The organism is Enterococcus sp. CSURQ0835 (assembly GCF_902706605.1).
GTDB lineage: Bacteria > Bacillota > Bacilli > Lactobacillales > Enterococcaceae > Enterococcus_A.
The window spans coordinates 57,672-161,839 of the sequence record NZ_CACSLH010000002.1; the positions used below are offsets into that span (position 1 = coordinate 57,672).

The following is a 104,168-nucleotide window of genomic DNA, read 5'->3' on the forward strand; positions in this document are numbered from 1 at the left end:
GAAGTTTTCCAAACGTACCAACAACTAGGTGCAGATGGAAAAAAAGTGAAGCAGTTAGGAGCAGAAGCCAAAACTTTAGGCGACCAAGCTAAACAAGCTGGTGCCAGTGGTGACTTGCAACAAGCCCAGACACTAGGGGCACAAGCTCAAGCTAAAGGTGCAGAAGCTCAACAACTAGGTGAACAGCTAAAAGCAACACAAACTGCTTTGCCACAAAAAGTAAAAGCTGCACGGAAACAGTTGACTGACAGTTTAGGGAATCTTGGTACTGATTCATTGAAAACAGTTGGCATTCAAATGACGCTAGCTGAATACAAAGCGTTAGATATGAATACAAAACAGATCCAAACGGACTACATGGTCAAAACGGGGATGAAAATGGTCGGTTTGACCTTACTATCTGCGGTAGCTGCGATTTTAGTCGGTTTGATCGCCTCACTAGTCGCTGCTTCGACGGGGCGCCGGTTACGAGTGGGCCAATACGAACGCACTTTGCAGTTTTCAAATACCGAGATGGAAAAATTTTCGCCAGCCTCTTTGATCACGCGGAATACCAATGATATTCAGCAGATCCAAATGGGGATGGTCTTGACGATGCGGTTAGTTTTATACGCACCGATCTTAGGTCTAGGCGGTGTTTACGAAGTTTATAAAACAGGAACTGGCATGGGCTGGATCGTCGGGGTCGCCGTGGGTGCAGTGTTAGCATTAGTCTTAGTTTTATTAGGTTTTACGATGCCAAAATTTAAGAGTTTGCAAAAATTAGTCGACCGAGTGAACTTAGTTTCGCGGGAGATCTTAACGGGATTACCGGTGATCCGGGCCTTTTCACGAGAAGCGTATGAAGAAAAACGTTTTGATCAAGCAAATACGCATTTGATGAAGACTCAACTATTCGTTAACCGATCGATGTCATTGATGATGCCAGTTATGATGCTCTTGATGAATGGGATCTCCGTTTTGATCGTTTGGGTCGGAGGTCACAATATGAACCAAGGACAGTTGCAAGTCGGGGATATGATGGCTTTCATCACTTATACGATGATGATCGTGATGGCCTTTATGATGCTGTCGATGGTGTCGATCGTCTTACCGCGGGCCAATGTTTCAGCTGCGCGGGTCGATGAAGTGTTAGCAACCAAACCTTCGATTAAAGATCCAGCAACACCGCAAGATGACCATGAGTTTAAAGGTGAGGTCAAATTTGAAGGCGTGAAATTCCACTACAGCGATGCGGATGAAGATGTCTTGCATCATATCAACTTTACAGCTAAACCAGGGCAAACGACGGCTTTGATCGGCTCGACGGGTTCAGGAAAATCAACGGTGGTCAATTTGATTCCGCGTTTGTTTGATGTAACGGGCGGCCGAATCACGATTGATGGCGTTGATATTCGTGAGTTGAGCTTGCATAAATTACACGCGTTGATCGGCTTTGTGCCACAAAAAGGCGTTCTGTTTTCTGGTGATATTGAATCGAATATCAAATTCGGTGATGCTGATGTTTCCGATGAGCAAATGAAAAAAGCGGCTCGGATCGCGCAAGCAACTGAATTTATCGATGCCAATGACCAAGGCTATAGTCGGGCGATCTCACAAGGTGGGACGAATGTCTCTGGTGGACAAAAGCAACGGTTAGCGATCGCTCGTGCATTAGCGAAAAATCCTAAGATCTTGATCTTTGATGATTCGCTATCGGCACTAGATAATAAAACGGACGCTGCTTTGCGGAGAGCTTTGGCTGAAGAAGTCAAAGGTGTGACTCAGATCATCGTGGCCCAAAAAATCTCAACGGTCTTACATGCCGACAATATCATCGTTTTGAATGAAGGTCGGGTCGTGGATCAAGGAACGCATGAGGAATTGATGGAACGTTCAACCGTCTACCAAGAAATTGCACAATCTCAATTAAGCAATGCTGAATTAGGGATTGAAGAAGCGGAGTAGGAGCTACATTCTACTTTAATCAAAAACGAAGGAGGAACGAAAATGCCAGAAAAAAATCAAAGTCGTCCTCAAGGTGGTGGACACGGTCCGATGGGCGGTGGCCGCGGGCTAGGTGCGCCTGGTGCGAAAGCCAAAGATTTCAAGGGAACTTTGAAAAAATTACTTTCATATATGGGCGCTTATAAATTTGCGCTGGGAGTTGTGATTGTTTTTGCTGCGATCTCCACGATCTTCAACATTTGGGGACCGAAGATTTTATCAAAAGCGATCACGGAACTTTTCAATGGTCTGATCAAAAAATATCAAGGAACCGGTGGTATCAATTTTGATAAGATCGGCGAAACGCTACTTTTCATGTTGGGCTTATACCTAGTCGCATCACTTTTTGGGATCGTTCAAGGTTGGATCATGTCGACGATCACGCAAAAGATCACGTATCGGATGCGTAAAGAAATCACTGAAAAGATCAACCGCATGCCAATGAATTATTTTGAAAGCCGAACGACTGGTGAAGTCTTATCACGAATCACCAATGATGTGGACACACTGGGGCAATCATTGAACCAATCGGTCACCCAGCTGATTACTTCAGCTTTTACGATCGTCGGGGTCATCGTGATGATGTTGACGATTTCGGTGAAAATGACTGGGGTCGCGATCTTGATCGTGCCGATCTCCATGTTGTTGATCGCATTTGTGGTCAAGTTTTCGCAAAAGCATTTTATTACGCAACAAAAATATTTAGGGATCATCAATGGACAAGTCGAAGAGACTGTGGGCGGTTATAATATCGTTCGCCTGTTCAATGATGAAGAAAACTCGTTGAAAGAATTTAGCGAAAAAAATGATGTGTTGTTCAAATCGGCTTGGAAATCACAATTCCTTTCTGGCTTGATGCAACCGATCATGAACTTCGTCGGCAACTTAGGTTATGTCGCAGTGGCGATCGTCGGTGGGATCTTTGCCTATAACGGTACGATCACTGTTGGGGATATCCAAGCGTTCATTCAATATGTGCGGAATTTGACGCAACCGATCGCTCAATTGGCACAAGTCTCCAATTTGTTGCAATCGATGGCAGCCGCAGCCGAACGGGTCTTTGAATTTTTAGCAGAAGACGAAGAAGATCAAACGGTTGAAAACCCAGTCAAAATCGGGCGAGCCAAAGGTGAAGTTGACTTTGAACACGTTCATTTCGGCTACACACCTGATAAGATCATCATTAATGATTTCAATTCGCATGTTGATCCAGGCCAGACAGTGGCGATCGTTGGGCCGACAGGAGCTGGGAAAACGACGATGGTCAAGTTGCTGATGCGCTTTTACGATGTCAATTCTGGCGCGATCAAAATCGATGGTCATAACGTCAAAGATTTCAATCGGGCGGATCTACGTAAAAATATCGGGATGGTCCTACAAGATACGTGGTTGTTCAAAGGGACGATCATGGACAACTTGAGGTACGGGAATTTAGAAGCAACCGATGAAGAAGTGTATGCAGCTGCCAAAGCGGCTCACGTCCATCACTTCATCGAAACTTTACCTGGTGGCTATCAAATGGAACTGAATGAAGATTCTTCTAATATCTCACAAGGTCAAAAACAACTGCTGACGATCGCGCGAGCTATTTTGGCGGATAAACCGATCTTGATCTTAGACGAAGCGACTTCTTCAGTCGATACGCGAACCGAAGCTTTGATCCAACACGCCATGAATAATTTGATGGCCGGTCGAACTAGTTTTGTCATCGCGCATCGTCTGTCTACGATCAAAGATGCTGATAAGATCTTATATATGCAAGATGGCGACATCAAAGAACAAGGGACCCATGAAGAACTATTGGAAAAAGGTGGGTACTACGCGAAACTTTACAACTCGCAATTTGAAGATCTTGATGAAGCGACTGCTTAAAAAGCAACTGAATAACGAAGCTAAAAGCACCTATTCAATTTAACTAAAAGCTGGAACGATTTTGTTGATCAGATCGTTCCAGCTTTTTTTGTCTAGGTGATCTTTACATAATCGATACAATTCAATCACAACCTTTACTTAAACCTGGTTAAAAATCAAAAGTGTTTCTTTATAATCAGTGGCATAGGAGGAGAATTACTATGTTGACATTACAAAAGATCACGAAAACATTTGATACGACCCCGATTTTAAAAGATATCAGCTTGACGATTGCTGATGGCGAGATCGTTTCGATTTTAGGTGCATCCGGCTCAGGTAAGACGACATTGCTGAATGTGATTTTAGGTTTAGAAACTGCAACGAGCGGCCAACTTTTTTATCGTGAACAGGAGATAACCAACTGGCCGATGGAAAAACGTCCATTTAACATCGTCTTTCAAGATTATGCTTTATTTCCTAATTTGAATGCGTACGACAACTTGACTTACGGGTTGCATAAAAATCCTGGGTTGACAAGCCCAGAAGAATTGGCTGAACTGATCGAGTTACTCGGTTTAGAGCAACATTTACAAAAACGGGTCCAGCAATTATCCGGCGGGCAAAAACAACGAGTTGCATTAGGCCGAACGCTAGTGATGAGGCCGAACGTTTTATTGTTAGACGAACCGCTCAGTGCCCTAGACGGCGTGATTAAAGAATCGATCAAAAATCGGATCAAATTGATCGCTAAAAAACTGAAGCTTACAACGATCATCGTGACGCATGACCCAGAAGAAGCCTTGACGATGTCTGATAAAATCTTAGTCTTGGCAGATGGTTGTGTTGCCCAATATGGGACTCCGCAAGAGATCATCACTAATGCATCTGATTTGTTCGTCCAACAATTCATCGTGCAACAGTTGGAGATCAAACGGCAAAATATCGAGAAGATCTTCGCCCAAACGCAGCGAAAAGTTGTGAAAGTCGGATGAAGCAAACTGTAAGGTTAGAACGAGGATTAAAAATTTTAGTCAGTTGCTTTTTCGGTTTGTTTTTATTTTTACCACTGGCTCGGGTCTTGCAAGAAGCACTGCTTTCAGATGGTCGGCTGTCTTTTCATTTAGTCACTGAATTAGTGGGAACAGACAAATGGTTGCAAGCTTTTTTAAACAGTTTTTGTTTTGCACTGAGTGTCGCGCTTGTCGCAACTTTACTGGGTTTTTTATTGGCGTACGGCTTGCACTTCACTAAGTTAGCGCCTTACTTCAAGCAAGTCGTCGAACGCTTTTTAGTTTTACCAATGTTGTTACCCACCATCACGTATGGCTTTGTACTGATCTATTCATTTGGTAAGCAAGGTCTCTGGACGCGCATCTTTGGTCGAACGATCTTTGATATCTATGGGACAGCCGGGGTCTTTTTAGGCCTTTTGATCTACTGCTTGCCGGTAACTTTTGTGTTGTTCAATGATGCGATGCATTACCTTGATCACCGTTTTTTCATCGTTTCACGATTGATGAGGGATCATTTTTTTCGCGGCTTTCAGACGACTGTCTTGCAGCCATTGTTAAAAGTTTTCGCCATCTCTCTCGTACAAGCTTTTTTTATGAGCTTTACTGATTTTGGGATCCCCGTTGCAGTCGGCGGTCAAAAAGTGTTTATCACGACTTTATTATATGAATATTTTTTAGGCTCATTGCCTGACTTTGCGCGTGGTTCGGTGATCGCGTTATCGATGTTACTGCCTTCGATCTTAAGTGTCATTTGCTTACACCGGTTACAAAAAATTCCAGTCGCTTATGAGCCAAAAAAAACGTTGCCTTTAAAACGAAATCGGGTGCGCGACAGTCTGTTTGCAATTTTCCTAAGCTTGAGTGCAGGTGGGATCATGGGAATCTTTTTCGTCATGTTCCTCATTCCCTTTGTTGCCAGCTGGCCGTATCAAATGCAATTTAGTTTGACACCGTTAATTACGTTCAGCCAAGATCCAACGCTGCGTTTGACGTTGCAAAATAGTTTACTTGTCGCCATTTTAACGGCTAGTTTTGGGACGCTGACGGCTTTTTTAGCGGCTGTGTTCACAACGCGCAGTCAGTCGAGTCGCGGGCTAGTGATCGACAGCTTTGCGATGATCACTAATTCGCTTCCCGGGATGGTGTTAGGGATCGCTTATCTATTGATCTTTAGTGGTACGCCACTTCACAATACGCTTTTCATTTTAGTCGCTGCCAATCTCGTCCATTATTTTGCGACACCGTATCAGTTAGCAAAAAGTGCTTTACAAAAAATGAATCCTAATTGGGAAAATACAGCGAAGATCATGGGGGATTACTGGCTGGATACATTACTTAAAGTGATCGTCCCTAATGCAAAGATTACGATCATCGAAATGTTCAGCTATTATTTTACCAACGCCATGGTCACTATCAGTGCCGTCGTTTTCTTGACGAGTGCTGAAACGATGGTCATGACAACAAAGATCAAAGAGTTACAACACTTTGGCCGCTTTACGGATATTTTTATCCTTTCGATCATTTTGCTAGCGGTAAATAGCACCATGCGGATGATCACCCAACTTATTACAAGGAGACTAAAAAGTAATGAACAGAAAATTGAAAAAAACACTCGCCGGGTTATGTTTAATCGGAACACTGACACTTTTGGGAGCTTGCGGAAAATCCAGCGCTAGTGAAAGTCATGCCAGTGCTGCGAGCGATAAAAAAGTTGTGATCTACACGAATGCAGATGAAGAACCGGTCAATGTCATCAAAAAAGTGTTAGATACGAACGGCTACAAAAATAAATATGTCTTACAATCATTTGGCACTTCTGAGTTAGGCGGCAAACTGTTAGCAGAAGGCAAACACATCGAAGCTGACCTAGTAACGATGAGTACGTTTTATCTCGACAGTGCGCAGAAAAAAAGCCAATTGTTCAAACCGTTGAAATTAGCAGCTACACCACTGACTAAAGTTCCCGATTTTGAAGCACCGATGACGACGCAAGAAGGAGTGATCTTCTACAATACGAAAGCGTTGAAAGAAGCAAATTTACCCGTTCCTAAAAGTTTGGCGGAACTTGCTGATTCAAAATACAAAGGGCAACTTTCGATTTCTGATATCAAACACTCTTCGACGGCTTGGTTGTTATTCCAAGCTTTGATCGAGCAGTATGGTGAAAATAAAACAAAAACGATCTTAAAAGGGATTTATCAAAATGCAGGGGATCACATTGAAGAATCCGGTTCAGGGCCATTGAAAAAAGTTCGGGTCGGTGAAGTTGCACTAGGTTTTGGTTTACGGCATCAAGCAGTCAAAGATAAACAAGATGGGCTACCGATCGATTACGTAGAACCAACAGAAGGCACGTATTCATTGACGGAATCACTAGCAGTCGTTGATAAAGGGAAAAAGACTAATCCTGCTGCAGAAAAGATGTTAAATCTAATCGTGACAAAAGGCCGAAAAGAATTGATCAAAGACTATCCGAGCGCGTTGTATCAAAATGAATCGACGCAAGGGTTAGAAATTGCGAAAGATCAAAAAGTGTTTGCTAAAAAATTAACGCCTGAATTATTGAAACAACATGCTGAGTTAGCAGAGTAGGAGCTTATGATGAAATCAATCGCGGAAAAAACATACGTGGCAACCAATCAAGGGATCAATTATAAATTACTGACTCCTGGGCCGTTGACGACGAGCCAAACAGTCAAAGAAGCGATGCTAGTCGACCATTGTACTTGGGATGAAGATTATAAACGCATCACTCGGAAAATTAGGCAGCAGCTCTTGGAATTAGCCGAAGTTTCAGCGGCTGACTACACAGCGGTCTTGTTACAAGGCAGCGGCAGCTTTGCAGTTGAATCAGTCTTGAGTTCCGTTTTAGCGCCAGCTGATAAACTTCTGATCTGCGCAAATGGTGCATATGGCAAACGGATGGTGAAGATGGCAACGCGTTACCAGATTCCCCATGTCGTTTATGAAGTAGCTGAAAATGAGACCTTTGAAGCGCCAGTGATCCAAAAAATGTTACAACAAGATCCTGCGATCACGGCATTGACCATGGTCCATAGCGAAACGACGTCCGGTATTTTAAATCCATTAGAAGAAATCGCGACGCTCGTTCAGACGCATCAACTGTTGTTCATTGTGGATGCTATGTCGAGTTTTGGCGGGATCGAGATTCCAGTTGCTAAATTAGGGATCGATTATTTGATCTCCAGTGCTAACAAATGTATTCAAGGTGTGCCGGGCTTTGCTTTTGTGATCGCCCGACGTAGCGCACTGGCTAAAAGTGCTGGGAATGCACGGACGGTCAGCTTAGATTTACACGAGCAAGAACGGGTGATGGCAATCGATGGCAAATGGCGATTTACTTCGCCTACTCATACCGTGATCGCCTTTGAACAAGCGTTACAAGAATTAGCAGCAGAAGGTGGAATCTCCGCACGCCAGCAACGCTATCAAAAAAACAATGAACGCTTGTATCACTTGATGACAGCAGCTGGTTTTGAACGCTATGTAAAAAAAAATCAAGGACCGTTTATCACGTCTTTTAAATATCCTGCTAATGAAAAATTTGACTTTCAGCAATTTTATCAGTATTTAAAAGCAAATGGTTACGCGATCTATCCAGGAAAAGTCAGTGCGGTGGATTGTTTTCGGATCGGGAACATCGGCGAGCTTTATCCGAGTGATATGGAACAAGTCGCCGCATTAATCAAAACATATATGGAGGAATTACAAAATGATTAAAGCAGTGATCTTAGATTGGGCCGGTACGACGGTCGATTTTGGTTGTATGGCGCCAGTCGCCGCTTTCAAGCGCGCATTTGCGGAGCAAGGAGTTGCCGTGACTAGCCAAGAAGTACGAGAACCGATGGGAATGAAAAAGCGTGATCATCTTCAGATCATGTTAGGCATGACTCGAATCGCTGAAATGTGGCAACAAACTTATGGTCGGCTTCCCCAAGCAAGTGATGTCGAGCAGCTTTACCATACATTTGAAACCGCGCTGTTTGAAACGCTAGCTGACCATGCCGAAGTAAAACCCGGAGTGCTGGAAGTCGTTGAGACGTTGCGGGAAACCGGAATAAAAATCGGAAGCACCACGGGTTACACCCGCAAAATGATGGCTACGGTCGAAAAAATCGCCAAAGCGCAAGGCTATGCACCAGATTTTGTCGTTACACCCGATGAAGTATCAGGAAAAGGTCGACCAGCCCCGGATATGATTTTTAAAAATCTAACGTATTTTGAAGGACTTGCGACTCACGAAGTCATCAAAGTCGGTGATACATTAGCTGACATTAAAGAAGGTAAAAATGCCGGGGTCCGCGCCATCGGGATCGTGGAAGGTAGTTCGCAAGCGGGCTATTCATTTGCTGAATATCAACAATTGTCTCAAGCAGAAAAAAAGCAAGTCAGTCAACGAGTACGTCATGATTTTGAAGCGGCTGGTGCTGACTATGTCCTTGAACGCTTTACCGAGTTACCAAAATTGATCCAACAGCTTGATGCGCAAGCGCTGTTGATCGGAGAAAAATAAAAAAAGAGCCGTGTCAGTTCAGCTGATGGGGCTGTTTGCTTTAAAAAGCCACTAACCTTTTTAGTTGACGGCTATGAAGTTTGCATTTATTATTTGCTTGCGCAAGAAAATCTGCGCTAATTCTTCAAAGAAGGCGAATCAAATGGATGAATTGGCATACGAGCAAACAGTGGAAACGTTGGGACGCTTACGTGATCGCCTACAACGTTTAGAAGATGTTGATTACATGACCGCTTTTTATAAAGGGTATAGTACAAGTGGTGCAACTTTAGCCGAGATCAAAGCAGAACAAGTGCAACTAACAGAACAAATTGCTGAACTGGAAGAGCAGTTAGCTGATTATGAATGGTGAGGGAACAAGCAACACTTATAAGGATAGCTCACATACGATCGTAAAACTTTAGCACTTGGCTCTAACCATATCGATTGCAAAATATAAGCTCCTGCTTTAATATTAAAATATAATGATATTAAAAAGTGTTTTTAATGATAGAGGGGAAGCTTATGAGAGAAGAAGTGTTGAAAAATCGTTTGGGTGTACAAGTTGCAACGATCAAAAAAGAGCATGACAAATACGTCATTTATAACAAGCATTCCGTTCGTTTAGGAACATTTGATCCAAAGACGAATCTGACGAAAGATCAGCGCAATGCGATCGTTGGAACGGGCAATTGGTTGACGGCGTTACTTTAATTGAAGCTAATTAAAAAAAGATCCGAGTGGGGAAAATTTCTCATTCGGATCTTTTTTGTGTGTTATCCAATTAGTTTTCTTCGATCAAGTCTCCTGCATGTGGGCCGGCATCTAATAAATAAATCCGTTCGATCGTAATCACATTAGCCGCTACGGGTTCAGGTAGTTTATGATCTTTTGCGTAAGCTTTGGCATCTTCATGGATCTGATCATTTTGATGGATCTCGACGTGTCCTTCAAACCGAAAACCCTTAAACGCAGCGTGATCTACGACGGCAACAGCTGCAATATGACTTTTTTGAACATTGTGCCAAGCTTGTTTTGCCGTGTGTTCATTGTAGATCAAATGGTGGTCGTCAAAGATCCGCATCGTCCCTTTTGGCCCGACTTGGGGTTGATTGTTTTCATCGGCGGTCGCTAAAAAACTTAATTGACTGTTTAACATCTCTTTCATTGCTGCTGTTAATGTTGCCATTTTTCCATCTCCTCAATGATTTACAACTTTTTCTCCTAAACGATCAATCCGTTGGCGGATCAGCTGTTCCTTTTGACGCATCGAACGGTCAGCGGTGTGGATGATACTGCCAGGCCGACTGATTTTGTCATACAAACTAGTCGGATCAAAAATAAATTTTTCTTGTGGCGCATAGGCGATATATTCGGCGACAAACCAAAGATCTTCCGCCAGCGCCAATGTTTCATCAAAGTGTAAGTCCAATTGATCGATCACTGCTTTACGGAATAGCTTATTCCAAATGTAGCCGCCGATCGGATCGCCAAAAGAATTGACGCTCGCATAAAACTCTGCTCGTGACAGGGTCTCACTTTTTCCGCGGTGTTGATGAGTAGCGCGATCAAAACGAGCGCCCCACTGATAACCGACTGCTACGGCGGCGACATTTGTGTGCATGTGGGCTACCAGCGTTTGAATAAATGTTGGTGCCAGCTGATCATCGCCATCCACAAAACTGATCAATTCACCTGTTGCTAATTTCAGGCCTTGATTGCGAGCTTTGGAAACTCCTTGATGGGACGGTAAAGCCAATACTTTGATCCGGGTATCTTTTTGCGCCCACTGTTTTGCTAAAGCCAAACTCTGATCATGAGAATAGTCATCCACTAAAATGATTTCTAAGTTTTGATAACTTTGGTTGGTCACACTGTTTAATGTCTTAACTAAATAAGCTTCCAAATTAAACACCGGGATGATGAGGCTGACCTTTTTCATGATGATCACCTCCGTTTGATCGTTAAGGAAGATTTTGGCTAAAGTATACGCCCGAAAAGCGAAAAGGTGAAATGATATGCTAGTTTTTGAACGTGGAAAAATAGTAGGGCTGAAATCTTTCAAAGTGAAAAAAATTTACGAGTGGATTTGACGAAAAGGGGGAGCTAGCTGGATAAATCCAATTCAAAAAAGGATGAGATTTTTCTAGCTTAGATTTTTTGCACAGAAAAAATCCAGTAAAATCAAACATGCAAAGGTTCTTTGCTAGCGAAGGTCAGTGAAGTCTGGGAAACTTTAGAAAAGAACGGAGGAAGTGCAATGATTGGAGAACGTTTAAAACAAGTTCGGTTAGATCATGATCATTCTCAATTTGAGTTAGCGCAAAAGTTATTTGTCTCACGCCAAACGATCTCAAACTGGGAGTTGGGGAAGACTTTACCAGATATTGAAAAACTATTAGCTATCAGTGAGGTCTATGGGCTTTCTCTAGATTTACTTTTAAAGGAGGATGCACAGATGGTAAACAAGGTGAAACAAGATGCGAAAGAGTTGCGAAAATTAAAAAGTCATAAACGCTTGATGTATCGTTTTGATCGAGTCGCAACTTTTTCTTTTGGAGCAGCTGTTTTTAGTGAAAAGCTCCGCTGGCTTTTTGTGATGATTGCGGGGATTGCAGGGCTGATCAGTTTTTACCACTATGTTTATGTGGAGGATGTAGGGGAAGAATACTTATCTTTTTGGCTTTAAAAAAATGCGATCTCCTGATCAATTCAGGAGATCGCATTTTTTAATTGCTCGCTGATCAGTCGGGAAGACTATTTCTTCCGTTTTTTCTTGCCGAGCTTTTTATTGACTTTATTATTGAATTGTTTAACGGCCATTTTACGACGTAACTTTTGAACTTCAGGGGCGACATATTTAGGTCGATCCCAGCCTAGTGGACGTTCGTCGTCTGTAGCTGATTGTGTTTCAGCAACAGCAGGAGTATCAGCTGTTTGTTTTGGTGTTGCTTCAGCCGTTTTTGGTGCTACTTTTTCAGCCGGTGCTGTTCCAAATTTTGCGAACATCTCGTCAGCAAAATCGTGTAAAGCTTTAATCAGGGTTTCGCCGTTTTTAATGTAGCTGTTTTTCTCTAAATAAGTGAACAAGCCTTCCAAGACTGGAATGATTTGGGAAGCTTTGTCCGCTTTGATTTTTTCCGGCAAAACAGTCGTCATGATCGTTTCAGTCGCGGAACGAGTCCAACGTTTCGGTGTGCGGTCTTCTTGCTCATACATAGCAGCTGTATAAGCTGAGACGAACACCCGAGCGTCGTCTTCAGTGACTTTTGTTTCTTTAAAAGCATCTGTTTGGAAAAAACCTTCTAAGTGTTCTTCCATCTCTTTTTGAATTCGATCTGCAGTATGTTGTGAATATGCCATTAGTGCTTCTCTACTCCTATTCATTTTTGTGATTTAGTTTCAACTTTCAAACATTAGCGACACTAGTGTAGCATGTTTTGGGGTCAATTGTGAAAAGATTTCTATCAAAAATGAGGAAAATAGCGAAAATAACGGATATTTTTAATAAAAAAGATTATTTTACGAGCAGGAACGATTTTTTTCAGATTAAAAGATAATCTTTGCTATACTCTAAGAAGAAATTTTTAGGAGGCTAACCATGGCAAAATTTTATGCAGTGAGAAAAGGGAAGCGGCCGGGAATTTACCACACTTGGCCAGAAGCCCAAAAGCAAGTTGCGGGCTTTTCTGGTGCTGAGTACAAAAGTTTTCCGACAAAACAAGCGGCTGAAGCATTTATGACCGGCGGGACGGCGACTTCAGTAGCAAAGATCCCAGCTGGATTTATCGAGATCTACGTGGATGGTTCGTTTAATGCCGACAAAAAAAAATATGGTTCAGGTTGGGTAGCGGTCAAAGATCAACAAGCGCTCGAAAAGCACGCGTTTGCGGGCAGTGACCCGCGCTTTGTTAATTCCTATCAAATCGCAGGGGAAGTGTTTGCTTGCTTAGATGCGATCATTTGGGCCAAAGAAAATGGCTATCCCGGGGTCGTGATCTCTTATGACTATGAGGGGATTGCAAAGTGGGCACAAAAAGATTGGCAAGCTAATTCGGCGATTGCTAAAGATTATGTCGAAAAATATCAACACATCGCTCAAGGGATCCAAGTCGTTTTCAATAAAGTCAAAGCGCATACCGGTGTTGATTTTAACGAAATGGCCGATCAACTAGCAAAAGGTTCCGTCAAGTAAAAATAGCAACGAGTCGATCTCATGGGGGTCGGCTTTTTTATGCTAAACTGAAAGTAACAAACTAAAGGAGTACGTCATGAAACAGCGGATCAAACTTTCTTTTAATCAGATCAAGCGGCAGTTGTTTGAAAATTTGGCGAAGCAGCCACACTTTCGACGACTAGCGCTAGTCGGAGTGGCCCATCGTGATCGTGAGTCAGTACTTTATTTGACGGCTGAAAACTTGTGGACAGCTGGCTGGCCAGCAGTGGCTGTTCGAAAATTTTCCGCAGCGGCAAAAAGGAGTGGATTAGCCACCGCTCAAGCTCAACTTTATACGATTGGATCGGCATTGTTCAATGAAATGTTGGAAACGAGTTACTCTGATGCAGCTCAAACCCTCGACTGGTTATTTGAATTGTTAGGAGCAACGATAGATGAACATGCTTTTTTACAATTGGATCATGTAGCGTTGACTGAGAGTGGCGACGGACGCCCGTATCAGTTTACGACTGAAATCAACGCGGCGATTGCATTTGATCATCTTGTAGCGGAACTAGTTCAGCGCATTTACCCTGATGGTATCACGGATGATCAGACGAGCACTTGTTTTCAATTTGCTCAAAAGACCCATCAGTTTCGCTATTATTTGGATTGGAAAAATAATCAAGCGCTACGAGCGAGTTACCCGACTGAAAAAACGGATTTGCAACGGCTGCAAGCTCATCAAAAGCTTTACGGAAATCTAGCGGGCGAAAAAGCGCGTTTTCATAATAAATACCAAGGTCCGAGTGAAAATTATCCGCGTCTACTAGCGACGCATGGTGAAAATGTCAAATTTGTGACGACGCCTTATTTTCACAGTGAATGGATCATTGATCAAGCCGGTCATTTAGTTACACAGTGGAATGCGTATCATTTTACTAGTAACGGCCGAGTTCAGTCTGATCCGACCGTGTCTTATTCCTGGGAAGCGCAGCGGCAATTGGTCGATGGCAACAGTGCTAATTTTGCTAACGATAGTCACGATTATCGCCCGACGCGTTATGGTGTTCGAAATCTCCATACTTTATTAGATGCTGCTCCGGTCCGCAACTATGATCCAACTGTGCGCCATCAAGTGATGAAAAAGTGGCACAGCCCGGTCTTAACACCGGGGGAGCGCGATTTTTTTGACACTCAAGCTTCAGAACAAAAAGCCAATGCACTGTTGGAGGGAGCTGGATGAAAAAATTCGTTCTTTTAGTCAGTGTGTTGTTAGTAGCCGTGCTTGTGTGGCGCTATTATGCAACACTGACTCCGCAACTAACTCTGACCCAAGTCCATGAGCGAGCCACTTACGGGATGACGACAGCTGCCTTAGAGCAAACATTTGGCCCGCCAGAAAAAATCGAGACTCGGCCAGCAGTCGCCATGGCCACTTGGCAAAAGCAAAATGAAACAGTTAGTTTTATGGATGAATTGCCGCCGAAGTTTTTGCAGACGATCAAACGTCAACCGGGGTACCAGCCACAAAGCACACGTAAATTTGAAGCCTATTACCAGTATGAATTGACCGATGTTACTCATGTCCGTTTCTTTATCCAAAAAAAACAGGTGCGAGCTATTTTGTTTGGTTGGCCACGAGCTGGCAAACAAAATATGATCCAGCGGCAATTAGCTCCGTATGAAAAATAGAAGGTTGAAAGAGTAAAACAGCGCTTCAGATTTTAGAGGGAACCTAGGCTTTTTTGTTTTTTCGTAGCAAAACAGTTGAATTTTCGTTCGTTTTCCATGACACTTAGATGGAGGTGAGAAAGATGAATATCATTCCAGTTGAACACCCGCGGTATCAGTCCCACTTTTTGATGACTAAAGCGGATGTCGCATTATATACTAAAGAAAAATTACAGGTTTTCACCAACGATCCAATCGCTGTGGAAGAGATCGGTGACGGCAATATCAACTATGTTTTTCGGGTCGTGGATGAGACGACAAATGAAAGTTTTGTGATCAAACAAGCGGATAAGTTGCTTCGGTCTTCCGGCCGGCCGCTAGACATTGAACGAAATCGAATCGAAGCCGAGATCTTGCAGATTCAGTATGAATTAGCACCTGATCTAGTGCCAGAAGTTTATTATTATGATGAGCAAATGTACGCGGTTGTGATGGAAGATATTTCCGATTATCAAAATATGCGCTATCAATTGATCGCAGGCAACATTTTTCCAAACTTTGCCGAAGCGATCACAGATTATTTAGCGCGGACTCTGCTGCCCACGACGGATCTGATTTTGGATCGAGCGGTGAAAAAAGAACGAGTCAAAGAGTTTATCAATATCGAGATGTGTGATATCAGTGAAGATCTAGTCTTTACGGAGCCGTATGTCGATTATAAAAAGCGTAATGTGATCACGCCAGGCAATGAAAAATTCGTGACGGAAAATCTTTACCAAAATGAACCGTTGCAAACGGAAGTCGCTCAATTACGGAATCAGTTTATGAATTGTGCTCAAGCTTTGATTCATGGTGATTTGCATACAGGGTCGATTTTTATCAATCAAACAGGTTTAAAAGTGATCGATCCAGAGTTTGCTTTTTATGGACCAATCGGTTATGACATTGGCAATGTGTTGGCTCATTTATACTTTCCGTTAGTTTTAAAATTATTTACGGAGCCTAGTGGGGAATCATTTACGGATTGGTTACTGGAAACAATCAGCCAAGTGTATGAGTTGACCCAAACAAAACTGGCCCATGTCTACGAAGAACAAGTGACTTTCCCACTGTATCAAAGCACGGCTTTTGAACAAATGCAGTTGAATCAGATCATGAACGATGCACTTGGCTATGCTGGAACTGAGATCATCCGCCGTGTCGTAGGTGATTCAAAGGTCAAAGAAATGAGTTTGTTTGCTTCGGATGAAAAAATCGCGGCTGAACGACTGTTGATTCGGCTAGGTATCCAGTTGATCACAAAGCGCAATGAACTAAATAGCGGAGAGCAATTGGTTCAAAATTTCAAAGCATTGATGAGAGAAGGAATCTAAATGGAACGGCAAGATTATCAAATGCCGACTTTATTGCGGTATGAAAATGTCGCTTGGTACGAAAATGGTCGGGTCCGGATCTTAGATCGCCGCATTTATCCACGAGAGTTGCGGTTTGTCGAGTGTGCGACTTATGAAGAAGTGGCACAGGCGATCACAGATATGGTGACGCAAAGTGCCGGGCCTTACACCGCCGCTGGAATGGGGATGGCATTAGCCAGTGAGCAAAGTAAACACTTAGCAGATCAAGCGCGACTGGATTATTTACGTGCAGCTAGCCAAAAAATCGCAAACGCACGACCAACGACGGCGAACCGGATGACACTGATCACCGAAAAATGTGTTGCGGTAGCTGAGGAAGCATTAGCCAATCAACAAGATCCGACCGAAGCGATCAAACAAAATACGATCGATTCATTGAACCGTCGTTACTTTACGATGGACAAAGTCGCGAAGTTTTTATTGGAAAAAATCCCTGACAACGGAACTGTTTTGACTCAATGTTTCGGCGAGACGATCGTCGGGATGTTGTTACGCGAGGCACTCAATCAAAATAAAACATTGCGTTTTTTCTGTGCTGAGACCCGGCCTTATCTGCAAGGTGCGCGTTTGACAGCTAGCTGTTGTGCCGAGATGGGGTTTGAGACGACGGTCGTATCTGACAATATGATTGCTTACTTAATGGAACACGAAAAAATCGATCTCTATACTTCTGCCGCTGATACGATCGCCCAAGACGGCTATATCGCTAATAAAGTTGGAACGTATCAAATCGCGATCTTAGCGCAACGCTTTGGCGTCCCTTATTTTGTGACGGGTATTCCTGATACGGATAAAAAAAGTCATGAACAGATCAAGATCGAATTGCGAGACCCACAGCAAGTGCTGGAATTAAATGGAATCAAACACACTTTAGCTGGAGTCAAAGCAATTTATCCTTCGTTTGATATCACGCCGCCGGAATTGATCGGAGCAGTCGTGACGGATCGCGGGATCTTTTCACCGTATGACTTAGCCAGCTATCTAAAAGAAAATCCCACCAATACTTTTTACTAAGAATAGGAAGAAAAAAATGAATTATCAAACAGAACGAGCCGAAATCGTGGCTTACGGCAAAAAATTGATCACCGAAAGATTGACGACGGGAACCGGCGGCAACATCAGTCGGTATTTACCAGCTGAGCAAGTCATGCTGATCTCGCCTAGTGGTATTCCTTATTTTGAGACGCAACCTGAAGATATCGTCGTGATGGATCTAGCAGGGAATGTGGTGGAAGGAACGCGCAAGCCATCGAGTGAATACGAATTGCACAGTATTTTTTATCGCGAACGACAAGATGTTTTTTCAGTCGTTCACACTCATTCGGAATATGCGACGACTTTTGCTTGTTTGCATCAAGCAATCGAACCGCTGCATTATATTATTGGCTCCATCGGTGAAAAAGTACGCTGTTGCGCGTACAAAACGTATGGAACATTTGAGCTAGCTCAAGAAGCTTTTGATTTTATTCAACAAGACCATGGTATCTTGTTGGGCAATCATGGCGTGTTGGCGATCGGAAAAGATGTTGAGTCAGCTTTTAGTGTCGCAAAAGATATCGAATTTTTAGCCAAATTAGATTATAGAGCGCGCTGCATCGGGCAACCGGTACTGCTCAACGAAGAACAAATGCAAGTCGTGATCGAAAAATTTGCGACTTACGGCCAATAAGTCGTAATCCGTCAAAAATAAGAGCGGACTAAAAAGGTGTGAACTTTCACCTTTTTAGTCCGCTTATTTTTATTTTACATAGTGTGCTAAGAAATCAGCGACAGTCTGTTGATATTTAACGGGATCTTTGGTCAAAGCTTCCGCATGTTTGGCTCCTTTGACGATGTATTTTTCTTTTGGTGCATCCGTTGCGGCATAGACTTTAGCGAGCATACTGTAAGGTACAAAGTCATCTTTGTCACCGTGAATGAACAGTATCGGTGTTTTGTTTTGGTGTAGCTGTTTCAGCGTGTCTGCATCACCGAAGAAATAGCCTGCGCGTAATTTAGTCACTAAACTCGTAACATTGATCAAAGGAAAGGCAGGCAAGTTGAACATTTGTTTCAATTGATAAGTCAACTCGGCCGTTACGGAAGAATAACCACAGTCTTCGATCACCGCTTTGACATTTGCGGGCAGTTTTTCACCACTGGTCATCATGACGGTAGCCGCTCCCATGCTGACACCATCTAGGACGATTTGTTCAGTCGGATTCTGGTGCAAGATCTGCTTGATCCAGCCTAAATAATCTTTCCGTTCATCCCAGCCAAAGCCGATGTAATCGCCTTGGCTTCTACCATGACCGCGAGCATCGGGAACTAAGACATTGTAGCCTAGTTGATGGAAAAGATCCGCGTATTGCGCCATGTCTTCTGCATTACCCATGTAACCGTGGGCGACGATGACGGTTTTATTACTAGTCGTTTCCGCGGGTAAATAGATCGCCGACAGTTTCAAGCCATCCTTGGAACGTTGGTGCCAATAGGTCCGATTGTTTTTATTTTTGAACCATTTTTCTGCTTGGACTAGTTGTGTTGATTTATGGTCATCACTTGCCAAGAAATCTTTTTTGGCAGGGACGACTGCGTAATTATAAAAATAATTTCCCGCCGCGCCTAAGATAATGACGAGCAGCAATAAGATGATGATGAAAATTTTAGTTTTTTTAGTCACGAAAGTACCCCTTTCTATCTTGCCCATTATAAAAAAACTAAAATCACTTGGCAAGCAGTGAAAAAAGAACTATAGAAAGAAACAGCTTTCATTTATAATGAATGGAAGAAAAGTTTTGAAAGAAGGCTAGGAATGGCAAAACAAGCGATGCGCGTCGAAATCGAAACGATCACGGCCTGGAGTGAAGTGGTAGGCGAAGAATGGAAAATGTATTTGTTGTTGGAAGGTCAAGCTGAAGTCCAAGTGGAACATCAAGTCTTTTCGCTTAGTCAAGATCAATTTTTTTTAGTCAATGCAGGGGAAAGCCTTACGATCCAGCAAAGTACCCCGACTTTATTTTTGACGATCACCTTACAAAAAAGTGTCTTAGGGCGGATCTTGAGCCAAGAGTTAGCGACCCGTTTCATGACCTGTCCCCAGTTGACGGAGTCTGCCAGTGTACAGCAGGAATTTTTGCAACGGTTGCATCAGATCATGAGCGAAACGTTAGCGGAAAAAGAAAGTTCAGCTCAAGTAGTTGAATCGGCGTTGCATTTATATAATTTTTTAGTGTGGCATTTCAAATTAACCGCTGCACCGACTGCGGTGAATGATTCGCGGATCACCCGAATCAAACAGTATATCGAAGAAAATTATCGTGAAGAGTTGTCACTAACGGAATTAGCGGAGCGCGAAAATAGTTCGTACAGTTATTTATCGCGCTTTTTTAAATCCAAGACCGGGTGGAAGCTCACAAAATACGTGACCCATGTACGTTTGCGTCATGCACTAGATGATTTGCTGTATACGCAAAAGCCGTTAGTAGAAGTTAGTATCGACAACGGTTTTTTGAATCCGAAAACTTTTACGCGTAATTTCAAAGCTGAATACGGGGTGCTTCCCAGTGAGTATCGCAAGCAGCACGCCAATAAAAAACGCGTCAAAGTCCAGCTAACTAAACGACAAGTCCTTACCAAGTCAGCCGCATTGAAACGCCTAGCTAGTTATTTGATCGAGAACGATCTAGAAGATTCTTATCGTCAGACCGAAAAACAAGTGGTGTTAGATCTCACTCGCTTGTCTTCTCAGACGATCCCAGAAAAGGAGTGGATCGTAAATGTCGGTTTAGCTGAGAATCTATTGTTACATGAGACACAGCAGCAGCTGGCAGCTTTAACTGATGAACTGCAATTTTCTAAGATCCGGCTAGTCGGTCTAGGGCACCAGACACTTACCCATTATCAAAGCCAAGTTATCTCTCCGTTCAAAAATTTATTACTGCTCTTTACGACGTGTCAAAAATTTCGAGTGACGCCGATCATTCAACTGACTAGTGCAGATTTGACGCCTGGATTTTTTGCGGCTGTCGATGCACTGACCGATTATTTTAGTTTCACTGAACTGAGTAATTGGCAAATCGAGTTGGCAGCTGAAAGTATTCTAGATTTGGATCAAAACCAGTGGCAACAGTTATTGAGTACGCCGTTTCAGCGGTTCGGACTATATTTTTCAAAAGCTGCGCAACAAAAGAAAGATGAGTTAGCCACCGCCTGGCAAGTTACTGACTATCAGTTTCATTTTCTGACTTTAGATTTTGATTTTTATCGGGAATACACTGCTGAAGCAACGAATTTTGAAAAAACAGTTGCTCAGCTACAAGAACTGTTGGCAGGTCAGTTAAAACCAGTAGCGCCAGTTTATTTAAATGATTGGAACACGATCGCCGGTAATGATCAAACGACGGTAGGGACTTTTTTTCGAGCGGCTCTGATCGCGGCTGTTTTGCAAAAGGAAACGGTTCAAGCTGGCGCATTTTGGCTGAGTATCGAAGCAAAAAGTCTTAATCAAGGAAAGAATGTCGACAATTGTCTATCGCTTTACATGTATGGTTTAGTGCGGCGACCAGCGTATTTTGCGTTGCATTTTCTACAACAGCTCCGAGGTGCGCAGCTGTATGCCGATCCCAATTTCTGGCTTTACCAAAAAAATGAGCAGCTGATCTTGCTCTTAGCCAATCCAAAATTTATGGACCCGACATTATCGGTCAGTCAAAATCTCGTCCATTATCAGTCACTTCTGATCGATTGCACGTTGCAAAAGTTACCTCATAAAAGTTATGTAGTTCGTCGCTATTTATTGGATAAAGATCATGGCGGCGTGTATAACGAATGGTTGAAAGCCGGTGGACGATTAAATCTTGATCATGAAGCATTACGCTATTTAGAAGATCACATTCGGCCGGAGTATAGTGTGCGCAGTGAAGTGATCCAAGCTGAGCAATTGACTTTTAGTCGCTTATTATCATTGAATAGTTTGAGCTTGATTACATTACAGCCGTTGAGTTGACAAAACTTGACGGCTATTTTTTTACTCTATTTTTTTAAAACAGCTGTTCAGCTAATAAACGTCAGCTAAATAGGTGAGAGTTGTCCGTTGCTGTGTGCTATAACAGTTTATACTGAGTTTAAAGAAAGCGTTTCATAAAAAATAAAAATCTTTTGGAGGTATCACATGGACACAGGGCTGGAAAAAACACGTGGTAAGCAAGGGATCGCGCTAGTCGTCGCTTTGATGGCAGGTTCATGATCTCAACGGCGATCATCCCTATCGCACAGCAGTTCAATTTAGATGCTGGGCAAACGGGGCTGATCATGTCCTTTTTCTTTTTAGGTTATTCATTGATGCAGATTCCGGGCGGCTGGTTAGCAGATAAGATCGGAGCAAAACGTGTTTTGATGTTGTCGCTTTTGATCATTTCCTTTTTCTCATTTGCTTTTGGGATGGTGAGCGGCTTGATGTTGTTCATTTGCATTCGCTTTTTTGCTGGACTTGGACACGGTGGCTATCCGCCAAGTGTCTCAAAAGCGATCGCGGATAATTTTCCGCAAGAAAAGCGGACTTTTGTCCAATCGTTGATCCTTTCAACTTCTGGGATCGGTGGGATCTTAGCTTTTACATTAGGTGCCAATCTTGTTGCTAAAAATTGGCATTACGCTTATTTAGCATTAGGGACTTTGTTTTTGCTCTCATTTATTTTAGTCTGGCGCTTTGTACCAAATGTCCAACCGACTAAAGCTGTTAAACCGAGCGAGAAGATTTCGTTTCTAACGATGTTGAAAAATCAGAATATCTTCGTCTTATTTTTGGCGATGCTCTTGCTGAATTTCTTACTTTATGGCAACATGTCCTGGCTACCTTCTTACATCTCGACTAAATTCCAGTTGGATATCAGCACGACGGGGTTGATCTTAGCTTGCAACGCGATCTTCCAAACGTTGGCGACGATCTTTGCCGGTTCGTTGTTGTCAAAATTATTCTTAGGTCGTGAAAAAATCTTTTTATTGACCGCGACATTTGTCAGTGCGGCGTTGGTTTTTGCTTTTGTTTCCTCAAACAATATCATGTTGTCGATCGTGTTTTTGATTTTGATCAGTATGATTTCGATTTCAGCTTTTACCACGATCTTCACGTGGCCTCATAAGATCATGGATCCGGCGATCATTGGTTCATCGATCGGGATCATCAATACAGGCGGTACATTAGGCGGATTTTTAGCGCCGATGGTTTTAGGGTATTTGATCAAATTATCAGGTGGTTCATTTACGTTGGCCTTTTTATTCATGGCTGGTGCCAGTGTATTATGTGGACTTTCCGCGTTACTCGTGAAAAAAGATTAGAAGGAGTGATTTGAGATGGATCAAAAAGAACGTTTACAAGCAATCATTGAAGAAAAACGGCAAGCTTTCATTACAGCGGCTGACAATATTTGGGGTACTCCCGAAACCCGTTTTGCGACTGAAAAATCGGTTGCGCAACATTATCATATTTTAGAACAAGAAGGCTTTGCACTTGAAAAAGGTGTAGCCGACATGGATTATTCTTACATCGCAACGTTTGGTAGCGGGAGTCCAGTTATCGGGATCTTAGCTGAATACGATGCGTTAGGAAATTTGAGTCAAGTCGCTGATCTGCCCGAAAAAAAACCAGTAGAAATTGGCGGCAATGGTCATGGTTGCGGTCACAATTTACTAGGGACCGGCGCATTAGCTGGTGCGGTAGCTATCAAGACATTGATGGAAGAAGAAAATTTGAAAGGGACGATCAAGTTATTCGGTTGCCCAGCAGAAGAAAGTGGTTATGGAAAAGCCTTCATGGCACGAGCTGGTTTGTTTGATTCGCTAGATCTCGCATTGACTTGGCACCCGATGGATGTGACACAAGCATGGGGAGACAGCAGCTTGGCCGTGTATCAAGTTTATTATGAATTTCACGGTACGTCTGCTCACGCGGCGGCGGCTCCTGAGCAAGGGCGCAGCGCATTAGACGCAGCTGAACTAATGAATGTGGGCGTGCAGTTTTTACGAGAACACATCATTGATGAAGCGCGCGTGCATTATGCTTTTATCGATGCTGGGGGCGAATCAGCTAATGTCGTCCAACCGACAGCAAAATTATATTATTTTATCCGAGCACCAAAATTAGAACAAGTCGAACCGATCTATCAACGGATCAATAAAATCGCAGAAGGCGCAGCGCTTATGACTGAAACAGAGCTTACGATCGATTTTGATTCGGCTTGTGCCAATTATTTACCGAATCCAGCGTTGACTGAAGCGATGCATCAAAATCTAAAACAAGTGACGCCATTGGAATTGACCGCGGAAGAAATCGCCTATGAACAAAAATTCTTCGACACGGTGCCTCAAGTGACTAAAGACACATTATATGCGCGTGCTCAAAACGCATTTCCGACTGCCACGGAGGCTGAACTGAAAGAAATCGCAACGATGCCAGTGAATACTAAATTATTCCCGTATCAGATCACGGATAAGACAGCAGGCTCTACCGATGTTGGGGATGTGAGCTGGGTCGTACCGACTGCGCAAGCGACGATCGGTTGTGAAGTACAAGGCACACCGCCGCATTCGTGGCAGTGGGTAGCTACTGGAAAATCTTCTGTTGCTCATAAAGGTATGCTGATGGCGGGAAAGATGATCGCCATGACAGCGCTAGATGCGTTACTTGATCCGCAATTGATCGAAAAAGCTAAAGCCGAGCATCAACAAAAATTAGCCGGTAAGACATATCAGTCACCGATCCCGGCCGATGTTGTTCCTAAATAAAAATCAATCAAAGCGGTGACGAAACTATTTTCGTTACTGTCTTGAGCTGAGTAAAGCGGCAAGTGTAGGACACGCCATGTGTTTTGATACTCACCGCTTTATTTGTTGTGTCTATTTTTCAGATGTAAGTTTATGATTTACAAAAGCTGTGACTTCATGAGAAAATGAAAACGGAATTTTAGAAGGGAACAGCTGATGAAGAAAAAAGTTACGATTAAAGATGTCGCGAAGTTATCTGAAGTCTCGATTGCAACCGTCTCACAGATTTTGAATGGCAATGCCGATAAATTCAGTCCAAAAACAGTGGAAAAAGTGGTAGCGGCCAAGGAAAGTTTGAACTATGAGCCCGATTATTTCGCGCGGCGGATGATCATGAAAAAAAGTAAAACAGTCGGTGTGATCGTACCCGATATCGCCAATCCATTTTTTGGCGGGCTGATTCGCGGAATCGAAAATGTATTGTACCGAGAAAACTTTGTCACGATGTTGTGCAATGCCGATCTGGATGCGCAAAAAGAAAGTGATTATTTAGACGAATTGAATCGGCGGGGCGTAGATGGTTTTATTATCGCCAGTTCAACGATTTCCAATACCGCGATCAATCAAACGTTGCGTGCGAAAAATCTGCCTTTTATCGTGTTGGACCAAAAAAAGGCAGAGGGTTTCAGTGATGCGGTCTTGACTGATGATTTTACCGGTGGCAAGTTAGCCGGTGAGCATTTGAAAAGCTTAGGTCATCAAAAAGTTGCGGTAGTCTTACCAAAAGCTGCGCCGGAAAATATTTTAAATCGCGTCGCAGGCTTCAAGACGCAATTTGCTACACCGTTATTAGTCGAGACAGACCTTTCAAAATTAGGTGGGCAGCAAGCTGTACCGGAACTGTTAGAAAGTGACGTGACCGCGATTTTCGCCATCAATGATGAGCTGGCATTTGGATTGTATTACGGACTCAATCAAGTTGGCAAACAAGTGCCGGCTGATTACAGTATCATCGGATATGATGATATCGATATGTGTCAATATGTAACGCCGCAGTTGACGACGATCGCCCAGCCGATTTTTGAATTAGGGCAAACGACTGCTGAATTGTTGCTTGCGCGGATTCACGATCCGAAAAAAGCGTGGGAAGAACAGCAGTTACCGGTCCAATTGAAGGTCCGTGCATCTACCGCACCTCGTTGAGTCGAGGTGGGGTTATTTTTTCGTGATCAGCCCGACATTTGTTATACTTAAAAAAATGAGATTAAAAGTAGGGCATTGCCACGATAACTGGAATGACTTCAAATGAATTCGCAGCACAATAAACGGATGAGCAAGTAAAGCATGACACCGGGTATTTTTGAGGTTTCCTGCTATAATAAACGCGGAGGTGATCGCGATGAAAGTAACTGGAGCGATCGATCTATTGGCGCAAGAAATTTATTTCGTCTCACCGCAAAAACCAGTTTCACCAGTCCCGCTGATTTTTGTGACCTTTATGGTTGAAAAACAGCAAGTCGCTTATACGACTGATAATGAATTGAAATTAGCGCGGACTTATGAGCGGCAGATCAAACAAATCGTTCGCCAAATTCACGCACAGTTTGAACCGTATTTAGCAGCATTAGATCAAGATCAGCTCTTGCCGCTGACTGAACATTTGAAACAGCAAGCAGCGTTAATAGTAGCTCTGGATGCTGCACTGGCTGAGAGCACTTGTCCAGTGATCCGGATCGAACTTGCCGGAAGCTGGCCGGTCTTACAAACGTCAGCCGGCCGATTAGATTTAGCCGAGTAAAATAATAAATCGTTTGACAAGGAGTGAAGTGAAATGGAAAAAGAATATTTTAAAGGCCAATCGGGTTTTTTAGCGGATTACAAAAAGGTAGCTAAAGAACCATTTGACTCGCAAAAAGTAATCGAAGCTGTCTTAGCTCAATTAGATCTGCCAGAAAATACGGAGACAGCGACTTTTGTTTTAACCGGTAGTCAGACTAAAAATGGTCGTTCGATCAAATTCCCATTTAAAAAAGAAATGGTCGCACAAGATCAAGAAGCCACTGTCTCAGATGAATTTTTCTATGAAGGTGAACCCTTTGAATTTGATTTACGAGATGAAGAACAACGTTAGTCGATCAGAAAAAAACAGTTCCGCTGCCGCAAGGATTAGTGGGACTGTTTTTTTACACTTTTTTTGTGGAAGAATCTTTCATGAAAAAAAGAAATCAACAAGTAATGAGTGGAATAATAGAATCATTTGTGATTTGTTTAGCTTAAACAAGATGAAAAGCCAATTCGATTCACTTAACTGAGAGGTTATTTAATCAAATCCTATTTGAATTACCTCCCTAGCTTTTCTATAATCAGGAAGCACTTACGAATCGCAAGTAAAAGGAGGTCTCATAGATGAAACACTTTGCTAATACGAGTTGATCCAGCAACCTTTTTTTAGAGTTTTCTAAAAGCAGCAATTTAGTCAATCAGGAGGCCTTCTGTGATCAAACTAGAACAGCTTACTAAAAAATTTGAACAAGAGACCGTGCTAGATCAAATCGATCTTGAAATCCCAGACCAAAAGATATTTGGTATCATCGGGACGAGTGGGGCAGGGAAAAGTACATTGATTCGCCTGATCAACGGTTTAGAACAACCGACGAGTGGACGTGTTATCTTGCCGCCTGAAGTGAAGATCAGCATGATCTTTCAAAGTTATGCATTACTACGTTCTAAAACGGTTTATGAAAATATCGAACTAGCATTGCGTTTTGATGCCACACCCAAACAAGACTATCCGCAAAAAATTACAGCGATCTTAGCATATGTCGGTTTAGAAAATAAAGCAGCTGCTTATCCAGCTGAACTTTCTGGCGGACAAAAACAACGAGTAGGGATCGCGCGAGCACTGGTGACCAATCCAGCATTGCTTTTGTGTGATGAGATCACCAGTGCGTTAGATCCCCAAGCTAAAAAAATGATTTTACGCCTGTTGCAAAAAATCAACCGCGAATTTCAAACGACGATCGTTTTAGTGACCCACGAGATGGATGTGATCAAAGAAATCTGTGATGAAGTAGCCGTGATTCATCAAGGTAAGATCGTTGAACGACAAACGACGACCCAACTTTTTTTGACTCCTCAAAGTCCTATCACACAGACTTTTTTAGCCGACATCATCTATCCGACCAAACCACCCCACAGTCTCCAATCCGTTTATTATGTGCTATTAGATTTTGCCCATTATCGCGCATTGCAGACGGCTAATTTAAACGGCTATATTTACGATAGTCAGACCTTGACCCTCAATGGCCAGCGCTATTTTTCATTGTATTATGTGACGAGTGACGCAGCTGCCATCGCTTATCTTCAACAAAATGCATTACGTTGTGAGGTGCAGCCATGATCTCACTGCCTATTATTTTAAAAGCCTGCTATGAATCACTTTACATGATTGGTGTTGCGTTGCTGTTTGCCATTTTGATCGGGATTCCGCTTGGTGTGTTACTGGCGGAAACACGACCTAAAGGGGTGTTAGCCAATCGTTTCTTGTATGTCAGTTTGCAGACACTTATCAACATCGTCCGATCGGTTCCTTTTATCATTTTACTGGTGGCGATCTTACCATTGACGCGCCTGATCATAGGCACATCGATTGGAACGACTGCCGCGATCGTACCTTTAGTGTTGTACATCGTCCCGTTCATGGCTCGTTTAGTGGAACAAGCAATTTTAGAAGTGGACCCGATCATTATTGAATGCGCAAAGACACTGGGGGCTAATCGATTCCAAATTATCGTTTCTTTTATTTTAGCTGAGGCTAAGCCTGCGATCGTGTTAGCTATCACGAATGTCGTCGTTGGTTTGATCAATGCGTCATCAATGGCGGGCACGATCGGTGGTGGCGGGATCGGGGATTTAGCCATCACTCAAGGCTACCAGCGTTTCAATACACCGTTGATTTTTGTGACGGTCGTTTTATTGATCCTCTTAGTTAATCTGGTCCAATTTATCGGCAACACGCTGTATACCAAAATCAAACATTAAGGAGTTTAACGGATGAAAAAAATGATTTTATTGACTGTCGCAGCACTAGCTACTTTATTTTTAGTCTCTGGCTGCGGAAAACATGAAGCAAAAACGAAACACGAGATCGTCATGGGCGTTACTGGCGGACCGTACAATGATCTATTTGATGAAGCGGTCGCCCCGATGTTAGAAAAAGAAGGATACAAGATTAAACGCGTCAATTTTTCACAGTTCATGCAATCTAACACAGCACTAGGTGAAGGCAGTATCGATGTAAACGTCGCGCAACACACCGCCTATATGAATGTTTTCAATCGCGAAAAGAAAACCGACCTCGTGCCTCTTGTGGCAACGCCATCAGTTCCTTGTTCTCTTTATTCAGCAAAATATAAATCAGCAGCTGATTTAAAAGACGGCATGAGTGTCGGTATTCCCCAAGACCCCAGCAATGCAGCGCGGGCCTATGCGCTTTTAGCCGATGCTGGCTGGATCAAAGTCGATCCTAAAGTCAAAGCAACCGAGTTGAGCGCAAAAAGTATTACGGAAAATCCTCATCACCTCGCAATCAAAGAAATGGATTCTAACACATTGCCTCATGTTTTAGACGATCTTGATTTTGAGATCATTCCCGGCAGTAACGTGCAAGACGCAAAAATCGAAGACCAGATCAATTTGATCAAAAAAGAAAACATCTCCAAAGATTTAGAGATCGTAGCAGCCGTAAAAAAAGAAAATCAAAACAAAGATTGGGCCCAAGCAATCAAAAAAGCCTATCAATCAAAGGCCTTCAAAGACTACGTGAAAAAACATGATCCCAAACATTATTGGGTGATGCCACACTAAATCGATGCGGTCGTAAAATACTAGCCAGCTCTTTCATGAGTCAGCTGTATTTTACGACCGTTTTTTATTTATTTGCCACTAGTTTCAACTGAACTAAAGCGGATCAGCAAAAATTTTCCTCGAAGTTTTCATAAATTTCTTTTTTTCAAGCGAATTATTGATATAATTTACAGGGATAGCACAAGGAGGATTTTATGAAAAAGCGATTTCTTGGAGTGAGAGAAGGGATAGCTAATCCGTTAGTGCTTTTACTTTTCTTTCTCATTTGTTTGGTATTCAGTTCTTATGCGCAACTCAACGGAGCTAAAGATGATAATTTTTTGTTCTTGCATCCGTTTATTCGAAAATTTGATCATGATTATTTGGCTTTTTTACTGCATCGCTATAGCACGTGGAGCTCGCGGAGCGTGATTGAACTGTTCACTTTGTTAGGGGTTCAGTTCCACGTCTTTTGGCGCTTAGCCAACTCGGTGCTTTTGACTTGTGCGATCGCCTTGCCGCCGTATTTATTGAAAAAAAATAGAGCGGTCAAAAATGTCGATCTCTGTGTGTCAGCCGCTTTATTTTTCACCTTTCCGCTGACTTTTTTCAATGAAACCGGGTGGGTTGCGACCACCACCAATTATTTTTGGGTCTATAGTCTAGGGTTGGTATCCTTTTATCCGATCGCCAAGTTTTTACATCGTGAGCCTGTCAGCAAATTTGCCTATGGAGTCGGCTTACTGAGTTTGGTGTATGCTTCAAATCAAGAGCAGATGGGGTTGTTGGCATTTGGTTTTTTGATTGTCTTTTTGTTTTATCTGCTCTATCAGAAAAAATCAGTGCTCTTTTTACTCCCCTATCTAATCGTCAACAGTGCGAGTTTATTATTTATTGCCTTAGCTGGCGGAAATAAAACTCGGTATGCTCGGGAAGTGCGGCATTGGTTTTCAGACTTTGATCAACTCTCATTACTCCGAAAAGTTGAGCTGGGGTATTCTTCGACTTTGCGGCATTTGTTCTTTGATCAGCAATTGACGATTTTACTGGTGACGTTTTTTGTCTTTTGCTTAGCTTTAGCAAAATTTTTTGAGCGAAAACATTCAGCAGTTGGTATCTTGGGAATGCTCCCATTTATTTTATCTGGACTCATCAGCTTGCCGTCGCTACAAAAGACGCCGTTGATCGCAAAACTATTACTGATGTTCAATCATTACGGAACAGTGATCAAGATCCATCAACCGACGACTTGGATACCTGATCTTATCTTATCCGTGATTTTTTTCAGTTTGCTCGTTAGTCTAGTGTACTTATTAGATTACGACCCCATCAGTGTCGTGCCCATTTTATTTTTAGTAGCGGGGCTTTGTGTCCGGCTCGTCATGGGGTTTTCTCCGACGATTTGGGCTTCTGCGACTCGGACGTATATTTTTACCTTTGGCCTGTTCAGCTTGATCTATTTATTCTTGTTAGAGTATGTCAATTTTGGCAAAAATACGCGTCGCTATGTCAGCTTTTTAACGGTTTTGATTGGAGCTGGCTGCTATATTCATCTATTGTTTACAATGTAAAAAGAGGAAACTGGCTCGGTAGCCAGTTTCCTCTTTTTTTAAAAAATCAGTCCGGTGATAATCGCAGATAAGAAGCTGACCAAGGTAGCGGCCAGTAAAATCTTCAAGCCGTGCTTTGCTACGAGATTTCCTTTTTCTTCATTTAACCCTTTCATCGCACCCGAAATGATTCCGATTGATGAAAAATTGGCAAATGAAACTAAAAAGACAGAAATAATCGCGGTCGTGTGCTGACTGAAATCACCGCTTTTAGCGAGCTCGGTCATCGCAACGAATTCGTTGGTCACAAGTTTTGTCGCCATCAGACTTCCGGCAGCCACGGCTTCTTTCCAAGGAATTCCTGTTAAAAAAGCTAATGGGGCAAAGAGATAACCTAACAGAGTTTGAAAGCTGTAGCCGGTCACTTTGCTGAAGATGAAATTGATCATGGCGATCAAAGCTACAAAACCGATCAACATCGCCGCGACGGTGATCGCTACATGAAATCCGTCTAAAATATATTCGCCTAACATTTGGAAAAATGTCTGGTTATGGTCTTCTTCAATGATCAGTTCGTCTTCTTGTTCGCTTAATTCATAAGGATTGACGATTGAAGAGATGATGAAGCCGCCAAACAAGTTCAGAACTAAAGCCGTAATGACATAGCGCGGCTCTAGTAGTGCCATGTAGGAGCCGACGATCGACATGGAAACGGTCGACATCGCTGAGATACTCATGGTAGTCAAGCGGTTTTCAGCTAAGTAAGGCAGTTCCTTTTTGACGGAGATGAAGACTTCCGATTGTCCTAAGATCGCCGACGCAATCCCGTTATACGATTCTAATTTTCCCAGGCCGTTGAGTTTGCTTAAGGCGAGTCCAACCCATTTCATGAAAAAAGGTAAGATTTTAAGGTAACGCAAGATCCCGATGATCGCGGAAATGAAGACGATCGGCATCAAAACGTTTAAGAAAAAAGGCGCACTGCCACGATTGGCTACCCCGGCAAAGACAAACGCCACACCGGCTCCCGCAAATTTCAGCAATGCATTAAAGACAGAAGCGAGCCCTGCGACAAGCGTGGTTCCGACAGTCGTTCGCAATAAAGTAAAACCTAATAAAAATTGTAAAACCAACATGACTATCAAGGGGCGCCAATTGATTTTTTTCCGATCTGGACTGATCACTAAGGCAAGCCCCAAAACCAAAATCAGTCCGATAATTCCGATAAGATAGTGCAAAAAGATCCCTCCTAAAAAAATTCCTGAATCAGCTTAACGATTTTTTAACAAAGTTGCGACTAAATTTGCTTAAAAAGTTTGTTTCATGAGGATTTTTTTACAGAAAAAGCACTAACAAACTCATAAAATATGGTTGGTTATCGTTTGCTTCATTCCCTTTTTCTGCTAATCTATGATATGCTCGAAACAATTTTGAACAGAAGAAGGGATTTTTCGATGGAAAAAGAAAAAAAACCGATCCAATTGCCGCGCTATCAGCAGATCGCAGTCGAAATCGCCGAACGAATCGCCGATAATCGTTATCCAGTCGGTGAAAAGATCCACGCACGTTCTACGTTAGCCAGCAATTTTAACGTCTCACCGGAAACCGCTCGGAAAGCCATCAATGTTTTGGTAGATCTAGGGATCATGGAAGTGCGCCACGGCAGCGGAGCCTACGTTTTGTCCAAAGAAAAAGCCGAAGTTTATTTAGAAAAATATCAAGATGTGCAATCGATCCAAGAGGTCAAACAAGCCATCATGGAAAGCGTCCAACAACAAAAACGCGAGTTGGAAAACTTTACCGAGTTGCTGGATCAATTGGTCTCCCAAACAAAACGTGTTCATAATTTTGCCCCGTTTGTCCCTTATGAATTGCGGTTAGATTCTAAAGCTGCTCATTTAAATGAAACCATCAATGATTTAAACTTATGGCATGAGACTGGAGCGACTGTCGTAGCAATCCAAAAACAAGAAAATATTTTATTGTCGCCGGGACCTTACGCTAAGCTTTGTGCGGATGATATTTTATTTTTTGTCGGCAATGAATTAAGTTTTCAGCGCATGCATCATTTGTTTTATCCCGAGAAACTATCGAAATGATGGTTTCTTTTTTTCGGCTTACTGAAAGTTTTCAAGCATGGCTTTTGACAAAGTGACCATATCTTGTTAACATGATGTGGTCACTTTATGAAAAAGGGGGAAGTTACTTTGAGTAAAGTAAAAGTCAAGGTAGAACATTTAACGAAGATTTTTGGTAAACGCCAGCAACAAGCACTTGCCATGATCAAAGAAAATAAAGCAAAAAACGAAATTTTAGAAAAGACCGGTGCCACAGTCGGAGTATATGATGCTAATTTTGAAGTCAATGAAGGTGAGATCTTTGTCATCATGGGACTATCAGGTAGTGGGAAGTCCACGCTGATTCGTTTGTTGAATCGGTTGATCGAACCAACATCTGGCTCGATCTATATCGATGGCGAAGATATTTCTAAAATGAACAAAGAAGAATTACGGGAAGTGCGTCGTCGTAAGATCAACATGGTCTTCCAAAGTTTCGCGCTGTTCCCACATCGGACGATTTTAGAAAATACAGAGTACGGTTTAGAAGTTCGCGGCGTTCCAAAAGCGGAGCGTGAGCAAAAAGCGGAGCAAGCCTTAGATAATTCTGGTTTGCTATCATTTAAAGATCAATATCCAGATCAATTGTCTGGTGGGATGCAACAACGGGTCGGTTTAGCACGCGCTTTAGCCAATGATCCAGAAGTTCTCTTGATGGATGAAGCCTTTTCAGCGCTTGATCCGTTAATTCGTCATGATATGCAAGATGAATTGCTCGACTTACAAGCAAATGTTCAAAAAACGATCATTTTCATTACGCATGATTTAAATGAAGCATTGCGGATCGGGGATCGAATCGCACTCATGAAAGATGGTCAGATCATTCAGATTGGGACCGGAGAAGAATTTTTGACTAATCCAGCCAATCAATATGTCCGGGACTTTGTCGAAGATATCGATCGTTCTAAAGTTTTAACGGCGCAAAATATTATGATGCCGGCGATTACGACGAATATCGAAGTTGATGGACCAAATGTTGCCTTGAACCGGATGCGTAAAGAAGAAGTCAGCATGTTGCTTGCTGTCGACCGGAAACGTAAATTAAAAGGTAGTTTAACTGCGGAAAGTGCTGTCAAAGCGCGCCGCGAGAATCTACCATTAAAGGATGTCATCGATAAAAATGTCCGCAAGATTCCAAAAGATATGCTCGTAACCGATATCTTCAATTTGATCTTTGACTCGCCAGCCCCATTGGCAGTAGTTGACGGTGAACGTTTAGAAGGTGTCGTGATTCGCGGGAGCGTCTTAGCAGCATTAGCTCATGATGACGAAGACAATACTGATCCAGAAGTTGACCAAGTCGTTCAAGCCGAAGCAAAAAAAGCTGAAAACGAGGTGAAGTCAAATGAATAATTTCTTACAACAGAGTTTACCAGTAGCAGATTGGATCGAACATGCTAGTGACTGGCTGACGAGAACCTTTGCCGGTTTGTTCTCAGCTTTGCAACACGGTGGTCAATTTATCATGGACGGTATGACCAATACACTGTCAGCCATTCCACCGTTGCTGTTTATTGCACTTGTCACCATCGCAGCCTTTGTCATTTCCCGCAAAAAATGGGGCCTGACCGCCTTTACATTGATCGGGCTGTTGTTCATTTACAACCAGAGATTATGGGGCGACTTGATGAATACCATCACGCTCGTCATCTTATCCAGTGTGATCTCGGTGATTATTGGGATTCCACTTGGGATTTGGATGGCTAAAAGTGAACGGGCCAAAAAAGTCATCTCACCGATTTTGGACTTTATGCAGACGATGCCTGCTTTTGTTTACTTGATCCCAGCCGTTGCGTTCTTTGGGATCGGAATGGTACCCGGAGTTTTCTCTTCTGTCATCTTTGCTTTGCCGCCGACCGTTCGTTTTACGAATTTAGGGATTCGTCAAATTCCGACTGAACTAGTGGAAGCTTCGGATTCATTTGGGGGAACTGCCGCGCAGAAATTGTTTAAATTAGAATTGCCGCTGGCTAAAGGAACGATCTTAGGCGGCGTCAATCAAACGATGATGTTGGCCTTGTCTATGGTCGTCACGGCTTCCATGATCGGAGCGCCTGGTCTTGGTCGCGGCGTCTTATCCGCTTTGCAACGGGCACAAGTCGGAAACGGGTTCGTTAATGGCTTGGCATTAGTTATCTTAGCAATCGTCTTAGACCGCTTCACGCAAAATATCAATAAGCCGAAGCAGTTAAAAGCTAAAAATGCGACCGAAGCAAAAAAAGCCAGCCGAAACAAAAAAATCGGTTTGGGTGTAGTTGCCGTTGTTATTTTAGGTGCGATCGGAGCATCTGTTTTTGGGAATAAAACAGAAAACCGTGGCACAGTCAATTTAAGTTACGTGGAATGGGACACCGAAGTCGCTTCAACTCATGTCGTAGGCGAAGTCTTAAAAGAAATGGGCTACAAAGTCAATATGACCCCGTTGGACAATGCCATCATGTGGGAATCCGTCGCAAAAGGAGAATCTGATGCGATGGTCGGAGCTTGGTTGCCAAATACCCATAAAGAACAGTATGCAGAATACAAAAACAAAGTAGATAATTTAGGACCTAACTTAAAAGGAGCCAAAGTCGGCTTAGTCGTTCCTCAATATATGGATGTCGATTCGATCGATCAATTGAATGATCAAGCTGGTAAAACGATCACGGGGATCGAACCTGGTGCAGGGGTCGTGAATGCAGCAGAAGAAACACTAAAAGCTTATCCTAACTTAAATGGCTGGAAAGTCTCAACTTCTTCTTCTGGAGCCATGACCGTTGCCTTAGGTCAAGCAATTAAGAAAAAGCAACCCATCGTGATCACCGGCTGGTCACCTCATTGGATGTTTGCTAAATATGATTTGAAATATTTGAAAGATCCAAAAGGTTCAATGGGAACATCTGAATCTATCAATACGATGGTTCGCAAAGGATTTAAAAAAGACCAACCGGAAGCCTACAAAGTATTAGATAATTTCCGTTGGAACAAAAAAGATATGGAAAGTGTCATGTTAGAGATCAACAATGGGAAAGATCCTTCACAAGCAGCTAAAGAATGGGTTGATGCTCATCCAAAACAAGTTGCTGAATGGAAGAAATAAGTTTAGTAAACCAAGTCGTTCGCGGCTTGGTTTTTTTTATAAAATAGTTAGAAATTGAAGGTTAATTATTTTTAGCTAATTTCAATAATCTGATAAGATAACCGAATTGTTTTTTCAGAAACTTTAATTATAGGTGAAAGTAAAAATAAATAACACGTAAGGCCGCAAATCTTAAAAAGCGGTCTTTTTTTATTTCGTTAAAATGAGAAGAGAGCAGCGAAGTAAGTATGAAATGAAGGAGGGTATACAAATGAAAAAATGGAACTTACTGCTATTACTGATGCTCCTTTTGTCTATCTTTGGCGATATCATTCCGTTAGCGACAAAAGCTTACGGTGAAACTCAAAAGACTGTGCTGCTGGATAACCAGAACTTGTCTGTCAGTTATGAGAAGAAACCAGCTGGAGATCAGGATCGATGGGAGCTTTCATTCTCACGGACCAGCGAAGTAGCAGAAAATCCACAACGTTTACGGTTCAAACTTACAGCAGATGGGGAAACGATCCATTACCCTAAGGTTGAAGGGCTGACAGTTGAAGAAGATTGGTTGGTAGAAGAAGCGTTTACCTCTACAGCCGAAAAAACAGTGATACTACTATTACCGAAAAGTGAACAGGATTTACAATTGGAGCTCCAATTAGACGAGCAAGAAAGTACATCAGGGGTGCCACTCATTCACCGCGATTTACTGGATACTAAATTAGCGGGACCTTATGAATTAAGAAAAGGCAAACTAGTTCACGATCAAAAAACGAAAAAAGATGCTTCAAGAGAGACTGAACAACATTCAAAGGGCACTGAACAGTCAAAAACAAAAGTAAGTGAGTTGTCGGGGATCACAGAGTCCGCTGAAAAAACAACTTCAACTTCTGCTAAACCAGAAGTAGAGTTAGCAGAAGGTACACTTCAAACAGAGGATGTCACAACGGAATCGAGTCTGGTGCCTGAGGTGAGTGGCGCTCAACCTTCAGAGCCAATCGGACCACCTGATCCAGCACAGCCATTGGCAACACCGTATATGGTAAAAGGAGATTTCATCAATAAGGAGCCGGAGTATTATGACGGAAATGGACCTGAACCAGGAAAATACCCGAAACCTGCTTGGAAGCCAACGGGTCAAGATAATGTCATCAATCATCAAGGCGGAAAATTAGATAAAAATGATGCAAGCAAATGGGAGTGGGATGGCAAGACGGGTTGGACACCAACAGATCAAAATAATTTTGATGATTCGTATATCTATTACTCAGCTGCGGGAGAGGAGCCCGCGATTGCCGTTCGAAAATACGCCAAAGCGACAGATCAAAAAGATGTCTTTGATGTCCGTTTGAATGTTCGAGCAGCTCGCTCTCAAGCACAAGGGCTAGATGCGGTCTTTTTAATGGATAGCACGACGTCTATGAATTGGAATAATCGAAGAACTAGAGTGGAAAAAGCTTTAGAGAACATCTTCCCAAAATTGATTGAGTTAAAAAAGGATAAAAAGGCGGATCTCCGAATAGGGGGGGAAATTTTTTCCGGTTATCAACTTTATGATTTTACTAATAGCGGCGCTTCTCATCGCTATGTCAAAGTTTCGACAAATACAGAGGACTGGAAGAAACTTGTAAATATTTATAAAACAGATCGTGGACGGGGTGGAACTTTTTTACAACGAGGATTGCGTGAAGCAGAAGAATTACTCAACGATCCGGTCCCTGATGGAACAATTGACCCGACTAAACCTAGAAAAAGAATTATTTTTTTCTTTACCGATGGTGAGCCTAATAAAAGTTGGAAACCTATTTTGACTAGTGTGAATGCTACGAAAAGTTCAGATATTTATAGTGATGGTGAAGGAGATACTGAACAGACTAAACGGACATTGAAACCGGTCTATGTAAAGGAATTTGAAGAGAAAAATGCCAATGGAAAATTTAAGTCACATTACGGAGCGGATGATAATAATGATATATATCTAAATCCTTATTCTTCTAATTATACATTTTTTAAGGCGCCGAATGGTGGTTCTGAGTCATTACCGCGAGCGTATTATGATTTTAAGAATGGCCTAAAAGTATACAACCATTTAACACTTTTAAATTCTACCGCTTTGAATATTAGGCAAAGAGGTGCTGAGATCCACATGATTGGAGTGGGAATCGCAGGCGAAGATAATGGGTATTATAAAGTGGAAGAAGCAGATATGAAAAAAAGTATCGCTCATACGGCTAGTCGTAAAAATGGTTCCAGTGGGCATGACTTAAATGACTTTCATTATTATGATGTTAATGATAATGAATCGATAACTGGCTACATGGAAAATTGGTATAAAGAACTCTCCGAAGTAATTCGCGATGGGATCGTGACCGATCCATTAGGTGAGATGGTTGAATTAAAAGGTTCACCACAAGACATCAAAGTGACCACATATAAAGACCAAAAACCCTACACCCCGCAACCAGCTGAAACTCCAGAAGTCAAGTTTGATCAAAAAAATAAAACGATCAAAGTAACTAACCTGCATATGACCGCTGTTGATGAATTACAGATCGATTATAAAGTCCGTTTGAAAACTGAAGATCCTAGCTATGAACCTGGTAAATGGTATCCGGTTAATCAACGAACGACCTTAGAGCCACAGCCAGAATCCACAAATGATAAACTGGACTTTGGTGTGCCATCGGTTCGAACGCCTGCTGAAAATCAAAAAGTCTCGATCCCAGTCCAAAAGATTTGGGATGATAAAAATGACCAATGGCAGAAACGCCCGGATCAACTCAAAGCCATTTTACAAAAACAAAGTGGGAATGACTGGCAAGATTTGTCTGAGATCAACTTGAAACCTGATGAATGGAAAGGAAATTTCACAGATGTTCAATTAGAACCAAATCAAACTTACCGGATCATTGAACGCAGAGCAGATGGTACGGAGGAATATTTAGCAGGTTATGGTATGCCAAGTTATAATCATATAAGCTTTGACAATCAAACAGCCGATCTTTCAACCACGGGTATCAAAATCACCAATAAACTATTAAAAACAAACTATGAATTTACAAAAATGAAAGCGGGAAATCCACCGACAGCGTTTGCAGAAAAAGACTTACCAGAATTTAAAGTGACCGATAAAAATGGTAAGGTAGTTGCAGAAAATTTAAAACCTGACAGTAACGGGAAAGTGACAATCACAGATGTTCCGGTCGGAGTTTATACAGTTGAAGAAACGAAAGTACCAGCAGGATATCTGCCGATGCAATCGTTTGAGTTTACCGTGACGCAAAAAAATGAGAGTGAGTTGGTCGTCACTAGTATGATTGAAAATGAAAATCATCTAGTCCTCAATCATCCGAGCAAATTCACGATCCCAGTCCAAAAGATTTGGGATGATGAAAATGACCATTGGCAGAAACGCCCGGATCAACTCAAAGCCATTTTACAAAAACAAAGTGGGAATGACTGGCAAGATTTGTCTGAGATCAACTTGAAATCTGATGAATGGAAAGGAAATTTCACAGATGTTCAATTAGAACCAGATCAAACTTACCGGGTCATTGAACGCAGAGCAGATGGTACGGAGGAATACTTAGTAGGTTATGGTACGCCAAGTTATAACCATATGAGCTTCGACAATCAAACAGCCGATCTTTCAACGACCGGTATCAAAATCACTAACAAGCTATTAAAGACAGATTATGAGTTTACCAAGTTGAAAGCGGGGACACCTCCAACACACTTTACAGGAAATGATTTACCAAAGTTCAAAGTGACTGATGGAAATCAACAAGTGGTCGTAGCAGATTTAAAACCTGATACAAGCACCGGGAAAGTAATTATCTCAGACCTGCCAATCGGGGAGTATACGGTGGAAGAAACCTACGCGCCAGCTGGCTACACTCCAATCAAGCCATTCAAACTTATAGTGAGTCAAAAAGATGCCAATCAATTGGAAGTGAAAAGTAGTCTGAACAATGATCAAGCGATCAATCAATTAGGTAAATTCAGCTTACAAGTAACTAAGAAGAATGATCGAGGTCAAGATCTTAAAGGCGCGAATTTTAAGTTAATAAAGGATAGTGATGATTCAGAGATAAAGCCAACAGCGCAAAAAGACGCACTGTTTATTTACCAAGATCAACTAGAACCAGGAAACTATACTTTAACCGAAACACAAGCTCCAGCTGGACATGTTGGCTTAACAAAACCTGTCAAGATTATAATTGATGGAGATGGCAAAGTAACTGTCTCGGGACCGCCTGAAGTTAGCGTTACATCAAAAGAAGGTACCCAAACAATTGAGTTGACGATCAAAAACCATCCGGCCAATCCATTACCGAGTACCGGGGGAAGCGGGATCAGACAATTCTTAAAAGGGACGATGTGCCTAGCAGTAGCAGGACTAGTCGTTGGTCTATATCTATATTTCAACGAACGGCGAAAAAATTCAAAGGTGTAATATGAAAAGCAGTATGAAGATTGATAATTCAATCTTTGTACCACTGCAAAAAGATATAGCCTCTTTATTTATCAAAAAGCTCTCCCTTCAATTATGAAAGGAGAGCTTTTCGTTGGGTATAAGTTAATAAACTACTTACCTAATTCTTTATCACGTTGAATTGCTGCATCAATTCCTTTGATCACGGTTGAGATGAAAGCATTATTTTCTAGCTCAACTAAACCTGCAACAGTTGTTCCACCTGGTGAGCTGACTCGATCGATCCATTCCCAAGGGTTTTCACCGGTTTCTTGTAACGTTTTGGCACTACCTAAAACAGTTTGCGCAGCGATTTCTAAGGCTATATTTTTTGGTAAGCCATTTTTAACGCCAGCTCGAGCTAATGAATCAATGAAAAGGTATGCATAGGCTGGTGCACTACCCGCAATGGCGGTAAAATTAGAGAAGTGACTCTCATCTAGTGGCCAAGCTTTTCCGATTGCGTTGAACATTGCTACGATCGTATCGATGTCTTCTTTTCTAGCAAATTGGTTGCCGCAAACGGCTGCTGCACCTTCACCGATCATTGCGTTTACATTTGGCATCACGCGGATGATTCGAATTGGCTGATCAGTTGCAAAGGTTTCGTAAATTGCATCCGTTGTTGTACCGGCTGCGATTGAAACGACTAAAGGATCATTTTTCAAAATTGCTGCTTTGGCTTCTAACAAGACGCTTTTGATGACATTCGGTTTGACCGCAATAACTAATGTGTCGACTGTTTGAATCAACTCTTGGGGATCGTGGACAGCGTGAGCACCAAGATTACCAGTAAATTCTGTCAGCTTCTCGGTTGCGATATCATACATATAGATATCATCTGCTTGACTGTAACCATTGTTAACGACGCCAGCTGCGATTGCTGAAGCCATGTTTCCTGCTCCAATAAATCCAATTTTCATATAAACACCTCATTTTTATTTTTTAAAAAGTGTTTTATTCTTACTTAAATCAAATAAGAATAAAAGAACTTATGCTACACTACACTTTAAGTATAGTCGCTTTTGCTAGAATTGGAAGTAGAGTGATCACAGTAAAACATGTTTGATTGTGAGGTGATAAAATGTATTATGAAGCACGACAATTTGCGAATTTTTATGATTTTTTAACGACCTTAGATTGTTGTAATACGACAAGTGAAAATTTAATTACAGAAGAAACAGCCTTTGAACAAAGTGAACAGCGTGAGATTGCAGCGTTTATCTGCCAGCAAACGAAAGAAAGATTGCAGTTAAAAAAAGGTTATATTCGTATCCTTTATGTCTTACAAGGTGAGGTGGAGTTAGAGATTGGGGAAGAACTCACTACTTATGGACAAGGTTGTCTCATCCTAGTGAATCAAGCATGTTCAGTCGCTTATCGACTAGCTCAAGATGCGGTTACACTACATTTTTATTTCAAAGCTAGCTACTTCACTGAATCACTACTCACTCAATTTGTTGAAGAACCACTATTATATCGCTTTTTTGTAGAAGCTTTGAGTATGGAATTTCAACTGACTAGTCGTTTTTATATCTTTTCTTTTCAGCACCAGCCTGATGTCCACTTTTATGCTTTACTATTGCTAAAACAAATCGTTAAGATGCGCTACTTCAACAATAAATTAACTAAATCAGCATTTGTTTTATTCATAGTGGAGATCAGTCAATCAGCGGAATTAGCTTTACTTAAACGAGATGGCTACATTTCCTCTGAATGTTTGATTAATGAGGTGTTGGCGTATATCGAACTTAATTTAGCAACGGTAACATTAAATCAGATAGCTAAAAAATTCCATTTTCATCCCAATTATTTATCCCACTTTGTTAAGGTGAAAACAGGACAAACATTCACGGCGCTCATGCTGGAAAAACGCATCAAATTAGCTCAAAAATATTTAGTAGAGACCGAGTTGTCGATCCAAGAAATCATTGAGCGGCTTGGATACAAAGATAAAGCTTTTTTTTACAAGCGGTTTAAAGAAGTGGTAGGTATGACACCAAATAATTATCGTAAAACGATTAAAGAAGGATGAGCTTATGTACGAGACACTATTTAAAGAAATCAATTTGACAGTGATTGAATTACCGATCGAGTTAATCAATGAACAGCCGATTTATACAGCTTATCTAAAGGAGTTACCGATGATCAGTGCAAGTGGAAAGTCGCGGCAAGCTATATATCATGATTTAGTGTTACTCTATCAAACCTATGTAGAGCAACAGTCTGACGAACATTACGAAGAGCAAGCAGAAATGACTTCTTCTTTGTTAAGTGCAGATCAGTTATTGAAGTATTACGATGGTGAAAGTTTTGATGGCTTTTCTTTGTTTGATTAAATTTATTGGATGTAAAATGATCAAATTGAAGAATAACTACTTTATTTGATAAAATATTTATTTTTTTAAGATTAATTAACTTTAAGTAGGTATAAAGAAATAGAAAGAATAACTTCCTCGAATATTACTGAAAAATTTTTTCAGACAAATTACCATCTGCTAAGCTTTATAAATAACGAAAAAACAAAAGTCTGTGTTGAGCAGGCTTTTTTTTATTTCGTTAAAATACATATGTGTCAAGATAAAGAGCCCAGTGTTTTTAGTGGAAGTGGTTAGAAGAGTCTAAAAAAATCGATAGAAGTCTTTGCTAAGTCAAGAGTCTTGGGCTAGCTTGCCGAATGATTATTTTGTAAGTAATCAAAAGTAGACGAGCTAGAAATGAAATTCTATTGCGATTAAAACTTCATTCGTTTAGCCATACTACCTAAAAAGGGGGGACTAGATATTTGCTTTTTTATTTTGACTTCAATCTGACTTGGAAAGTACATCTAATTAGGCAAAGTAAGATTGAAACACAGTATGTGAAGTGCTAGTAGAGCGAAAGGAGGAATTAAGATGAAAAGATGGCTGATCCTGGGCTGCACATTTTTTCTGTTAGGGTTGGGATTTATAACTTGTTCATCAAAAGTGGAAGCTATCGAACAAGTAACCATCACTTTCCATACAAAGGGAGAAGATGGTAAGAGCCCCGCAGGAGTAGAAAAAGTTGCATTTGATCTTTATGACTTGACCGATTGGCGAGTGAAAGAGGGAAAAGATGAAAAAGCTGCTAAAGAATTGATTATGAATAGCTATAAAACAAAAGACAAAGTAGAAAACTTTATCATCACTGAAAAATTGTCTAAGTTGACACCTGAAGCAATGTTAGTTAATCAAACGGGCAGCGTGGAAATGCAGGTTGATCGTTACCGTAATAATACAGATGCTGCTTATTTAGTAGTAGCAAGTGGTGAAACAGGAGAAGATCACCTCTTGCCATTTGTCATCTACTTACCCCAATACTTGACAGGTTCTAAAGACGAAGCAGAAGTGATCGAAGCATATGCTAAATATTCGAAGGTCCCGGCAAAAGAAGAGCCAGAGGAACCGATTGTTCCTGGTCAGCCAGTTGGCGGAAGTCCTAGTGGTAACACTCCAGGAGGTGGCTCAATCGTAAATACTTCTACTGGAAGGTTACCGGCAACAGGTGGTGGAAGCGTCGATACTATTGGTTCAACTCGAAAATTATTGCCTCAGACCAATGATAAGGTGAATCAATATTTGATTATCGGTCTAGTATTAGTTTGTGTAGCAGGGTTTCTAAAACAAAGAATTAGGGAGGAAGGTTAGAATGAAACGAAGAAGAAAAGTTTCAAGTATCTTTATGACACTTATGTTGATGATTCCATTATTAGTAGGATTGTTTGGCCTGAAGAGCTCAATTGTAGATGCCGCTGAAGCACCTGATGATAAAGTCAATGTTACATTGCATAAGAAGAAAATGGATGAATTTCCACTTGAATATGTCCAAAATACGGGAAGTGAGATGAAAGAATTTGATCACTATGAAGGTTTAAACGGTGTGACTTTCAAAGCGTATGATATTACCAAGACTTTTTATGAGCAAATCGAAACTAAATTGGCACAATTGCCAAACTATCCAAATGTAAGTGAATCGGAGCGGGAAACCGCAGTCAAAGCGGTTATGAAAGATTATCAATTTGTTGAAAATGATAATATCTCAATGGGTGAGGGGATCACCGCTAATGTTAATGGTAAAGATGGGATTTTAACTTTCAATGATCTTCCATCAAAAGAAAATGGGAATTACAAAGTTTACTATTTTGCTGAACAACCTGGGGCAGATTATACAGCACAAGCAGCTCCCTTAATTTTAGCGTTGCCAGCATTAGATGGTTCTAATACAGAACTGAAAGATATTCATCTTTATCCTAAAAATAAGGTGGCTAATGAACCAGTAAAAGATTTGCTAGGCGAAGGAACGGAAGCTCTTCCAGAAGCTCCAAATGGCTACCATGACTTTGAGATTGGTAAAGAAATCCACTATCAAGCAAGATTCACGATTCCGTATCAAATCGGGGAAATGGTGAAAAATGATGCTGGTGAAGAGATTGCGACCCGCTACTCTAAATTGAGTTTTGAAGATGAAGTAACACATGAGCAAGTTCAATTCAATACAGTCAAAGTTAAAATTGATGGTACTGAGATCTCGGCGAATGATTATAAAAATTATGCTGACTTGACTATGATCAACTTAAAAACTGATGCTGATCAAGATGGAAAATTTCCAGTCAATAGTAAAGCTGGGTTTAAATTCGCTTTAAAATTAAGCGATAAAACTGCAGCCGAAGATCAGGATGATTTTAATATGTCTAAAGCCACAGTTGATTGGATTAAACAATACGCAGGAAAAGAAATCGTCTTTGATTACTCAATTACATTAACGAAGCATACAGCTGCTGATGAGGCAATCGGGAATAAACTTGTGATTAATCTTGGGCAACACGGTAAAGACGACGAAAGTAAAGATGATGATGCACCAAAGATTGGGACAGGCGGTCAGAAATTTATCAAACATGCTGCTGGTGATCGTAATGAACGCTTACAAGGTGCTGAATTTGTCGTAGTACGTTCCAATAATGGTGCTGATGAGTATTTATCAAACGCGATCGATCAAGGAACTGGTGAAGCAAAATGGGTATCGGTAAGAAACAATATGGATTATAAAGATGCTAAAAGATACACCTCAAATGATAAAGGGGAGCTTGAAGTAACTGGTTTGAAATATGGTGATTATGCGTTACGAGAACTTAAATCTCCTAATGGTTATCAGCTGTTAAATGAAGACTTTAAATTTACTATCACACAAGGTAGTTATGCTGAAGCTGCAATATTGGATGTAGCCAACACTCCGAAAGGATTTCTGCCTTCAACTGGTGGGATGGGAATCTTAGCTTTCTTGGTAGTCGGAGCAATGTTGATGATTAGTGTTGTGATCAAGTATCGTCGGGATCATCATGAAGTAATTTAAGCAAAACTAGAGTGTGAATTTCACACTCTAGTTTTAGTGTTATATTATCAGAAGGATAAAATAATAAAAGTAAAGAATAAAAATTGAGATTCCAGTTAGAAATTTACTAGCAGAAAAGGAAAAACTAATTAGTTATCGTTTACAAAAAAATGGTTATTTGCTACTCTCAAGTTGGGTAAAAGTGATTTTTTATAAGGAGGAGGAGAAATGGACTTTCGGGAAATTTTAGGGACAAGTAGTAGAAGACGGTTAGTGTTAGTAGAATCTTTGTACCATGAACCTGAGGGGCTAGCGAGTAATCAATTATTGGAAATTTTAGATTGTTCTTTACCGATCCTATTAAATGACATCAAATTATTAAATAATAACCAAGAATATTTTCAAATCGAAAAATTCCAAGGTTTATATCATCTTCAAATTCATTCTCAAGTCAGTATTGCTAAATTATATTCAGACACGATTATCAAATCGCCTGAATTTCAAATTTTAGAACAATTACTGTATGAAAAATGTGAAAATATCACAATGTTAGCAGAACAACTTTTTTTAAGTGACTCAAATACACAGCGGTATTTGAAAAAAATCGAGAGCACTTTGAAGGAGGCTAAAATAAAATTAAAATATCGTCCTTTGCGTTTAGAAGGCGATGAAAGCGTGATTCGGCATTTGTATTATCGTTATTTTTACGAGAAAGAAATGGGAAATGGTTTATTTTTACCGCAACTCAAAGGGTTTCAGCTGCGTTCCATTGAAGCTCTAGTTATTGATTTCATCCAACAAAATGGATTTTATCAGTTATATATTTTCCAGAAGCGGTTGATTTACAATGTATATATCAGTTTATGGCGGGTGAGAAATGATCATTATTTAGCAGAAGCAAAAATCAATCAAGCTCGGTTCGACTTACCTAAAAAGTACCTTATCAATGAATTTGGACAAACGGTCAAAGAAGTTTATCAGCTTCATTTGACTGATGAGTTATTGAAAGAATGTTTTTGGAGCCAGTATGCAAATGAAATCGTGTTTAGCCCAGAACAACTAGCTTTGGCATTGAAGCATCCTGACTATCGTCAATTATTTATTCAACATAAAGAGTTAGTGATGGGATTTGAACAATTGTTGGGTAAACGTATGGAAAAAGAAAAACATGATACTTTAGTTGCGACTTTGATGAATGATGTCGCATTTTACCCTAAAAAAGGTGATTTTATTATGATCTTGAGGCGAAGTCGATTTGACTTTTTAAAAACGATTCGACATATGCATAGTCAAGTTCTAGCTAAAATCGAACAATTAGTAAGCGACTTTACTGATCGCTATCAAATGTATCAAACAGCTGATTTCATCGGAAACTACATGTATCTATTGATTACAAGTGTTCCCAACTGTATCGAACAGATCGCCAATCATACTCCTAAAGTCAATTTATTGCTAGTTTCTGATTTGAGTCCGACTGAAGATACTTATTTGAAAGATCAGATCACACGACGTATCTACGGAAATTTTGAGATCAGTCATTTGACGTTGTTTCAAGAAGGTCAACGCGGTATTATTAAAGAAATTGAACGATATGATGGGCTAATTACGACGAGTTCTATGCAAGGTTTAGCGCTCGACTTTCCAATGGTGATTATTGAACCATTTTTGAATCATCCGACATTATATGAGATTCAGCAATTAGTCAGTGAACTGGCAGCGAAAAAAGAACTGGTCAAACAAACAGCGGATAAATAAACTATCCGCTGTTTGTTTTTGTTTGGTTGATATTAAAAGTAATATAGATGTTTATCAGATAGTTCAAGAATTGTTATCTCTGTTATTCGTGTAACTCCAATGGTAGTCCATCAGGGTCAAAGAAAAAAGTCATTTTCTCACCCGTATAGTCATCAGTTCGAATAGGTTCGCAAAAAATGTCATGCTCTGTTAAATAAGCTACGGCAGCTTCGATATTATCTGTTTTAAAAGCTAAGTGACGTAATCCGGTAGCTTCAGGATAACTAAGACGCTCAGGCGGATTTTCAACAGCAAAGATTTCTAATTGACAACCATCCATTTGGAGATCTAGTTTGTAATCGTTTCGTTCTTCGCGGTAGTGTTCCCGAATGATCGGCAATCCTAAAATAGTTACATAAAAATCTTTAGCTTTTTGAAAATCAGAGACGATGATCGCGACGTGATGAATCGTTGAAAAGTTTGGGTTCATAAGAACGGACTCCTTTGTTCGTTTATTTTTGATTTTTTTGTAGCTATAAAAAATTTCTCTTTTCAGTGTACCATGCAGGATTTGATTTTAAGTAAAAATTTCGATACAGCTGATCAAATTTTCTCAAGACTGTTAAAAATTTAGCCAACTGCATTGATTAGTGGTATAAGTGAAGTAAAGGATTTTTCTAGTCGATAAATCTTTTAACTAGATGAAAGAGGAGCTGAGAGGTATGGTAGTGTTAAACTGGGATCATACGATGATCAATGTGAACAATTTGGATCGTGCGATTGATTTTTTTAGCCAGCAAGGGATCACTTTCAAACGTGGTGGTCACCATGAAAATTGGGGAACAGAAAATGCGTTAGCGTATTTTGGTTTGAACTACATTGAGTTGTTGACCGTGGTTGATCAAGCTAAAGCCGATAGTTTGAAACGTAGTGAAGCAGCTGCTATTTATGATGCCAATGTGGATTTTAAGCAGCAAGTCGAGCGGATCAATACGATCGCGATCCGGACCGATGACATTGAAGCGACCCATGAAAAATTGAGACAAAAGGGGATTAACGTTGGGGCGATCGCAACTGGTAAACGGCTAGATCAAACAGGACAATTAATCACCTGGTCGATTTTTTTCATTGATCAAACAGTTGGCAACTTACCGCTGCCATTTTTCATTCAATGGCAAGGTGACGATCAAACGCGGGAAGCACAATTAAAAGCGCAAGGTTTGATCGAACCTCAAAAAGCTGGTGATCTAGTGGTGACAGAAGCGATTTTTGAAGTGCCAGATGTCCAAAAAGCAGCGAGTCTGTTTGCTGAGCTTTTGGATCAACCGGTAGAAATGGTGGATGAAGGAGCCAATATAAAACTACAAGATCGAACGCTCCGTTTTATCAAAGGAACTGCAGATCATTTGATGACTTTAGTGTTTAAAGGCGCTAATCAAACATTGGCCGGACGATTAGTTCGTTTTGATCAGATTCAATTTCAGTTTTAAAGCAGTTGACGAACAACTTAGAAAGCCGTAAGCTAAAGTTACCGATCAGGGAGTGGGACATCAGTTACAGTCTGCTCTCTTTTTTGTGTAATTGCATGACAACATCAGCTTCTGTCAGTTGCAAACTCTGATTTGTAAGTCAAAGTTATGGAAAGTTTTTGATTGTAGTGTTGTGGAGGAAGATCATGAAAAAAGTTGCGCCATTTTTTGTTGCGTTAGGGGCGATCAGTTATGGGTTGCCAGCGAGTTTATTTAAATTAGCTAAGGCCGATGGGTTATCCGATAGCACGATTTTATGTTTTGTTTTTTTCTTTGCTTGTTTATTTTTGAATTTAGCTGCAGCATGTCTACCGAAAACAAAACGCCAAGTCATTGATCATAAGCGCCGCAATCTGGTGATTTTATCGGGTTCTTCAATGGCACTCACCAATACGTTTTATTTATTGTCGTTGTCGCATGTTCCAGTCGCACTGGCGGCGGTCATGTTGATCCAATCAATGTGGTTATCGATCGCACTTGATTGTCTGATTAAGCAGCATTGGCCGACTCTTTTACAAGTTGGCGTGATTTTATTGATTATTTTTGGAACGGTGTTGGCAACGGGCGTATTGAACTTGCACCAAAAAATTTCTCTTTGGGGATTATTTCTAGCCTTTTTATCAGCTTTTGCCTACGCGCTGACGTTACAATTCACCGGGAAATTAGGCCAAGAACTTCATCCTCTCAACAAAGCGCGACTGATGAGCATCGGTGCTTTTTTAGTCATCGCAGTGATTTGGGGCCCGCAACTATTTCAAGGGGCTTCGCTAGTGAAAGGATTGGCTTGGGGAAGTTTTACCTCGTTGTTTGCGATGGTTTTGCCACTGACTTGTTACTCCTATTTTATGCCGAAAGTGAAAGCTTCTACCGGTGCGATCATCTCATCATTAGAGCTACCAGCTTCGATCATTTTTGCGTTTTTTATTTTAAGTGAAAAGATTAGTGGTTGGCAATTGATGGGAGTTGTGATCATCATTATCGCCGTGGTATTATCGGCTCGTGAGCAAGACAGTTGCGCCGTGTCAACAAATAGTGTTCAATCAAAGAAAAGCTAAGGATGAGGAGCGCGGATATGTTAGGTTTATTTACTAAGATCAACAGTATTTCCACTAATGAATTGCAAGAAAAAGTTGCCGACAGCATCGAATTGATCGATGTGCGTTATCCTGCAGAATACCGAGCTGGGCACATCGAAAAAGCCAAAAATATCCCTTTTGAAAAAATCGCGACTTATATGGGAGATAAGACCAAAACGATCTACCTCGTATGTACAGCCGGTGTTCGCAGTAAACAGGCAGCTAAGATCTTAAAGAAAAAAGGTTACCACGTGGTCAATGTGTCAGGCGGGATGCGTGCTTGGCAGGGGAAAATCGTACGGGAAGAGGAAAAATAATGTTTGAAACACTTACTTCAAAAAATTTTTTAACGAAATGGCAACAAGGTTCGCTTCATGTTTTAGATGTCAGAAGACCCGCTGAGTATAAGGAAGGACATATCCCGCAAGCTCAAAATTTACCGTTAGAAGACTTGCCTCAGTTGTTTACGCAGTTGGCTAAAGAGGAGCACTACTATCTGATCTGCCGGTCGGGTCGACGTTCGGAGCAAGCAGCGCAATTTTTAAGCGAACGAGGGTACCATGTGACAAACGTTGCCGGCGGGATGAATGCTTGGACTGGCAAGCAAACTAGTTAAACGCGCATAAGACTTGAAAAACGGTGTCTGATCCAGACATCGCTCTTTTTTGTAAACAGACTAGCCGATGATCCAAGCCTGCTTTTTCTCAGTTGTTTTGTGTCAGAAATTTCGCTAAAATCGAAGGGTAACTAAAGGAGGGATTCCTTGCATAAAACGACGATCAAAAATCAATGGATCGGGTTATTTTTTTTGCTGCTTTCGGTGAGCTATCTTTTACTTTTTTTTGATTGGTCGACGAGACAGTTTGTTTTCATTGCCGGCGATGATTTTTCATTTCACATGAGTCGAGTCTTCAACATGGCAAATGATATCAAACAAACAGGTTGGCCTAGTTACCTTTCTGAGTTTGGGATCAGCCGCGTGATGTACGGGCTGAACTTTTTTTATCCGAGTTTGACGACGATCGTACCGTTAGCTTATGGCACTGTGGGGTTAGGCTCTGCGATTAAGGCATATTATTTTTATTTTGTCGGATTGAACTTAGTGACTTTGTGGCTGGCTTACAAAAGTAGTTTCTATTTGTTCCAGCCGTTTAAAATTTCAGACCGCGCCTTGCAGCAAGCCGCGATCTTATTTGCTGTTTGCTATAGCCTGTCAGCGTATCGGTTAGTGGACTTGACCACTCGCTTTGCATTAGGTGAAGCGGTCGCGTTGAGTTTTTTGCCGCTCGTTTTGGCTGGCTTTGTCAGTATTTATTTTCGTGATGGTAAAAAGTGGTATTGGTTAGCAGCCGGCTTGAGTTTAATCTGCTACACCCATCTTTTATCCGTTTTTTTAACGGGTGTGTTACTGAGCTTGAGCTGTTTGATCTATTTTAGACAACTCAATTGGCGGCGGATCCGGCAGTTGTTGGCTGCAGGTGGACTGACTTTATTGTTAGCTGCTGGAAGTCTCGTCCCATTAGTGGAACAATTGCAATATATCAAAATTGCTTCCGTCCATCCTTATCAGTTGAGCGAACAAGCACAACCACTGTTTAAAATTTTGGCTGCAGCGTTTGAAAATCACTTGAATCAACAGACGATCGGTTTGTGGGTCATCGTCGTGTTAGTTGGCGGCGTATTTTATTTTCGTCGTTCCACGATTTCTCGGTTAGGGCGGCAGAGTTTTTATTGGTCGCTCGGTTTGCTGTTTAGTTTGACCACGTTTTTTCCATGGCAGTGGCTCCAAGCTACCCCGCTAAAAAATATTCAATTTCCATTTCGTTTGACCGCTTTTTTAGTTTTGTTTAGCTGTGTTTTGGCAGTTGACTTACTCAAAACGAAATTAAATTTTGTTTTAGTATTAGGTATCACATTCGCACTGTTAAGTATCAATGTGATTTCAAATGCGCAAGCGACCCAACAAAAAGAACAGACGGGCGATTATCGTCACGATTATTTGTTGATCTCGGATCACGGGATTAAGAAGAGCCGGCGCTTCCAACTGTATAATAATACCGATTACTTTCCCAAAGCGGCGCTGGAATTTCGTGGAGAAAATGGGAATTCACTCTACAGTAAGACGTTGTTTTTGAACGGAAAAGCGCAGCCGTTGCCGTATCGATTTGTCGGGGGACAAACTCGTTTTACACTTAAAGCACCTAGAGCTTCAAATCAAGTCGACTTGCCATTACTAGCTTATAAAGGCGTGCAAGTGACCGTCAATCAAAAGCGCGTAGCTAGTAGCGTTTCTAAGCGCGGAACGATCAAACTAACTTCAGCAAAAGGTGTACAGCAGATCACAGTTTTTTATCGATCGACAAAAGCTGTGATCGTAGCTTGGCTGATCAGCGGGATTACACTGATCGGATTTGTTTTTAGAAAAACGACGAAAAAAAGGTAGCCAGCTGAAAAAAGCTGACTACCTTTTTTTAATTACTCAGATCTGCACCATTTGTTGCAATGACTTTTTTATACCAATCAAATGATTTCTTTTTGCTACGTTTCAATGTCCCATGTCCCTCATTATCACGATCGACATAAATAAAGCCGTAACGTTTCTTCATTTCGCCACTGCTAGCTGAAACGAGATCAATGCAACCCCAAGACGTGTAACCGAGCAGCTCCACACCATCTTCATTGACTGCAGCGCGCATCGCTTCGATATGCTGCGCCAAATAATCAATGCGATAATCATCCGCGACATAACCAGTTTCATCGGGTGTATCGACAGCACCTAGTCCATTTTCAACGACAAAAAGTGGTTTTTGATAGCGATCATATAAATCATTTAGCGTGATTCGAAGCCCCAATGGATCGATTTGCCAACCCCATTCACTTTCTTTTAAGTACGGGTTTTTCACCGAAGCAAAGATGTTTCCTTCTGCTTGTTCAGCAAGTGCTGGGTCGGCGCTTGCCACGCGCGAAGAGTAATACGAAAATGAAATAAAATCAACGGTATGTGTTTGTAAAAGTTCTTCATCACCTGGGAGCATCTTGATTTCGATTCCTTTACGGGCAAGTTCTTTTTTTGCGTAATTAGGATAAGCTCCCCGTGCTTGGACATCAATGAACAAATAATTTTCACGATCTAATTGCCGTGAGCGCCAAACATCTTCTGGTTTACATGAATAAGGATAATATGCTCCGGCAGCTAACATACAACCGACTTGATTTTCAGGATCGACTTCGTGAGCGATCTTTGTAGCGATCGCCGAAGCAACTAGTTCGTGATGCGCGGCTTGATAAAGGATCTGCTCAGGTTTTTCAGCATCCCCGAGGTACAAACCGGCGCCCATAAACGGTGCGTGCAAGATCATGTTGATCTCATTGAAGGTCAGCCAATATTTAACTAAGCCTTTATAGCGGTGAAAAATGACATGACATAAATTTTCATAAAAGCCTACCAATTCTCGACTGCGCCAAGCCCCATATTTTTCTACTAAGTGCATCGGACAATCAAAATGAGTGATCGTAACTAACGGTTCGATGTCGTATTTCTGACATTCTTTAAAGACATCTTCATAAAATTTTAAACCTGCTTCATTTGGTTCTTGTTCATCACCTTGAGGAAAGATTCGGCTCCAAGCAATCGATAAACGATATGTTTTAAAGCCCATCTCCGCAAATAAAGCAATGTCTTCTTTGTAATGATGGTACATATCGATCGCTTCTTTGGCCGGGTAAAAATGTTCATCGTCAAACGTGAACATTTTCTTTTTCCCAGTGATCACGGCTAAGCGATCTGGCCCAGTCGGAGCAAGATCGACATTGGCTAATCCACGTCCTGCTTGATCAAAACCGCCTTCACATTGATTGGCTGCTGTTGCGCCGCCCCATAAAAAATCTTTCCGAAATCCCATTTAACTTACCTACCTTTTTTGTTTTTGTATTTGTAGACTACGCAAAAATCGATGGTTTGATTTTTGCGTAGAGGTGTTTATTTAGGCCATGGCGGTCAGTAGTTCGTCACCTCCGACCACATTTGGTTGAGTGGAAGGCGTGATTGTTTGATAATCGGCTGAGTTAGTGACGATCACGGGTGTTTCAATCAAGTAGCCAGCTTGCTCGATCGCGTCTTTGTCAAATGTGACTAAGGTGTCGCCACGTTTGATCGAATCGCCTTGTTTAACGTGAGCGGTAAAGTATTTACCATCTAATTGCACGGTATCTAAACCGATGTGGATCAATAGTTCCAAGCCTTGATCTGAAACAAGACCGATCGCGTGTTTTGTAGGAAACATCAACATGACGGTACCATCAAAAGGAGCAACGACTTCACCTTTTGTTGGATGGATCAAGACGCCTTTACCTAAAACACCTTGTGCAAAAGCTTCATCATGTGCGGTATCAAGTGGCATGATTTGTCCTTCGATTGGAGCAGTCACGATCTCTTGTTGAATTTCCATTGCTGGTATGTCAGCCGGCAGTTCTTCGGCTTCTGTATCTTTCCAAAAGAAGAAGGTCAGGCCAAAACCGATTGCAGCGGCGATCACAATCGCGATGGCAGCGTAAAACATTCCAGACAAGCTACCAGTCCGATTATCAATAAAAGTCGGTAAGGCAAAGATCCCGATTGGTCCGACTGTATTTTGAACCGCGCCCATCCCGGTCAAGAAAGCACCACTGATGGCTCCTCCGATCATAGAATAAATAAATGGTTTTTTCTTCGGCAGAGACAAGCCGTAGATCGCAGGTTCGGTCACACCGAAGATTCCAGAGATGACTGCAGGGATCACAAGGTTTTTTAATTTTTTGTCTTTTAATTTGAAATACATCGCAGCAACGACCGCCGTCTGCGCAAAACTAGCGCCAAAGATCCCAACTAGAGCAGTGGCGTAACCCATTTGTCCAACTTGGATCATAGCAATCGGGATCACACTCCAATGTAGGCCAAAGATGACCAAGACTTGCCATAAAGCTCCCAGTAAAAGACCAAACAAAATCGGTGAGAAAGCCATCAAAGCATCAAAGCCGCTACCAAGTAAGCCAGTTAAAGTGCTGATGACCGGCCCGATGATCAAAAAGCCTAGCGGTAATGAAACGAGTAAAACGAAAAAAGGAACGAAGAAACTTTGCAAAACTTCTGGTAAGATCCGTCGGGCAACTTTTTGAACTTTACTTGCGACCCAAACGATCAAGATCGCAGGCACGACTGAACTAGTATAGTTGTTAGCCACAAATGGAATCCCTAAAAAAGTTTTAAAGATCGGACTTTCAAAAACAGTACCATTGAAAAGGGTATACATTGCTTGACCTGCGTCTTGTAAAGCTTGGAGCTGGATCGCCGGATAACACATCGCAGCTCCGATCGCTAAGCCCACGTATTGATTGACGTTAAACTTTTTAGCAGCTGCGACCGCTACGGCAACGGGCATGAAGAAGAACAACGAATCCCCGATGGCATTTAAGATCAAATACGTGCCGCTTTTATCAGATAGCCAACCTAAAGCTAATAAGAGCGAAACGAGTCCTTTCAACATCCCACAAGCGGCTAAAGCCCCGAGAAACGGTTGGAAGACTGAACTGATGACATCGATCAATCGGTTAAAGATATTTTGTTTTTCTTGAGGCTCGTCAGTATTTTCATTGTGAATGCCACCCGTTAACGCCAGCACATCTTGATACACTTCTGGTACGTGATTCCCGATCACGACTTGATACTGACCGGCGCTTTTCATCACGGTCACCACACCGTCCATCTTTTTTAAGACTTCATCGTGAGCTTGGCTTTCATCTTTTAATTTAAACCGTAAACGAGTGACGCAATGGGTGAGGCTCGTGATATTTTCTTTGCCACCGACTTGTTTGACGATCTCAGCTGCTAAAGCTTGGTATTTCCTCATGGATTTTCCTCCTAAGTTTTGGTTTTTTGAATGAGACGGGCAATGTGGATCGTTAAATATAATTTTTCATCATTTGTCATCGCGTATTGATATTTCTGTTGAATGAACTGTTGAATTTTTTCGACACAGGCAAATGCGTTAGGATATTTTTTACGAATAATCAATAAGAGCTCGGTATCGGTCTCGTCTGATAACTGGGTGCCGGTGATGATTCGCTCGGCAAAAAAACGCAAGTGAGTGGTGAAACGGTAAAAATAAACTGAGTCTTCATCAAATGATACTTTGAAAAAATAGCGGGTGATCTGTAAGATTTTTTGCATCAGTTCTGTCAGCCCTTGTGCATTGGGATGTGCGACTTCGGATTGAGCATTGACTAAATGTAACGCGATGAAACCTGCTTCATCTTCAGCCAGCTCTACCTCAAATGTTGCTTGGATCTTGGCGAGAGCACTTTTTCCTAATGCAAATTCTTTGGGAAAAAGACGCTTGATATCCCATAACAAGACATTGCGAACCGTGATCGCTTCTTTAGTTCGCTTAATCGCAGCATACAAATGATCCGTCAATGACAAGTAGATCGAATCATTTAAGGGTGTTTCTAGCGTTACCTTGGCTTCTTCGATGATCGTGGTTGCCAATTCTAGATACTCTAGCGGGACATCCCCTAATAATTCTTGAAATTTTTGCGTCATATCACGATCACTCAATAAATATTTCTTCTCGACCTCACTATCGGCTAAAGTATCACCGACCTTTTTTTTAAATGCTAAACCTCTGCCAGTTGCAACAATCTCGTTATTTTTATCATCGAGTGCGATTACGACGTTGTTGTTTAAAATTTTTTGGATCACCATCTTAAGTCAGCCTTCTTTCTTTTTCACCCGGGAAAAAATCATCTGTGTCTGTCGCTTGCTTCGTTACTTAAGATGATAGATTTTGTTGTAACCGCTGTCAATCGCATAGCTATTCACTCATCGCGTCCCTCCTTTTAGGCAATAAAAAAACCCAATGAAAGACACGCCAAATAATGCTCTGGTCGTAGTCTATCATCAGGTTTAGCTTGCCATTACGCAATAACTATCCATCAAGATAGTAGTTGATTTGAATTCAGTTTAACAAATGTTGTAACCGCTGTCAATGAAAAACAATTACAATGTGAGGCAGCAGAAAAACTTTCTAGGTCGTGAGCAAAGTTTTTGCAAACGCTGACAAGTGGTGCTATCCTACAGACGTTGGCAGATGATGAGAAAGGCAACTTCCGAATGGGAGTCTGCCTTTTTTTATTGTCTAATGTGCTTGAAGCAGTGAAAAGGTTTTATGCCAATGCTCAGAGGCTCACCGGTATTGTTTGAGAGCATTCTGAATTATGGATGCTTCTTCGATAGACTGAATCAGCTCGTCAACCGCGACTGTTTAAATTCTATTCAAAAAATTTTCTGTGCGTTTCTTCTAAGCGAGGTGTATGTTATGCTATGAAGGCAAAATCGTAGAAGAAGGGGTAACCGATGCAAGAATTGACCCAATTATTAAAAGATAAATTTGGCTATGAAACGTTTCGACCGGGACAACAAGCGCTGATCGAAAAAGTTTTGGCGCAGGAAAGTGCGCTAGGGATCATGCCGACTGGTGGCGGAAAATCGATTTGTTATCAATTGCCAGCTTTAGTCATCGACGGATTGACGCTGGTCGTTTCACCGCTCATCTCATTGATGAAAGACCAAGTGGATGCGTTAAATGAGATGGGGATCGCCGCGACGTTTATCAATAGTAGTTTGACTGGCAACCAGATCAATGAACGGTTGCAACAAGCTGCCCGCGGAGAATTTAAGTTAGTTTACGTTGCACCAGAACGGTTTGAAACATATGGCTTCCAACAATTATTGAAGCAAATCCCAGTTGGGTTGATCGCAGTTGATGAAGCCCACTGTATCTCACAATGGGGTCACGACTTTCGCCCCAGCTATTTGAAATTAGCAGAAGTGATCACTCATTTGCCCCAACAGCCAGCGGTGATCGCCTTGACGGCTACGGCTACGCCCCAAGTGGCAGAAGATATTTTACATTGTTTGCAGATTCCTGCTCAAAATCAGATCAAGACAGGGTTTGAACGGAAAAATTTAGCGTTTCAAGTGGTAAAAGAACCTAAAGATACATATTTGCTCGAATATTTGCGCGTCAATCGCGGACAGTCGGGCATCATCTATGCCAGTACGCGTAAAGAAGTGGAACGGTTATTTGCTTTATTACAAAGTAAGCAGATCAAAGTCGGAAAATATCACGGTGGGATGAATGAACAAGCACGTTCTGAAAGTCAGGAAGCTTTTTTATTCGATCAAATCGAAGTGATGGTCGCGACCAATGCGTTTGGTATGGGGATCAATAAAAGTAATGTTCGCTTTGTGATCCATGCTCAAATTCCAGGGAATATTGAATCGTACTACCAAGAAGCTGGGCGAGCTGGGCGTGATGGGTTGGACAGTGATGCGATCTTATTGTTTGCACCTCACGATTTGCAGATCCAACAATTTTTTATTGATCAATCTGAGTTAGATGGTGCTTACAAGCAAAAAGAATATTTAAAATTACGTGAGATGAGTCAATACGGTCATACACAAATGTGCTTGCAACGTTATATTTTACGTTATTTTGGAGAAGATTGTCCCGATTGTGGTAAATGCAGCAACTGTTTAGATGAACGGGAAGTCCAAGATATCACGTTGGATGCGCAAAAAGTTTTGTCTTGTGTTAAACGGATGGGCGAACGCTTCGGTAAATCGTTGATCACAAAAGTTTTGACCGGCTCAAAAGATAAAAAAGTGACTCAATGGCAGTTTGAAACGTTATCCACGTATGGGTTATTACAAAGTTGGACGCAAAGCGATGTCACGCAGCTGATTGATTTTTTGACGGCGGAAGGGTATTTGAATCCCGAAGAAGGACAGTACCCGATTTTGAAAATTTCTAATTTAGGGATCGAAGTGTTGAAAAGTCAACGCAAAGTCATGCGGAAACAAGCGGCAGTCAAAACATTAGTCGTGGACGATGCCTTGTTTGAACGCTTACGTCGGTTGCGTAGTCAGCTTGCCCAAGAACAAAATTTGCCGCCGTATTTGATTTTTTCGGATCAAACGTTACATGAGTTAGCTGAAAAACAGCCTCAGACGACGTTAGAGTTTTTACAGATCAAAGGGGTCGGTGAAAATAAATTAAAAAAATATGGCGAACTTTTTTTAGCCGAATTGAAAGAAGCGTAATCGGATCTAGGTGAGCTGATCAAATTGGTCGACTAGATCCGATTTTGTCGTAGTCAAAGAAGGGTGTTCGCTAGTAAATCTAGCTTTGACTGAACGAACAATCAACGAATGATTAGCCTTGCCATTATTTGGCGGGGCTTTCTTTATTTAAAAGTCTTAAAAAATGAGTTGCTTTTTGGAATATGCTATAATGAAAAAACAATGACGAAAGCATAAGGAGATTGTAATTATGGCATTTTTGACCCTTTTAGACTTAAAACGAAAAGGAAAAAAATTAAAGAAACGTTACCAGATCGATGTGCTGAGTGCAACGGAACATCGCGCACGGCTGCAATCTCCACTCTGGGAAAAAAATGAAGCACTGCTCACTGATTTGAAACGTTACTTAGAAAAAATACCGGAAGTCAGTGCGGTTCGAGTGACACCGTTGATCGGGACGGTGACGGTCTATTATCAGATCCCCGCTGATTTTCCTAAAAGTCGGGTCCAAGAAATCGAGCAAAAATTAATTGCGATCCATGAAAGAAATGGAGTGAACGGCCTTGAATAATCTTAGTAGTATCGTAGGTTTCGGTTTGCTTTCTTTTGGTATGAAAAAATATCAGAAGATCTTGCGAACCCAAAATATTGAAGTGAAGTATGCGAACAGTTATCGGTTGCGGCTGCAAAGTACGCGTTGGAAAAATCCAACGATTCATGCGTATTTGGTCCAGCAACTTCAAACGAGACCGACGATCAAAAAGGTGGAAGGTTCACCACAGTTGGGCACGCTGTTGTTTGTTTTTACGCAAGAAAGTTTTACGCAAGCCGAGTTCCAAGCTTTTTTAACGGAATTAGTAGCGCTCACTGATCTAGCGTATCAAAAAGCGCCTGTCACTGTCTTGAATCGATTGTATGATGGGAAAACGAAAGCTAATGATTTATTGAAGCGAGGAACGTTGGGTCTAGTGGATGTCGATACCGCGTTATTTGGCTATACGACTTTTCAAGCAATCAAAATGTTTAACTCTGCACCTCACACGGCTTTAGGCTTTTTATGGTGGAGTTATTCGATTTTAGAACGAGCAAATAAAAAGAGGTGACGGAGTGAAGCTTTGCCACCAACTACCTGGCCGAATCCGCGTCCGACTGAGTGAGGCAGAGATCGGTTCGCGTTCTGCCGGACAGTTGGAAAGTTTGGTTCGCACCTTGCCTAGTATTTACAGCGCGACTTTTACACCTAAAACTAAAACACTATTGATCTATCATAAAACCACTGATCGAATGGTACTGACGGAACTGCAGTCACTTTTTAAGGTTCGAAAATCTACCGGGGTGCAAGCGTTGAGCAATCTGACTGCCGCTTTAGTTTATGAACGAGCATTACGCTTCAAGTTGTCACCAGCTAATCAAGGGATTTTTTTAATCGGTAGCTTTTTGGAGTTGTGGCGTTTGAATCCAGACGTTTTTAAAGCTGGAACGCGTCAATTATTAAAACGTCGACCGACTGCTGACAGTTTGACGATGATCAGTGTTTTAGCTGCTTATGCGACGCGCCAACCGTTGACGGCGACGACGATCATAATCATGAGTGGGATCGCTGATTACATCGGTCAGTTGACAGATGAGAAAAGCCGTCAATTTTTACAGCAGTCACTCCAACAAAAAGATCTGTTAGTCCATCAAGTCAATGAAGGAAAGATCGAGTCAGTCCCGCTGAAAAAAATCAAAGTTGGGGATACACTTCATGTTTATACGGGGGAAAAGATTTTAGTCGATGGGATCGTGACGAGCGGCAGTGCCGAAGTGGATGAAGCAGGGATTACTGGTGAATTTCAAACGGCCAAAAAAATGCAAGGAGATCCAGTCTATGCATCGACGGTCGTCGCCCGTGGTCAATTGGAACTTACCGCGACGAAGTTAGGATCAGAAACCGAAGAAGCTGCGATTTATCAACTGCTCCAAGAAGCAGAGGATAATAAAAGTGAGTTGCAAAAAGTCGCTGATCGCTTGGCACAAAAAATGGTGCTCTTATCTTTTGGTGCGGCCTTATTGACCTATGGCTTAAAGCGCAATTTGGTACAAGCGATCGGAGTGTTAGTCGTTGATTTTGTTTGCGGCATAAAATTATCGAGTGAAGTGGCGATCTTAACGACGATGAATCGTTTTACAGAACGCGGTGTGGTGATCAAAGGTGGCCGAGCAATCGAAAATGCAGCGAAGGTCAAAGAAGTCGTGTTTGATAAAACCGGGACTTTAACGACCGGACAACCCGAGATCCAAACTATTTATCCAGCAAAAGGGGTAACGAAACAAGAACTCTTGACTGCTGCAGCTTATGCTGAACAACATGCCAACCATCCGCTGAGTCGTGTGATCTTAGCGGCGGCTGAAGAGTTGGCCGTACCTAAGTTAGCTTTGACAGATGAAGAAAATCGAATCGGTTACGGTATCGTGGCACAAAATTATCACGGTCAGACTGTTTATGTCGGTTCAGATAAGTTGATGGCCCAACAAGAAATCGACTTCTCACAACTTGATTTGCCTGCCCAAGCCGAAAATCGTATTTATGTCGCGTTAGCTGAAAAACCTCTAGGTGTGATCGTGATCGATGACGCGATTCGCGATCAGATGGTACCGACAATCACAGAATTAAAACGCAGTGGGATCACGGAACTGACGATGCTGACCGGCGATAAGACGACCGTGGCAAATGACGTCGCTCAAACAGTCGGGCTAACGAATGTTTACAGTCGTTTGCTGCCACAAGATAAAGTAAAATATGTCAAAAAAGCCCGGCAAAAACATCCTGTCATGATGATCGGAGATGGGCTGAATGATTCGGCGGCGTTGAAGTGGAGCGATGTCGGAGTGGCGATCGGTCATGAAGCAAGTGATGCGGCTAAATCAGCCGGGGATATTTTGATCCAAGCTGATCAGCCGGAGATCATTTCTGAGATCGTGGCCGCCGCCCAAAAAACGATGAAAGTCATCGAACAAAATTATCGGATCGTCTTTTTATTAAATAGTACGGCAATCGCATTGAGTGTCGCCGGCAAGATCAATCCGATCGTAGGTTCTGTGATCCACAACAGTACGACGATCGGGGTGATTCTAAGAAGCTTGTTGACGTTGAGCGGCGAAAGGAGGAAAAGCGATGGACGAACGAATCGCCGTTTTGCATGATATTCCTGGCCGCGTGCGAGTTTACTATTCGACATTAGATTTTTCAGAGCGGATCACATTGCGGATCAGGCGTAACTTAACCGAGCTGAATGGTGTCGAGCATACGCGGATCGAACCACGGATCGGTACGTTGACTGTGCGGTATGATCCATGTAAAATTCGGATTTGTGATTTGATCGAGGTCTTAGTCTCGTTTTCTTATTACCAAGATGCACCACAATTTTCCGAAAAGACTTCGCGTAATTGGCAATCATTTCAGCGGGCGCGCAATCGTTCGCTGGTTTCTGGGAGCTTACTGGTCAGTAATTATTTTTTAAAATTAGTTGGTCGGCCAAGCTCGATGTTAGATATTTTTTCCACGATTTATACAGGCTATACGGTTTTATCTCATGGGGATCGCCAAAAAGGCCGCATTCATCATCCCGATATTTTGACCGGATTGATTACCTCGGTGACGTTGGGGCCAAATAAAATGAATGAAGTCGCATTGACTTCTTGGCTGATGAATCTATTTGAGGTCTATCGCGATTACCAAGAGTTGAACAATTAAAAAGTAAAGGAGTGAAACGAAGATGATAAACTTTAACAAAGATTTCTTAGCGGGTTTTGTCAGCGGTACGATCGTCGGAGCAACCGGCTATCGTTTGTATGAAGAAAATGCTGGGGATTTGAAACGGTTAGTCAAAAATGATGTCAATCAACCGGCACAGCTCAATGCTGAACCGTCACTAGAAGAGTTGATCATGCAAAAAGAAAATTTAGAAGACATGATCGCAGAAAAAGAATTAGCGGATAAAGTTGCAAGTTCTGATGCAGCAAAATAAAGAGTGACCGGGGAGCTTTTTCCTCGGTTTTTTGTTAGACTTTAGCTAAACGTCAAAAGAAGAGGGATCTAGTTGTCATTAAAAGAAAAAATCATCGCAGAAAGCAAACGATTGGGAATCGACAAGATCGGATTTGCTTCAGCTGAGCCGTTTTCAGCATTAGAAGCATCTTTACGGGAACAAAAACGATTAGGACATACATCAGGCTTTGAACATCCAGTGATCGAAGAACGTTTAGATCCGGAAAAGACCTTTGAAGACCCGCAAACAATCATTGCTATCGCCTTAGCTTATCCGACTAAGCTGCACGCTGAACTACCAACAGACGAAAAGCGTGGTGCTTTTGCACGAGCTTCGTGGGGCGTGGACTATCATGATATTTTACGCGAACGTTTGAATCAGTTGATTGAATTTATCAAAGGGGAAGCCGAGTCAGAAGCTCAGCGCGCGCAGTGGCGCTTTAAGCCGGAAGTCGATACGGGAGAACTGATTGATGTGGCGGTGGCCCAACGAGCTGGTTTAGGCTTTATCGGTCGGAATGGTTTATTGATCACGGAAGAATTCGGTTCGTTTGTTTATTTGGGCGAAGTCGTCACGAATATCAAATTCGAAGTCGATGAACCAGTTCCGTTTGGATGTGGAGAATGTACTCGCTGTGTTAAGGCATGTCCGACGCAAGCACTGTTAGGAGATGGGCGGATGAATGCACAACGCTGTCTGTCTTATCAAACCCAAACAAAGGGCGAATTACCCGAAACCTATCGTAAAAAAATTCGGAATGTGATCTATGGGTGTGATATTTGCCAACTTGTTTGTCCATATAATAAAGGCAAAGACTTCCACTTTCATTCTGAAATGGAGCCGATAGCCGCTGAAGTCTATCCGCCGCTTAAACCACTGCTTGCTTTATCCAATCGAGCATTCAAACAGCAATTTGGACATCTAGCAGGTTCATGGCGCGGGAAAAAACCGTTGCAACGTAATGCGCTCGTTGCACTCGCGAATCTTGGTGACCAAAGCGCGATCCCGGAGATTTATCGCGTCGCCCAAGAAGATGTCCACCCCGTGATTCGTGCAACGGCAGTTTGGGCATTGGGGCAATTAGTCAAAACTGATTTTGAACTTTGGTTGGATCGCTTAACAGAACTGACTGCACGTGATCCAGAAGAAAGCGTGCAAGTTGAATTGCAAACAGCGATCAAAAAAATCCAAAAAAAAGCCACGCGGAAAAAATAAATTTTCGGCGTGGTTTATTTTTATTTGGATCGCTAGTGAAGCTAGCTGTTAATAGTCTTCAGCAGCCAAATCTAATTTGACGTTTCCTTTGATTGCTTTTGAGTAGGGGCAGATGTCTTCGGTTTCTTTTAAATACTTCATCGTTTCAGCTTGCGTCAAGCCTTCGATTTTACCGATCAATTTGACTTCTAAGTGAAGCGTCGTAAAGTCAGGTAAGTCGCCTAATAAGCTGACTTCTGCTCGTAGTGAGCGATCGCGTTTTCCTAAGCCGTCACGTTCTAATGGAAATGAAAGGGCGCCATTGAAACAAGCAGAGATTCCAGCAGCAAACAATTCTTCTGGATTCGTATAGCCTTCTTTTTTAGTCATCGTTGTTTTGACATCTAAGTAGCCCGTCACCGATTTACTTTCACCTTCACGCCCGCCAGTGTTGACAACTGTTGATAAAGACATTTTTTTTGACATCGAACCATTCCTTTCAACTTGATCTAGTTTCAATGTATCACGGAAGGTTGGTGGGTAAAAATGAAATGCTCATTTTTAGCGTTAAACTTTTTCTATGGGTCGGTTGATGGAAAATTTTTTCAAAAGTCATGAGTGCTTTGTTAGTGTAATCGGGAGAAGTCTAGGTATAATAAAACAATCAGAGGTGAGGAAAGTGAGCCAAACAATTAAATTTTTATTAGTCGAAGATGATCACACGCTGTCCGCATCGATCAAGGAAATCTTAAGTGAACTAGGAGAAGTGACGCAAGTCTATGATGGTGACTTGGGACTTTTCGAAGCTGAAAGCGATGTGTATAATCTCATTGTGTTAGATATCATGCTGCCAGGTAAAGATGGATTTGAAGTGCTGGCTGAATTGCGGAAAGGACACCATCAAGTACCCGTTTTGATTTTGACAGCTAAAGATAGTCTACCTAGTAAAGTCGAAGGATTCGAAAAAGGCGCGGATGATTATTTGACCAAGCCGTTTTATCGTGAAGAACTCTTGATGCGAGTCAAAGCGTTGTTAAAACGTTCGTTGGGTCTATTTGATGAGTCTGTGTTGCATTATGGTCAGTTGAGTTGTTACTTGACGACCAATGAAGTGCACTATGGTCAACAAGTATTACCGATCCAAGGAAAAGAATATGAATTATTGGTCTACTTGATCCAAAATAAAGGGACGATCTTAACGAAAGAACAAATTTTTGATCGGATTTGGGGCTTTGATTCCGAGACGACTTTGAGTGTGGTGGAAGTCTACATGAGTAACTTGCGGAAACATTTAAAAGTAGTCGGATTAGATAAAGCAATCAAAACGTTGCGGAATGTCGGCTATTTGTTACAGGAGCCAAGCGATGGAAAATGATTTAGCAAAAAAACAAGGGATTCGCTTTTTCGGAATGAATCTAATCGCATTTGCGCTGATTTTTTTAAGTCTCGGCTTCATCATGTTTCAAATCATCGATCGTTCCGCTTATCAGGAAACGGATCGGATGTTATTGACTACGAGCCAAGATCAACGGATCATCCAACGGGAATTGAATCGATTGTTAGGTGAAAAACAAGTCGCGCCACCGCCGGACCGAGCGATTAATCATTTCAATACTCAGATCATCTTGTGGTCCGCTGATGGAAAAATGTTAAACCCAACAGAAGATGTGCGACTGGCTGAGCTGAGTCAGCTCAAATTGAATCGTAAAAAATTAAATCAGATCAAACCGCTGACGTTAAATAGCAAAACGGATACGGAGCTGACCTTTCATAGTTTGACGACCAAGCTACCGGCAACATTGGATAGTCCGGCGACCGATCAAGTAGCCTACATTCAATTTTTAGCTAACACGAACCAAGTGACCCAAACGATGAAGACGTTTAAATTGGGCTTAGTCATCTGTATGGCTTTTTTCTGGTTGCTATCATTGGCTGTCAGCTATTATTTATCTCGTTTGACCTTGCGTCCATTGTTGACTGCTTGGCGCAAACAGCAAGAATTTGTCGAAAATGCGTCTCATGAGTTACGTACGCCATTAACGATCATTCAAAATCAATTGCAACGTCTGTTCACGAAACCGAATGCTACGATCTTAGATGAATCAGAAGCAATCGCGCAAGCTTTAAACGAAACGCGTCGGCTGACGACTTTGACTAGTGATTTATTGACGATCGCCCGCAGCGACTCCAACCAGTTGCTGTTAGAAAAGACACCCGTTGATATCACACAATTTTTGACTGAGACACTGCAGCCGTTCCAAGAATTAGCTGCAGCAGAAGAAAAAAAATTCACGTTGAACAATCAGGCAAGTGGTAAGATCACGGTTGATGAAAAACGCATCCACCAACTACTGGTGATTTTGTTAGACAATGCATTGAAGTATACGAAGGCGGGTGATAGCATCACGGTCACATCGCAAAAAATGAATCGTGATTGGGTCATCGCTGTTCAAAATACTGGTCCTTCGATTGAGCCAAAAGCGCAAAAGCAATTGTTTGAGCGTTTTTACCGGGAAGACCCTTCGCGAAACAAACAAACGGGCGGTTATGGATTAGGACTTGCGATCGCCGCTCAAATCGTAGCGGAACATCAAGGTAAGATCAAAGTCAGCGACAATCTTCCACAAGGTGTGGTCTTTACGGTTAAACTGCCAGTTAGCTAAAGTTTGACGTTCAAAAACTGATTTTTGATAAAAAACGAGCGACTGCTTTTAGTTATCCTTTTAAGAATTTTTTATTCTGCTATATAATAAGAAGATGAAAGTGAGTGAGGAAGATGGCAGAAGAAAAAAGAAGCGGATCGATGGCGATCTTAGCGGCTTTATTTGCGAATATTTTAGTCGCCATCAGTAAGTTCGTCGGCTACTTATTAAGTGGCAGTGCGGCGATGATGAATGAAAGTATCCACAGTGTCGTCGATTGCAGCAACCAGATCTTATTGATCTTTGGTGATAAACGCGCTAGTCGCGGGCAAAGTGAGCTACATCAATTTGGGGAAGGTCGCGCGAAATATTTTTTCAGTACGATCGTGGCCACGATGCTATTTTTTGGCGGGGGCGCGCTGGGTGTGATGGAAGCGGTCGAAAAATTATTCCATCCCAGCCATGACGTTGAGAACCCGCTGATCGTCTTATTGATTTTGATTTTTGGGATCATCGTTGAGGGGAGTTCACTGCGGGTAGCCTTTAAAGAAATCGCCGAGCTGAATACGGAAAAGCTTCCGCTAGGTAAATTTTTGAAAGAGAGCCGGCACAGTGAAATTTTGATCATCTTTACTGAATATAGTTGTGCGGTGATCGGACTAGTGCTCGCTTTGATCGGGACACTGTTGACGATGTGGACGAATAATCCTATGTTTGATGCGTTGAGTGGGTTGTTGATCGGATTACTCTTGATGTTTGCATCGATTTTCTTAGCCCGCGAGTTTTACAGCTTGATCATTGGCGAGAGTGTCTCGCAACAAGATCTGGAAAAAATCAAAGCGGCTTTCAAACGACCAGAAGTCAAAAAGTTGATCGATGTCAAAACGGTTCACTTGAGTCCGGAAGAAGTTATGATCGCGGCTAAAATTGATATTGCAGATCATTACGAAGGGGTCAGTTACGATGTAGTGAATGCAATCGAAAAAGTGATCCGGCACTCATTGCCCGATAAAAAAGCCTATATTTATATCGAGACGGATGAATTCGATCCTAACTATGATGCGCAACATTAGAAGTGTGCCCACCGGTGGCACGCTTCTTTTTTCAAAGCACGAGGATAAAAAAATTGATGATCAGCTCATTTGAACAAATAGTGAAAAGAGGTGGGACACATGAATTCATTTCGGTTTGTGGCTCGGTATAGTCGCGAATTTTTAAGGCATTGGGGAAGTTATGTCTTATTGATCTTAACGACTAATCTCGTCTTAGAATACGCAGTGATTCCATTGTTCCAATTTACTGCGAGTTTTATTTTACAAAAAGGCGACATTCCGTATGTCTCGAATACAAATTTTTTGACGATTTTAACGCAGCATCCAGGCGTGAGTTTGGCGTTACTGTGTTTACTGTTACTGATCTTAGCGGTGATTTTTTTGCAATTCACGTTTCAGTTATTTGGGATCAGAAGTATCCAAGCTAATGAAAATCAAAATTTATGGCAGTTGTTTAAACGTTCGCTTCGTCAAATGCGTCACTTGCGACCAGCGGTATTTTTATTTTTCTTATTTTACTTTATGATCGTGTTACCTTTTGCCAATAGTGTTTTTCGAACGCCACTGTTAAATAAAGTAACGATCCCGACTTTTATCATAGATTTTTTACTAGCAAAACCGTGGTCAGCCGTTTTGTTAGCATTGGGCTATTTAGCGATTTCTTATGTGGGGATGCGCTGGCTGTTCGTCTTGCCTTTGATGATCTTTAAAGAGTTGCGGCCACGTTTAGCGATCCGAGAAAGTTGGCAGCTGACTCATGAGCGCTTTTGGCATTATTTGTGGCGCTTAGTGCTGATCTCAGTTTCGTTGTCGATTATTTCAATGGTTGGTTATGAAATGATCTATCTGTTTCAAACTTTACTGGATCAACTACCTAAACCGCTGCCGGCGATCGGGGCGATGTTGAATTTGACGGGCGTCCAATTGTTTGGGCAATTTTTATTTATGTGGGCGACTGTTTTGTATTTCAGTATCTTATTGCAAAAATTTTTTGCTTTGCCCCTCAAAGTTCCAGAGACCCGCGCTAAACGCAAGATCAATTTGTTGATTCGCATCGCAGCCGGGATCTTTGTCGTATTTTTGAGTTTGTCCACGCTAGCTAGCAACGCTCTTTATTTAGCTGGGATCACGGAGACACAGCCTTTAGTGATTTCTCATCGCGGAGTGGATGAAGAAAACGGGGTACAAAATACCTTGCCAGCTTTAGCGGCGACGATCAAAAAAAAGCCTGACTATGTAGAAATGGATGTCCATGAGACGAAAGACCATCAGTTTGTCGTCATGCATGATGAAAATCTCAAACAGTTGACGGGCGTCGATCGGGCACCGTATCAATTGACTTTAGCTGAATTGACACAACTGACTGCGCGAGAGAATGGTCATGCAGCGAAAGTCGCAAGTTTTGATGACTACTTAGCTTATGCTAACGACCACGGTCAAAAACTATTGATCGAGCTTAAAACGACACCGCATGATTCACCTGAGATGCTAGATCGTTTCATCGCGCGGTATCAAGTGAATATCTTGCGTCACCAACACCGAGTCCATTCGCTAGATTATAACGTAGTCAAAGAATTGAAAAGCCGGGCACCTAAACTGTACGTCAGTTATATCTTGCCTTATAATTTGACTTTTCCTCAGACGACTGCTAACGGTTATACAATGGAAGAAAGTACGTTGAATGAAGATTTTATGGATCAAGCGCGCTTGCAGCAAAAGCAAGTCTATGCTTGGACGGTCAACGATGCGCTGGCGATGGATCGCATGATTTTTTTACATGTCGATGGGATCATCACCGATGACATCACATTGTTAAAAAGTGAGATCGCAGACTTCCAACGTGATCCGACTTTTGCCCAGCGGATTCGAATTTATATCGATCGCATCCCTAGCTTCGATCAAAAGCGTGACGAGAATTAAAATCGTTTAAGTGAGTCTGAAAACGATTGACGGAAGTCATTTTCAGACTCACTTCAGCTGTTTAGAAAAAAACAAGTATTTCATCCGAAAAGCTTCCCAAAAATTTACTAAGACTATGGTAAAATGACGATAACTTGACTGAAGGAGTAACCCATGAAAAAAAGAGGATTTGAAATCGTAACGCAATACCAAAAAGCAAACATCCACTTACCGACACGAGCGACTAAAAAAGCAGCTGGCTATGATTTTGAAGCTGCCGAAGATGTCGTGATCCCGGCATTTTGGAAAACGTTAGTGGCAAAGCTCAGCCGTAACGAAAATGTTGAACCGAAAGTGTTGAAACCCGTGTTAGTACCAACTGGGATCAAAGCTTATATGGCAGAAGATGAGTATTTGCAATTAGCGAATCGCTCTAGTAATTCTTTGAAACGTTTTTTGACGTTGAGTAACGGCGTAGGCATCATCGATAGCGATTATTATAACAATCCTGCTAATGAAGGCCACATCATGTTCCAGTTTACGAATTTTGGTTTGACCGACGTCGTGATCAAAAAAGGTGAGCGGATCGGTCAAGGGATTTTCTTACCATTTTTAAAAGCGGATGGCGATCATGCAATAACAGAACGAACGGGTGGTTTTGGTTCATCTGGTGTCGATGAAAAACGCTAAAACGATCCAATCTATGATAAAATTAAAGAGGTGAAGTTTTTGGCTAAAAAAGCTAGGACCCAATTTGTTTGCCAAGAATGTGGGTATGTTTCGCCCAAGTATTTAGGTCGCTGTCCGAACTGCGGTCGTTGGAACACGTTAGTTGAAGAAACGGTTCAAAATAACGAAGACAGAAGGACGCGGGTCTCGCTGACTGGGGAAAAAGCGCAGCCAACAAAGCTAAAAGATGTCGTGTTCAAAAAAGAAACGCGCGTGAAGACGAAGCTGGGGGAATTGAATCGCGTTCTCGGTGGCGGCGTGGTGCCGGGCTCCCTCGTGTTGATCGGTGGCGATCCGGGTATCGGAAAGTCAACGTTGCTCCTACAAGTTTCCCATCAATTAGCTGAGACAGGTGGCAAAGTGCTGTACGTGTCAGGTGAAGAAAGCGCGCAACAAATCAAATTGCGAGCAGAACGTCTCGGGTCAAGTGACCATGATTTTTATTTATACGCGGAAACGGATATGGGAGAGATCAGTCGCGCAATCGAAAATCTGCAGCCCGACTATGTGATCATCGATTCGATCCAAACGATGACGCAGCCAGATATCTCAAGTGTGGCTGGTTCGGTCAGTCAAGTCCGCGAGACGACAGCGGAACTTTTGAAGTTAGCGAAGACGAACGGGATCGCGATTTTTATCGTCGGTCACGTGACGAAAGAAGGCAACATCGCTGGCCCACGGATGTTAGAACACATGGTGGATACCGTTTTGTATTTTGAAGGGGAAAAGCACCACAGCTTCCGGATCTTACGCGCAGTTAAAAACCGTTTTGGTTCAACGAATGAATTAGGGATCTTTGAGATGCGGGAAAAAGGACTAGTCGAAGTCGCGAATCCTTCTCAAGTATTTTTAGAAGAACGGCTAGAAGGGGCGACGGGTTCAGCGATCGTCGTTGCGATGGAAGGCAGTCGCCCGATTTTAGTCGAGATCCAAGCGTTAGTGACGCCTACAGTTTTTGGCAACGCCAAGCGGACGACGACGGGACTTGATTTCAATCGCGTTTCATTGATCATGGCGGTGTTGGAAAAACGCGCCGGCTTGTTGTTACAAAATCAAGATGCTTACTTGAAAGCAGCGGGGGGCGTGAAGTTGAACGAACCTGCAATTGATTTAGCTGTTGCCGTGGCGATCGCGTCGAGCTATAAGGAAAGTGGCACGCAAGCAACGGAGTGTTTCATCGGTGAGATTGGACTGACGGGTGAGATTCGTCGTGTCAACAGTATCGAGCAGCGGGTCAAAGAAGCGCAAAAATTAGGCTTCAAGAAAATCTACCTGCCAAAGAATAATTTAGGTGACTGGCAAGCCCCTAATGGGATCACGATCGTTCCGGTCGCAACATTAGGTGAAACTTTACGCAAAGTATTTCAATCAAATTAGAAGGAGGGATGTTGATGCAAAAGCGAGTGCTGACCATCATTATCACATTGGTGGGAATCAGCTTAGGGATCACATTGCTTCCGATCGCCTGGTTTGCGCTAGGCTACGGAAACAATTTGTGGCTGAACAATTATTTGACCAACGGATTGCTGGGTGCAATTATTTTTTATTTCTTATCATTAGCAATAGCCGATCCGATCAGCAGTAAATTAAAAAAAATCGAGAAGCGAATCAATGAATTTAGTTTGACGTATATTTTATTTGGGGTGATCGGAGCGATCGTCGCCTTGACGTTAGGTTTGATCATTTCAAACCCGCTCTATAAAATCCCGATTCCTTTCGTTAACAGTGCGTTGCCGATCTTAGTGATGATTTTACTAGGTTATTTAGGCTTTCGAGTGGGAACGACGCGGATCGATGAGTGGCGGAAGTTTTTTAGTGTACGGACGAAAAAAAATGAACAGACAGAAGGGGAAGTCTTAGAACGGAAAGCCGATGATCATTTCCATAAATATAAAATTTTGGATACGAGTGTGATCATCGATGGCCGGATCTATGACATCGCTAAAACTGGCTTTTTAGAAGGCGTCTTGATGATCCCGAACTTCGTGTTGTATGAGCTTCAATACATCGCAGATTCTGGTGATAGTTTGAAACGAGTTCGCGGACGACGCGGCTTGGATATTTTAAATTCATTGCAAAAAGAAGAAGGGATCGCCGTTGAGATGTACGATGGTGATTTTGAAGATATCAGCGAGGTCGATAGTAAGTTGATCAAATTGGCCAAACTGTTGGACGGTGTGATCGTGACCAATGATTATAATTTGAATAAAGTTTCAGAATTTCAAAATGTCGCGGTCTTAAATATCAATGCGCTGGCAAATGCGGTGAAACCGGTTGTGATCCCGGGTGAAACGATGCATGTCTTAGTCGTGAAAGCTGGGACTGAACGGCAACAAGGTGTAGCGTATTTAGATGATGGTACGATGGTCGTGGTGGAAGATGGGCAACATTATATGAACGAACAGATCGAAGTCGTCGTCACTAGTGCGTTGCAAACGGCAGCTGGCCGCATGATCTTTGCTAAACCAGCCCATGCGAATCGCAATCTTAAAGATGATTCACCGGAGAAAAAAATCGAATACAAAAACGATCAGACCGGAAAAAAAGCGGCTAGCCGCTAAGTGTTTTTCTGCAACTTGAATGATTGCTGATCGCCACCTCAGATTGCTATTAATCAGTAAAGTCGTGAGGTGGCGATCAGTTTTTATCTTTCGCGACAAGAAAAATACGGCGAAGCTTTACTAACACTTTATTTGCTTGTACAATCAAGAAGACAAGACAAATCAGGAGGCGCATTATGTCAAAAATTCGTGTACGTTACGCACCAAGTCCAACTGGGCATCTGCATATTGGAAATGCTCGGACGGCATTGTTTAATTATTTATTTGCTCGTCATAACGACGGGGACTTTATCATTCGGATCGAGGATACAGACCAAAAACGAAACATCGCAGACGGCGAGAAAAGTCAGTTAGAAAATCTGGCGTGGTTAGGGATCGATTGGGACGAATCGCCCGAAAAACCAGGTGAGTATGGTCCTTACCGTCAATCAGAACGCAACGAGATCTATCAACCGTTGATCGATCAATTATTAGCGAGCAATTTAGCATATAAATGCTACTGTACAGAAGAAGAGTTGGAAGCAGAACGGGAAGCACAACGCGCGCGTGGCGAGATGCCTCATTACTCAGGCAAATGTGCGCATTTGACGCCAGAAGAACAAGCGCAAAAAGAATCGCAAGGGTTGAAACCAGTCGTTCGTTTCCGAGTACCACGAGATACGACGTACACATTTAATGATTTAGTTAAAGGCGAGATCAGCTTTGAATCAGATAATGTGGGTGGTGATTTTGTCATTCAGAAAAAAGATGGCATCCCAACGTATAATTTTGCAGTCGTAGTGGACGATCACTTGATGAAGATCACGCATGTATTGCGAGGAGACGACCACATCGCCAATACGCCGAAACAATTGATGATCTATGATGCGTTTGGTTGGAAGCGGCCTTTGTTTGGGCACATGACGCTGATCATCAACAGTGAGACTGGGAAAAAATTGAGTAAGCGTGACGAAAGTATCTTACAATTTATCGAACAGTATCGCGAGTTAGGTTATTTACCAGAAGCGATGTTCAACTTCATCGCGCTTTTAGGCTGGTCACCGGTGGGAGAAGAAGAAATCTTCAGTCAAAAAGAATTGATCGAGATCTTTGATACACATCGTTTAAGTAAATCACCAGCAGCTTTTGATCAGAAAAAACTAGAGTGGGTCAACAATCATTACATCAAAGAGATGGATTTGAAAAAATTAACCGAGTTGTGCTTGCCTTATTTGATCAAAGCAGGTAGAGTAGAAGACAATCCAAACGCTGAAAAAATCGCGTGGGTGGAAAAAGTCGTCAGCTTGTATCAGCCACAGATGAGCTATGCAGCTGAGATTGTTACTATCTCTGACTTATTCTTTGAAGAAGAGTTGCAATTAGATGCAGCTGCCAAAGAAGTTTTGGCAGGTGAGACGGTACCGACTGTCTTAAAAGCGTTCAAGGCGCAATTAGAAAGTTTAACGACTGTTGATGCAGCTAGTGTCTTACAAGCGATCAAAGCAGTCCAAAAAGAAACGGGCGTCAAAGGGAAAAATTTATGGATGCCGATTCGAGTAGCGGTCAGTGGGGTGACTCACGGACCAGAATTACCTGAAACGATCGAGATCTTAGGCAAAGCAAAAGCCTTGAAACATTTGAATAGTTTCTTATAAACACGTTGATAAGAAGAAGTAACTGTTGCCGACTTCAAAGAGAGATTGCGGATGGTGGAAGCGATCAAGCCAGGGACAGTGAAATGCATCTTTGAGTGGTTTTGGTGATATGTAGCCAAAAACGAATCGCAAACGTTACGTGCGTCAAAGGCAGTCAAACTGCAAACAAAAGTGGGACCACGTAACAAGCGTCTTTTGAGAATCTTCTCGAAAGGCGCTTGTTTTTTTGTTGCTCAAAAGAAGTTCGTCGTACAAAGGAGGAAAAAATATGGGTTGGTGGCGCCAAGCAATTCAAGCTGCGAAAAAAAATGATCCAGCCGTTAAGTCGAGTGTTGAGGTCGTGTTGACTTATCCCGGAGTCCACGCGATGTTTTGTCACCGCTTCTCACATTTTTTGTATCGGCACCATCGCTATTTATTGGCTCGGATCAATTCGCAGCTGACTAAATTTTTTACGGGCATCGAGATCCATCCGGGAGCTCAGATCGCGCCTGGTGTGTTCATCGATCACGGAACGGGAATCGTGATCGGAGAGACCGCAGTAGTTGAAACTGGCGTTGTGATGTTTCATGGCGTAACATTAGGGGGAACGGGTAAACATACGGGTAAACGGCACCCCACGATTCGCAAAGGCGCATTTTTATCTGCCAATGCGAAGATCTTAGGCCCGATCGAGATCGGTGAAAACACGAAGATCGGAGCTGGGGCGGTCGTGTTAGAAAGTATTCCGGCAAATGCGACGGCGGTCGGTTTGCCAGCTAAAGTCGTTAAATTAAATGGGAGGAAGATTCACCATGATTGAGATCTACAACACACTGACAAGAGAAAAAGAAACCTTTGAACCCATCGAAGCGGGGAAAGTGCGCATGTATGTCTGCGGTCCGACTGTTTACAATTACATCCACATCGGAAATGCGCGGAGTACGATCGCGTTTGATACGATCCGCCGCTATTTTGAGTACCGCGGTTATGAAGTGGATTACGTATCGAATTTTACCGATGTCGATGACAAGATCATCAAAGCCGCTAAAGAATTGAAAGTGACAGCACCAGAAGTTGCGGATCGTTTTATCGCGGCATTTAAAACTGATACGAGTGCGCTACATGTTAAACCGGCGACACTTTATCCGCGAGTGATGAATCATATTCCAGATATCATCAGCTTCATCGAAGTCTTGATCGAAAAAGGCTATGCCTACCAGGCTGGTGGTGACGTTTATTATCGGACACGCAAATTCAAAGATTACGGGAAATTGAGTGACCAATCGATCGATGAATTAGAGATCGGCGCAAGCCAGCGGACGGGAGCGGAACAATTGCAAAAAGAAGATCCGCTAGATTTTGCGTTGTGGAAAGCAGCCAAACCTGAGGAGATCGCGTGGGAGTCACCATGGGGGCAAGGACGCCCAGGCTGGCACATCGAATGCTCAGTGATGGCGACGAAACATTTAGGCGATACGATCGATATTCACGGCGGCGGCCAAGATTTGGAATTTCCTCATCATGAAAATGAAATCGCCCAAAGTGAAGCGAAGACCGGCAAAACATTTGCCAATTATTGGATGCACAATGGCTATGTGACAATTGGCGAAGACGATGTCAAAATGAGCAAATCACTGGGCAACTTTGTGACCGTCCACGACTTAGTCAAAAAAATCGATCCACAAGTTTTGCGCTTTTTCATGGCGACGACTCAATACCGGCGACCGATCCGTTACAGTGAAAGTACGATCAACGAAGCGCAGACCAATCTTCAACGGTTGCAGACGACTTTTGTCAATCTTAATTTCCGTAAACAAACGGCAGTTGACCAACTGGCAGCTGACGCGCAGAAATTAGCTGAGCTTACAACGTTAGAAAATCGTTTTGTTACTGAGATGGATGATGACTTCAATACAGCTAACGGGATCACGATCGTGTATGAACTAGCGAAGTGGTTGAATAATTACAGTGAGCAAGCAGAAGTCTCAGCGGTCGTACTAACAGCGGGCTTGAAATTATTTACCACGTTACTAAGTATTTTCGGGATCTTTTTTGAAGCAGCGGGCTTGTTAGATGCTGAGGTCGATCAATTAATCGTTGAACGGGATCAAGCGCGCGCAGATAAAAACTTTGCGCGAAGTGATGAGATCCGCGATGAATTGAAAGAACAAGGGATCATTTTAGAAGATACGCCTCAAGGAACGCGGTGGAGAAGAGCATAATGACAGATTATAAACAATTAAACGGGTTAGCATTAGCTTATGTAGGAGATGCGATCTACGAGACTTATATTCGGGATCATTTAGTTCGGATGGGTCAGACTCGGCCAAATAAATTACATCATCAAGCAACCCATTACGTGTCGGCTAAAGCGCAAGCGATGCTGATCCAAAAAATGTTAGACACAGATTTATTGACGGCAGAAGAAGTGGCGATCTATCGCCGCGGCCGCAATGCAAAAAGTTATACTTCAGCTAAAAACACCAGCATTATGACATATCGCATGTCAACGGGTTTTGAAGCGTTGATGGGCTATTTGCACTTGTTAGAACAAAAGAATCGATTAGAAGAATTGATTACGTGGTGTATCAAAGAAGTAGGTGAAAAAAATGACAGAACGTAAAGCAAAGAAAAAATTTAAGCAACACACTAAGCCACGCGAGCGTCGCTCAAATGAAGAACGAAGCGATAAGCGCGAGCCAGCTGAAAAAACTGAAGATTTTGTTTTTGGCCATCATGCGAGTGTCGAAGCGTTAAAAGCTGGCCGTGGGAATAAATTATTTATCCAAGAAGATGCGCACGGCGAAAAAACAGACGAGTTGAAACAATTGGCGCAAGATTTTGCAGTGCCTGTGAAATGGGTCCCCAAACAAAAACTCGATACTTTAAGTGATGGTGGTGTCCATCAGGGGATCGTTTTAGCTATCACCCCTTATCAGTATTTGACGTTGACGGAATTGATCGAGCAACAAACAACGGAACCTTTTTTACTGATTTTAGATGGTCTAGAAGACCCGCATAATTTTGGATCGATCTTGCGGACCGCTGATGCTAGTGGTGTTACCGGCGTGATCATTCCAAAACATCGTTCAGTTGGCATCACGTCAGTGGTCACGAAAGCTTCAACGGGTGCGGTGGAATATGTTCCGGTGGCACGCGTGACGAACTTAAGTCAAGCTGTCAAACAATTAAAAGATGCAGGCTACTGGATCTTTGGTACGGAGATGAGTGGTACCGATTATCGTCAGTGGCAAGTAGCGGGCCCGATCGCGTTGATCATCGGGAATGAAGGTCGCGGAATGAGTGCTGGTCTGAAAAAAGAAGTCGACGAACTGTTGACGATCCCTATGACCGGTCACGTCCAAAGCTTAAATGCCAGTGTCGCCGCAGGACTTTTGATGTATGAAGTCTTTCGAAAGCGAAGTGGTCAGTAATGAAAAAGCAATTGCTGATCGTTGATGGTTACAATATGATCGGAGCATGGCCTGAACTGACGACGTTGAAAAATCAAGATCGGTTGGAAGAGGCGCGAGAAGATTTATTGAATCGCTTGTCGAATTATGCCAAGTTTCAAGGGATCGAAGTGATCGTTGTGTTTGATGCGCAATTCGTGCCGGGAATCTCCAAAAGCTATCAAAAATATTTTCTAGAAGTTGTCTTCACTAAAGAAGATGAGACGGCAGACAGTTATATCGAACGGATCGCAGGCGAGTTGAACGATCGGCTGACACAAGTTACAGTGGCTACCAGTGATTTGGCAGAGCAATGGACCGTTTTCTCGCAAGGCGCACTGCGAACGTCAGCGCGTGAGCTGTATAAAAATATTCAAAAAGTTGAAGCTGTGATCAAAGGAACGACAGAAGAAGTGCGTTTTACGGATTATCGACGCAATTCACCTTGGAATCCGCAACAATTGGATAAATTGTCTCGTAAATTGGACGAATTGAGTCGCAAATAAAAGCGGCTCAATTTTTTTGCAGTTTTCTCATCTCATTTCGCTATCCTAAAGTTACTTACATAAAAGGGAGTGACGCACGTGAAGATCGAAGAAAGCATCGCCAAGATCAAACAAGCTGATAATGAAGCGTTTGAAGAGTTGTTGAGACAATACTTACCTGTCATTCGTAATGCTGAAGCCCGCTATTACTTGTTGGATTTTGATAGTGATGATTGGCTACAAGAAGGTCGACTGGCGTTACATAAAGCGGCCCTGACTTATAAAGACGATCAAGGAACGACCTTTGGCTTATATTTCAAATTGATTTTTGAAAATGCGATCCGTTCCTTATTACGTAAACAAAAAGCGTTGAAGCGCAAAGCAAACACCGAAGCCCGTTCATTTGATGATCCTGAAACTGAGTGTCAGTTAAGTCAGTTTAGTTATGCTCCGCAAGTCATTGATGACCTGATCATTCGTGAGACATTAGAATCGGAGACGAATTGTCTTTCTGAGTTGGAACAAATCGTCTTTGCTTGCTATTTGCGTTCCTTTGATGAAGCGGAGATCAGTCAATTATTGGGCAAAGAAGTGAGGACTGTGAAAGGCGCGATTGATCGAGTGAAACGTAAAATCAGGCGGCGGATCAATCAGTGAGGGAAGTGCCACAGCTAAAAAATAAAACGCCCAGTACAGTTTTTTATAAGGAATAGTTAGTTATCTTAATTACTGAAACTCCAGCTGGAAGCGGAACCATGAATGCGATGATCACTAGGTGTTGCAAAATGATTTTTCTTATGTTAGTATTGAGTTTTCGCAACTTTTGTGTTATGATTGATTTCGAGGTGAACTGAATGCCAACAACGTTAGCGTCCATCAAAAAAAGTTTAGAAGATCGACTAGGAAGTCCGATCATGTTGACTGCCCAAACTGGCAGAAAGCGTCAGACCGAACGAAAAGGTGTCTTAACCGAGACGTATCCGTCGGTATTCGTGGTCGACTTAGATCCTGATGAAAATTCTTTCGAACGAGTGTCTTATAGTTATTCCGATGTGTTGACTCGGACGGTCGAGATTGAATTTTTAACTGAAGCAGTTTAAAAAGACTGAGGTATCAAGTAAAGGTACCCGTAGTTTAAAAGTAGAGATCTTACAAAGGCTGATTGGCTTTTATAAGATCTCTGCTTTTTTAATTTGTGAGCCGATAGAATGTAAAAAAAGAATCCACCTAAGTTAGTTACTTAAGTGAATTCCGGATAAAAACTAAATAGTTGTTTTTCTATTTGCCACGCAATGAGAATTTAAGTTGCTTCAAAGTTTATTTAGTGGGCATTTGTACAGAGTGATTTGGTTTGATAGTAGCGTTAACCGGCTTACTGGATTTGATCTTCTTTAAATACCAGACAAACATTAGAATGTAAGCGGCTAAAGCTAAGATAGAAAAGCCGATCAACTTAAGGTCTAATGTTTTTGCAGCGGTCCCAAATAACATCGCTAACATTTTTTCAATTGGATCTGAGTCAACTGAACTAAATAATTGACCTTTTGAAAGACCTTTAGGAAAATTCCCCATAGCAATAGATGTTTTCGTTAAAAATGGCGCAATCAAGGTAGCAGCCCATAAGAACAAAGGAATCATGATTGTTCCGATCAAGGTCATGCGAATAACCCGCCCTCGTGTAACGATTAATAGCGCTGGAGTTAAAACGGTTAAAATAATCCCACCTAAAGGCAGAACTTTATTTCCTGGCAATACCATGGCAATTACTAATAAAATCGGGGCTAAAATGTTCGCAACTGCCCAAATTTCGGCTCTCGAGGCTAAGATGGGCCAATCAATCGCAACATACAATTTTCTTCCTCTTAATCGTTTGCTCATCATAGTTGAAATTCCATCAGATAATGGTTCAATGGCAGGACCGAACCATCCGCCTACAATTCCAAATAATTCAAGGGCGACGCCAGCAGTGAAAGCTAGAGTGAAGATAGCCGGGACAGTTTGCTGTCCTAGGATCCCGATGAATACACCTAAATAAATACCAATCGCGAATTTACTTCCCCAAAAGCCGATTTTTTTATTCAAAGTTTCAGCATCAAAGTCAAATTTATCAATGAATGGAATACAAACATCAATTAATTTATTGAAGATCATTACGACTGGAGCTACTAAAAGGGAAGGATGAGCAGTCGTCGTGATATTTTCTTGATCGTAATCTAATAAGTCATCGATGGTAGGTTTTATAGCATCTGCGTTAAACAACATCAATGCATAAATGAAGACTACGAAAATCGAAGTCACGAAAATATTATTTCCAGAATAGTAATGAATCAATAGGCCTAATACAGAAACATTCCAGATGTTGAATAAATCTACATTCAATGTATTGGTTACTTTCAAAAACAGCATAACTAAGTTAGTTAAAGTACAGATAAAAGCAAAATAAAGCGTATACATCGAACCCCAAGTGATAACGGCAAGTGGTGCCCAACCTAAATCGGTAATAGATAAATTAACACCTGTAGACTTTACGAAAGCATCTAAAGCGGGACCAAAAGCGCTCGTTAGTAATGAAATGATCGATCCCATACCAGTCAGTGCAATGGCCATCCGAATGCCGCCTTCTATCGATTTAGAAAAAGAGACACGGAAAGCTAAAGAGAGTAAGGTGATGATGACAAACATCATGGCCGCACCACCGAGACTAATAAAAAAATTGAAGCCATTGTTTAGCGTTTCAATCATAATAAGTTCCTCCTAAATTACTTACATAGTTACGTAATCGGTTACGTAATTTAGGATGTTTTTAGCATAATCTTTTTCCTGTAATTTTGCAACCCCTTTTATTCTTATTGACAATTTTATATAGAGGATCTATACTTTTATCGTAATCGGTTACGAAAGATGGGATTAAATATCATGTCAACAATCAAAGAAGTTGCGCAGTTAGCCGGGGTTTCTACGGCTACTGTTTCGCGGATCATTAATGGGAAAGGGGAAGCTAGCCCAGAAACGATCAATAAAGTACTGAAAATCGTGCGAGAGTTAAATTATCGTCCAAATAGTGTTGCTAAAAGTCTTTCCAAACAACAATCAGATTTAATTGCGCTTTTAATTCCTAACTTGGATAATCCTTTTTTTAGCGAACTTGTGAAAGCGATTGAGAAATCAGCAAATGAACAAGGATATCAAATATATTTGTGCAACAGTGAGGATAATCGAGAAAAGGTAGAATATTATTTAGAAGCTATGAAAGATAACTATGTTGCTGGGGCAATTATTAATTCATTATATGTTACAGAAGCTGATTTGGACACACTAGAAGCGAGTGGTATTGCTACGATTACAATTGATCGTGCGCAATTCTTACATCCATATTCAGCAGTTTCCATTGATCATGTTACTGGAGGCTACCTTGCAGCAAAACACTTAATTGATACTGAGAAAAGTAAGAAGCTCCTTTTTTTATCTGGACCTGAGCAAGAAAAAAGTTCTCAGGACCGATATCAGGGATACTTACGAGCAATTTCTGAGAATAACGTTGAGCATGTAGGAAAATTGTACGGCGACTTTGATATTAGCAGTGGCTATCAATTAGTTTATGATTTTCTTGCTAAAGATAAATCAATTGATGGCATTGTGAGTTCAAATGATGCAATGGCTTTAGGTGCTTTGCGAGCATGTAAAGATTTAGCAGTCCGTGTTCCCGAAGATATAGGGATTGTGGGGTATGACAACATTAGCTATGGTAAGTACGCAATTCCGCGACTAACGACAGTTGATCAATTTAAAACGAAAATTGGACAGACTATTATGAAAGAATTGATCGATGTCAGCCAAAGAAAGAAGTCACCCAAAAAATATGAGATAAAACCAGAGATAGTGACTAGGGATTCAACTATAAAGAGGAGCTGAATAAAATGTTACAAATTGGACCATCATTGATGTGTACAGATTTAGGCAACGTAAAAGGCGATCTTAAAGAATTAGACGCAGCAGGAGTAGATTTTTACCATATTGATATTATGGATGGGATTTTTGTAAACAACTTTACTTTAGGTCCAGACTTCGTTCAAAAAGTCCGGGACTTAACTGAAAAACCGCTTGATATCCATTTGATGGTGGAAAATCCAGAACGGTTTATTGATTTATTCCATCAGGTAGGTTCAGACATGATTGCAATTCATGCAGAAGCAACCCGTAATTTGCAAGGAACCTTAACAAAAATAAAGAGTTTAGGGATGAAAGCTGGGGTGGCGATCAATCCTTCAACTCCACTAGATGTTTTAGATTATGTCTACAGCGTAACCGATTACGTTGTTTTGATGACGGTTAATCCTGGGTTTGCGGGGCAAAAATTTATCCCTGACATGTACGAAAAAATCGCTCAATTAAAAGCTGAAATTGATAAAAGAGGATTGCAGATCGAAATTGAAGTTGATGGAAATATTGGAGCTGCGACTATTCCTCAGTGTATTGCGCAAGGTGCAACTCGTTTTATAGGTGGCTCAAGTTCAATTTACAATCCCAAATTTACACTAACAGATAATGTCAAAGCAACGAAAGAATTATTGAAAGGAGGCAATTAGTATGGATTTTGATGTAGTTGTTTTAGGTAGTATTAATTTAGATGTCAAAGCTTTAGTCGGGACTTATCCTCAGCATAAAGATACTTCTTTTGCTAAAGAAATCGATATGATCCCAGGTGGAAAAGGTTCAAATCAAGCAGTAGCTGTATCAAAATTAGGTGGAAAGATTGCATTTCTTGGAGCAGTAGGTAATGATAGCGCCGGGAATCAAATGCTTACCAACTTAAAGAAAAATGGGGTAGATACAAGCTATATTAAAATCAGTGAGACTGAAGGCACAGGGACTTTTTTAGTCATGTTAGATGATAATGGTGATAATACGATGGTAGGTACGTTAGGGGCTAACGATACTTTAACCGCTGAAGATATTACTCAACCATTAAGCACTATCAATGCACCGGTTTTGTTATTACAAATGGAGACAAGTCATGAATCAATCATGGCTGCACTTAAAGCGGCTAAAGAAAAAGAGATGTTTGTCATTTTGGATCCTGCACCAGCAGATGGCTATTTTGAAGAGGCGCTTACTTATGCTGATTGCGTTACTCCGAATCAACAAGAAACTGAAAAAATTTCAGGAATTAAAGTTGAAACATACGAGGATGCTGTTAAGGCGGCTAAAGTGATTCATGAAAAAGGGGCTAAAACCGTCATTATCAAAATGGGTAGTGAAGGAAATGTTGTCTATCAAGCCGGCAAAGTCGAGTTTGTAGCAGCACATAAAGTAAAAGCTGTAGATACGATTGGAGCTGGGGATACCTTTGCTGGAGCATTAGCAGTTCACTATGCAAAACATCATGACTTAATTAAAGCGGTTGAGTTTGCCAATCAAGCGGCTGCAGTGAAAGTCAGTCGTACCGGTGGACAAAGTTCTATCCCGACAATTAGTGAGTTAGAAAATTTAGTTCATTAGTCAGATAGTAAACTGAATAATATCAAAGACTAGTTTGGATCTCAGTTGAGATCTAGACTAGTCTTTTTGATTCCAATTTTTTGAGATCCGTGGTAATTAGCAGCATCAAAGAGTATCAAGTTGTAAGTAGATAACTGAATTTTATTTTTACTCTTTTTTAATCGTCGTCCGCCAATTTTCTTTTTTAAAGTTAGCAGTATTTTGCTCGACTAACAGATCGCGGATGTCAGCTAAATATTCTTCCGTGGCACTTGGTTCTGGTGTCTCTTCAGCAGCAGGCTTTTGAAATTTATTCAGCGCTTTGACGATTAAAAACAAAACGACACCAGTGATCAAAAAAGTGATCGCTGCACTGACGACATCACCAAAGGCAAATGTAACGCCAGCAGTTGGACTCCAATCTAAGACTGACATCGCTTCGTTCAAACTTTTTCCGCGAGTAAAAAGTGATACGATCCACGCGACTAATGGTGTGATCAGACCTTTGACGATGTTCGTGACGATCGAAGTAAACGCACTGCCGATCACGACTCCGACAGCTAGTTCTACGACATTTCCGCGCATGATGAAAGCTTTGAATTCTTTTAACACACAACTCACTTCCTTTAAGTTTTCTATCGTTTTAGTATACCGAAATGATCGGAAAATAAAAGTGGTTATTTGTAAGTGGTAAATACTCAACTGGAATAAAGTGCCTATGCTATAATGAAAGTTGAGCAAAAAAGCTGCCGGCTGTTCGGTAAAAGAGGAGAATTTTTTCCTTGAAAGGAGCGTATTTATGTCAATTGAATTGAAAACTGGGGTCCATTTACATATCTTACCCACAAAAAAATACAAGACGATCAAAATTTATTGCCGCTTTACGACGCGCTTGCAAAAAGAAGTGATGACTAAGCGGACTTTATTGAGTAATCTATTGGAGACCAACTCATTGAATCTACCAGATCAAACTAAATTAAGCGCGCGTTTAGCCTCACTTTATGGTGCGAGTTTTGGGACGGGGGTCAGCCGCAAAGGAAATCTGCACTGGTTGAATCTCTCTTTAAATATCGTAAATGGTAAATACGTCAATAATCCGACGATCTTACCAGAAAGTGTCGCGTTTTTAAAAGAAGTTTTGTTTGAACCTAATATTCGCGACGGGAAGTTTGATCAGCAGACGTTTGATTTAGAAAAAGAAAATTTGAAAAGCTACTTAGAGAGTTTGCAAGAAGATAAGCAAACGCTGGCGTCGTTAAAATTGCAAGAGACTTACTTCAGTGATCCCGCTCAAAAGATTCCAAGCTTTGGGACAATCGCAGATTTAGAACAAGAAACGAGTGAGAGTATCGCGACTTATTATCATGAGCTATTGACCCATGATCAAGTGGATCTATTTGTGATCGGTGATGTCGAAGCAGAAGAAGTGACTGCGCTGTTTCAAGCGTTGCCATTTGAAGAACGAGAAGTGGTGCAACCGGAGATCTATTACGAACAAACACTGTGCAATATCGTCAATGAACAGCAATTGAACGAACCGGTCATCCAAGGAAAATTGAATTTGGCGTATACGACAGGCATTTACTATGAAGCGTCTGAACGATTTGCGCTGCTAGTCTTTAATGGATTGTTCGGCGGCTTCCCGCATTCAAAATTATTTATGAACGTGCGGGAAAAAGAAAGTTTAGCCTATTATGCATCTAGTTCATTTGATACGTTCCGCGGCTATTTACAAGTCCAGACAGGAATCGAAAGCCGCAACCGTACTAAAGTCTTGCATTTGATTGCGGAACAATTGAACGCGTTGCGGGCAGGAGATTTTACCGAGCTAGCTTTTGCGCAAACAAAAGCGATGTTGAAAAATCAATATTTACTTGGTTTAGACAGTCCACAAAATTTAATCGAGACTACTTACTTAGCTCAGTGGCTGCCGGGTAGTCAACTCAGCGATGAGCAATGGCTGAAACGGCTGGCTGCAGTAACGCGAGCAGATGTACAAAAAGTCGCGCGCCAACTACAATTACAAGCAATCTTTTTCTTAGATGGAGGTCAAGCAAATGGATAAACGCGTCTATAAACAACTCAACGAGACTCTTTATAAAGAAGTGTTGCCAAATGGCTTGACGGTTTATTTACTGCCAAAAGCTGATTATCACAAAACATACGGCTTGTTCAGCACGAATTATGGTTCGATCGACAATGAGTTCGTACCATTAGGAAAAAAAGATTACATCAAAGTACCAGATGGAATCGCCCATTTTTTAGAGCATAAACTATTTGAAAAAGAAGATGGTGATGTCTTTCAAAAATTTGGTGAGCAAGGCGCCTCGGCAAATGCGTTTACGAGTTTTACGCGCACGAGTTACTTGTTTTCTACGACCGATCAATTAGAACTCAATTTAACGACGTTGCTGGATTTTGTCCAAGAACCGTATTTTACAGAAGCCTCCGTTCAAAAAGAACAAGGCATCATCGGCCAAGAGATCCAAATGTATCAAGATGACCCCAACTGGCAACAATTTTTTGGGATCATCAATAATTTATATCCTAAGCATCCAGTCCACATCGATATTGCTGGTACGATCGAATCCATCAGTCAGATCACCGCAGACGATTTGTATACGTGTTACGAAACGTTTTATCATCCTAGCAATATGACATTGTTTGTGATCGGTAATTTGGAGCCGGAACAATTGATGGCTGTGATCCGCCAAAATCAAGCTGGTAAAAAATTCAAACCAGCTGAACCGATCAAACGCCGTTACCCGCAAGAAACGGCGGCAGACATCGTAACGGAAAGTCAAAAGCAGATGGCCGTAACGATTCCGAAAGCGATTTTAGGAATCAAAGGGTTAGACGCGCTGCCAGCAGACGATCGTGAACGGCTGCGTTTTAAAGTCGCCTTAGATTTATTGTTCCAGTTGCTTTTAGGAAATACTTCCCAAAACTATTTACAGCTTTACAATGAAGGATTACTAGATGATAGTTTTGGATTTGAGTTTTCACTGGATCGCGGTTTTTATTTTGCTGATTTTGGCGGTGACACGGAGCAGCCGGAAGCATTAGTAACTCGCTTGACCGCAATTTTGGAAAATTTTGCCACCGACCGTGAGCTCACGACTGAAAACCTTGAGTTGTTGAAGAAAAAACGTTTAGGAAAATATTTCCAATCGTTGAACTCATTGGAATTTATCGCGAATCAATTTACGTCTTCGTTATTTGGGGAATGGACACTGTTTGACTTGCCGGAGATCATTGACAGTATTACGATCAAAGATGTGTTAACAGCTGGCAAAGCATTCATCAAACCAGAAGCGTTCAGTCGCTTTTATATGTTGGAGGAAAAATAAATGCCTTGTGCGTTAGTGATGGGAGCCAGTGGTGATATTGGAGAAGCGATTTGTTACGAATTAGCTGAGGCTGGCTGGTCGCTTTATTGCCATTACCACCGGCAGCAAGAAAAAGTTTTAAGTTTAGTTTCAGACTTGCAGAAACGTTATCCTCAGCAAGACTTTTTTATGGTATCTTTAAATATGTTAGACGAAAGTGCGATACCGCATTTTTTGACGCAGCTTTTTCAAGTCGATGGCGTTGTTTTTGCTTCGGGTTTTACTTTTTATGAACTGTTACCTGAAACGACCGCTGATCAGATGGATGCATTGTGGCAAGTCCATGTCAAAACACCTTTGATCTTATTACAAGCGTTACAAGAAAAATTAGCGCAAAGTACGCAAGGACGGGTCGTGTTCATCGGCTCAGTCTATGGTCATCGCGGCAGTAGTATGGAGACGGTCTATAGTGCCGTCAAAGGTGCCCAAGAAGCGTTTGTTAAAGCCTACGCTAAAGAGATTGCGACTTTGGGTGTCACCTGTAACGTCGTGGCGCCTGGTGCGGTCAAGACAAAGATGAATGAAGATTGGAGTCCCGCTGAATTAGCAGAGTTGACAGCCGCGATTCCGGTGGGACGGTTAGCAGAGCCCCAAGAAGTCGCAGCGGCTTGCAACTATTTATTTTCACAAGCAGCCAGTTATACGACTGGAATCGTATTGCCGGTTTCCGGTGGCTGGATGGAATAAGGAGAAGAAAACGAGTGGCTAGTATTAATATTGGTGAAACATTACGAGAAGCCCGTAAAAAGAAAAATATCAGTTTAGATGAATTACAACAAAAAACGAAAATCCAAAAGCGCTACTTAGCAGCAATTGAAGAAAATGATTTTTCAGAGCTGCCGAGTAAGTTTTATGCACGGAATTTTATTCGGCAATATGCCGCGGCAGTCGGAGTTGATGGTCAACCATTAGTCGATGTTTATGATGGAAAAGATCAAGCACCCGTTAAAGAAAGTGAGCCTGAACATGTCGGAGTTTCTCGCAAGGTCAAACATGAAGATCCGCGAGCGCTCCGCTTACAAGCCAGTCTACCGGCCGTCGTCTTAGGTCTGATCGCAGTGGCTATCATCGCAGTCGTAGGTTATACGACTTGGTTAGACCACAAAGAAGGCAATTTGATCGCTAGTGATAGTTCGATGCAAGTTGAAGGGTCAACGGGGTTATTAAAGACGAGTAGTGAAAAAGAAAAAGCGCGAAAGGTAGCTGCTGAGAAAAAGAAAAAAGCAGCTGAAAAAGCCAAGGCGGAAGCGAAAAAAACCAAAGCTTCCAAAGAAAAAGCCAAAGCGGAAGCTGAAAAAAATAAAACACCGGAACAACGACAAGCTGAAAAAGAAGCCGCAGAAAAGAAAAAACAAGAAGCAGCTGAAGTAAAAGAACTGCGGGCCAATTTAGAAGCTGAGATGAAGAAAAAAACGAAATTCAAAGTCGAATCCAATACAGTTAGTGACATCGTGATCATGGGAAATCACATCGATAATCCAACAAAGCTGACGTTTAAGGGCAAGATCCAGCCAGTCTGGATCGGTGTGATGGTCAATAATCAATTGATCTATCAACATACTTTGCAGCCAAATGAGACGGTGGAAACTGAGATCCCAGAAGATACCGCTCAAGCATTGATCACATTGGGAGTCGCGGATCGGGCTTCTATCAAGGTCAATGATCATAAGCTGAATTTCCATCCAGGTGATTCAGTCAATCAAAAAAATATTCATTTGACTCTTTCGTATAAACCGACTGAGAAAAAGATCGATGAAGCAGTCGCAGCTCGCAAAGCCGCGCAACAGCAAGCTCGACAACAAGCCGAACAAGAAGCGCAGCAACAACAGTCGGCTCAACAGCAAGTTCAAGATCCAACCCTTGCTCAACAGCAGCAAGGGACAGTCGGACAACAAGGAGTGCAGCAACAAGGCACCGTTCAACAGCAACAAAATCAAGTCCAATCAGGACAAACCCAACAACCTGCTCAGACCACACCGCAACAAAACAACGGCTATGGTTACGGCTATGGTTACTAGGAAGGGGCAGGACAAGTGAATTTACCAAATAAGTTAACTGTGATTCGAATTTTTATGATCCCATTATTTATGGTGATCGTGTTAGGTCCGTTTGATTGGGGAACATTACAAGCGGGAGCTACGACATTGCCTGTTACCCAGCTTGTTGGTGCGATCATTTTTGCCATCGCAAGTTACACGGACCACCTAGATGGCAAGATCGCTCGAGCCCGAGGTTTGGTGACTAATTTCGGAAAATTTGCGGATCCATTAGCTGACAAGATGTTGGTGATGACGGCATTTATCATTTTAGTTGGGCAAGGAAAAGTTCCAGCTTGGGTGATCGCGATCATCGTTTGCCGTGAATTAGCGGTGACTGGTTTGCGACTTTTGATCGTCGAACAAGATGGGCAAGTCCTAGCAGCTGCTTGGCCAGGAAAAATCAAAACAGCTACTCAAATGGTGGGGATCATCCTACTTTATTTAAACAATATCCCATTTAATTTTATCGGGATTCCAATGGATCAAATCATGTTGTACACGTGTCTATTCTTCACGGTCTACTCTGGTTATGATTACTTTGCTAAAAATACAGATATTTTTAAAGGTTCGATGTAAACTGCGAAATTTTTTCGCAGTTTTTTGTTATAGTGAGAAAGTAAATGCGTATCTTAAGAAAGAAGTGGAAAAGTTGAAAGCAGAAATCATTGCAGTCGGAACAGAATTATTATTAGGTCAAGTGGTGAACACAAATGCGACTTTTTTATCAGAAGAGTTAGCAGATCTTGGCATCGAGGTCTATTACCATACGGTCGTAGGAGATAATCCGAAACGGTTAGAAGCACTGCTCCAATTAGCCGATACGCGAAGTGACTTGATCATTTTATGCGGTGGATTAGGGCCAACCGATGATGACTTGACTAAAGATGTTTTAGCAGCACATGTGGGAGTTTCCTTAGTTCAAAATGAAGCCGGCTTAATTCAATTGAATGAATTTTTTGAACGCGCACAACGGACGATGACGCCGAACAATTTACGCCAAGTTGAGACACTAGCTGATGCGATCCCATTACCTAATCGTACGGGTCTAGCGATCGGCTGTTTGTATCACGGTGAAAAAAATAATTATATTTTATTGCCTGGACCACCAAGTGAATTGAAACCGATGTTTGTAGAACAAGCCAAACCATTACTGCAAAAAGAATTTCCGAGTCATGAGAAATTGACTTCTCGCGTGTTGCGTTTTTACGGCATCGGGGAATCTTCCTTAGTAACGGAATTAGCTGACATGATCGAACACCAAAAAAATCCGACGATCGCACCATATGCCAAACCAAATGAAGTGACGTTACGGATCACGGCTAAAACAGAAGATGCATTGTCAGCCAAAACTTTATTAGACCAAGTCGAAACGGAGATCATGGCAAGAGTCGGTGAATTTTTCTATGGTTATGGCGAAAGTAATTCATTGGAACAAGTCGTAGTGGAAGCTTTGAAACAACGTCACCAGACGATCACGGCGGCTGAGAGTTTAACTGCAGGGGAGTTTCAAAGTATCATCGGGGAGATCTCTGGCGTCTCAGCAGTTTTTCCAGGTGGTTTTGTGACCTATAGTAAAGCGTTGAAAGAAAAGGTTTTAGGCGTGGATCACGAGTTGTTAGAAAAATATGGTGCAGTCAGTGCCGAATGTGCGCAAGCGATGGCTGAAAGAGCCCGTGAATTGGCTGGAACAGATTTCGCATTGTCATTTACCGGAGTAGCGGGACCAACTGCACTAGAAGATCAACCTGCTGGAACAGTCTTTATTGCGCTAGCACAAAAGGATCACCCAACCATCGTGACCGAAAACCACTTCACTCGCGACCGGGCATATGTGCGCCATAGTTCGGTAATGAAGGGCTTAGATCTAGTTCGGCGAGCAAGTTTAAGCAAAGATTAAAAATGCGAATGTTTGTTCGATTTTCGCTTGCTTTTTTACTCTGAAACCCGTAAACTAGTCTTACTGATTGAGGACACAACAAGGATTTTGTTTTTAAGATAAAGGAGGATCAGCGATTGGCAGATGATCGTAAGACAGCCTTAGATGCTGCGATGAAAAAAATTGAAAAAAGTTATGGTAAGGGTTCGATCATGAAACTAGGTGATAAGGTCGACCAACAGATCTCAACGATTCCCAGTGGTTCTTTAGCGTTAGATGTTGCGCTTGGTGTAGGTGGGTATCCCCGCGGTCGGATCGTCGAAGTTTATGGCCCAGAAAGTTCTGGTAAAACAACAGTGACGTTGCATGCGATCGCTGAAGTCCAAAAACAAGGTGGGACCGCAGCCTTTATCGATGCGGAAAATGCCTTAGACCCGCAATACGCTGAACGTCTAGGCGTGAATATTGATGAGCTATTACTTTCTCAGCCGGATACAGGTGAACAAGGCTTAGAGATCGCCGATGCATTAGTCTCTAGTGGTGCGATCGATATTTTAGTCGTCGATTCAGTGGCAGCGTTAGTACCTCGAGCTGAGATCGAAGGCGAGATGGGAGATACGCATGTTGGGTTACAAGCTCGTTTGATGTCTCAAGCTTTGCGTAAATTATCTGGTTCGATCAATAAGACGAAGACGATCGCGATCTTCATCAACCAAATCCGGGAAAAAGTCGGCGTTATGTTCGGAAATCCTGAGACGACACCTGGTGGGCGAGCATTGAAATTTTATTCAACGGTTCGTCTAGAAGTTCGGCGAGCAGAACAATTGAAAAACGGGACGGATATCGTCGGAAACCGCACGAAGATCAAAGTCGTGAAAAATAAAGTTGCGCCGCCATTTAGAATTGCTGAAGTCGATATCATGTACGGTCAAGGGATCTCACAAGAAGGTGAGCTTTTGGATATGGCGGTTGAAAAAGATATCGTCGATAAGAGTGGTGCTTGGTATGGCTATAAAGAAGATCGGATCGGCCAAGGGCGTGAAAACGCTAAACGCTATTTGACTGAACATCCTGAAATGATGCAAGAGATCTCAGAACGTGTTCGAGCAGCTTATGGGATCGGTGAACCGGTGGAAGAAGCTAAAGCCACTGAACCAGAAAAAGCAGCTAAGTCGGATAAGCCTAACAAAGCGAGCAAAGTCCAAGCTGAGTTACCATTAGAAAAATAAAAGAACATTCCCAGCTACGAATGAGATAATCAGTAGCTGGGATTTTTGTGATGTGTTGCAGGTCGTGGATTCAAACTTCCAAAAGTGATTTTGCAGAGTTCAGCTAATTTCTTTAGTTTTTTTATTAGACGAAATTTCAGATTAAAACCGCTTACGATTGCGTGAAATAAAGTTGACACGCTATCTGACAAACATTAGAATAAAGTTGTGTGAATACACACAACTGCAAGTAGGCAGGTTGATAAGATTGATTATGTTATCAAAAAACTACAGATAACAACATAGATAGTACGGAGGTGGATTCAATGTTAGTTCCGATTCTCCTCGCTATCATCGGTTTAATTGTCGGTCTTGGTTTAGGATTCATGGTGGCTAAACAGCGCCATGAAAAAGAAATTGAAGGGGCGCAAAACTCAGCTAAAGGGATTATTTCTCACGCAAATAAAGAGGCAGAGACCTTAAAAAAAGAAGCTTTGTTAGAAGCCAAAGAAGAAAACCAGCAGTATCGAGCACAAATTGAAAGTGAGTTGAAAGAAAGCAAAGCAGAATTGAAACAGCAAGAAAATCGTTTGCTGCAACGCGAGCAGACGTTAGATCGCAAAGATGATTCGCTTGAAAAACGGGAAAACTCACTAGAAGAAAAAGAAACAAAACTCAGTGCGAGACAGCAATTAATTGACGAGCGAGACAAAGAAGTTGAACAACTGATTGAACAACAACAAGCAAAACTCGAACAAGTCGCAGCTTTATCAAAAGAAGAAGCAAAAGATGTGATCATGAAGTCGACTGAAGAAGAATTAAATCACGAGTTGACAGTCATGGTCAAAGAATCTGAACAACGCGCCAAAGAAGAAGCTGATCGCAAAGCGAAAAACTTATTAGCGATGGCGATCCAACGGTGCGGTGCGGATACCGTTTCTGAGACAACTGTTTCAGTCGTGACGTTACCAAATGATGAGATGAAAGGCCGGATCATCGGTCGAGAAGGGCGTAATATTCGGACATTAGAAACGTTGACTGGAATCGACCTAATCATCGATGATACGCCAGAAGCTGTCGTCTTATCTGGCTTTGATCCGATTCGCCGCGAGATCGCGCGGATGACGTTGGAGAAATTGATCCAAGATGGACGGATCCATCCTGCTCGGATCGAAGAGATGGTGGAAAAATCTCGGAAAGAAATGGATGAACGGATTCGGGAATATGGTGAGCAAGCCGCCTTTGAAGTGGGCGCTCATACACTCCATCCTGATCTGATCAAGATCTTAGGTCGTCTACATTTCAGAACGAGTTATGGTCAAAATGTCTTAGATCACTCAGTCGAAGTCGCAAAATTGACTGGCGTACTAGCTGCCGAATTGGGCGAAGACGTTCAATTAGCTCAGCGTGCCGGCTTGCTTCATGATATCGGGAAAGCATTAGACCATGAAATCGAAGGCTCTCACGTCGAGATCGGCGCCGAGTTAGCGGCTAAATACCGTGAAAATCCGATCGTTGTGAATGCGATCGCTTCCCATCATGGAGACACTGAAGCAACTTCTGTGATCTCGGTTCTAGTTGCGGCAGCCGATGCAGTATCTGCAGCTCGACCAGGAGCCCGCAGTGAATCATTGGAAAATTATATTCGCCGATTGGAAAATCTAGAACACATTTCTAACAGTTTTGATGGAGTCGAATCTAGTTTTGCAGTCCAAGCAGGACGCGAAGTCCGCGTGATGGTTAAACCAGATAAGATTTCTGATTTAGATGCGGTTCGCCTTGTGCGCGACATCCGGCGCAAGATCGAAGATGAACTGGATTATCCAGGCCACATCAAGATCACGGTCATTCGTGAGACTCGTGCGACCGATTATGCGAAATAAATACAAAATAAAATTTCTCTTTTTTTGAGAAGCGAGAATGATCAAGTTGAGTTATCAACGGATCGGTCTCGCTTTTTCTTTTTGTCTAACGCGTCTTTACGCTATACTGAAAGTAAGAGGATCAGAAAAGCTTTTTTCTGCAATCTTTGGTACAATGAAAAACAATTTGACACATTAGAGGAGTCGAACAATTTTGAAAACACGAATAACTACGCTCGGTCAGTGGCTAAAACGTTATTCTTTGCTCTTAAAAATCATTTTCTTTGGGATCGTTTTGTTTTTCGTCGCTAATCAAGTGACCCATATTGCTCACGGGATGAGTTGGGAGACGGTCTGGCAGACGATCAGTCAGCAAAATCGCTGGGCTTTGGTAGGGATGATCTTAGTCGGGCTCGTTGGCGTTTTGCCGATGCTGCTGTATGATTTAGTGACGATCATCGTCTTAGAAGCTGAAGGTCGTGCGAAAATGAGACGCAAAGAATGGTTCGTTGCAGCTTGGACGACGAATACGATCAACAATCTCGCTGGCTTTGGCGGCGTTGTGGGTGCCAGTTTGCGCTCGAATTTTTATGGGAAAGGGCTCAAAAAGAAAAAAGTGTTAGCGACGGTTTCTAAAGTTGCACTTTTCATGCTAGCGGGCTTATCTTTATTAGCGTTGATCACAGCTGTGGATTTATTTTTCTTTCGAACCGATAATCCGTTTGTCCACTATCGCTTTTGGCTACTAGCAGGAGGAGCTTTTGCACCGTTGCTCTTAGGAGTCGTTTACAGTCGACGTAAAACATTGTTTAAAGAATTTACGTTGAAACAAATTTTAGGTTTGTACGTAGCTTCCTTAGGACAATGGGGCGGTGCTTTGCTAGTCTTTTTACTTGTCGGAAAATTGATGGGCGTACAACTAGCGCTAAGTGCGGTCTACCCAATGTTTGTGATCGCTACCGGTCTGGGGATGCTGACGATGGTCCCAGGCGGTGCTGGAACATTTGATGTCATGATGATCTTAGGGTTAGGGCATTTAGGCTTAGAGCAAAGTGTCGCCGTCGTGTGGATCTTATTTTATCGGATCTTTTATTACTTGATTCCGTTTATTACCGGGTTAGTTCTCTTTAGTTTAAATGCGGGAGTCAAGTTGAATCGGTACTTTGACAACTTGCCGCGGGTACTATCACAAAAAATTTCTCACAGAGTCTTAGTAGTGGCCGTTTATTTTGCGGGGATCATGATGGTCTTGCTTTCGACGTTTACTAATTTATCCAATCTCAGCCGCTTGTTCCAAGTCTTGCTGCCTTTTTCTTTCAACTTTTTAGATCAAACATTGAATCTTTTGATCGGTTTTTTGCTGTTGGGCTTGGCGCGAGGACTGTCACAAAAAGTTGCCAAAGCATTTTGGCCAACGATCGTCTTGTTAGCGTTTGGGATCATTAATACGATTGCAAAAACGGCTTCGATCCGGCTGATCGTCGTTTACGTGTTGATCTTACTCGCTGTTTGGGGTTCGCGCAAAGAATTTTATCGGCAGAAGTTTGTGTATTCATGGAGCGGGTTAGTAGTGGATGGCTTACTGTTTGGCTCGCTATTTGTGTTTTATGCAGTGGCGGGATACCACAGTGGGCAAGTCTGGCGGAGTGCTTCGATGCCGGCTAAATATTTCACCTTCCCTTCAGAAGAGATCTGGGTCTCAGGGGTTCTCGGAGTGATTTTATCGATTTTGTGCTTGGCACTGTTGTATTATTATTTGGCAGAAAGTGAAGCAGAAGTCGGTGTGGCTTGGGACAGTCGACGATTCAATTATTTAATCAGCCACTTTGGCGGTACGGCAGCGAGCCATTACTTAAAGCTGCCCGGCTATCATTATTACTACTACCAAGAAAATGGTAATGATCAAGTCGTGTTTGGTTTCCAGATCAAAGCGAATAAATGTTTCGTCTTAGGTGATCCGATCGGCGATCCTGAAAAAAAACGCGCCGCAACGTTAGCATTTTTACAACATGCGGATCGCTTAGGCTATGAGTTAGCTTTTTATAAAATCTCAGAAGAATACGTCATCTTGTTACACGACTTTGGCTTCCACTTTGATAAGATCGGGGAAAATGGCGTGACGGAATTTGCGCGTCATGAACATGAAGTTTTCGCTGAACGATTTGAATTTAAAAAATTGACGAACGAAGGCTATCACTTCAGCTATTTTGAAAAAGTCCCGGTGGAAGTCTTGCCGGAGCTAAAAGCGATCTCAGATGAATGGTTGAACGGTCAAAAAGAAAAATTTTTCTCGGTGGGTCGCTTTGAGGAAGACTATCTAAAAGCTAGCCAGATCGGGATCGCTCGCGATGGTGAAAATCAGATCGTGGGGTTTATCACCAAACAACCAATCGATGCGACGCGCTGTTCTTACGATTTAGTGCGCTACAAAAAAACAGCACCTCCTGAGCTGGCGGGCTTTTTGCAAATGCATTTGATGGATGCCTTGAAAAAAGAAGGGATCCAACAAGTTTATCAAGGCATGGCACCGCTCGCGAATGTCGGGGAGACATCCTTTTCGTTTTTAGGGGAACGCGTGATGAATTTGATTTATCGTTACGGGAATTCCTTTTACGCTTTTCAACAAGTTACCGAAGAAAAAGCCGTCTCAGTCGATTATTGGCGGCCACGTTTTTTTGCTTACATGAAATCAAGTAGTTTTTTATTTTCAGCCTTGCAATTGCTACTTTTGATCGGTCGAGGCAAGAACAAAGGTCCAACGTTAAAAGAAGAAATGATCGAAGTCTAACAAAAGCTGTTTTGAGAGTCTGACTTTCAAGACAGCTTTTTAATTGTGTGTTGACAGAGGAAATTCTCAGTACTTTTTGTAAAATTTTAGCTAGCGAAACTAAAAAACCATGCTACAATGAGAGATAAATAAAAAGTTTGAACGGGTGAGTAAATGGAAGTCATGGAGAAAGCACCTGCGAAGATCAACTTGGGGCTCGATGTGTTAGGCAAGCGCCCTGATGGCTTACATGAGCTGTCAATGGTGATGGCCAGCATTGATCTTGCAGATCATTTATATTTGGAAGAGATCCCCGAAAATAAAATCCTCATTGAGACCAACAAAGCTTTCTTGCCGACTGATAAAAAAAATCATGTCTATGAAGCCTTGGAATTAGTCAAGGAACGTTTTCAGATCACTACCGGGGTCAAAGTCAAGATCCACAAACAAATTCCAGTAGCAGCTGGACTTGGCGGCGGATCGACGGATTCAGCCGCTGCTTTGCGCGCGGCTAATCGTTTATGGCAATTGAAATTATCGCGCGCGCAACTAGCGGATCTTGGCGCTGAAGTCGGCTCAGATGTACCGTATTGTGTTTATAGTCAGACTGCTTTAGTAGAAGGTTTCGGTGAAAAAGTCACGCTACTGCCTTCAATGCCGCAATGCTGGGTCGTGGTCGTCAAACCAAAGATGAGTGTGTCGACACGGACGATCTTTGCGCAAGTGGAAATGGAGCAGCTCCATCATCCAGATATCGCAGCACTCGTTAAGGCGATCGAGTCCAATGATTACCGGCAGATGACTCAAGAATTGGGAAACTCGTTAGAAGCGGTCACCATCAAAAAACATCCCATCATTCAACAGATCAAAGACCGGATGTTACGCTTTGGCGCAGATGCCGCGATGATGAGTGGTAGTGGGCCCACTGTTTACGCTTTGTGTCGCAAACATTCACGCGCGCAACATATTTACAATGCCTTGAAAGGTTTTTGCGATGAAGTTTATCTTGTGCGGACCTTAAAGTAAGACTCAGTTGTGACTGGGTCTTTTTTGGTGGAGTCTAGCTCCACGAACTAGCACCCCGTGGAAATAAGTTGGAAACCCATAGTAAAAAATACGTTGAGTCTCTAACTTATTTTGCGAGCAGAATGAGTTCGCTCAACTTCTCTTAGAGACACTCACGTTTTTTAAATGAAAAATAACGAAAGATAGAAGTAGTTAGCTATAAAAAATCGCGAACATATGAAAAACAAAACATATCTTTTACGATCTGATGCGCTTTATTTTTGGTAAAACGTAAATTTTACGCTTTATGTTGACGGATAGAAAAACATCTGCTACATTTTTAGGTATCATGAAAAAATGGAGCGAGAAGATGAGACGATCAAAATTATTATTGAGTTTATTGCTGGTAACAGCCGGGACGCTTTTTAGCGCGTGTGGCAAGCAAGAAGACTCAGCTGCGAAAAATGAAAAAATTCAAGTAGTGACGACTTTTTATCCTATGTATGAATTCACGAAACAAGTTGTCGGTGATCAAGGAAAAGTCGAGTTGTTGATCCCAGCTGGTACCGAGCCGCATGACTTTGAACCGTCTGCGAAAGATTTAGCAAAAATCGCCGATGCTGACGCGTTTGTCTACAACAGTCCCGAGCTCGAGACTTGGACGAAAGATTTAGCCAACAGTATTGATAAAAAGCAGACGACGATCATTGAAGCTGCTAAAGGGATTGATTTAATGGCAGGTACAAAAGCAGAAGATGAGCACGACCACGCCGAAGACGAAAAAGCGGAGCATGAGCATGAAGGTCATGAGCATAATCATGAGCTTGATCCTCACGTTTGGCTCGATCCTGTTTTAGCAAGCCAAGAAGTTGAAACGATCTGTCAGCAGTTGAGCCAAAAATATCCGAAAGAGCAAGCGACTTTTGAAAAAAATGCTGCCGCCTACCAGAAAAAATTAGCTGCTTTGGATCAAGAATACCAAACAGCGTTTAAAACTGCTCAAAATAAAACCTTTGTGACACAACACGCGGCATTTGGTTATTTAGCAAAACAGTATGGCTTGACCCAAGAAGCCATCTCCGGTGTTTCACCGGATCAGGAACCATCACCAGCTCGTGTTAGTGAATTGAAGCATTATGTTGAAGAACACGATGTTAAAGTGATCTACTTTGAAGAAAATGCAACTTCAAAAGTAGCTGAGACATTGTCTAAAGAAACGGGCGTGCGGTTGGAAGTTTTGAATCCGTTAGAAAGTTTGACGACAAAACAAATCAAAGCGGGCGAAGATTATATATCGGTGATGGAAGCTAATAAAAAGGCGTTACAAGAAAGTATCAAGTAGTAGAAGTTATTAAAGGGGGAATTGTGTTGTCTTATATCAAGGTAGAAGACCTTTCCTTTTACTATGACAATGAGCCGGTCTTACAAGATGTTTCGTATCACGTAGACCCAGGAGAATTTGTCATCCTAACCGGAGAAAATGGTGCCGCTAAATCGACGCTGGTCAAAGCAACATTGGGCTTGTTGAAACCCAGCAGTGGAAAAGTGGTGATCGCAAAAGAAAATACAGCTGGTGAAAAGTTAAGTATCGGTTACATTCCGCAGCAGATCGCTTCATTCAATGTCGGCTTTCCTAGTACCGTATTAGAGTTAGTCAATTCAGGACGTTTTTCTCGGGGCCGTTGGTTCAAAAAATTGACGCCACGAGATCATGCCCATGTAAAAAAAGCGTTGGAATCAGTTGATATGTGGCAGATGCGGCACAAACGGATCGGGGAATTATCCGGTGGACAAAAGCAGCGGATCTCACTAGCTCGCGTGTTTGCTAAAGATCCGGATCTTTTTATTTTAGATGAACCGACGACGGGAATGGACGAAAAGTCACGGAATAATTTTTATGAATTACTCCAACACAGTGCCCACCATCATGGCAAAAGTATTTTAATGATCACCCACGATCATGAAGATACGAAACAATATGTCGATCGGCAAATCCGGTTGGTCCGAAAGGAGAATTCGCAATGGCGTTGCTTTCATATGAATTCATGAGACGAGCTTTTTTGGCGGCGATCTTTATTGCGGGGATCGCGCCGATGCTGGGTGTCTTTTTAGTTATCCGCCGGCAGTCGCTGATGGCCGATACCTTGTCGCACGTTTCATTAGCAGGGGTGGCATTGGGTTTTTTCTTCAATTTAAATCCAACGTGGACCACACTACTAGTAGTGGTGATCGCAGCCATCATTTTAGAATATTTACAAAACATGTATAGTTCTTACTCCGAGATCTCGATTGCGATTTTAATGGCAGCTGGTCTGGCTTTAGCGCTGGTGCTGATGAGTTTGGCACCGGGGAGTTCTGCCGTCAGCATTCAATCGTATTTGTTTGGTTCGATCGTGACGATTACTTGGAGCCAAGTGATTTTTCTTGCCGTTTTAGTTGTATTGATCGGCATTTTATTCCTCTTATTCCGTCGGCCGATGTACGTGTTGACCTTTGATGAAGATACAGCGGCGATGGATGGATTACCCGTTCGACAAATGTCCATGATCTTTAACGTTGTGACAGGGATCGCGATCGCAATTATGATCCCGATCGCGGGTGCCTTGTTGATCTCAGCGATTATGGTCTTACCGGCTGCCATTGGGATGCGCGTTGGCAAAAGCTTTAAAACGGTCATCTTAGTCAGCATCATTGTCGGCTTCATTGGGATGATCGGTGGACTGCTAGGTTCGTATTATTTAGATACGCCACCGGGAGCGACGATCACGTTAGGTTTTATCGCGTTGTTTTTAATCTTGAACCTGATTCGCCAAACTGTGATTGCTTCAAGACGAAAAAAAAATCAACAAAGTTAAAATGCAGCAAAAAAACAAGCGAGGAGTAGCGTCTTATGCTTGTTTTTTATGTGTTTGTTGAGCAAGAAAATAAATAAAAGTTTAAGGTCAGCCTTTTGATCGGAATGTTCGGCTGGCATTTCTCATCTCTCAGCCATAAAAGCCGAACTTTTTTTCAAAGATTACGGAAAATGCTCGAATTTTTTCAGCAGAACCCTTATAATGAAAAACGATGAATTTTAGAATAGGAGTGAAGAATTTGAAAGTTCGCCGGAGTGAACGTTTGATTGATATGACCCAATACTTATTGGAGCATCCCCATGACTTGATCCCATTGACTTTTTTTGCCGAACGATACAGTTCTGCCAAATCATCCATCAGTGAAGATCTTGCGATCGTGAAAAAAACCTTTAAAGAAAGAGGGACCGGTTTTTTAGAAACGATTCCAGGCGCTGCAGGCGGCGTCGTATTCACGCCCAGCATCACAAAAGAACAAGCCCATACCTACATAGAATCGTTAGCTGAACGTCTGTCAGAAGAAGATCGACTGCTGCCTGGGGGGTATGTGTATCTGTCAGACATGCTAGGCCAGCCGGATCTTTTACGGATGATCGGCCGGATTATCGCCGCACTGTATGATGATAAAGAGATCGATGCTGTAATGACGGTCGCAACAAAAGGTGTTCCGATCGCTCAGGCGGTCTCTTATTATTTGAATGCGCCATTTGTCATTGTGCGTCGTGATTCTAAGATCACAGAAGGTTCAACCGTCAGTGTCAATTATGTTTCGGGTTCATCTGAGCGAATTGAAAAAATGGAACTTTCCAAACGCAGCTTGCCGCGAGGATCGAAAGTCTTGATCGTTGACGACTTTATGAAAGGCGGCGGAACGGTCAACGGGATGAAGAGTTTGATCGAAGAGTTTGAAGCGGAACTGGTAGGGATCACAGTCTTTGCTGAATCCCGTTTCAAAGGCGAACGCGCGATCAACGATTACAATTCATTGCTGTATGTCAAAGATGTCGACACAGCGACAAAAACGATCACGGTCGTACCCGGTAATTGTTTCAACGAATAAAAAATAGCGGAAGACTCAAGATCGTTAAAAATTTTGGGTCGGCCGTTTTTTGCTTTTGGCTTAAGAGTACGTTAAACTTGAAAGAGAGAAAAGTTTAGGAGTGACCAACTTGGAAAAGAGATACGCGATTATTTTAGCCGCCGGAAAAGGCACGCGCATGAAATCAAAATTATATAAAGTTCTACATCCAGTTGCTGGCAAGCCAATGGTAGAACATATCATTGAACGAGTGATCGAGACAAAGCCGGAACAGATCGTGACGATTGTCGGCTACGGTGCCGAGAAAGTTAAAGAACAATTGGGCGATCGCAGTGAATATGCATTGCAAGAAAAACAATTAGGAACGGGGCACGCCGTTTTACAAGCCGCTGAATTTTTAAAAGATAAAACTGGTACGACACTGGTGATCAGTGGGGATACACCACTTTTGACTAGTCAAACATTAGATAATTTATTTGCTTATCATCAAGGGAAAAATGCTAGTGCTACGGTGCTGACAGCTCATGCAGAAGATCCGACTGGTTATGGTCGGATCGTGCGGGATCATGTCGGGATTGTTGAAAAAATCGTTGAGCAAAAAGATGCGAACGAACAAGAAGCCGCGATCCAAGAGATCAACACCGGCACGTATTGTTTTGACAATGAAGAATTGTTCAATGCATTAGCTAAGATCGGTACGTCCAATGCGCAAGGTGAATATTATTTGACGGACATCATTGAGATCTTGAAAAACGAAGGCAAAACCGTAGCCGCTTACCAAACGGCAGATTTTAATGAATCATTAGGCGTCAATGATCGGGTGGCGTTAGCTAAAGCGAATGAATTGATGCGCGAACGGATCAATCACCAACACATGGTGGCAGGAGTCAGCTTGATCGATCCTAAAACGACTTACATTGACGCAGATGTTCAGATCGGAGCAGATACTGTGATCGAACCAAATGTGCAGTTGCGTGGGACGACGGTGATTGGTGAAGATTGCCTCATCGGTGCAAACTCGAAGATCGTCAACAGCACGCTGGAAAGTAATGTTGAGATCAAAACTTCGGTTGTCGAGGAAAGTGTTGTGCGCGCATTTGCAGACGTGGGACCTTACGCACACTTACGGCCAAAAGCAGATGTCGGTCAACACGTTCATATCGGAAACTTTGTCGAAGTAAAAAAAGCGACCATCGGCGAACATACGAAAGTCGGTCATTTAACATATGTGGGCGACGCAACGCTTGGCAAAGACATCAATGTCGGCTGCGGCGTGGTTTTTGTCAATTACGATGGTAAAAACAAACACCATACAACGGTTGGTGATCATGTCTTTATCGGTTCCAGCACGAACATCATCGCACCCGTTGAAATCGAAAGCGACAGCGTGACGGCTGCTGGTTCAACCATTACCGACAACATCAAAAAAGGGGACTTAGCGATTGCGCGAGCCCGCCAAGTCAATAAGACAGGTTATGCTTCCCACTTACCATTTTAAAATCAAAATCACAGACAGCTGTCTGTGATTCAGACTGTAGACAAAAGATTCATAGAAGGTGTAGAAATCCAATTTCTACGCCTTTTTTGTACGCTCTACTATATGTAAGTTCAAAAAAAGCAAAAAAAATAAAGGCCTACTGCCTTTTGTATAACCATGTTGCTAGTTTTTTTAAATTCATGGCAGCCGCAACAAGCATCGTATGCACGGTGACTTTTTCCAAGCCTCGATACTTTGTCCAGCGCATCCTATGCTTTTCTTTCATATCTGCGAACTCACGCTCAATCGTTTCT

93 protein-coding genes, 1 pseudogene and 1 other annotated feature (1 of these 95 only partly in view) are annotated in these 104,168 nt (G+C 42.1%); of the genes and pseudogenes, 80 read left to right on the plus strand and 14 right to left on the minus strand.

Annotated elements, in window-relative coordinates:
* The 9 genes from GVJ38_RS01640 to GVJ38_RS01680 all read left to right on the plus strand — a co-directional run.
* Window positions 1-1,947, plus strand: the 3' portion of a protein-coding gene (locus GVJ38_RS01640; protein ID WP_159721427.1) for an ABC transporter ATP-binding protein. 411 nt of this gene lie to the left of the window's left edge; 1,947 of the gene's 2,358 nt are visible here — the last part of the coding sequence; its start codon lies off the left edge, out of view; the stop codon is at window positions 1,945-1,947.
* A gap of 42 nt (window positions 1,948-1,989) precedes the next feature.
* Window positions 1,990-3,858, plus strand: a complete 1,869-nt coding sequence (locus GVJ38_RS01645) for an ABC transporter ATP-binding protein (protein WP_159721428.1) — start codon at window positions 1,990-1,992, stop codon at window positions 3,856-3,858.
* 200 nt (window positions 3,859-4,058) lie between these two features.
* Window positions 4,059-4,829 (plus strand): ABC transporter ATP-binding protein, encoded by a 771-nt coding sequence (locus GVJ38_RS01650; RefSeq protein WP_159721429.1) that lies wholly within the window; start codon window positions 4,059-4,061, stop codon window positions 4,827-4,829.
* Entirely contained in the window at window positions 4,826-6,526 is a 1,701-nt protein-coding gene (locus GVJ38_RS01655; RefSeq protein ID WP_159721430.1) for an ABC transporter permease subunit, read from the plus strand. The genes GVJ38_RS01650 and GVJ38_RS01655 overlap by 4 nt, the downstream gene beginning before the upstream one ends.
* Window positions 6,438-7,442 carry an extracellular solute-binding protein gene (locus tag GVJ38_RS01660; RefSeq protein ID WP_159721431.1) on the plus strand — a complete coding sequence of 335 codons (1,005 nt, stop codon included), beginning with the start codon at window positions 6,438-6,440 and terminating at the stop codon, window positions 7,440-7,442. The genes GVJ38_RS01655 and GVJ38_RS01660 overlap by 89 nt, the downstream gene beginning before the upstream one ends.
* Before the next feature lie 9 nt (window positions 7,443-7,451).
* Window positions 7,452-8,591, plus strand: coding sequence for a 2-aminoethylphosphonate--pyruvate transaminase (phnW, locus tag GVJ38_RS01665; protein ID WP_200849434.1), 1,140 nt, complete (start codon window positions 7,452-7,454; stop codon window positions 8,589-8,591).
* Window positions 8,584-9,384, plus strand: a complete 801-nt coding sequence (gene phnX, locus GVJ38_RS01670; protein ID WP_159721433.1) for a phosphonoacetaldehyde hydrolase — start codon at window positions 8,584-8,586, stop codon at window positions 9,382-9,384. Before phnW ends, phnX begins: the two co-directional genes overlap by 8 nt.
* A gap of 142 nt (window positions 9,385-9,526) precedes the next feature.
* On the plus strand, window positions 9,527-9,736 hold the full coding sequence (locus GVJ38_RS01675) for a hypothetical protein (RefSeq protein ID WP_159721434.1): 210 nt from the start codon (window positions 9,527-9,529) through the stop codon (window positions 9,734-9,736).
* Window positions 9,737-9,888: 152 nt separating this feature from the next.
* A complete protein-coding gene (locus GVJ38_RS01680) occupies window positions 9,889-10,077 on the plus strand; it encodes a hypothetical protein (protein WP_159721435.1) in 189 nt (62 codons plus the stop codon).
* A 70-nt stretch (window positions 10,078-10,147) separates the two neighbouring features.
* Here the strand turns inward: GVJ38_RS01680 and GVJ38_RS01685 are convergent, their stop codons facing one another.
* Window positions 10,148-10,552, minus strand: a complete 405-nt coding sequence (locus GVJ38_RS01685; protein ID WP_159721436.1) for a pyridoxamine 5'-phosphate oxidase family protein — start codon at window positions 10,550-10,552, stop codon at window positions 10,148-10,150.
* Window positions 10,553-10,564: 12 nt separating this feature from the next.
* Window positions 10,565-11,305 (minus strand): glycosyltransferase family 2 protein, encoded by a 741-nt coding sequence (locus GVJ38_RS01690; protein WP_159721437.1) that lies wholly within the window; start codon window positions 11,303-11,305, stop codon window positions 10,565-10,567.
* A 318-nt stretch (window positions 11,306-11,623) separates the two neighbouring features.
* On the opposite strand from GVJ38_RS01690, the gene GVJ38_RS01695 reads away from it, so the two are divergent.
* Window positions 11,624-12,052, plus strand: coding sequence for a helix-turn-helix domain-containing protein (locus GVJ38_RS01695; protein ID WP_159721438.1), 429 nt, complete (start codon window positions 11,624-11,626; stop codon window positions 12,050-12,052).
* Between the two features lie 68 nt (window positions 12,053-12,120).
* On the opposite strand, the gene GVJ38_RS01700 is transcribed toward GVJ38_RS01695, so the two are convergent.
* Window positions 12,121-12,726, minus strand: a complete 606-nt coding sequence (locus GVJ38_RS01700; protein ID WP_159721439.1) for a hypothetical protein — start codon at window positions 12,724-12,726, stop codon at window positions 12,121-12,123.
* 238 nt (window positions 12,727-12,964) lie between these two features.
* Here GVJ38_RS01700 and GVJ38_RS01705 point away from each other — a divergent pair, with 238 nt between their 5' ends.
* The 6 genes from GVJ38_RS01705 (at window position 12,965) to GVJ38_RS01730 (ending at window position 18,277) form a co-directional block, all read left to right on the plus strand.
* Complete coding sequence (locus GVJ38_RS01705) at window positions 12,965-13,558, plus strand: ribonuclease H1 domain-containing protein (protein ID WP_159721440.1); 594 nt, start codon at window positions 12,965-12,967, stop codon at window positions 13,556-13,558.
* 76 nt (window positions 13,559-13,634) lie between these two features.
* Window positions 13,635-14,765, plus strand: coding sequence for a DUF3114 domain-containing protein (locus GVJ38_RS01710; RefSeq protein ID WP_159721441.1), 1,131 nt, complete (start codon window positions 13,635-13,637; stop codon window positions 14,763-14,765).
* Window positions 14,762-15,214 carry a hypothetical protein gene (locus GVJ38_RS01715; protein WP_159721442.1) on the plus strand — a complete coding sequence of 151 codons (453 nt, stop codon included), beginning with the start codon at window positions 14,762-14,764 and terminating at the stop codon, window positions 15,212-15,214. Before GVJ38_RS01710 ends, GVJ38_RS01715 begins: the two co-directional genes overlap by 4 nt.
* Before the next feature lie 122 nt (window positions 15,215-15,336).
* Entirely contained in the window at window positions 15,337-16,566 is a 1,230-nt protein-coding gene (gene mtnK, locus GVJ38_RS01720; RefSeq protein ID WP_159721443.1) for an S-methyl-5-thioribose kinase, read from the plus strand.
* Window positions 16,567-17,622, plus strand: a complete 1,056-nt coding sequence (locus GVJ38_RS01725; protein ID WP_159721444.1) for an S-methyl-5-thioribose-1-phosphate isomerase — start codon at window positions 16,567-16,569, stop codon at window positions 17,620-17,622.
* A gap of 16 nt (window positions 17,623-17,638) precedes the next feature.
* Window positions 17,639-18,277, plus strand: coding sequence for an L-fuculose-phosphate aldolase (locus GVJ38_RS01730; protein ID WP_159721445.1), 639 nt, complete (start codon window positions 17,639-17,641; stop codon window positions 18,275-18,277).
* Between the two features lie 69 nt (window positions 18,278-18,346).
* Here GVJ38_RS01730 and GVJ38_RS01735 read toward each other — a convergent pair whose 3' ends face one another.
* Window positions 18,347-19,270, minus strand: a complete 924-nt coding sequence (locus GVJ38_RS01735) for an alpha/beta hydrolase (protein WP_159721446.1) — start codon at window positions 19,268-19,270, stop codon at window positions 18,347-18,349.
* A 132-nt stretch (window positions 19,271-19,402) separates the two neighbouring features.
* Here GVJ38_RS01735 and GVJ38_RS01740 point away from each other — a divergent pair, with 132 nt between their 5' ends.
* The 10 genes and pseudogenes from GVJ38_RS01740 (at window position 19,403) to GVJ38_RS01785 (ending at window position 30,767) form a co-directional block, all read left to right on the plus strand.
* Entirely contained in the window at window positions 19,403-21,595 is a 2,193-nt protein-coding gene (locus GVJ38_RS01740; RefSeq protein ID WP_159721447.1) for a helix-turn-helix domain-containing protein, read from the plus strand.
* Window positions 21,596-21,820: 225 nt separating this feature from the next.
* Window positions 21,821-22,926 (plus strand): annotated as a pseudogene (locus tag GVJ38_RS01745) (MFS transporter).
* 15 nt (window positions 22,927-22,941) lie between these two features.
* Window positions 22,942-24,372: an amidohydrolase gene (locus GVJ38_RS01750; protein WP_159721449.1), complete on the plus strand. Its 1,431-nt coding sequence runs from the start codon at window positions 22,942-22,944 to the stop codon at window positions 24,370-24,372.
* 192 nt (window positions 24,373-24,564) lie between these two features.
* Window positions 24,565-25,554, plus strand: a complete 990-nt coding sequence (gene rbsR / locus GVJ38_RS01755) for a ribose utilization transcriptional repressor RbsR (RefSeq protein ID WP_159721519.1) — start codon at window positions 24,565-24,567, stop codon at window positions 25,552-25,554.
* Window positions 25,555-25,750: 196 nt separating this feature from the next.
* Complete coding sequence (locus GVJ38_RS01760; protein WP_159721450.1) at window positions 25,751-26,149, plus strand: hypothetical protein; 399 nt, start codon at window positions 25,751-25,753, stop codon at window positions 26,147-26,149.
* A gap of 33 nt (window positions 26,150-26,182) precedes the next feature.
* Entirely contained in the window at window positions 26,183-26,482 is a 300-nt protein-coding gene (locus GVJ38_RS01765; RefSeq protein WP_159721451.1) for a DUF5960 family protein, read from the plus strand.
* 363 nt (window positions 26,483-26,845) lie between these two features.
* Window positions 26,846-27,751, plus strand: coding sequence for a methionine ABC transporter ATP-binding protein (locus GVJ38_RS01770; protein ID WP_159721452.1), 906 nt, complete (start codon window positions 26,846-26,848; stop codon window positions 27,749-27,751).
* Window positions 27,748-28,392, plus strand: a complete 645-nt coding sequence (locus GVJ38_RS01775) for a methionine ABC transporter permease (protein ID WP_159721453.1) — start codon at window positions 27,748-27,750, stop codon at window positions 28,390-28,392. Before GVJ38_RS01770 ends, GVJ38_RS01775 begins: the two co-directional genes overlap by 4 nt.
* 12 nt (window positions 28,393-28,404) lie before the next feature.
* Window positions 28,405-29,217, plus strand: coding sequence for a MetQ/NlpA family ABC transporter substrate-binding protein (locus GVJ38_RS01780; RefSeq protein WP_159721454.1), 813 nt, complete (start codon window positions 28,405-28,407; stop codon window positions 29,215-29,217).
* Between the two features lie 194 nt (window positions 29,218-29,411).
* Entirely contained in the window at window positions 29,412-30,767 is a 1,356-nt protein-coding gene (locus GVJ38_RS01785) for a DUF6056 family protein (RefSeq protein WP_159721455.1), read from the plus strand.
* A gap of 38 nt (window positions 30,768-30,805) precedes the next feature.
* Here the strand turns inward: GVJ38_RS01785 and GVJ38_RS01790 are convergent, their stop codons facing one another.
* Window positions 30,806-31,984, minus strand: coding sequence for a NupC/NupG family nucleoside CNT transporter (locus tag GVJ38_RS01790; protein ID WP_159721456.1), 1,179 nt, complete (start codon window positions 31,982-31,984; stop codon window positions 30,806-30,808).
* A 216-nt stretch (window positions 31,985-32,200) separates the two neighbouring features.
* Between GVJ38_RS01790 and GVJ38_RS01795 the strand changes: the two genes are divergently transcribed.
* The 4 genes from GVJ38_RS01795 (at window position 32,201) to GVJ38_RS01810 (ending at window position 40,377) form a co-directional block, all read left to right on the plus strand.
* Window positions 32,201-32,845, plus strand: a complete 645-nt coding sequence (locus tag GVJ38_RS01795) for a GntR family transcriptional regulator (protein WP_159721457.1) — start codon at window positions 32,201-32,203, stop codon at window positions 32,843-32,845.
* Between the two features lie 108 nt (window positions 32,846-32,953).
* Window positions 32,954-34,216 (plus strand): quaternary amine ABC transporter ATP-binding protein, encoded by a 1,263-nt coding sequence (locus GVJ38_RS01800; RefSeq protein WP_235032778.1) that lies wholly within the window; start codon window positions 32,954-32,956, stop codon window positions 34,214-34,216.
* On the plus strand, window positions 34,209-35,942 hold the full coding sequence (locus GVJ38_RS01805) for an ABC transporter permease/substrate binding protein (RefSeq protein ID WP_159721459.1): 1,734 nt from the start codon (window positions 34,209-34,211) through the stop codon (window positions 35,940-35,942). The genes GVJ38_RS01800 and GVJ38_RS01805 overlap by 8 nt, the downstream gene beginning before the upstream one ends.
* 250 nt (window positions 35,943-36,192) lie before the next feature.
* Entirely contained in the window at window positions 36,193-40,377 is a 4,185-nt protein-coding gene (locus GVJ38_RS01810) for a SpaA isopeptide-forming pilin-related protein (RefSeq protein ID WP_159721460.1), read from the plus strand.
* A 131-nt stretch (window positions 40,378-40,508) separates the two neighbouring features.
* Here the strand turns inward: GVJ38_RS01810 and proC are convergent, their stop codons facing one another.
* Complete coding sequence (proC, locus tag GVJ38_RS01815) at window positions 40,509-41,318, minus strand: pyrroline-5-carboxylate reductase (protein WP_159721461.1); 810 nt, start codon at window positions 41,316-41,318, stop codon at window positions 40,509-40,511.
* Between the two features lie 161 nt (window positions 41,319-41,479).
* Here proC and GVJ38_RS01820 point away from each other — a divergent pair, with 161 nt between their 5' ends.
* The 5 genes from GVJ38_RS01820 (at window position 41,480) to GVJ38_RS01840 (ending at window position 47,499) form a co-directional block, all read left to right on the plus strand.
* Window positions 41,480-42,430 carry a helix-turn-helix domain-containing protein gene (locus GVJ38_RS01820; RefSeq protein WP_159721462.1) on the plus strand — a complete coding sequence of 317 codons (951 nt, stop codon included), beginning with the start codon at window positions 41,480-41,482 and terminating at the stop codon, window positions 42,428-42,430.
* 4 nt (window positions 42,431-42,434) lie between these two features.
* Entirely contained in the window at window positions 42,435-42,734 is a 300-nt protein-coding gene (locus GVJ38_RS01825) for a hypothetical protein (RefSeq protein ID WP_159721463.1), read from the plus strand.
* 555 nt (window positions 42,735-43,289) lie between these two features.
* Complete coding sequence (locus tag GVJ38_RS01830; RefSeq protein WP_159721464.1) at window positions 43,290-44,063, plus strand: pilin N-terminal domain-containing protein; 774 nt, start codon at window positions 43,290-43,292, stop codon at window positions 44,061-44,063.
* A 1-nt stretch (window position 44,064) separates the two neighbouring features.
* Complete coding sequence (locus tag GVJ38_RS01835; RefSeq protein ID WP_159721465.1) at window positions 44,065-45,765, plus strand: SpaH/EbpB family LPXTG-anchored major pilin; 1,701 nt, start codon at window positions 44,065-44,067, stop codon at window positions 45,763-45,765.
* Between the two features lie 207 nt (window positions 45,766-45,972).
* Complete coding sequence (locus GVJ38_RS01840) at window positions 45,973-47,499, plus strand: helix-turn-helix domain-containing protein (protein WP_159721466.1); 1,527 nt, start codon at window positions 45,973-45,975, stop codon at window positions 47,497-47,499.
* A gap of 82 nt (window positions 47,500-47,581) precedes the next feature.
* On the opposite strand, the gene gloA2 is transcribed toward GVJ38_RS01840, so the two are convergent.
* On the minus strand, window positions 47,582-47,968 hold the full coding sequence (gene gloA2 / locus GVJ38_RS01845; protein ID WP_159721467.1) for an SMU1112c/YaeR family gloxylase I-like metalloprotein: 387 nt from the start codon (window positions 47,966-47,968) through the stop codon (window positions 47,582-47,584).
* A gap of 232 nt (window positions 47,969-48,200) precedes the next feature.
* Between gloA2 and GVJ38_RS01850 the strand changes: the two genes are divergently transcribed.
* The 5 genes from GVJ38_RS01850 (at window position 48,201) to GVJ38_RS01870 (ending at window position 52,526) form a co-directional block, all read left to right on the plus strand.
* Window positions 48,201-48,968, plus strand: coding sequence for a VOC family protein (locus GVJ38_RS01850; protein WP_159721468.1), 768 nt, complete (start codon window positions 48,201-48,203; stop codon window positions 48,966-48,968).
* Between the two features lie 185 nt (window positions 48,969-49,153).
* A complete protein-coding gene (locus tag GVJ38_RS01855; RefSeq protein WP_159721469.1) occupies window positions 49,154-50,062 on the plus strand; it encodes a DMT family transporter in 909 nt (302 codons plus the stop codon).
* Between the two features lie 17 nt (window positions 50,063-50,079).
* A complete protein-coding gene (locus tag GVJ38_RS01860; RefSeq protein ID WP_159721470.1) occupies window positions 50,080-50,400 on the plus strand; it encodes a rhodanese-like domain-containing protein in 321 nt (106 codons plus the stop codon).
* Window positions 50,400-50,699, plus strand: a complete 300-nt coding sequence (locus tag GVJ38_RS01865; RefSeq protein ID WP_159721471.1) for a rhodanese-like domain-containing protein — start codon at window positions 50,400-50,402, stop codon at window positions 50,697-50,699. Before GVJ38_RS01860 ends, GVJ38_RS01865 begins: the two co-directional genes overlap by 1 nt.
* A gap of 147 nt (window positions 50,700-50,846) precedes the next feature.
* A complete protein-coding gene (locus tag GVJ38_RS01870) occupies window positions 50,847-52,526 on the plus strand; it encodes a hypothetical protein (RefSeq protein ID WP_159721472.1) in 1,680 nt (559 codons plus the stop codon).
* 28 nt (window positions 52,527-52,554) lie between these two features.
* On the opposite strand, the gene GVJ38_RS01875 is transcribed toward GVJ38_RS01870, so the two are convergent.
* From GVJ38_RS01875 to licT, 3 genes are all read right to left on the minus strand, one after another.
* Window positions 52,555-53,985 carry a 6-phospho-beta-glucosidase gene (locus GVJ38_RS01875; protein WP_159721473.1) on the minus strand — a complete coding sequence of 477 codons (1,431 nt, stop codon included), beginning with the start codon at window positions 53,983-53,985 and terminating at the stop codon, window positions 52,555-52,557.
* 81 nt (window positions 53,986-54,066) lie between these two features.
* Complete coding sequence (locus GVJ38_RS01880; RefSeq protein WP_159721474.1) at window positions 54,067-55,968, minus strand: beta-glucoside-specific PTS transporter subunit IIABC; 1,902 nt, start codon at window positions 55,966-55,968, stop codon at window positions 54,067-54,069.
* Window positions 55,969-55,979: 11 nt separating this feature from the next.
* Window positions 55,980-56,822: a BglG family transcription antiterminator LicT gene (licT, locus tag GVJ38_RS01885; protein ID WP_159721475.1), complete on the minus strand. Its 843-nt coding sequence runs from the start codon at window positions 56,820-56,822 to the stop codon at window positions 55,980-55,982.
* Between the two features lie 651 nt (window positions 56,823-57,473).
* On the opposite strand from licT, the gene recQ reads away from it, so the two are divergent.
* The 7 genes from recQ (at window position 57,474) to queG (ending at window position 64,447) form a co-directional block, all read left to right on the plus strand.
* Window positions 57,474-59,222, plus strand: a complete 1,749-nt coding sequence (gene recQ / locus GVJ38_RS01890) for a DNA helicase RecQ (protein ID WP_159721476.1) — start codon at window positions 57,474-57,476, stop codon at window positions 59,220-59,222.
* Between the two features lie 229 nt (window positions 59,223-59,451).
* The gene (locus GVJ38_RS01895) at window positions 59,452-59,772 is read left to right on the plus strand and encodes an HMA2 domain-containing protein (protein WP_159721477.1); all 321 of its coding nucleotides are present in this window, start codon (window positions 59,452-59,454) and stop codon (window positions 59,770-59,772) included.
* Window positions 59,765-60,304 carry an HMA2 domain-containing protein gene (locus GVJ38_RS01900; RefSeq protein ID WP_159721478.1) on the plus strand — a complete coding sequence of 180 codons (540 nt, stop codon included), beginning with the start codon at window positions 59,765-59,767 and terminating at the stop codon, window positions 60,302-60,304. Before GVJ38_RS01895 ends, GVJ38_RS01900 begins: the two co-directional genes overlap by 8 nt.
* Before the next feature lie 4 nt (window positions 60,305-60,308).
* Window positions 60,309-62,387 carry a heavy metal translocating P-type ATPase gene (locus tag GVJ38_RS01905; protein WP_159721479.1) on the plus strand — a complete coding sequence of 693 codons (2,079 nt, stop codon included), beginning with the start codon at window positions 60,309-60,311 and terminating at the stop codon, window positions 62,385-62,387.
* Window positions 62,359-62,937, plus strand: coding sequence for an HMA2 domain-containing protein (locus GVJ38_RS01910; protein ID WP_159721480.1), 579 nt, complete (start codon window positions 62,359-62,361; stop codon window positions 62,935-62,937). Before GVJ38_RS01905 ends, GVJ38_RS01910 begins: the two co-directional genes overlap by 29 nt.
* Window positions 62,938-62,959: 22 nt before the next feature.
* The gene (locus GVJ38_RS01915) at window positions 62,960-63,211 is read left to right on the plus strand and encodes a hypothetical protein (RefSeq protein WP_159721481.1); all 252 of its coding nucleotides are present in this window, start codon (window positions 62,960-62,962) and stop codon (window positions 63,209-63,211) included.
* 72 nt (window positions 63,212-63,283) lie between these two features.
* Complete coding sequence (queG, locus tag GVJ38_RS01920) at window positions 63,284-64,447, plus strand: tRNA epoxyqueuosine(34) reductase QueG (RefSeq protein ID WP_159721482.1); 1,164 nt, start codon at window positions 63,284-63,286, stop codon at window positions 64,445-64,447.
* Between the two features lie 48 nt (window positions 64,448-64,495).
* Here the strand turns inward: queG and GVJ38_RS01925 are convergent, their stop codons facing one another.
* Window positions 64,496-64,912 carry an Ohr family peroxiredoxin gene (locus tag GVJ38_RS01925; RefSeq protein WP_159721483.1) on the minus strand — a complete coding sequence of 139 codons (417 nt, stop codon included), beginning with the start codon at window positions 64,910-64,912 and terminating at the stop codon, window positions 64,496-64,498.
* 193 nt (window positions 64,913-65,105) lie between these two features.
* Here GVJ38_RS01925 and GVJ38_RS01930 point away from each other — a divergent pair, with 193 nt between their 5' ends.
* The 15 genes from GVJ38_RS01930 (at window position 65,106) to GVJ38_RS02000 (ending at window position 79,962) form a co-directional block, all read left to right on the plus strand.
* The gene (locus tag GVJ38_RS01930; protein WP_235032780.1) at window positions 65,106-65,801 is read left to right on the plus strand and encodes a response regulator transcription factor; all 696 of its coding nucleotides are present in this window, start codon (window positions 65,106-65,108) and stop codon (window positions 65,799-65,801) included.
* On the plus strand, window positions 65,791-67,089 hold the full coding sequence (locus GVJ38_RS01935; RefSeq protein WP_159721485.1) for a sensor histidine kinase: 1,299 nt from the start codon (window positions 65,791-65,793) through the stop codon (window positions 67,087-67,089). Before GVJ38_RS01930 ends, GVJ38_RS01935 begins: the two co-directional genes overlap by 11 nt.
* Before the next feature lie 113 nt (window positions 67,090-67,202).
* Window positions 67,203-68,141 (plus strand): cation diffusion facilitator family transporter, encoded by a 939-nt coding sequence (locus GVJ38_RS01940; RefSeq protein WP_159721486.1) that lies wholly within the window; start codon window positions 67,203-67,205, stop codon window positions 68,139-68,141.
* 99 nt (window positions 68,142-68,240) lie between these two features.
* On the plus strand, window positions 68,241-70,040 hold the full coding sequence (locus GVJ38_RS01945; protein WP_159721487.1) for a glycerophosphoryl diester phosphodiesterase membrane domain-containing protein: 1,800 nt from the start codon (window positions 68,241-68,243) through the stop codon (window positions 70,038-70,040).
* Between the two features lie 153 nt (window positions 70,041-70,193).
* Entirely contained in the window at window positions 70,194-70,709 is a 516-nt protein-coding gene (locus tag GVJ38_RS01950) for a dUTP diphosphatase (RefSeq protein ID WP_159721488.1), read from the plus strand.
* Window positions 70,710-70,748: 39 nt separating this feature from the next.
* A complete protein-coding gene (gene radA / locus GVJ38_RS01955) occupies window positions 70,749-72,125 on the plus strand; it encodes a DNA repair protein RadA (protein WP_159721489.1) in 1,377 nt (458 codons plus the stop codon).
* Between the two features lie 14 nt (window positions 72,126-72,139).
* Window positions 72,140-73,309 (plus strand): PIN/TRAM domain-containing protein, encoded by a 1,170-nt coding sequence (locus GVJ38_RS01960; protein WP_159721490.1) that lies wholly within the window; start codon window positions 72,140-72,142, stop codon window positions 73,307-73,309.
* Window positions 73,310-73,485: 176 nt separating this feature from the next.
* A complete protein-coding gene (gltX, locus tag GVJ38_RS01965) occupies window positions 73,486-74,943 on the plus strand; it encodes a glutamate--tRNA ligase (protein WP_159721491.1) in 1,458 nt (485 codons plus the stop codon).
* Window positions 74,940-75,142, plus strand: a binding site (T-box leader). It overlaps the preceding gene by 4 nt.
* 69 nt (window positions 75,143-75,211) lie before the next feature.
* A complete protein-coding gene (gene epsC / locus GVJ38_RS01970; protein ID WP_159721492.1) occupies window positions 75,212-75,745 on the plus strand; it encodes a serine O-acetyltransferase EpsC in 534 nt (177 codons plus the stop codon).
* The gene (cysS, locus tag GVJ38_RS01975; RefSeq protein WP_159721493.1) at window positions 75,738-77,147 is read left to right on the plus strand and encodes a cysteine--tRNA ligase; all 1,410 of its coding nucleotides are present in this window, start codon (window positions 75,738-75,740) and stop codon (window positions 77,145-77,147) included. The genes epsC and cysS overlap by 8 nt, the downstream gene beginning before the upstream one ends.
* On the plus strand, window positions 77,147-77,548 hold the full coding sequence (locus GVJ38_RS01980; protein WP_159721494.1) for a Mini-ribonuclease 3: 402 nt from the start codon (window positions 77,147-77,149) through the stop codon (window positions 77,546-77,548). The genes cysS and GVJ38_RS01980 overlap by 1 nt, the downstream gene beginning before the upstream one ends.
* Window positions 77,535-78,359 carry a 23S rRNA (guanosine(2251)-2'-O)-methyltransferase RlmB gene (rlmB, locus tag GVJ38_RS01985; RefSeq protein ID WP_159721495.1) on the plus strand — a complete coding sequence of 275 codons (825 nt, stop codon included), beginning with the start codon at window positions 77,535-77,537 and terminating at the stop codon, window positions 78,357-78,359. Before GVJ38_RS01980 ends, rlmB begins: the two co-directional genes overlap by 14 nt.
* Window positions 78,359-78,883, plus strand: coding sequence for an NYN domain-containing protein (locus tag GVJ38_RS01990; protein ID WP_159721496.1), 525 nt, complete (start codon window positions 78,359-78,361; stop codon window positions 78,881-78,883). The genes rlmB and GVJ38_RS01990 overlap by 1 nt, the downstream gene beginning before the upstream one ends.
* A gap of 78 nt (window positions 78,884-78,961) precedes the next feature.
* The gene (locus GVJ38_RS01995) at window positions 78,962-79,519 is read left to right on the plus strand and encodes an RNA polymerase sigma factor (protein ID WP_159721497.1); all 558 of its coding nucleotides are present in this window, start codon (window positions 78,962-78,964) and stop codon (window positions 79,517-79,519) included.
* A 197-nt stretch (window positions 79,520-79,716) separates the two neighbouring features.
* Entirely contained in the window at window positions 79,717-79,962 is a 246-nt protein-coding gene (locus tag GVJ38_RS02000) for a Veg family protein (RefSeq protein ID WP_159721498.1), read from the plus strand.
* A gap of 217 nt (window positions 79,963-80,179) precedes the next feature.
* Here GVJ38_RS02000 and GVJ38_RS02005 read toward each other — a convergent pair whose 3' ends face one another.
* On the minus strand, window positions 80,180-81,604 hold the full coding sequence (locus GVJ38_RS02005; protein WP_159721499.1) for a PTS transporter subunit IIC: 1,425 nt from the start codon (window positions 81,602-81,604) through the stop codon (window positions 80,180-80,182).
* A 174-nt stretch (window positions 81,605-81,778) separates the two neighbouring features.
* Here GVJ38_RS02005 and GVJ38_RS02010 point away from each other — a divergent pair, with 174 nt between their 5' ends.
* From GVJ38_RS02010 to rbsK, 3 genes are read left to right on the plus strand one after another with little or no spacing between them, the layout of a single operon-like run.
* Window positions 81,779-82,774 (plus strand): LacI family DNA-binding transcriptional regulator, encoded by a 996-nt coding sequence (locus tag GVJ38_RS02010; protein WP_159721500.1) that lies wholly within the window; start codon window positions 81,779-81,781, stop codon window positions 82,772-82,774.
* Window positions 82,775-82,779: 5 nt separating this feature from the next.
* The gene (gene rpe, locus GVJ38_RS02015; protein ID WP_159721501.1) at window positions 82,780-83,448 is read left to right on the plus strand and encodes a ribulose-phosphate 3-epimerase; all 669 of its coding nucleotides are present in this window, start codon (window positions 82,780-82,782) and stop codon (window positions 83,446-83,448) included.
* Between the two features lies 1 nt (window position 83,449).
* On the plus strand, window positions 83,450-84,361 hold the full coding sequence (rbsK, locus tag GVJ38_RS02020) for a ribokinase (RefSeq protein ID WP_159721502.1): 912 nt from the start codon (window positions 83,450-83,452) through the stop codon (window positions 84,359-84,361).
* Between the two features lie 147 nt (window positions 84,362-84,508).
* On the opposite strand, the gene mscL is transcribed toward rbsK, so the two are convergent.
* Window positions 84,509-84,952, minus strand: a complete 444-nt coding sequence (gene mscL / locus GVJ38_RS02025; protein WP_159721503.1) for a large conductance mechanosensitive channel protein MscL — start codon at window positions 84,950-84,952, stop codon at window positions 84,509-84,511.
* 187 nt (window positions 84,953-85,139) lie between these two features.
* On the opposite strand from mscL, the gene yfmF reads away from it, so the two are divergent.
* The 15 genes from yfmF (at window position 85,140) to glmU (ending at window position 103,875) form a co-directional block, all read left to right on the plus strand.
* Window positions 85,140-86,405 carry an EF-P 5-aminopentanol modification-associated protein YfmF gene (gene yfmF, locus GVJ38_RS02030; protein WP_159721504.1) on the plus strand — a complete coding sequence of 422 codons (1,266 nt, stop codon included), beginning with the start codon at window positions 85,140-85,142 and terminating at the stop codon, window positions 86,403-86,405.
* A complete protein-coding gene (yfmH, locus tag GVJ38_RS02035; protein WP_159721505.1) occupies window positions 86,398-87,690 on the plus strand; it encodes an EF-P 5-aminopentanol modification-associated protein YfmH in 1,293 nt (430 codons plus the stop codon). Before yfmF ends, yfmH begins: the two co-directional genes overlap by 8 nt.
* On the plus strand, window positions 87,691-88,416 hold the full coding sequence (gene ymfI / locus GVJ38_RS02040) for an elongation factor P 5-aminopentanone reductase (RefSeq protein WP_159721506.1): 726 nt from the start codon (window positions 87,691-87,693) through the stop codon (window positions 88,414-88,416). It begins immediately after the preceding gene.
* A 14-nt stretch (window positions 88,417-88,430) separates the two neighbouring features.
* Complete coding sequence (locus GVJ38_RS02045) at window positions 88,431-89,747, plus strand: helix-turn-helix domain-containing protein (protein WP_159721507.1); 1,317 nt, start codon at window positions 88,431-88,433, stop codon at window positions 89,745-89,747.
* A 15-nt stretch (window positions 89,748-89,762) separates the two neighbouring features.
* Complete coding sequence (gene pgsA, locus GVJ38_RS02050) at window positions 89,763-90,344, plus strand: CDP-diacylglycerol--glycerol-3-phosphate 3-phosphatidyltransferase (RefSeq protein WP_159721508.1); 582 nt, start codon at window positions 89,763-89,765, stop codon at window positions 90,342-90,344.
* A 73-nt stretch (window positions 90,345-90,417) separates the two neighbouring features.
* Window positions 90,418-91,665: a competence/damage-inducible protein A gene (locus tag GVJ38_RS02055; RefSeq protein ID WP_159721509.1), complete on the plus strand. Its 1,248-nt coding sequence runs from the start codon at window positions 90,418-90,420 to the stop codon at window positions 91,663-91,665.
* Between the two features lie 116 nt (window positions 91,666-91,781).
* On the plus strand, window positions 91,782-92,873 hold the full coding sequence (gene recA, locus GVJ38_RS02060; RefSeq protein WP_268839978.1) for a recombinase RecA: 1,092 nt from the start codon (window positions 91,782-91,784) through the stop codon (window positions 92,871-92,873).
* Between the two features lie 305 nt (window positions 92,874-93,178).
* Complete coding sequence (gene rny, locus GVJ38_RS02065; RefSeq protein WP_159721510.1) at window positions 93,179-94,735, plus strand: ribonuclease Y; 1,557 nt, start codon at window positions 93,179-93,181, stop codon at window positions 94,733-94,735.
* A 193-nt stretch (window positions 94,736-94,928) separates the two neighbouring features.
* Window positions 94,929-97,502 carry a bifunctional lysylphosphatidylglycerol flippase/synthetase MprF gene (gene mprF, locus GVJ38_RS02070; protein ID WP_442895993.1) on the plus strand — a complete coding sequence of 858 codons (2,574 nt, stop codon included), beginning with the start codon at window positions 94,929-94,931 and terminating at the stop codon, window positions 97,500-97,502.
* 153 nt (window positions 97,503-97,655) lie between these two features.
* Window positions 97,656-98,507 (plus strand): 4-(cytidine 5'-diphospho)-2-C-methyl-D-erythritol kinase, encoded by an 852-nt coding sequence (ispE, locus tag GVJ38_RS02075; RefSeq protein ID WP_159721511.1) that lies wholly within the window; start codon window positions 97,656-97,658, stop codon window positions 98,505-98,507.
* Between the two features lie 349 nt (window positions 98,508-98,856).
* Window positions 98,857-99,828: a metal ABC transporter substrate-binding protein gene (locus GVJ38_RS02080; RefSeq protein WP_159721512.1), complete on the plus strand. Its 972-nt coding sequence runs from the start codon at window positions 98,857-98,859 to the stop codon at window positions 99,826-99,828.
* Between the two features lie 26 nt (window positions 99,829-99,854).
* On the plus strand, window positions 99,855-100,535 hold the full coding sequence (locus GVJ38_RS02085; RefSeq protein ID WP_159721513.1) for a metal ABC transporter ATP-binding protein: 681 nt from the start codon (window positions 99,855-99,857) through the stop codon (window positions 100,533-100,535).
* A complete protein-coding gene (locus GVJ38_RS02090; RefSeq protein ID WP_159721514.1) occupies window positions 100,508-101,341 on the plus strand; it encodes a metal ABC transporter permease in 834 nt (277 codons plus the stop codon). The genes GVJ38_RS02085 and GVJ38_RS02090 overlap by 28 nt, the downstream gene beginning before the upstream one ends.
* A gap of 238 nt (window positions 101,342-101,579) precedes the next feature.
* Window positions 101,580-102,398: a pur operon repressor gene (gene purR / locus GVJ38_RS02095; RefSeq protein WP_159721515.1), complete on the plus strand. Its 819-nt coding sequence runs from the start codon at window positions 101,580-101,582 to the stop codon at window positions 102,396-102,398.
* Between the two features lie 109 nt (window positions 102,399-102,507).
* On the plus strand, window positions 102,508-103,875 hold the full coding sequence (glmU, locus tag GVJ38_RS02100; RefSeq protein ID WP_159721516.1) for a bifunctional UDP-N-acetylglucosamine diphosphorylase/glucosamine-1-phosphate N-acetyltransferase GlmU: 1,368 nt from the start codon (window positions 102,508-102,510) through the stop codon (window positions 103,873-103,875).
* 136 nt (window positions 103,876-104,011) lie between these two features.
* Here the strand turns inward: glmU and GVJ38_RS02105 are convergent.
* Window positions 104,012-104,168: transposase (locus GVJ38_RS02105; RefSeq protein ID WP_200849435.1), on the minus strand; the 157-nt coding region annotated here is incomplete at its 5' end.

What these genes read in the sequence shown, in the direction of transcription:
- GVJ38_RS01780 (WP_159721454.1), top strand. Translation starts at nt 28,405, where the DNA reads ATGAAAAAAATGATTTTATTGACTGTCGCAGCACTAGCTACTTTATTT.
- GVJ38_RS01940 (WP_159721486.1), top strand. Translation starts at nt 67,203, where the DNA reads ATGGCAGAAGAAAAAAGAAGCGGATCGATGGCGATCTTAGCGGCTTTA.
- GVJ38_RS01740 (WP_159721447.1), top strand. Translation starts at nt 19,403, where the DNA reads ATGGCAAAACAAGCGATGCGCGTCGAAATCGAAACGATCACGGCCTGG.
- GVJ38_RS01685 (WP_159721436.1), bottom strand. Translation starts at nt 10,552, where the DNA reads ATGGCAACATTAACAGCAGCAATGAAAGAGATGTTAAACAGTCAATTA.
- GVJ38_RS01760 (WP_159721450.1), top strand. Translation starts at nt 25,751, where the DNA reads ATGAAAGTAACTGGAGCGATCGATCTATTGGCGCAAGAAATTTATTTC.
- GVJ38_RS01895 (WP_159721477.1), top strand. Translation starts at nt 59,452, where the DNA reads ATGGCATTTTTGACCCTTTTAGACTTAAAACGAAAAGGAAAAAAATTA.
- GVJ38_RS01675 (WP_159721434.1), top strand. Translation starts at nt 9,527, where the DNA reads ATGGATGAATTGGCATACGAGCAAACAGTGGAAACGTTGGGACGCTTA.
- GVJ38_RS01945 (WP_159721487.1), top strand. Translation starts at nt 68,241, where the DNA reads ATGAATTCATTTCGGTTTGTGGCTCGGTATAGTCGCGAATTTTTAAGG.
- GVJ38_RS01825 (WP_159721463.1), top strand. Translation starts at nt 42,435, where the DNA reads ATGTACGAGACACTATTTAAAGAAATCAATTTGACAGTGATTGAATTA.
- ispE (WP_159721511.1), top strand. Translation starts at nt 97,656, where the DNA reads ATGGAAGTCATGGAGAAAGCACCTGCGAAGATCAACTTGGGGCTCGAT.
- GVJ38_RS01840 (WP_159721466.1), top strand. Translation starts at nt 45,973, where the DNA reads ATGGACTTTCGGGAAATTTTAGGGACAAGTAGTAGAAGACGGTTAGTG.
- GVJ38_RS01855 (WP_159721469.1), top strand. Translation starts at nt 49,154, where the DNA reads ATGAAAAAAGTTGCGCCATTTTTTGTTGCGTTAGGGGCGATCAGTTAT.
- GVJ38_RS01765 (WP_159721451.1), top strand. Translation starts at nt 26,183, where the DNA reads ATGGAAAAAGAATATTTTAAAGGCCAATCGGGTTTTTTAGCGGATTAC.
- GVJ38_RS01830 (WP_159721464.1), top strand. Translation starts at nt 43,290, where the DNA reads ATGAAAAGATGGCTGATCCTGGGCTGCACATTTTTTCTGTTAGGGTTG.
- GVJ38_RS01650 (WP_159721429.1), top strand. Translation starts at nt 4,059, where the DNA reads ATGTTGACATTACAAAAGATCACGAAAACATTTGATACGACCCCGATT.
- GVJ38_RS01750 (WP_159721449.1), top strand. Translation starts at nt 22,942, where the DNA reads ATGGATCAAAAAGAACGTTTACAAGCAATCATTGAAGAAAAACGGCAA.
- GVJ38_RS01680 (WP_159721435.1), top strand. Translation starts at nt 9,889, where the DNA reads ATGAGAGAAGAAGTGTTGAAAAATCGTTTGGGTGTACAAGTTGCAACG.
- GVJ38_RS01835 (WP_159721465.1), top strand. Translation starts at nt 44,065, where the DNA reads ATGAAACGAAGAAGAAAAGTTTCAAGTATCTTTATGACACTTATGTTG.
- GVJ38_RS02005 (WP_159721499.1), bottom strand. Translation starts at nt 81,604, where the DNA reads ATGATTGAAACGCTAAACAATGGCTTCAATTTTTTTATTAGTCTCGGT.
- mtnK (WP_159721443.1), top strand. Translation starts at nt 15,337, where the DNA reads ATGAATATCATTCCAGTTGAACACCCGCGGTATCAGTCCCACTTTTTG.
- GVJ38_RS01880 (WP_159721474.1), bottom strand. Translation starts at nt 55,968, where the DNA reads ATGAGGAAATACCAAGCTTTAGCAGCTGAGATCGTCAAACAAGTCGGT.
- GVJ38_RS01915 (WP_159721481.1), top strand. Translation starts at nt 62,960, where the DNA reads ATGATAAACTTTAACAAAGATTTCTTAGCGGGTTTTGTCAGCGGTACG.
- GVJ38_RS01715 (WP_159721442.1), top strand. Translation starts at nt 14,762, where the DNA reads ATGAAAAAATTCGTTCTTTTAGTCAGTGTGTTGTTAGTAGCCGTGCTT.
- GVJ38_RS01820 (WP_159721462.1), top strand. Translation starts at nt 41,480, where the DNA reads ATGTATTATGAAGCACGACAATTTGCGAATTTTTATGATTTTTTAACG.
- GVJ38_RS01990 (WP_159721496.1), top strand. Translation starts at nt 78,359, where the DNA reads ATGAAAAAGCAATTGCTGATCGTTGATGGTTACAATATGATCGGAGCA.
- licT (WP_159721475.1), bottom strand. Translation starts at nt 56,822, where the DNA reads ATGGTGATCCAAAAAATTTTAAACAACAACGTCGTAATCGCACTCGAT.
- rbsK (WP_159721502.1), top strand. Translation starts at nt 83,450, where the DNA reads ATGGATTTTGATGTAGTTGTTTTAGGTAGTATTAATTTAGATGTCAAA.
- GVJ38_RS01925 (WP_159721483.1), bottom strand. Translation starts at nt 64,912, where the DNA reads ATGTCAAAAAAAATGTCTTTATCAACAGTTGTCAACACTGGCGGGCGT.
- epsC (WP_159721492.1), top strand. Translation starts at nt 75,212, where the DNA reads ATGGGTTGGTGGCGCCAAGCAATTCAAGCTGCGAAAAAAAATGATCCA.
- phnX (WP_159721433.1), top strand. Translation starts at nt 8,584, where the DNA reads ATGATTAAAGCAGTGATCTTAGATTGGGCCGGTACGACGGTCGATTTT.
- GVJ38_RS01705 (WP_159721440.1), top strand. Translation starts at nt 12,965, where the DNA reads ATGGCAAAATTTTATGCAGTGAGAAAAGGGAAGCGGCCGGGAATTTAC.
- ymfI (WP_159721506.1), top strand. Translation starts at nt 87,691, where the DNA reads ATGCCTTGTGCGTTAGTGATGGGAGCCAGTGGTGATATTGGAGAAGCG.
- GVJ38_RS01795 (WP_159721457.1), top strand. Translation starts at nt 32,201, where the DNA reads ATGGAAAAAGAAAAAAAACCGATCCAATTGCCGCGCTATCAGCAGATC.
- GVJ38_RS02010 (WP_159721500.1), top strand. Translation starts at nt 81,779, where the DNA reads ATGTCAACAATCAAAGAAGTTGCGCAGTTAGCCGGGGTTTCTACGGCT.
- GVJ38_RS01660 (WP_159721431.1), top strand. Translation starts at nt 6,438, where the DNA reads ATGAACAGAAAATTGAAAAAAACACTCGCCGGGTTATGTTTAATCGGA.
- GVJ38_RS01805 (WP_159721459.1), top strand. Translation starts at nt 34,209, where the DNA reads ATGAATAATTTCTTACAACAGAGTTTACCAGTAGCAGATTGGATCGAA.
- GVJ38_RS01935 (WP_159721485.1), top strand. Translation starts at nt 65,791, where the DNA reads ATGGAAAATGATTTAGCAAAAAAACAAGGGATTCGCTTTTTCGGAATG.
- GVJ38_RS01690 (WP_159721437.1), bottom strand. Translation starts at nt 11,305, where the DNA reads ATGAAAAAGGTCAGCCTCATCATCCCGGTGTTTAATTTGGAAGCTTAT.
- GVJ38_RS01710 (WP_159721441.1), top strand. Translation starts at nt 13,635, where the DNA reads ATGAAACAGCGGATCAAACTTTCTTTTAATCAGATCAAGCGGCAGTTG.
- yfmF (WP_159721504.1), top strand. Translation starts at nt 85,140, where the DNA reads ATGTCAATTGAATTGAAAACTGGGGTCCATTTACATATCTTACCCACA.
- GVJ38_RS01700 (WP_159721439.1), bottom strand. Translation starts at nt 12,726, where the DNA reads ATGGCATATTCACAACATACTGCAGATCGAATTCAAAAAGAGATGGAA.
- rpe (WP_159721501.1), top strand. Translation starts at nt 82,780, where the DNA reads ATGTTACAAATTGGACCATCATTGATGTGTACAGATTTAGGCAACGTA.
- gloA2 (WP_159721467.1), bottom strand. Translation starts at nt 47,968, where the DNA reads ATGAACCCAAACTTTTCAACGATTCATCACGTCGCGATCATCGTCTCT.
- recQ (WP_159721476.1), top strand. Translation starts at nt 57,474, where the DNA reads ATGCAAGAATTGACCCAATTATTAAAAGATAAATTTGGCTATGAAACG.
- rny (WP_159721510.1), top strand. Translation starts at nt 93,179, where the DNA reads ATGTTAGTTCCGATTCTCCTCGCTATCATCGGTTTAATTGTCGGTCTT.
- GVJ38_RS01730 (WP_159721445.1), top strand. Translation starts at nt 17,639, where the DNA reads ATGAATTATCAAACAGAACGAGCCGAAATCGTGGCTTACGGCAAAAAA.
- yfmH (WP_159721505.1), top strand. Translation starts at nt 86,398, where the DNA reads ATGGATAAACGCGTCTATAAACAACTCAACGAGACTCTTTATAAAGAA.
- GVJ38_RS01960 (WP_159721490.1), top strand. Translation starts at nt 72,140, where the DNA reads ATGCAAAAGCGAGTGCTGACCATCATTATCACATTGGTGGGAATCAGC.
- GVJ38_RS01655 (WP_159721430.1), top strand. Translation starts at nt 4,826, where the DNA reads ATGAAGCAAACTGTAAGGTTAGAACGAGGATTAAAAATTTTAGTCAGT.
- GVJ38_RS01695 (WP_159721438.1), top strand. Translation starts at nt 11,624, where the DNA reads ATGATTGGAGAACGTTTAAAACAAGTTCGGTTAGATCATGATCATTCT.
- proC (WP_159721461.1), bottom strand. Translation starts at nt 41,318, where the DNA reads ATGAAAATTGGATTTATTGGAGCAGGAAACATGGCTTCAGCAATCGCA.
- GVJ38_RS02090 (WP_159721514.1), top strand. Translation starts at nt 100,508, where the DNA reads ATGGCGTTGCTTTCATATGAATTCATGAGACGAGCTTTTTTGGCGGCG.
- GVJ38_RS01785 (WP_159721455.1), top strand. Translation starts at nt 29,412, where the DNA reads ATGAAAAAGCGATTTCTTGGAGTGAGAGAAGGGATAGCTAATCCGTTA.
- GVJ38_RS01860 (WP_159721470.1), top strand. Translation starts at nt 50,080, where the DNA reads ATGTTAGGTTTATTTACTAAGATCAACAGTATTTCCACTAATGAATTG.
- GVJ38_RS01725 (WP_159721444.1), top strand. Translation starts at nt 16,567, where the DNA reads ATGGAACGGCAAGATTATCAAATGCCGACTTTATTGCGGTATGAAAAT.
- GVJ38_RS01850 (WP_159721468.1), top strand. Translation starts at nt 48,201, where the DNA reads ATGGTAGTGTTAAACTGGGATCATACGATGATCAATGTGAACAATTTG.
- GVJ38_RS01645 (WP_159721428.1), top strand. Translation starts at nt 1,990, where the DNA reads ATGCCAGAAAAAAATCAAAGTCGTCCTCAAGGTGGTGGACACGGTCCG.
- GVJ38_RS01775 (WP_159721453.1), top strand. Translation starts at nt 27,748, where the DNA reads ATGATCTCACTGCCTATTATTTTAAAAGCCTGCTATGAATCACTTTAC.
- GVJ38_RS02080 (WP_159721512.1), top strand. Translation starts at nt 98,857, where the DNA reads ATGAGACGATCAAAATTATTATTGAGTTTATTGCTGGTAACAGCCGGG.
- GVJ38_RS01950 (WP_159721488.1), top strand. Translation starts at nt 70,194, where the DNA reads ATGAAAAAAAGAGGATTTGAAATCGTAACGCAATACCAAAAAGCAAAC.
- rlmB (WP_159721495.1), top strand. Translation starts at nt 77,535, where the DNA reads ATGACAGAACGTAAAGCAAAGAAAAAATTTAAGCAACACACTAAGCCA.
- GVJ38_RS01865 (WP_159721471.1), top strand. Translation starts at nt 50,400, where the DNA reads ATGTTTGAAACACTTACTTCAAAAAATTTTTTAACGAAATGGCAACAA.
- cysS (WP_159721493.1), top strand. Translation starts at nt 75,738, where the DNA reads ATGATTGAGATCTACAACACACTGACAAGAGAAAAAGAAACCTTTGAA.
- GVJ38_RS02000 (WP_159721498.1), top strand. Translation starts at nt 79,717, where the DNA reads ATGCCAACAACGTTAGCGTCCATCAAAAAAAGTTTAGAAGATCGACTA.
- GVJ38_RS01810 (WP_159721460.1), top strand. Translation starts at nt 36,193, where the DNA reads ATGAAAAAATGGAACTTACTGCTATTACTGATGCTCCTTTTGTCTATC.
- GVJ38_RS01980 (WP_159721494.1), top strand. Translation starts at nt 77,147, where the DNA reads ATGACAGATTATAAACAATTAAACGGGTTAGCATTAGCTTATGTAGGA.
- phnW (WP_200849434.1), top strand. Translation starts at nt 7,452, where the DNA reads ATGAAATCAATCGCGGAAAAAACATACGTGGCAACCAATCAAGGGATC.
- GVJ38_RS01910 (WP_159721480.1), top strand. Translation starts at nt 62,359, where the DNA reads ATGGACGAACGAATCGCCGTTTTGCATGATATTCCTGGCCGCGTGCGA.
- GVJ38_RS01875 (WP_159721473.1), bottom strand. Translation starts at nt 53,985, where the DNA reads ATGGGATTTCGGAAAGATTTTTTATGGGGCGGCGCAACAGCAGCCAAT.
- gltX (WP_159721491.1), top strand. Translation starts at nt 73,486, where the DNA reads ATGTCAAAAATTCGTGTACGTTACGCACCAAGTCCAACTGGGCATCTG.